Genomic DNA, 115,343 nt, shown 5'->3' with positions numbered 1-115,343 from the left:
CTCAAGTTTAAACAACGTTATTTTATGCTAATAAGCTTCAAACTTTATACAAACTCTGGAAATAGTTTTTATACCATCCACCAAAATACTTTTAGTAGTTGTAGTAGTAATCTATTTTACTGTTTGCATAAAATTAATCCTATTGTGGTGGAAAGTTTGACAAGCTCAACAAGATCCTCAAAAATATCTGAAGATGAGATGAATAAGGTATTAGCAAAAGCTGAGAAAGAAGCTGAAAAGAAAGATCACAAAAAACAATGGATTGAAAAAATGATAAAAAGTGCAAAAACTTACCACAAATTATGTCCACATTATGACAGGAAGTCCAGTATTTGCTTCCTAACTCTAGGTGGTGCCAAGTGCACTAGAGAAGGTAGATTTGAAAATTGTCCTGTATTTATAGAAGATTTGGAGAAAAAATATAACGATATAGTATCAAAAGGTAAAATGCTTCCGATGGATTATCTTGATTTATCACATACAGTTTAAAAGATGTTTTTAAATAATCAGGAATAACATAGGGGATAAATTGCCTAAACGTAAAAAACAGGAAGAGGAGAAGAGTAAGGAGAATAGTACAAAGGAGGAAAAAACTAAATCTACTAAGAAAAAATCCACTAAGGAGAAGTACGTAAATCCTTTAGAACTATTAGATGAATATTTAGATGAGGTAATAAACTCATTAGGAATAGCTTATCTTAACCTAGATAGAGAAGGTTTCAAAGAGTTAATTAAGGAACCATTTTCTGCAGCTGTTGGAGAGGTAAAAAGTAAGCCTAAATCAAGGACTATAATCAATAGGTTATTAGCGAATAAAGAAGCATTAATGGAATTCCTTGCAGTCAAATTACTTAGGGTAGTCAATCCTGAAAAGCTTACTAATGATCAGTTGGAGTTTGTCGTATTTAATATAAAATCTGCAATTAAGGATTTAGGACCATGGCTATATGAGAAGTGCAACCAATTGAACAGGAAAGACTTAGAAGATATTTTGAGGTCAACCTGGGCTACTTATGGAATTAACTCCCCGGTTAAATGTCCAAAATGTGGATTTAATTCAATAATGCCAGACCTGTCTTGTTATATTTGTAAATCAGTAATCTCAATGAAACAATTAAAGGAAATAATAGGAGTAATTTCAGTTCTCCAGGATTATTATGAATTTGATAAGGAGGGATTTAAGGAAATTCTTACAAAGGGATACTTCTATTACAGCTGGGATGGGGTGATTCCTCCAGGTAAATCGAAAAGTTCAGATTTATCTCTAGTGTTTGAGGTTATTTTAAATAAAGATGAGAAGGAGAAGCTAAATAAGTTTTACACCGCTCACAATATTCCTGCCCAGAGTTGATATAAGCCCCGCAGTTCTTACATTTATTATCAGTCCTAAACAGATTGATCGTATTAAAGTATGTATGAAAAAGCTCATAATTTTCCCTCAACTGCTGGTTAACCCAATCAAATATAGTATTGAAAAGTTCATCCTTAAATTTGATTTTATTATAGTCAATTTTGGAGAAACATTCTATCTCTTGAATAGGAGTCGAATATAGTGGTATGAATATGATTGTCGTATCAATTATACTGTAGGGGTTGAACAAGCTCAGGTAAGAGTAATCAGATATAGATATCGATTCTAACATATATGCCAAGAAAAAGTTAGATGTAAAAGGAAGAACCTTTATTTTATAATCTGATAATTTTTTACTTTCCAAAAGCAAATTCCACATATACTCATTTATATAATTATAATTCGAAATCGAAATTTCGACCTTTTCTATCTTTAAGTTTACTCTATAAAACGCTTTACCTATTATTGATTCAACTATATCAGATATTTGCTGGAGCGGTTCTGGGCTTATTATAGCTACACGATCATTGTAATTAAAGAGTTTAGATTGATGCATCTCTTTCCTTACTCTTTTTACTATTTCGTCCTTTCCGCACATAGAACAGAGTTTTCTTCCACCAATAACTGTGAAGTACTCCCTCTTTCCGCATCTCTGGCATAAATCCATACTAAGCCCTATCTATTTTGAAAGTCAAAAATTTATGTGTAAACAGCGATATATTCCTGAAACTACTTAAGAGAAAAATTTATATATAACCGATTCTAATGCAAACCAGAAACGGTGTCTCAAATGGCTGGTCCAGTTCTCCTATTTAAGGAGGGTACTTCAAGAAGCAGCGGTAGAGATGCTTTAAGGAATAACATTTTAGCTGCTGTAACTTTAGCCGAAATGTTAAAGAGTAGCTTAGGACCTAGAGGCTTAGACAAAATGTTGATAGACAGTTTTGGAGATGTGACTATAACTAATGATGGTGCAACTATAGTCAAAGAAATGGAAATTCAGCATCCTGCAGCAAAATTACTAGTAGAGGCAGCAAAGGCTCAGGATGCTGAAGTGGGAGATGGTACAACATCTGCAGTAGTATTGGCAGGTCTGTTGTTAGACAAGGCAGAGGAACTTTTAGAGCAGAATGTTCATCCAACCATAATTATAGATGGTTATAAGAAAGCTTTGACTAAGGCTTTGGAAATCATTGACCAATTATCTCTAAAGATAGACGTAAATGACTTAAGTTCTCCCACTGCAAAGGCTCAATTAAAGAAGATTGTATCAACTACAATGTCCAGCAAGTTCATAGCTGGAGGAGCAGAGGAAATAGATAAAATAATTGACCTTGTGATAGATGCAATCACTATAGTTGCAGAGAAGAGACCAGACGGTACATATAATGTACCTCTTGACTTAATAAAGATTGATAAGAAGAAAGGAGGAAGTATTGAGGATAGTATTTTAGTTCACGGTCTTGTGCTAGACAAAGAAGTAGTACATGCAGGAATGCCAAGGAGAGTAGAAAAGGCAAAAATTGCTGTATTAGATGCAGCTTTAGAGGTTGAAAAGCCAGAAATATCTGCAAAAATCAGCATAACTAGTCCTGAGCAGATAAAGTCTTTCCTTGATGAAGAGGCTAGATATCTCAAGGAGATGGTAGACAAGCTAGCTTCAATTGGAGCAAATGTAGTAATCTGCCAGAAAGGAATTGATGATGTAGCCCAGCACTTCCTTGCAAAGAAGGGAATATTAGCCGTTAGAAGAGTTAAGAGGAGTGACATAGAGAAATTAGAAAAAGCATTAGGAGCTAGAATTATTAGTAGTATTAAGGATGCTACACCAGAGGATTTAGGATATGCTGAACTAGTTGAAGAAAGAAGAATAGGAAATGACAAGATGGTATTTATTGAAGGTGCAAAGAATCCAAGAGCTGTGAATATCTTATTGAGGGGATCCAATGATATGGCTCTAGATGAAGCCGAAAGGAGTCTTAACGATGCCCTACATTCATTAAGAAATGTTCTAATGAAGCCAATGATAGTTGCAGGTGGCGGTGCAGTCGAGTCAGAGTTAGCCTTGAGGTTAAGAGAGTATGCAAGATCTGTTGGTGGCAAAGAGCAGTTAGCCATAGAGAAATTTGCTGAAGCATTAGAAGAAATTCCTATGATATTAGCTGAAACAGCAGGAATGGAACCTATTCAGGCTTTAATGGATCTAAGAGCTAGACATGCAAAAGGATTAGTGAATTCCGGTATTGATGCAGTTAATGGTAAGATTGCGGATGATATGATGAAGATTAACGTAATAGAACCCGTGAGAGTAAAATCTCAGGTACTAAAGAGTGCTGTAGAGGCTGCTACTGCAATATTGAAGATCGATGATTTAGTAGCTGCATCTGCACTGAAGACTGAAAAAGGTAAGAAAGAAGGTGGAGAGGGAGCAGGAGCAGAAACTCCTGGCGCACCTTCATTAGAGTGAATACAGTATATTATTTTTTATTATTTTACATTCTCTCTCATTTATACATCATAAGTTGATTTGTTTCTTCACCAGAATAACCGTCTAATTCTTCAAGTATTTTGTTAACTGCATCTTTTATTTTCTGATTATTATAGCTTTCATTTACTATATGAAGTAATTTTTTAGATAAATTCACACCTATAATGAAAACTAGGTTGATAAAATCTGGACTGAGTAAATAATCGGCTAATCTTTCTGGTTCCCCTCCATAAGATGAAAAATTGTATTTAGCCTCTGCTTTAGCAAGTAGTTTTCTAGCCTCATCTAATCTTTTTACATCCAGTGTAGTAGGTGTTAAAACTTTTGTGACTATATGCCTTAAGAAGTCTGGCTCTCCCAATTATGTCGCCTAATATATGTAATTTTATATTGTCATATATAAGTTGTAATTAGTAATGTCTTTTCACTCTTCATGAATACTTTTAAGGTATATAGATTATAATTCATATTGTAAAAAGTAAGAGAGTGTAGGTTCATGTCGTCTATGAGTAGAAGGGGTAAAAAAGCATCAAGTAAGGCTGAAGACGACAAAATATTAACTAATGTAGAACGGAAACTAAAAGTTCTTTATTCAGACAAAGAAGTTGTTGTAATGACAGCCCCAAATGAAGAGGAGTTAAAAGAAATAATATTAGATTTACTTAAGGATAAGCCAATGAACTTGAAGGAACTTCATTCTGCTCTATCTGGAATTGCTAGTGAAGATAAGATAAGGAAAGCCTTATCTGATTTAGCGGAAAAAAATATGGTTACCCTAATGGAAGACGGAAAGTATGCTAAGTTAGGCTAAGTTTCTAAAGGGACAATCTTCCCACTCTTTATTACATAAAACTGCTTGTGATCTGGTTAAGACTCTTCCCAGAACTTTACAATGCGCAACTAATCCCTTTTCTGTTCTAACCAACTGAAAATATTTACACTCACTATCTAATGGAGTATCCAATATGTTTATCTTATTATAAAACGAAATTTCTTGTTCTATTTGACTATCCTCTATCACATACTTGTTTAGCCCTTCTTCACTGTCTTCGTCTCTTGCTACATAATATCTACATGATCTAAAATTACCCATACACCTGTTAGAACTGGTCACAGAGTCTGTAGGAGAATCTAAAATGGGTGATGTACAGTAGCCATTTTTGTAGTATGGGCATATATTACGTTTCTGCAACCTCTCTCACTATTACATGAACACCTAACAGGTTATTATTTTCCTCATAGCTAGGAATGGTTATTCTATTTATGACAATGTTATCTACATCATTTATTTTATCCAATATTTCTCTAACCACATTTTCATCGATTTTAGCACTATTTATTATATTATTTACTATTAATATTTCAGCCCTTTTCATGATTAGTAAGTTAGAATAAAAAAAGATATAAACACAGTGGCTTATGCACAGTTGTGAATCCTATAAGAAGTGTAAAAGAGGAATTTTGTGAAATTGTTGCTAATGGACTGGGTATTAGCAAAGATGTAATATTTAAAACCCTAGAATATCCTCCTAGGGAGGAATTAGGAGATATATCATTACCCTTACCCTCATTAAAACTAAATGTTAGAACCGAAGTAACGTTTTCCCATGGAAAATTAATAAAAGAGGTAAGAAAAACAGGGATATATGTAAATGCCTTTGTCGACGAGAAAGAACTATTCAAATTACTCTTCACTGAAATGCAGGATGATTACGGAGTGGAAAAAACTGAGAATCCAAAAAGAATTGTAGTAGAACACACTAGTGCTAATCCTATACATCCTTTACATATAGGTCATCTGAGAAATTCAATATTAGGTGATACGATATCAAGAATGCTTAAAATAAGAGGACATGATGTAAATAGGAGATTTTATGTTAATGATGCAGGAAGACAAGTTGCAATACTAACATTAGGATATATTCTTTTAGGCGAACCTGAGCCATCACCCAAAGTTGACCATTGGTTTGGGCTAATCTACTCTATCACGAATGTTATAATAGAAATAAGGGAACTAAAAGAGGAACTTAAGAAAGATTTAGATCCTGATACTTATAAAGATAAAATAAACAGGCTTGACGAGCTTGTAGCTACTGCTCAATCATTGAGAGAAAGAAACCCTGAATTCTTTGATAAATTAGCAGATGCAATAAACTCAATTCCTGATGTAGAAAGTGAAATCCAAAAAATTATAAAGAGTTATGAGAAAGGCGATGATCCGAAAATTAAGCAGATTGTGAGAAAGATCGTTAATTTAAATTTGGACGGATTTAGGGAAAGTCTCGATAAGTTAGAAATCAGTTTTGATGTATATGATTACGAAAGTGAGTTATTATGGAGTGGTATGGTAGACGAGATTTTGAGTAAGGCATTCCAAATTGCTAAAGACTATAAGGGAACTAAGGCTCTTGAGCTTGAAGATATTAACGAGAAAATAAAGGAAATTCTTAACATACCGAAAGGCTTGAAATTACCACCATTAGTTTTAACCAGATCAGACGGAACATCATTGTACACAACTAGGGACATTGCATATACTGTGAAAAAATTCTCGGATTTCAAAGCAGATACTGTAATTAACGTGATAGCTGAACAACAATCAATTCCTCAAATGCAATTACGAGCATCACTTTATCTTTTAGGATATGAGAGATTAGCACAAAATCTGGTACATTACTCATATGGCATGGTAAATCTTCAAGGAATGAGAATGAGCGGAAGATTAGGGAGATTTATTTCATTAGACGATGTAATTGAAAAGGTAAGCGAAGTAGCAAAAAAGAAAATTGAGGAGAAGTCTGGCGATATAACTAATTTGAGAGATATAGTTAATTCAGCAATAAGATACGCAATATTATCTGTTGCTTCAAATAAGCCTGTAACATTTAATATTAATAACATAGTAGATTTTGAACAGAACAGCGGTCCATATCTCCAATATACCTATGCTAGAGCTTACAATATATTAGCTAAAAATCAGGACGAAATAAAACTCACTGACGCAGACTTGTCGGATTTAATTGGAGATAAAAGACGTCTTCTCTTACTAATAGCAAGATTTCCAGAGACTTTTAATAAAGCCATAGACGAATTAAGACCTGAAGATCTAATTGACTTCCTAAGAAGAACAGCTGATGTCTTTAATAGATGGTATAATTTTGAAAGAGTACTACAAGAGCCTGATTATAGGAAGAGGATTACAAGACTGTTTATCGTTAAGGGAATTGAGAGGGTATTATACAATGGTCTTAATGCATTAGGGATAAAGCCTCTAAGCAAGATGTAAAGAAATTTGAATTAAAACCATATTTTTCTGACATTGCGGAAACTGAGATGTTAAATTATACTTTTTGATTCGTGTAACAAGATAAGTTGTGAAGAGGAAGAAGTTTGTCTTACTGTTAATTTTTAAATAATCAAGTTAGAAGTTGTTGTTAAATTTCTTGTATTTTACAAAGGGATTTTACTCCCCGGTTAATTCAATAAAAATTATAACCATTAATGCGCCCATATTTTTTAGTTAGTACTAATGAGGATTTTTTATCACGAACTTTCAACTCTAGGTAAAATCTCGTAACTTTTAACGAGTTACCAACGCCTATAAGCGTGAATTGGTAACCATAATATGGAGCGTGAAAATGGCGAGAGAGAAGACGCGTTATAAATATGGTGACTATATTATACGTGAGATTAAAGGGCGGTATTATGTGTATAAGCTAGAGAATGTAGGCGATGACGTAAAGGAAACTTACGTGGGACCTTTAGATAAGATCGTAGAGTTTTACATTAGCAGTGGGGGTGTGGGGGATGTACCCCCACAGCGGACCCGCCGGGATTTGAACCCGGGACCACTGGCTCCGAAGGCCAGCGCTCTGTCCTGGCTGAGCTACGGGTCCATAAACTAACATATCCTCAAGACTTTATATAAACTTTGTACTTAGACCGCTCATAAAATAACAGTTGTCGAAAATTTGATTTTTATGGTTCAGAAAGAAGAACAGTAAAAAATGTTAGGTTTTATTCAAGAGATTTTAATCATTGGTCTTCCGTCCCTATCTTTCATAATACTTGCAAGGGCTTCTTTACCGTCTTCAAGATTATATACCTTAGATACCTTGACTTTGCAGTCTTTGCATAACGAGATAAGTTCTACCATTTCTTTTCTACTTCCTCCAGTAGTTCCAATTAGCTTTTGGTGCTTTCCGTATAATGCTGAGATATTTATTTTTCCATCAGATCCCGTAAGTCCACCGAAGAACACTAGTCTACCATTCACTCCTAGCACTTTTAGGCTTAAGTCCCATATTGAAGTTCCAACAGAATTAATTACTACATCAGCTAATTTCCCACCTGTTAGATCTTTAATCTTATTTTCAGCGTTTTCATAGTCAACAACATAATCAGCAAAATCCTTAACCCACTGTTTTCTACTTACAGCTATTGTTGTGGCACCCATCTTTCTAGCTAATTGTAGTGCAAATTGTCCTGTATTACCTGAGGCTCCAAATACTACTACAACATCTGTTGGTTTAACGTTTGCTTCCTTTAACGCATGATAAGAGGTCAAAGCTGCAACTGGTAAACTTGCAGCTACTTCATCAGGTAAGTTAACCTTAAATACGTTCTTTTCTGGTACAGCAAAATACTCTGAGAATCCACCATTTGTTATAACACTAATTATTCCACCATTTCTGCATAACATTTCCATCCCGGCAAGGCAGAAGTCACACTCTCCATCAAATACTCTATTATACACTACTACTTTGTCTCCTGGCTTTACTGATTTAACATGTTCTCCTACTTTTACAATTTCTCCGTAAATTTCTGCTCCTGGAATATGTGGTAGTGGCTTTACCGGTATTCCCTCCACGACAAAGTAATCTATAGGGTTTACTCCTGCCATTTTAACTCTTATTAATACATCATGTGCACCTATCTCAGGTTCTTTTATATCTCCAAATTTTAGGTTGTTTAAACCACTCTTTTCGAAGAATAACGCTTTCATGTCAAATATAATCATTGACGCTTTAGTAAAAAAGGAATTAAGTTACCTTTTGGTAATTAACTTTTAATTTTAAAATAGATAGAAAATAATTTCTACTTCATACAATCCTTTTCATATGGTGTTATCAAGGAATAAAACTTTAAATCCGTTAAAGACTATTTTTATTTGCCGCCGTAGCTCAGCACGGCCAGAGCGCTGGCCTTGTAAGGATGGCTTCAGGACAGCCAGTGGTCCCGGGTTCAAATCCCGGCGGCGGCTTACTTCCTATCCTTTAAGTACCTTATTAGTGCTTCTCTTATAATTTCGCTCCTACTTGATTTAGAGTTTATAGCGTAAAGATCTAGCTCTTGTAGTAAATCCTCATCTACTTTAAATGTGATTACTCTCATCGTAAATCGAGTATTACCATCTCAAATGGTTATATATTAAAAATATGTTCACAAATGAAAATAGAGAGACTAGACTGAAACTAATATCTTACGCTCCGTAAGTATTTCGTTAATAAGATCAACAAGGAATTTAGGATCATTCTCGTCAATCATAAACCCTTTTATTATAAGAGACTCAGCTTCCTTTCTGCTAAATCCTCTAGATTCCAAATAGAATATTAAATCTTCAGGAACTTTAGATATAGATGCTGAATGTTTAGCCATTTGTACTTTTCCAGTCTTAACTTCTAACATAGGTGCTACTATTGCCTTTGAATCTTTCCCTATGGTATAGGCTTTTCCAATTATTGATGTGGAGGAGTCAATTCCGCTTTCACTTATTATTGCATTCCCTCTAACTATAACTAACGAACTATCTGTAGAAATTCCTCTGAGGGTTCCTTCACTTCTACTCTGTACTCCTAAGTGATTTACAGCAACTCTAATATCAACATTATTATCCTCTATGCCTATTGCCCTTGATGAAAATGTGGACTGAGCTTTTTCATCTAAATCAACATAATAATCTATGTGAGTTAGCTTAGTTTTAGATGAAAATATATTCGCATTTATTGTTCCCTTAACTAATCCTTTTGTATAAATGAAGGAATGGGCTGAAAGAGAAATTATGGACAAGTTAAGAGTAGAGTTTTGCGGTACTACGAACGAAATCAAACTTGAAGTCATCGAGTTCTGATCATCGGTTTCACTAAAGTACACTACATCAACATTTTCACCTTCAGGGATCTTTAGCTCTATATTAGCTGGTATTAATGAGTTACTGGACGAATTATGGTAAATTAATAATTTTCTAGGTGTGATTGCAGATAGATCAATTATTGTCTTTTTAGACAATGCAAGGACTAAACTTACTAACTTATGCTCATCAGCTTTTATTAGAGCATTCTCCGGCTTATCTTCTATCTTTATAAATCCATCTAATTTTGTGGGTTGGGGTATAGTTAGAATTTTATACTCCTGATCTAAAATAGGTTTAGAAGGTTCTTTAGCATTAATATCTTTTATTTCTAAGTTTAATGCTTCAAGTCTATTCCAGTCAGTGTAATGTTTTAAAGAAGGAGAGTCGTTTATTCTCTGGTATGGCATTGTAAGAAATTGTGAAAGAAGTCTTTCTCTTTCGCTTCTATTTTCTAATTTAGAAATGTAATTTTGTGCAGAAGAAAAATCAATTAAGCCCATTTAAGCCACTGCACCTAGCTTATCAAGTTCTAGCTTAATAACTTTATTCAGCATTGTAGCATATTCGAAAGGCATCTCCTTCATTATCTCATCAATAAATCCTAGAACTAACATTGATACAGCTTCCTTCTCGTCTATTCCCCTTGTCATCAGGTAAAACAGCTGATCCTCATTCATTCTGAATGTGTGAGCCTCATGGGCTACATCAGCATCTTCCTCGAATACTTGATTATGAGGGAATGTATAGGCTTTTGTCTTTTCATCTAACATTAATGAATCACATTTTACAAATGCTTTAGAGCCTACTGCTCCCTTATTAACTCTAATTAATCCTCTATATACGTTAAGACCTCCCCTGAAACCTATATTTTTACTAACTACTTTGCTCTTAGTGTATGGTGCTGCATGGATCATTTTTGAGCCACTATCTTTCCACTCACCTTCTCCGCTCGTGAATGTTACTACTAAGCTAGTTGAGGATGCTCCTTTACCTCTCAATATAGTAGACGGATATACAAAACTATATCTAGAACCTAAAGAACCCTCAACCCATTCTACTGTCGAGTTTTCATCAGCCCATGCCCTCTTATTGTTGAAATTGATTATGTCTTTACTCCAGTTTTGGATAGTTGTAAATTTAATATAGGCATTTTTCTTTGCGTATAATTCAACCATTCCATCATGGAATGAGAATTTCTTTAGCTGTGGAGCACTACAACCTTCAATGAAATGGATATATGATCCTTCATCAGCTATAAGCAAAGTGTGCTCAAATTGACCTTCCATCTCTCCACCTATTATGAAAAATCCCTCAACTGGCATTGTTATTTTTACTCCCTTTGGTACATATACGAATACTCCTCCACTCCATAAAGCACCGTGAAGTGCAGCAAACTTATGATCAGATACGGGGAATATCCTTGTAAAGTACTCTTTTACGATATCTGGATATTTCTGAACAGCCTCCTCAGGTGGCATCATAATTACGCCTTTTTTCTGCAACTCCTTCTTTACATTACTGTAAATAGGTTCAGATTCAAATGTGGCTACTAGACCTCCTAAATATTTTTGTTCAGACTGAGGTACTCCTATTTGTTCATAATATTGTCTAATTTCTGGTGGAATTTGTGACCAGTCTGAAGTTCTCTCTACATCTGGTTTAACATAAATCTCCATTTTGGAGATATCCAATGCTGATAAGAAATCTGGTAACCAGTTAGGTGTTGGGATTTTCTCAAATAATTCAAGGCTTTTGAGCCTTAGTCTAAGCATCCATTCAGGCTCTTTTTTAACTTTTGATATTTCAGCTATTACATCTTTACTTAAGCCTGACTGTACAACTCTCTTATGAAATTCTTGCTGAGATATTTGATTATGCTTAGCTTCTATGGCGGCATTAATTATCTCGTTCAAGTCAACGGATATTTTTTCTTCTGGCAATTGAATTACCCAATATAAACTCTGTTAAAGATAACATTTAAACTTAGTCATCAATGTTTTATGAATAGTTTTATAAAAACTGTTTTAGAGCTCCTTCGTACCCTTTCTCATCGACTAATTTTGCTAATTCCATACCTCCGCTTCTTACTATTTTACCGTTGTAGAGTATATGTACTTTATCGGCATTTAGATGCTCTAATATTCTTCTGTAATGAGTTATTATTAAGAAGCCAGTATTTGATTCAGACTTTAATTTTAATATGGCATCTGAAATGGCTTTAAGCCCATCCACATCTACACCAGAGTCGGGTTCATCAAGTATGGCTATTTTCGGTTTTATTAATAACATCTGTAGAATCTCTGTTCTCTTCTTTTCTCCTCCGCTAAAGCCATCAAATATTCCTCTATTAAGTAGAGAGTCATTAACTCCTACTGATTTGCTGACTTCTTTTATCTGTTTGATAATCATCTGAGGTTGTGCTGTTGAACTATGCATTCTGGAATACTCTGCTATTAATAAAGTTGATAGTTTAACTCCACTAATTTCTATAGGGTTCTGGAAGGCAAGAAATATACCTTTTCGCGCTTTTTCAAAGGTCTCTAGGCTAGTTATATCCTCGTTATCAAGTAATATTTTGCCCTGAGTTATTTTATATTTAGGATGACCCATCAATGCTAAGGAAAGTGAAGTTTTTCCACTTCCATTAGGTCCCATTAATACATGTATTTCTCCTGACTTTATTTCCATGTCTATTCCTTTTAGTATTTTTTTACCTTCAACTTCAACATGGATGTCCTCTATTTTTAACATGACCATTTCTCTGTCACCTGTTTATATTTGTTTTATGAGTTAAAATTTCTCTCTATCCAAGGAGCGTCCTCTAAGAATATGGAACAGGAGGAGTTATTTAAAGCTTCTTCAAGGTTAAATATAAGATCTTCAAAATAATTTCTAATTAAATTATCTTTTATATCCAATCTTTCATATTTTTGTTTAAGCTGATTTATTAATGTATAACCGTTCGAAATTCTCTTTATACTGGGGAAAAGTATGCTCATAATGATTTCGTCAAAAAGGTCGTTAGTCTCCCTGAACATATCAATTAAAGTTTTTGCTTGTTCTTGTGGAAGTGAAATTTGATTATGTTTAATTTCATCATACAATTTAGATATAATTCTGTAGACTCTCATCATTATCGTAGAATTGATTGCTATTATGAAGTTCCTTACTTTATCCCTTTCTGCCATATATTTATTCCCTATACTTCTTCTCAATAGCATGAGGTATACTCTTCTTAAATCTTCTAATGTTTGTTGAACCTCTGTGCTCTGTTGTCCTCTTAAATATTCAATTATTTCATCTACTTTCTTAGAAATAATATTTAATATTCTTCTAAGTAATGTCTCTGAACCAAGCTTCTCAGTATCAAGTAGGCAATCTAATCTTATTAGGTTATTATTGTTCTCTGCGACTTCAATTCCTACTAGATTCTTGGACAAAGTAATTACATTTTCAACCTCTTTTGGATCTAGGTTTTTCTTGGTCGTAAATAACATTTCATCATATCCTAAAATATAAAGAGAAGGTATGGCGTTTACTATACTTTGTTTATAATTGTCCACGTCAATTTTAATGCTCTTTTTAGTGTAGGTATTTTTCACTTTTTCCGCAACGAGTCTAAGACCTCCATCCTCGGAAATTTCTATAATAATTTTATCACCAGGTTTTACTCCCCATTTATTGATCCACTTCTTGGGTAAAGTTATAAAGAGTGAAGATGAACCTAATCTTTGTACCTTTCTAGTCTCTACGTCTTTAGAAAATCTTCCTGCTCCTTCACTCAAAACCAGTTCACTGTTTATCCTATTTTAACACAGTTTATAAAAATCTTTCTAAGTATTATTAAGAGTATGAAAATTATCTATGCTTTTTCAAAGTAACTATAATAAGCCATTTTTCTCTCCTTATGTTAGCTGTACCCGGGTCAATGTCTGGTGGTAGTCTTATCCTCAGAAAGTATCTTCCACCAGATTTGGTCATACACTCTACTCTCATTATATCTTTAACTACATCAACTTTTAGACTCTGTAAGTCTGCTTTTGGTATATCAATTATATATTCATATTCGTCCATTAATTCTCTCATTGTATACAAGGGCTCTCTGGAGAACCCTATACTTTCTTCTACTTCTTTGATTTCTTTCTCGATCTCTTTCCTTATCTTCTTTAGTCTCTCTTCTTCTTTCTTTATCAGGTTATTAATTAAGTCCTCTAAATCTTTAAAAACTGGCATAATCTCACGCGTATGTCATCGGTCTACCTGTTGCGTACTTTGGTAATTCCTCTCTAGTCTGAGACATAAGTCCCCTAATTCTCTCTCTAACTTCCTCAGCCTCTTTAAGTAGTTCTTCTGTATCCAAGGGGAAACCAATGTATTTTGACAAGATGGATAAAGCTATTGCGGAAGCTTCTGGATCTGGCAAATCCATAAAAGATTCGACGACTATTATTATATTATTTAACTTTTCCCTTTGGGAATAGGATAATATGGGGGCATAAGGACCTGCTATATATCCTTCACCAAACTTTTTCGACAATCCCATTTTTTCTATCTCTTCAGTTACTTGTTGGTTATTCCCTATTACAAATGAATTTAGTGTAGTCGCAGATAATCTGTTCTCTACTGGTATGCCTGTTATGGAAATTATGTTATTTATCCCATACTTCTTTGCGAAGTCGATCAAAGTTTTAGCTATCTGGTTAATCACTGAGAAAGGTAATGCTATATATGAGTGAAATACTATCATGTTCTTACCATTATGATAAAACTTCAATGGTGATTTAGCTATTCCGTCTCTTACATGCATTATCGGCGGTAAAATATCAGGTGCATAAATAGTAGCAAATTCACTTAATCCTAATTTTTTGACAAGGAATTCGGTGGCAATTGTACCTACTAATCCAGCATCGGGTAATCCGACAATAAGGTAAGAAGGTCTTGTTAACTGTGGTATATAATCCTCTAATATTTCTACACTGCTCATTAAATTCCCTCTCTTTGTTTTATCGAAATAATGTATTGTTCGAAATTTAGTAATTTAGATACCTCTTTCTCATCTTTTATCTTTAGTTTGAATATCCATCCCCTACCATAAGGATCCTTATTAATTGTCTCAGGGGAACTCTGTAATTCCTTATTTACTTCTAGTACACTACCGGAGAGAGGGGAAAATATATCTGCAGCAGCCTTAACAGATTCCACGACAGCAACTTGTTCTCCTATAGTTACTTCTCTACCCACTTGTGGTAGTTCTATTCCTACTATATCCTTAAGTTTCTTCTGAGCGTAATCTGTTATTCCAACTGTTGCAATGTTCCCGTTGATTAATATCCACTCATCGGTCTCGGTGTAATGCCTATCTTTAAGAATTAGATATTTACCGTCGATTACTACACTCATTAAAGTTTCACCTCGTATTAATAAGAGGGAAATCGGAAATTTTTGCTTTTACTTGTTTCCCTCTAATATCTATTGCAAGCTCATAGCCTATGTAAGCGTACTCAGGTTTTATGTACCCCATTCCAATAACCCTGTTTAAATAGGGACTGAATGTGCTACTTGTTACGTATCCGACATCCCTTGAGCCTAAGGGAGACTTTATCTTATAATCTTTTCGAGGAAGAAGTCTATCATCTTTCTTAAGTTTGAATCCTAATCTTATTCTATTAACACCATTCTCTACATGTTCCATTATTTTTTCTTTACCTATGAAATCCTTATCGAGTGAGAACACCCAATATCTTGCTTCCACTGGTGTAATGTTGGAATCTATGTCCTCTCCGTATAATACGTACCCCATTTCTTGCCTCAAACTATCTCTAGCTATTAATCCTGCCGGTTTTATACCAAGTTTCAGTAATTTCTGAATTATCGAAGTTAGCGTATTTGCATCAGCCCAAACTTCTAAGCCATCTTCTCCTGTCCAACCTGATCTACTTAGTAAAAATACGTTTTCCCCAAGAAACTTGGTATTTAAAATAAACTCTAGTGGTTTAACCTCAGCTTTTTCTATGAAATTCCAGACGTTCCTTCCCTGAATTGCAAGCATCCCATATTTAAATGTCAGATCTTCAACATTCAATCCAGAATTTTTTCCTATCCAATTAATTATTTTCTCACGATTTATAGCATTAGTTACGATTAAGAATTCATTTTCTGATACCTTATAAATCATTACATCATCTTCGAATCCTCCCTTGTCATTAAGAAATGCTGTGGGTCCAATCATTGAATTTGGTTTGTTTTTAGAAATTTCTTTGGAGACGAGGAATTCCAGTTCATTTTGGTTTCCTGAAACTTTAAGTCTACCCATATGGGATATATCAAAGAATGCTACTGATGTTCTTACTAGAAGATGTTCGTCTTGATAACTAGTATATTTCATAGGCATTTTCCAGTTTGCGAATTCTCCTATATCTGCATTTAGTTTTGTCTCAATATCCAAAAGTGGTGAACTAAACATTATTAACCATCTGGTATATAATGTGAGAATGACCTTAAATATGGAAATGCATCCTTGGTTACCTAACTTAAAGTATACCGAGGAAATGCTCAAGGAAATAGGCGTTAATGACATTATGAATTTATTTTCTGACGTTCCTCAAGATTTGATACTTAAAAGGAAACTTAACATACCTTATGATAAACCTCTTTCCGAGTACGAGATTTCTCAAAGGCTTAATGAACTGAAGAAGAAAAATCTAGAACTTAAATACCCTCCTTTTATAGGAGGGGGTCTATGCCCTCACTATATACCGGAGGCTGTAAAGTTCATTATGTCTAGATCGGAGTTTTATACTGCTTATACTCCGTATCAACCTGAAATCTCTCAAGGTCTTCTGCAGGCAATTTATGAATATCAAAGCCTTATGGCTGAATTATTAGAAATGGAGTTTGTAAATGCATCAATGTACGATTGGGCTAGTGCTATAGCGGAAGCTGTTCTGATGGCACATAGAATAAATCGGAGAAAGAGCGTGCTTTTGCCTTCAAATATGAATCCTTACCATAGAGAGGTAGTAAAGACATGGGTTTACGGTAAAGGTATCAGAATAACCGAATTGCCTACAGATTCTACATCAGGTCAAATAGATATCGAAAAATTAGAACAAATTAACACAGACGACGTATCTGCCATTTATATTCAGCAACCTAATTTTTACGGAATTTTTGAGGAAAACATAGAATATATAGTGGATTTTGCAAAGAAGAAAAATATAATAACTATTATGGGGGTGTCTCCATTATCTCTTGGTTTAATTAAGCCCCCAGGGGAATACGGTATTGACATAGCAGTAGGTGATGGGCAAGAAATTGGATTACCACTAAACTATGGAGGTCCGCTTATGGGCATTTTTGCTGTAAGGTGGGATTCTCAACTAGTGAGACAAATGCCTGGTAGGATTGTAGGTTTAACAAAAGATGAAAAAGGGAATAGGGCTTTCACATTAATATTGCAAACAAGAGAACAGTTTACAAGAAGGGAGAAAGCCACATCAAATATAACTACAAATGAAACACTTATGGCAATAGGTTCAGCGGTCTATCTTTCGTTATTAGGTAAACATGGTCTAAGGGATCTAGCAGAAGAAATATATGTAAGAAGTCACTACGCCAAAAAGAAATTTGAAGAACTCGGTTTTAAATCTCCATATTCAGGGGAGTTCTTTGAAGAATTTGTAATTCAATTTCCTAAGAATTATAATTTGATCCATTCAAGTCTCTTAAATAAACGAATACACGGGGGTTTACAGCTAAATGATTATTGTGCGTTATTTTGCTTTACTGAGGTCCATACAAGGGTTATGATTGATGAGCTAGTCAAAAGTATAGCGGAGGTGCTTTGATGTGTGGAGACAAGCGAAGTGGGATGAACCATTAATAACTGAATATAAGGGCAATGGCAGAGTAGGAACTTTAATTACTCATGACGATAGTTTAAGAAAAGAAATAACCTTAAACATTCCTGAAAATCTAAAGAGGAGAAATGAGCCTAATCTACCTTCCATTAGTGAGTTAGAGGCTGTAAGACACTACATAAGATTATCCCAAATGAGTTTTGGTGTAGATACAGGATTTGTACCGCTGGGTTCCTGCACAATGAAATATAATCCAAAAGTCGAAGAAAAGATAAGCGACGTTGTTTCAGGTTTACATCCCTTGCAGGATTCTGAGACTGTTCAAGGAATCTTAGAGATCATTTATGAAATGCAACTTATGTTAGCTGAAATAACAGGGACTGATATATGTAGTTTGCAAGTACCGGCTGGTTCAGCAGGCGAGTTAGCTGGCGTTCTGATGATAAAGAAGTATCATGAATTAAAGGAGAGGTTTAGTAGAGATGAAATGTTAGTTGCAGATACTGCACATGGAACTAACCCAGCAAGTGCTGCGATGGCTGGTTACAAGGTAATCTATATTAGATCTAATAAAGAGGGGTTAGTGGATATTGATTTATTAAGAGAGGTAGTAGGAGAGAAAACAGCTGGATTTATGCTCACTAATCCAAATACTTTAGGTCTTTTCGAAGAAAATATAGTGGAAATAGCTAAGTTGCTTCATAACGTAGATGCTAAGCTATACTATGATGGAGCTAATATGAATGGAATATTGGGTGTAGTGAGACCAGGAGACATGGGTTTTGATATAGTTCATCTTAATCTTCATAAAACGTTTGCAGTTCCACATGGAGGAGGAGGACCAGGTGCAGGTGCTATATGTGCTAAAGGAGATATGGTAGATTTTCTACCTTATCCAATAGTAGAAAAGAAAAATGGTAAATATGCCATAGATTACATTCCAAAGCACACTATAGGAAAGATTGCATCTTTTTATGGTAACATAGGAAATGTTGTAAGATCATATGTATACATTCTAGGACTTGGAGCTGAGGGATTATCCATGATAGGAAAACTAAGTACCTTAGCAACCAACTATATTATTTTTAAGCTTAGAAATGTCAAAGGCTTAGATCTAATTGCTCCGTATAGACCAAGAAAACATGAGGTTGTATTTTCAGCAAAGGAGTTGGCGAGGGATAAGGGTGTTACAGCTTTCGATATAGCTAAAGCCTTACTTGATAGGGGTTTCTATGCACCAACAATATATTTTCCTCCAAATATAGAGGAATCTATTATGATTGAACCAACAGAGACTGAGCCTAAGGAAGTATTAGACTCTTTTGCAGAGGCTCTAACTGAGATAGCTAGAGAGGCTTACAACAATCCTAATAATGTAATCTCATCTCCTACCAATACTGCTGTAGGTAGAATAGACCAAGTTACTGCAAATCATCCAAGCACAATAACTCCTACATACAGAGTTTATAGATTAAGACAAGAGGGTAAGGTAAAAAATCTACAATGAAGAGAATAATATAGAAATATAACCTAAGTAGGGTATACTTATTACAAACCCATTTACCTCAGCTACTTTTCCAATAACTGCTGTTTTTGGAATTCCAGATTGAGGCTCTAAACCTATTTTATTATCTGGAAGGTAATTTGTTATGTTATCAACACCTTTTGTCACGTAAGAATTTCCATCGATATGTATCACCTGATGGATAACATAAGTACCGACAGTTGACTTATATATAACTATGTTTCCTACTGAGATATCAGACGGTGATACATAAAAAGTAAGGAATCCGTTTTGGAAAACTGGATACATTGACACTCCTTCAATACTGGCTGTCTGGACAATTCCAGAGAACAATACAACGTAAATTAGTATCACGACAAGTACTATCGCTACATCACTCTTCTTCATCTAAATCACTTATATCCAATTCTATAACTTCTCCCTCTCTTTTATCTTCTTTCTCCTCTCCTATAGTTTTCTTTCCTTTCTTTCCTTCAATTTCTACTGAGCTTCCACCAGCTTTTATCTTAGAAACTACTGCTTTCCATTTATGTCCACAATTACCGCATTCATATGATCCCATAACTGTAATTGTTATTCTTCCGTAGGCGTCTGGTAATGGAGATACCAATTGCCATGTCTTAACTGGTTTTTCAGCTTTTTTACCACAGTTAGGACAAACGTCTGCTTCAATTGCTTTCTTTCTAACCATGAATAGTATGTAGTGTTGTTAAGATATAAAATATTTGTATTATCACTGCTGAAAAAAGAAGTAGTGGAAATATGTACTTGTATTTATTTTTAAGAACAATGATATAGCCAATTATATTGAATATAAGTAACAGAAAAACCTCAACTAAAGTTGAGTAAAAGAAATATCCCACCAGGAACGGTGCTGTTATCCAGGCTAGATAAAACCCTTTTACATTACTAATTTTCCCCCTTAAAATTACTTGGTATACAGGCGTTAATATTCCATAGAATAATAGTGGAAGAACAGCCTCCGAGACTAACATTTATTATCTTATCCAAAATATACACAAACAGACTTAAAATGAACGATAGGTTTAGAATAAGGAAATTAAAGGGTTATGAGATAATTGATTCTAGAGCTAATAGGACAATCAGAGTTAGAGTGGAAACTTACGACGGAATAGTAGGATTTGGCGATGCTCCTGCAGGAGCATCAAAAGGTGCAAATGAAGCCGTAGAGCTGAAGGATAAAAATGGGAGAGTTATTGATGCCGTAGAACTAGTAAATACTGTATTGAGTGATTCTCTAAAAGATTATGATGTGAGAAGGCAAAGGGTTATAGATACAACGCTAATAAGGCTTGATGGCACACAAAATAAATCAAGAATTGGTGGTAATACTATGATAGCAACTTCTATAGCTGTTTTGAAAACTGCATCAAGAGCTTTAGGACAGGAGTACTTTGAATATATAGGAGGTCCCAGAGCCAAATACATTCCAATGCCTCTTTTGAATATATTAAATGGTGGTCTTCACGCAGGAAATAATCTAAAGATTCAGGAATTTATCATAATTCCCAAGAATTTTGATAAGTTTACAGAAGCCATTCAAGCCTCCATCGAAGTATATAAAAGGCTAAAGGACTTAATCACAGAAAGGTATGGAAAGATATATACAGCCTTAGGTGATGAAGGGGGATTTTCTCCTCCACTTGAAAAGACGATGGACGCATTGGATCTCGTTTATACATCTATAAAAAGCCTAGGATATGAGGACAAGATTTTTATGGGTATGGACGCTGCAGCCTCTAATTTCTTTCATGAGTCTCACTATGAACTAGATGGTAAGAGGTATACTGCAGGTGAATTGATAGATTACTACAAGCAATTAGCAGATATGTATCCTTTAATGTATATTGAAGATCCCTTTGAAGAGAACGATTATGATTCATTTTCTCAGTTGCAAAGTAAGCTGAAAAAAACTATTGTAACCGGTGACGATTTGTATGTGACAAATATAGAATATTTGAAGAAGGGAATAGAAAGAATGTCAAGTAAAGGTACCATAGTAAAGCCCAATCAAATTGGAACCATAACCGAAACTTTAGATTATATAGATTTCGCTAGAAGAAATGCTGTGAAGACAATTGTTAGCCACAGGAGCGGAGAGACCGAAGATTCTATAATAGCTGATCTTGCAGTAGGTACCCAAAGTGAGTTCATCAAAACTGGTGCACCTTCAAGAGGAGAGAGAACAAGTAAGTATAACAGGTTAATAGAAATAGAGTTGGATTATGGATTAGAGTTTTACGGTAAAAATTTTTACCTTTAGGGTATTAGTACTCCAACAATTACTAAGAATACTGCTATCATTAGCATTACTATGATGAACTGTTTAAAAGGCATGTTTGGAACTGCTTTAACTACCTTTATTGCTCCATAAATTAACCCAGCCAATATCATTATTGAAAGTATTGCCAATCCTAGTATTATTAATGCTGTAGCTAAAGGCTCTCCATTGAAGTTAAATATACCTGATAATTGATTAGCAATATAGTGAAATGTTTCCAGGCTCATTAATTATTAGGTTCATCTTTAAATGTTTATAAGCTAATTAGCGTAATATTATGGGGCTAATGATGAGGGTTAAAAGCGCTTATTGATGATGAACCTCTACCTACTGAAGAGCCTAAATTCTTATAAATATAATCATCATAGCTGATAACTTTGAGGAGTAATACCATGGGCATTCCGGTTGAGGTATTAACAAAGTTCATAGGGCAAAAGGTAAAGGACGTTTATGGTCGTGATGCTGGAGTAATAGTTCATGTTTATACTGAAATTGATGGTACAATAACAGGTATTGAATTATTTAAAGGTGAAGAAATCAAGACATATTCTCCGAATAGCGTAAAAGTTGATGGAGATTCTGTAGTAATATTACCTGATTGGAAAACCGACTCTTTGAAAGTATTAGGACAGATGGAGAAGATAAGGAAGAGACAAAGAGCGCTCGAGGAGTTATACTCTAGGCAAGAGATACCTAAAAGTACATATGAGGATATGAAAAGGAAGTTAGACAGTGAGTTGCTAAAGATAAGAGATGAGCATTCAAGATTAAAGGGAAGATTAAAAGATAGATTAAACTCAATAGAGGACCAAGTTGCTCAAATTGATAGAGCTATGATTGCATTGAAGATAAATTACATATCGGGTGAAATACCAGAACTTGCATATAAAAATTCTATGGAAATTCTAAGACTGTCTAGGGATAGTTATGCATTGGAAAGAGACGATATAAAGAAAACTCTAGATAAACTTGACGGATTGGATAAGGAGGTAATAGAACTTAAGCCTTCTGCCTCATTAAACACGTCAACAGAACAGTCAAATAAGAACGAGGGTAATAAGTCTGAAGTGTCTGTTCCAATACCAGTAAGGGTAATAAATACTTTATGAAGAATTAGTGACATAGGATGTTTGATAAGTTATCGATAATTTTTAATAGTGATAGAAAGAGAAAGGTGCATTTGTCCAAAGCGATAACTGAAATATCTTTAAAATTAAAAGAGCAGCAGGATAGATTAGACGAAGCAATAAGGAGATTAAGGGAGAGAGACAAAGATCTCTTTGAGAAAGTCATTAGATCTCAAATTGAAGGAGATATAGCGAGAGCTACGATATATGCACAAGAGATCTCGGACATACGAAAAATGATTAAAATAATATATACTGCATATTTAGCTATAGAAAAGGTAAGATTAAAACTAGATACCGTCCAGGAGCTACAGGGAGTTTCTCTGGTGCTATTCCCAGTAATGCGTATACTAGGAGAATTAAAGGAGCAAGTTAGAGGTATTGCACCAGAAGTGGCTCTCGCTTTAGATTCAATAACGAGTAGCGTAAATAGTATAGCCATTGAAACTGGTGCATTAAGCGAGAAGACATTTGTTCCAACAGTTGCTGACGAACAAGCGAAACAGATAATGGAAGAAGCTCAGAAGATGGCTGAAGTAAAAGTTAGAGAATTGTTGCCAGAACTACCCCATCCACCTTCAGAGTTACCAAAGAGAGTAGCTAAACAAGTTCAAAGTAGCAACAAGAAGAGTTTATCAGAGGATATGATACTAAATTACATAAAGACTACTGGTGGATTTATTGATGTAGATTACATAGCTAAGAATTTTGATGTTAGTAAAGATGAAGTTTTCAATGTGTTAAGGAGACTCGAAGAAAAGGGTCTAATTGTTCTTGAGGGTTAAGTATGTCTGCCCAAGTAATGCTTGAAGAGATGGCAAGGAAATATGCTATAAATGCTGTAAAAGCCGACAAAGAGGGAAATGCTGAAGAGGCAATTACCAACTACAAGAAAGCGATCGAGGTATTAGCACAACTGGTTTCTCTATATAGGGACGGATCGACAGCTGCTATATATGAGCAAATGATTAATGAGTATAAAAGACGAATAGAGGTTTTAAAGGAATTAATTCCTGCTGATGGTGCGGGGAATGGGAATGGTAAACACAGTCAAGTCTCTGTAGACGATTTAGTAATGAAGGAGAAACCTAAAGTAAACTTTAATGACATCGTGGGTTTGGAAGACGTTAAGGAGGCTCTAAAAGAGGCTATTGTCTATCCTACAAGAAGACCAGATCTATTTCCGTTAGGATGGCCTAGAGGTATATTGGTTTATGGACCGCCAGGCTGTGGTAAAACAATGATTGCAGCTGCTGTAGCTAATGAGATCGACTCATATTTTATTCAAGTCGACGCAGCATCAGTGATGTCTAAGTGGCTAGGCGAGGCTGAGAAAAATGTAGCAAAAATATTCAACAGTGCTAGAGAATTGTCCAAGAAGGATGGCAAACCTGTGATAATATTCATAGACGAGATAGATGCATTACTTGGTACATATAATAGTGAAAATGGTGGGGAAGTTAGGGTCAGAAATCAATTCCTGAAGGAAATGGATGGTTTGCAGGATAAATCTGAGAATTTTAAGGTCTATGTTATAGGTGCAACCAATAAGCCTTGGAGACTAGACGAGCCGTTCTTAAGAAGATTTCAGAAGAGAATATACATACGCTTACCAGATATTGAGCAGAGAAAGTCACTATTATTACACTATACTTCAAAGATAAAAATGGACAATGTTAATATAGATGAACTAGCTAAAATGACAGAAGGGTATACTGCAAGTGATATAAAAGACATAGTTCAAGCTGCCCATATAAGGGTAGTAAAGGAGATGTTCGACAAAAAATTAGAGCAACCTAGAGCTGTTAATATGGAGGACTTTAAGGAGATCCTTAAAATAAGGAAACCCAGTGTAAATTCAGAAGTAATCAAGGTATATGAGGCTTGGCACGAGAAGTATAAGGCTCTATAACAAATCAGTTACCCCAGGGTTAATATCATCAATCAAGATGGCATGACTCACATCATCAGTTATAGTATGTATTCAATACATCTCTTATAAATTTCCCTGCAGTGTTAAGCTTTTTAAGTTTTTTAATAATTGATTCTTCTGTTAGATCTGTCCTCTCCTTCCATATTTTCAAGTTATCTTTAAGAAGTTTTATTGCATTTAAGTGATATTTACACAGATCATCTTTATAGACTTCTAATTCACAATATTTGCATTTTTTATACTCTAATAGACCTAGAATTTTTCCTATTTTAGTTCCAATATCGTTCTTTGAATTTTCAAATTCATTAATGTATTTCTCTATTAGTTTCTTAGTTTCCTCAACTACTTCGTTCTCAGAAAATTTTCCGCTAATAATTCCGTTTAATTTTTTTTCCATCTCTGATGTTAATCTCACATCCGTCAAGTCCTTAAAATAAGATGATAAAACATCAGTTACTACGATTCCGATGGGCGTGGGATAAGCGTACTTACCCTTACTCATTAAATACTTTCTTTTGAACAGTGTCTCTATAATTCTACCTCTTGTAGCTTCAGTTCCTAAGTTATTCGACTCCATCCATTTAAGTAATTGAATCTTTGATACTCGTTGTGTATCAGGCTTTGTGACTTTCATTGTACTGTTAGCCCTTACAATACGCCCTTTATCTCCTTTTTTCACATCCAGAAGTTCCTCATCTGAGAACTTAGTGTATGGGTATAAGATTATCCAACCTTTATATATCAGGCTCTGTATGTTCAGTTTTAGTTCAATATCAACTTTAGGAATCCTTAAAGTTATTTCTTGTTTTCTAACTCTAGCGTCTGTGGACATTGAAGCTAAAAATCGTCTCAAAATTAATTCATATAGTTTCAATTCCTTGGTATCCAAATTATAGGGTAATTCTCCAGTTGGATATATTGCAGGATGTGCTGGATCATCTTTTTCTCCTTGCCTTACTATATACTTCCCTTTGGTAATTTGAGACAATGTGTTTATCAGTGATCCGTATCTTTTTGACTTAGAGAGGGAGTCAATTATTTGATAAATATTTACAGAAGGTGGTATTTTTTGACTATTAGTTCTAGGATAACTTATTAGCCCATTTAGGTACAGGTTCTCCGCAAGTCTTTCAACTAAATATGGTGAATAACCAAATAGTCTTCCAGCTTCTAGCTGTAAATCTGTTAAATTAAATGGTGGCGGTCTATAAATTACAGCATCTTTTAACTCTATGTTAGTTACTGTGACTTCACCTACCTTTTTTATTTCCTCTAAGTATTGTTTTGCTTCATTCTTGTTCTCGAAAGTTTTTGGTATTGTTATCTTAAATTCTTTATTTTTTAAATTAATGGTTAAATTAATTGAATAGTATGGTAAAGGAACAAATAATTCTCTCTTTACTGTATTGTTTATTACATGTATTAATGTCGGGCTCTGAACTCTGCCAGCACTTAGGATTACTCTTTTTCGTGTAAGTGTATATACGCTCTTCATAAGGGCTCTACTTACGTTAATGCCCCACAACCAATCTACTTTATGTCTAGCTATACCTGCATGAATCATGTCATAGTCTAAAGGTTTTAAGTTTCTGAAAGAGTTTAGTATATCTTCTTTAGTCAGAGCAGAAAATTTTGCTCTCTTAGCTCTTTTTATATCACCTAAAAAATTTATTATGAGATAACCTATCAATGATCCTTCTATATCGTAATCGCATGCATTGATAAACTCCTGTGCATCTTTAGATAGAGATTTAATTAAATCGTAATATTTCTTTGTATATCTAGCTGAAGGATCTATTTGCCATAAAGGTTTCCATTCTGTTTCATAGACAGGAAATGAGGAATTGCCATATAAGTTGAACAAATGACCTGCAGCTGGTGATATTATATAATATTTAGAGGAGTAATTTACAATCCAGAAGTTGACGTAGAATTTTTTACAATATGAATAGTTATTTGACAACGCTTCTGCGATTTTTCTTGCTGCCTTACTTTTTTCAGCAATTACAAGTGTGTAGTTTTTTGGAGTTTTGCATGACATTTGTATTTATCTGTTCTCTATTTTTCTTACACTTATAAGTTCAACCTGCCCGTTGGGATAAATTCTCCTTATAGTTATCGGAAGAACTCCTCTTTTTAATTCCTCCTCAGCTATACTTATTACGTCATCAGATTTTAGGTTAGAAGTATCTATCAGTGGTAAGGCTCCCATAGATAATTGTAATGCGCGCGCACTTATTATTCTTGCAATTTCATATTTTGTTAATTTATTTTTCCAATTTTCTTTAAATATTTCGTTAATCTTGTCTATTGTCATACATGCTACATATTAAACTTCAGGAAAAAAGATTAACTCCATTCAATCTCTTCTCTTAATTCTTCTGGAAGTTTACATTCTAATGGAGGCTCTTTTTCATATTGACTGTGAAACATTCTTGCTGTTATTCCTATTAGCTTCATAACAGCTCTATCATCAACTATACCTAAAAGACCTATTCTAACAACTTTATCTCTAAGTTCTCCCATACCTCCTGCTATTTCGACATTAAACTCCTTTAATTTAGCTCTATAATCCTTTATAGGCGGAATTGCTGCTACAACTGTATTAGAAAAGTTATTCTCGTTACCTAATAGACTGAAACCAAAGTATGATAGTGCATCTCTTACATATTTAGTACAAGCCTCATGCCTTTTCCATCTTCGTTCTACTCCTTCTAACTCAAGTAATTCTGCAGCTCTTAACGTAGCGTTAAATACTCCTGTTGCAGGGGTAAATGGTGTTTCGTATTTGTCTTGAAACTTCAAATGTAATGATACGTCTAAATATGTTGGCAAATCTTCATTCACCATTTCGTTTAAGCCATCTCTAGATACTGCTACAAAGCCCAATCCAGGTACCGATGCTAGAGCTTTTTGACTACCAGTCGCAACAGCATCAATTTTCCATTCATTAACCATTAATTGATAGGCAGCAAAGCCAGATACAGAGTCTACTATTAGTTTTAATCCCTTGTTTTTAATGAACCTACTTATTTCCTCTAAGTTTCTCAGTGCAATTCCTGTACTAGTCTCATTATGCACTAGTGCTACTGTGGTAACATCTTTATTTTCTTCTATAATCTGTTTTACTTCTTCCAGTGAAAAGGAGTGTCCCATAGGTTTATCGTAGAGTCTTAATGTTGCTCCCCTTCTCTTTATGGACTCTGCAAGTCTTCGTCCAAACTCGCCATAAGAAAGTGCTAGTACTTTTTCACCTCTTTTAGTAAATGAATAAACCATAGCTTCAACTGCAAGTGTGCCTGAACCTGTAAGAAGAGCTACTCTCTTAGAAGAGAAATGTTTAATCATAAGTTTTTCAAGTCTATTAACTATATCTTTGAATTTATTCCCTCGATGGTCTATTACTAGGCTAGTTGCAGCCAGAACGCTTTTTGGAACCTCTACAGGTCCTGGTATTAATAACATTTTAAATCAACCTCATCTCTTTCATCACATTTATGAGATTTTGTGCGGTAACTTCTGCCACTCTATCTTGAGCTTCTTTAGTCTGTGCTCCAATATGAGGAGTGACTATTACTCTCTCATGTCTAAGTAATTCATATTCCCATTCTTCTTTAGGAGGCTCATTCCAGAATACGTCGGTAGCGTATGCGAATATTTTTCCCTTTCTGATAAATTCAAGTAATATCTTTCCGTTTACCACAGCTGCTCTACTGGTGTTAACTATAATAACGTTGTTTTTCATTTTCTCAAATTGTTCCCTATCTAAAATATACTTTGTTTCTTTACCTACAGTTACATGAAGTGTTATTATATCGGCTCTTGGTAACATATCATCTAAAGTACAAGGTTCTGCTCCCATCTTCAGAGCTCTCTCCTTAATATCGAGTATATCATAAGCTAGTACTTTCATTCCGAGAGCGTTGGCAACGGTAGCTACTTTACTTCCGATCCTTCCAAACCCTATAATTCCTATTGTCTTGCCAGCAAGTTCTACTCCTTCAATTTTCTTGAATACGCCTGTTTTTGCTAAATTTATAGCATTATATAAGTTTCTTGCTGCTGCTATCATTAGTCCTATTGTTAACTCTGCAGCAGAATCAGTAGATGTCCCTGGTGCGTATACAACTCTTATATTTCTTTTTTCAGCTTCTTCAGTATCTATATTATCTACTCCTATACCAGCCCTTGCAATTACTTTTAATTTCTTACCTTTCTCTATTAATTCTTTATCTACTCTGGTTCTACTTCTTACTACTATCACATCATAATCATAAATTATTTTTTGTAATTCCTCCTTTGATATATCGGGTCTATAATCTATTTTGATATTATATTTTGTTAATTTATTTATGAGAATTTCACTTATAGGGTCTGTTATTAGTATCTTGACTTGCATAGTCTTCCCACCCATTCAAGAATTATCAAATAGTGTTTAACATGATGAGATTGATGATGAACAAGAAACAGAAGCTACAAGTAAAAATAAATCTATAAGAGAATTTTCAACTTTTAATTCAACTGCAAGACGATTGAAATTTTCACGTCTTAGCATTTTTGTTTCACAACTAATCATTTATACTCCTTTTTATACTTTTTTGTTCTATTTTACGATAGTATTAGTTTGTTTGAAAAATATAAATAAATCCAACAAACCCACTTGAACATTAAGATTATTTGCAATGCTTCTAAGTAAACTTTCTGCTAGTAAGTATTCCCTCTTACTTTTCAGTTTTATAGGTATTCCTAAGTTGTTAATAAACCTAAGAATATGCCTATCTATTATTGCAAGATCTAGATAACCGACGTTTCTTAAAAAATGGCTAGCCTCTTTATAGCCTATACCATATATATGGGTTGCAATAAACTCTCGTGCTTGCATTTGGTCTTTGTCTGCTATTTCTTTGATAGTTTTCTTAACTTTACCATAAAGGTTCTTTGCTCGGTAAAGGTACTTAGCTTTTAAGTTATAAAACCTGTATCCAGATTCCTGGAGAAGAATAGATATTTCTTTCTCGTCCATATACAATATTTTATCAAGTATATAGTTCATTGATTTGTAAGCTGAGATAAATGAGGAATTAGACGTTAATATACATAGTACTAGTTCTCTAAACCATACTTCTTCGTCTGCTTTGTTATTTAGCAGGAATTCTTCAGCTCTTTCTAGTACTCTTGCCCTTAATTTTTCGTTTAGAACTAGACTTCTTAGCACTTTTCTTTCTCTTCTTTTTCTTACTGGTTTTTTTCTTAACTTTTTGGTTTGTGACTACTTCTGCTCTATCGTTCTCGCTCTTTGAAATTATTTTAGTCTGATTTTTCTCAAACTCTAACACAACAAAAGGTTTGTCGAATTCATAAGTAGTATAAAAACCTATTAATACGTAATCCTTATCGAAAAATGTTACGTATTCAAACGTAATATTTTCAGAGTTAACTTCTTTTGGTACACCAATTCGTAGCAGTTTAAGGGGCTCAGGTAATGCGTATTTACTTTTTAGCCCGTTTACTACTCTTAGCCCATTATTACTAACGATATATACTATCAAATTTTCACGTTCAATATTTTCCAATTCTTCTTCCTTTCTATACTCTATTTGTTCTTCTTGAACCTTTATCACTTTAATTCCAACAAGACCTGGGACAATCGGAATCTCTTCTGGTTTATAATATGTCACAGTCGCCTTCAACTTGAATTCAGCATTTATTAGATCGGGGCAGAATATTAAATAATTTCTTCTAATGCTTTAAGGTATGAATAAGCAATTAAACTTATTCATGTAATTTTCTATGTCTATCAGTAATTTATACCTCAATATATGCAACGTGAAGCTAGAAATGATGAAAAATTCTTCAGTGCCGCCGCGGGGATTTGAACCCCGGACAACCGGATATCCCAGATTTACATTACCGTATGAGTCCGGCGCTCTAACCAGGCTGAGCTACGGCGGCGATTTTATTTTGGAATATCATGCTTATAAACTTTTATCGCTAATCTGACTTATAATTATGTGAGGAAAATTTTGGGGATTTATTGAGTTAATTATACTTTTCCTGTAATGATATTCTTGATTAAAGGGTCAAAATAAAGGTTAATATTTACCCTAATTCCAGATCCTCGAAATAAAAGTAATAAGTAACTGAGTCGTTATAAAGGTATACTGAAATATCATACTTCTCAGATGTTGATTGATAGGATAATGGAAATAATACAATAGAAATTTGCTTAGGGTTTAAGGTTATTTGTGTTTGATTAATTAGAGTGTTATTAGCATAAACCTTAACAGTGTACTCACCAGGCTGTATTTTTAATAGGCTTGCATTAAGGAAGAAGTAATTAACTCTAATTACAGTGTTATTCTTAACATAATAGGTAAAATAAACTGGACTTTGCTGAATTCCATATGCGACTCCTTTTATTGGTTTAATACTGGCATTTGTAGTAGTTGAGTAAGCTGATGAAGGAGTCTGAAAACGGCTAGCTAATTGTTCATATGCGAACAGTTGAGAAGCTAAAGTACTATTTGGCTTGTATTGCAAAGCATAATTAAAACTACCAGTTCCGTATATTCCTACATCGGTTATCTGATAGTTAACAGGAATAGTAACTGCTACAAAAGCTCCTTCAGAAGAGTGTGATTGTAGTGATAATGTAACACTTTTTTGATAGTTCTTGTATACGTAATGTGAAACGTTATTAGTTTGGCTTAAGGTTGCAGCCTGGACGTAAAGGGTTATATTCAATGTGGTTGAGAATAATCCATTATTTACTCCATTAACGTAGAAAACGTATGTTACATTTCCCGTATTGTAGTTAAGGCTAAAGCTGTAAATCTCTGGATAAACTACTATATCTCTATTCTGGGTATAGAAGAGTACTCCTATAGATACTAAAACGAGTATGATTATTCCAAGTGCAATAAGGTATTTATTAGCCATCATGAGCCATATTACATTCTCGTATATTAGTTTATTTCAAAGGATAACAGGAATAGTTTACTTTATATATCTCATTCTGTACAAGTGGTGATGGAGGGTAATAGAAAAGGAGATGTCACAACAACTTTCTTCTCAAACCCCCTCTAATCAGGATAGAATAGTAGGTAAGCACGTTTTCGGAAACTTATATGATATCGATGATAAGTTGCTTATGGATAAGGATCTTCTAGAAGGATTAGTTTTAGAAGCTGTTAAAATAGCTAAAATGAACCTAGTAGAGATAAAGTCATGGAGTTTTGGTGGCAAGAAGGGTGGGGTATCTGTAATAGCCCTAGTAGAGGAGAGTCATATCGCTCTACATACATGGAACGAATATAAATATGCAACACTAGACGTCTATACATGCGGAGTTGACAGTAATCCTCAAGCTGCCTTTGAGTTTATTGTATCTAATTTAAAACCTAAACGTCATCAAATGTTTTTCGCAGATAGAAGTTCAGAGTGAGCTGAGTTGATCATCGATCTCTTTTTTTAATTTCATCATCTACCTATTTGTAACCAATTTCCCTAATTAGTTTTTCGACAATTGACTATATAGGTTTCAACAAGTGTCGAAAATTTTATATGCGTTAATAAGTGTTATAATAAGGATAGCATGCGAAGCGGTATTGTAGGATGGGGTGCATATATTCCTAGATATAGAATAAATGTAAACGAAATAGCTAATTTATGGGGATTAGAGAGTCAGGTTGTTAAAAACCTAGGTCTCTCAGAAAAAGCAGTCCCAGATGTAGATGAAGATTCAACAACAATGGCATGGGAGTCATCAAAGAATGCTTTGAGAAGGGCAAATATCGATCCTTCTCAGATAGGCGTTGTTTTATTCGGATCTGAGTCTAAAGTATATGCGGTAAAGCCTACTGCAACAATTCTTATAGACGCATTAGGAGTAACTAATGATAGTTTAGGTGCAGATATGGAATTTGCCTGTAGGGGAGCATCGGCTGCGTTGAGACTGGTTGGCGGTATGGTTGAAGCTTCTAAAATAAAATATGGCTTGGTAATAGGGAGTGACACAGCACAGTCTAATCCCGGTGATGTATTGGAGTTAAGTTCTGCTGCTGCATCTGTCTCATATATCGTCGGTCCAGAGAATGAGGCTGGAGCAGTTATAGAGGCAGCTGTTTCATATACCTCAGATACACCAGACTTCTGGAGAAGAGACGGCATGCCTTATCCAGTGCATGGCGAGGGATTTACTGGAGAACCAGCATATTTCGATCATATATTGTCAGCTGTTAACTTATTGTTCAGGGAAAATGGCTACAAGATATCTGATTTTGATTACTTTGTTTTCCATCAACCTAACGGCAAGTTTCCTCTTCAAGTAGCTAGAAAGTTAGAAATTAGTATGGATAAAGTTAAAGATGGTTTAGTTTCTCCTTATATAGGAAATCCCTATAATGCCTCAGCTTTATTGGGTTTGGCTAAGGTTCTTGATATAGCCAAACCAGGTCAGAGGATTCTTGTTGCACCCTTCGGTAGTGGTGCAGGCAGCGATGCTTTCAGCATATTAGTTACAGATAAGATTCTAGAAAAGCAAAAATTAGCACCAACGGTTAATTATTATATTGAAAGAAAAGTGCTTGTTTCATATTCTACATATGCAAAGACGACAGGTAAATATAAGGTGTATGAATAGTGGTATCAATAGTTGGTTGTGGACTAACTAAGCTAGATAGATATTATGAGCTTTCTGAAAAGGATCTCGTTTCTGAGGCTTATAAACAACTAATTACAAAGATTAAGGAGTATGACCAGCCAGATATTGTAATAGTATCTAGTGGATATATAGACGTATTAGGGAAAAATATTCTTTCATCTTACAAGATATCATCTGGTTTAGGTCTTCAAAACACAAAAGTTATGAGAATTGAGAACGGAGATAATGGCGGTGCATCGATATTAACCGCTTACTCGTTCATTAAATCAGGAGTTGCAAAAAAAGTGTTACTTATTGGAATAGACAAGTTCTCTGATTATCCGTCCAAATATGTAAATGAATATCTTTCATATAATCTAGATAACGATTATACATACCACGTTGGAATAACCCCTCATGCATATAGTGCATTATTAATGAAGAGATATATGAAGAAATATAACGTAGATTATGAGTATTTTACTAAATGGCCTATAAAGATGCATCAAAACGCATCAGAAAATCCTTTAGCATATTTGAAATTTAAAGTAGACAAAAACACAGTGGTTAATTCTCAAATAGTTTCAGATCCATTAAGAATATTTGATGTAGGTGCCAGAGCTGACGGTGCCTCAGTAGTCCTAGTAACTGCAGATGAAGTAGCAAAGAGATATTTTGATTCTCCCGTAAAGATTGATGGAATAGTAGGAAATATAGGAGCTATGAATCTATCTGATCCTTCATTACCATCAGTAGCTAAAGCTAGAAACGAGTTAGGGGATTTGCCAAAGAGAGATGTTGTATACGAAATACACGATTCTTATAGTATTATGGCTGCATTAGAAATTGAAGAGCTCAAGCTAGCAGAGAGAGGAAAAGGTTTAGATGTTGTTGATTCTCTTGACATTAACCTTAGTGGTGGATTAAAGGCACGTGGCTATATCGGTGGTGGAACTGCAATATATCAGTTAGGGGAGGTATTCCTTCATTTGACAAATCAGTTTAAGGGTAAGAGTGCAAACGCTGAAAAAGGAATAATTCTTTCAAATGATGATCTGGGAAATACTTCTTATTTAGCTGTTCTCAGTAGGTGAGTTGGATGAAAATTAGTCCTTCAACAAGCTGGAGACTAAAAGATACTTTATATAGATTAGCATTAGGTAAATGTAAAAAATGTGGGAATATAAAATTCCCTTACCAGAAGATATGTGAAGTTTGCGGTTCCTTGGATGTAGAAAAAATATTTAGCAAAGGTACTGGTTCCTTAGTTGATTACACTATATTATATCAACCAAGAGACGGATTTGAAAAACAATCTCCGATGATAGTAGGTTTAGTGAGACTTGATGAAGGTGTAAACATTGTTGCACCTATTACTGATGCCGAACCTTCTAAGCTTAAAGAAGGTGTAAGAGTGGAGGCAGTATTTAGGAGAATGAGGAATGATTCGTATAATGGTTTAATACAGTATGGTATTAAATTTAGAGTGGTATTAGATGCAGGAAACAATTGATAACATTGTTGACAAAGTTGTTAAAGGTCAAATACAGTTTCATGAAATAGATAATTTACTTGAAGCTAATGCGGCTATGGTTGCAAGAAGATTAGCAATAGAGAAACTGACAGGGGCTAAGCTTCCATCTATAGGTTCTACGATCATAGATTATGCAGAAATAAGAAATAAAAATGCTGAAAATGTAATAGGGGCAGTTCAAGTCCCATTAGGGATCATAGGTCCACTAAAAATAGATGGTGAATATGCAAAAGGCGATTTTTATGTTCCATTAGCAACCACAGAGGGAGCATTAATTGCAAGTGTTAATAGAGGCGCGAAAGCAGTAACTCTAAGTGGAGGAACCAGAGTTAAGATATTTTATGATGGAATGACGAGAGCGCCTATATTCAAATTAGATAGTATAAGAGACGTTGCAGAGTTTCTAGAGTGGGTAGATAAGAATAAGGAAAAATTAGAGCAAGTAGCAAATAGTACCACTTCTCATGGTAAATTATCTAAGATTGAACCACTGATCTTGGGTAATAATGTTTGGCTAAGGTTTGTTTTTAGTACCGGTGATGCTATGGGTATGAATATGGCTACTATTGCATCTGAGAAATTATGTGAGTTCATAGAGAAAGAATTTGGGAAGGCAACTTGTTTAGCTGTAAGTGGTAATGTATGTAGCGATAAGAAACAATCAATGATTAATGCATTGCATGGAAGGGGAAAAACAGTTGTTGCAGAGGCACTAATACCTGATAGTATAGTCAAATCAGCTCTTAAATCAGATAAACATCTGATTCACGAGGTTAACTTAAGAAAGAATTGGTTAGGTGGTGCTAGGGCTGGTAATATATTTCAGTATAACGCACACTTCGCAAATATTATAGCAGCAATATTTCTTGCAACAGGTCAAGATATAGCCCAAGTTGTCGAGAGTAGTATGGGATACACGTGGACTGAGGTTAGGGAAAACGGGCTCTATATCTCTATAACTTTAAACTCTCTGGAAGTGGGAACAGTTGGAGGAGGAACTAGATTACCTACCCAAAGGGAAGCATTATCGATTATGGGAGTCTTAGGAAGCGGGAATCCTCCTGGTTCCAATGCTAGGAAGTTTGCCGAAATAGTTGCATCAGCTGTATTAGCTGGTGAGCTTAACCTGCTTTCAGCATTAGCTAATAAAGAACTAGGTAAAGCCCATGCAAAATTAGGCCGTGGTATGAAAGTTTAAAAACTTGTTATTACGTATTATTTTCATGGATAAAATTCCTGAGGAGTTAGAAAAGATTCTTCAGATCACAAGAGAACAGAATAGGTGGAGAAGGCTAGAGACTATAAATCTCATTCCTTCTGAGAATGTAATGAGTCCTCTAGCTGAGTCAGTTTATATGAGCGATTTTATGTATAGATACGCTGAAGGGAAACCTTTTAAAAGATATTATCAAGGTACTAAATACGCTGACGAAATTGAAGAATTAGCAATGAAGCTTGTTTCTGAAATATCCTCTTCTAAGTATGCAGACTTAAGAGCTGTTAGTGGAACAATAGCAAATGCAGGCGTTTTTAGGGTTCTTGCCGATTCAGGAGATAAGGCTGTAATTGCTCCTGTTCAGGCTGGTGCGCATGTGAGTCATACAAGATTTGGTACATTAGGTGCATTGGGTATAGAGCAAATTGAAATGCCTTATGATCAAGAATCAATGAATGTGGATGTAGATAAAGCTATAAAACTTATTGAAGAGGTAAAACCTAAGTTTGTGACATTAGGCGGTAGTTTATATCTATTTCCGCATCCTGTAAAAGAACTAGCTCCTCATGTTCATGCAGTAGGAGCTAAGCTTGTGTATGATTCAGCTCACGTATATGGACTTATTGTAGGTAAGGCTTGGCATAATCCCTTGGAAGAAGGTGCGGATGTCGTAACTGCATCTACTCATAAAACATTTCCTGGTCCTCAAGGCGGGCTCATAGTTACTAACGATGACTCTTTATATAAGAAAGTGAGTGATACTATTTTCCCTTGGTTTGTCAGTAATCATCATCTTCATAGGTTGCCAAGTACTGCAATAACAGCATTAGAAATGAAGTATTTCGGAAAGGAGTATGCCCAACAGATAGTGAAGAATGCTAAAGCATTGGCTGAAGCTTTAGCAGCAGAAGGATTTAAGGTAATAGGTGAACATTTAGGTTTTACCAAAAGTCACCAAGTAGCAATAGATGTAAGAAACTTGGGAGGAGGTGCTAAGGTAGCTAAGCTATTCGAGGAAGCTAATATTATAGCTAATAAGAACTTGCTCCCGTACGATCCACCTAGTGCAGTAAAAGATCCTAGTGGTGTAAGATTGGGAGTTCAGGAAATGACACGATTTGGGATGAAAGAAGAAGAAATGAGAATTATAGCTAGGCTAATGAGAGAAGTAGCGATTGAAAATAAAGACGTCAAGGAAGTAAAGAAAAAAGTAACAGAGTTTAGAAAAGAGTTCTTAGAGGTAAAATATACATTCACTAATGTAGATTTGGCAAAGTACTCCAGCAAGGTAATATCATTACTTATCTAACCAAAATAACTGTTGTTGGAGCATTTAAGGCAACTGAAACTGCTACTGAACCAACATTTAATTCACTGCTAATTGAGAGTCCTCTGGCACCCATGATTACTGCATCATAAGTCGATTCGTTTATATGTTTTAGAATTTCATTTGACACGCTACTTTCTTTGCTGGAATATTTCAGTACTTTAAAGTCATATACTATTCTTCCGTTAACTCTCTTTTTTACATGCTCTTCTACTTCTTTATCATTGCAGTTTTCACATACGTGTAATACAGTTACTTTCGAACCATACCTCATCGCGAAGTCTACAGCAAGGTCCAAAGCTCTTAGACTATTTTCAGAACCGTCAATAGGCACCAATATTCTTCTTAACCAAAAACTTACTATATAGGTGGGCTCGGTCATATTAGATACCCTTTACCTATTTTTAAGGTTTCATTTGTAAGTCTTATTGACTCATCACGGCTCATAATATTTAATGATGCCCTTATTGCGTCAATATTTTCAGGGACTACTATAGACTCTTGATGCACTCCATACATTAGGAAGATTTCGTTTCCGTTCGTGTATATAGAATCTTCAAATATTACAGTCTCAGGCACATCGTTTCTATATCTACCAAGATCTCTCGCTATTTCCATTATCTCAGCCGTGGATTCTGCATCTGCTTTCTCGGTGTTAAGGAGCAAGATTCTTGGGGTATTAGATAAGATATTCAGTAAATCCTCTTTGGAAACTTTATTCCTTGTTGTGATGAATAGAGTATGTAGATGCATTAAGGTAGTGGGAGCAACCAGGGCACTAGTTATTATGTCTATCCCCTTAAGTACTGTTAGAACGTCTTTTGCATGATGACTAGGTATTCTTGCTGGATCAGCTACAATAGAATTTATAGGTCCCTTTTTTACTTCTTTGGGATCTGCTGCTCTTCTAACGATTGTTCCTCTTACTTTTTCTATTTTATCAAAATTATTTATAGTACAAAGTACTCTTAAAATTCCTGTCGTATTACAAGACACAACTCTAATGTAATTTTTATTTATGGCATCATTATAGTTGCATAAGGCGGAAAATGAGACATCAGCTACATCTGATTTTTCTCCTCCCTGGAATATTGCTTTCTTTCCATATTCTTGATATATTTTCTTATAATTAGCTCCTACTCCTCCAGGCGTTGCATCAATTATTATATCTGAATCCTTAATCATATCTTCAATGCTTCCTGCTACATTAATTCCGCTATTCTGGAATTTCTGGATATTCTCTTTAGTTGTATAAAGTTTATATCCCTTTCTCATTGCCGTAAATGCTTCATAGTTTGGAGATGTTTTTGCAACGCCAATCAATTCCATATCTGGCTGTAATCTTATGGCATCTGCAACTCGCTTTCCTATTGTTCCATAACCATTTATTGCAACTTTAACTTTTACCACTTCTCACCACCCACGAAAGGTGTAATGACTCTAGTACTGGTAATTTCTCTCCGGCTAAGAATAAAAGTAATGCACCTCCACCTGTAGAAACGTGCACTTTATTTTCATTAATTTGGATGTTCTTATCGATCATACTAATCATATGTCCTCCGCCTATGATTACATAACCTGGTCCTTCTACTGCGGAAGTTAATAAGGCTTTAGAACCACGCCTAAATCTCTCATCTTCAATTACGCCCATTGGTCCTCTCAGAACTACTACTTTAGATTCTTTGATGAATGAGGAATACATCTCTATAGTCGTGTTTCCTATATCTTTGATGGTTCCCTTCAGATTACTTGTTGGCTCTTCCAAAGTTTGGCTATTTTCCTGTTCAGTAACGAAATCCACTGGAATTTCTATGGGAGCTCCGCTAAGTAACATTTTTCTAGCTCTTGGTACTAGGCTTAATAATCCTTTATTCTCTAGTACTTGCATGTTTTTCTTTCCAAGATTTATACCTTTAGCTACAGCGAAAAGCTCTGCTACTAGACCTCCTGTTAATATTCTATCAGCTACTCTGTTTTTGATCAGATTTTCTATAATTTTTAATGTATCGTTTACCTTTCCTCCTCCCAACACGAATATTTTAGGAGAGTCCTCATAGTTGAATATCTTTGACAATGCAGAAACTTCTTTTTCCATCACTATACCTGCTGCAGAAGGGAGAACGAGTGGAAAACCCACTAAACTAGGTTGACTTCTATGAGCTGCAGAAAAAGAATCGTTTACATAAGCATCGAAGAGAGGAGATAGTTTCTTTATTAGAAAACTTTTTGCGTGTTGTTGAGGTGGTGCTTCTATTAGTTCTTCAGACATTAATCGTATATTTTCTAGCATTATAACCCCTTTATTATCTAGTTTTTTAATCTTTTCTACTGCATATGGACCTATTATATCCTCTACAAACTCTATTTCTGTCCCTACATATTTTGATAGTAACAGAGAGTGTTCTTTCAGTGATATAAAATCATCATCTCCAGGTCTTCCTTGATGTGAAATTAAAACAATCGAATTTCCTTTCTTTAGTAGTTCTTTTATAGTTATTGAATGAGCTTTTATTCTAGAATCATCTAAGAGTTTTCCTGTATTTTTATCCACAGGCGAATTAACATCAATTCTTAGCAGTACCTTCTTGTTCTGTAATTCTAAGTCATTTATAGTAGGAATAACAAGATCTGAAACTTTAATCATACTATTCGTATTTAATCTTGTTTATGTATTAATAACTTTTATCAGCATGTAATATGAGATATTACTATATTGTTCCATAGCAGGGGGATGAGGTATTTACTTTTAAACTTCTTAATCGTGACATTTAATTCAATTCTATTTCCAGAATTCTTAAGATTAATGATTGGTTCCTCATAAGAAAAATATGTAAAAGCATCCTTTATTTCGTCTAGTCTTCCTTTTACCCCCTTACATAGGAATACGCTTTCAAAAGTTTCACCGTTTACTGTTACTGATGATGGATTACAAGAGGAGATCGCATTTCTTTCGATTATTTTAGAGAATAGGTCAACTAATGCATAAGGTATTTCAGCTGAATAAACACCTTTGGGCGGGAAGAGTAGTTTTACATTATTTTCTTCATTATCAGTCTCTCTAATTATAGTACTTAGATTTAGAAATAGAAATGTTGTACTGCATAATCTTAATTTACTTACTCTCATTTCACCTAAAGTTAATCTGTCTGCTGCTATTTCCTTAAATGTTTTAAAGAAGTCTACATCTTTTATTTGTTCCTGAAATGATATCATAGCCTTAAAGGACACTAGGTCTTTGAAATTTTCGTCTTTAGATGCTTCAATAAAACCTATATTTCCATTTTTAATCTTTAATTTTTTCAATGTTTTATCTATAATTTTTTTCACGGTTATCATTTGCTTATCTCTTCTTATAATTAACCATTCTCCATAGTCGTCTGAAACGCTTACTGTCCTATCATCATTATCTCTTTTGAAAAATTTGATGATCACTATATTTTCCTCGCTAATATTTTACTCCCTTAAAAATATAAGTATATTTTAAATAGTATTTCATAATTCACGCTAACAGTTTTGCCTATTCTTTGGTGTTACCAGAATTCAAGATACATAACCAAAAATATGGGTTTAAGCTAAGTAAATAATGATAATAAATGCAGAGACTAACTATAGTAACTTCAGTAGCTAAAATTAAAGTATTGAAGCGTAATGGTGGTTATGAGCAATTTAAAGCTGAAAAAGTGTTCTCTAAATTAGGTTCACTACCAGAAGTTGTTATGGATGGAATTCTCCAAGATGTTCTACAAAATTCTAAGGAAAACGCAATTGATACTAGAGCTTTAGCTGATATTGTAGAAAGAAATCTAATTGAGCATTCTCTTGAGTATCCGAATCTAATGGATTTAGCTAAGCGGTATGTCTTAGCTAGGATATATAATCATGTGTATGGTAAAGGTAAGTGGAAGGAGTTTGATTCACGCGATCTTCTAATCTCATATAATGCACTAAAGGTGCTTGAGGCTAGATATTTACTCAAGGATCCAAACACTTTACGTTATATTGAGACACCTCAAATGATGTTTAGGAGGGTTGCTAGGCATATAGCTAATGTAGAAAAGCTTTATGGTAAGGATGAAAAACAGGTTAAGGAGATTGAGGATAAATTATATGAGATGATGAGTAACCTGAAATTCATACCTAATACTCCAGCATTAATGAATAGTGGTACTAGACTAGGTATTCTATCAGCCTGTTTCGTAATACCTGTTAGGGACGCAATGTCTACTCCAAATGGTGATGGTATATATGATGCCTTAAGGGCTATGGCTTTGGTTCATCAACAGGGTGGTGGGACAGGCTTTGACTTCTCTGAGCTAAGACCAAAGGGAGATATTGTAGCTTCCACAGCAGGTGTTGCTTCTGGTCCTGTATCCTTTATGAGGATATTTGATGTTTCCACAGACGTGGTTAAGCAAGGAGGTAAGAGGAGGGGTGCAAATATGGGTGTTATGCATGCTTGGCACGCTGATGTGCAGGATTTCATTAGAGCTAAAACTGGAGAATTAAGAGACACACATTTGCAGAATTTCAACATATCGGTTGGTGTTTATGACTACTTCATGAATGCAGTTGAGAGAGGAGAGGCTGTACCATTAATTAATCCAAGGAAGACTAGAATACCCGGCAAAGATTGGGATTATTATATGACAAATGCAAGGGGTTATATGCACGATGAGAGTGTGCAGGAATACATACTTAAGGAGTTAGAGGAGAAGGGCGGTTCAGTTTATCTAGACGAGAGTAGGATAATTACAGTGGATGAAGCTCTAGTTATAGCAGAAAAGGAGAATGCTATTGTTCAGTGGGTAAATGCCAGGCAGTTGTTTGATGAAATAGTTAAGGGAGCATGGGATAGTGGAGATCCTGGTTTACTGTTTATAGATGAGATAAATAGGAGGCACCCAGTTTGGTATATAGGAAAGATAAATGCCACAAATCCTTGTGGCGAGGAACCACTACTACCCTGGGAGAGTTGTAATTTAGGGTCCATTAGTCTTGAGAAGTTTGTTGTTGAAAAAGATGGAAAAATGAGTATTGATTGGGATGGGCTGGTTGAGGCTATAAAGTATGGTGTTCGTTTCCTTGATAATGTTATTGATGCTAATCGTTATCCATTAAAACAAATAGAGGAAGCTACAAAGAAGACTAGGAAGGTTGGTTTAGGCGTCATGGGATTAGCTAGGATGTTGATTAAGCTTGGTATACCTTATGATAGTGTTGATGCCTTATACATCTCTTACCAGTTGGCTAAGTTTATTTATTATCACGCATTGAAAACTTCAATAGATTTAGCTAAGGAGAAGGGTTCATTCCCAGCTTATGACCCATATTACTATCATGATATTTGGGAGAGTGCTAGAGATTTCGGAAGTTTGTTAGAGGTTTCTAACATTAAAGATAAACCTAGTGATTATGTAAAGAAGTTAACGGAAGTCGTGGATAGGCTAGATTTTTCGTTATTGAAGGAGGAGAGGATTAAGTTTGGTCTAAGGAATTCCACTGTGGTTTCAGTTGCTCCTACTGGTACGATTTCAATTATAGCTGGTACATCATCGTCTATAGAGCCCCTTTTCGCATTAGCCTTTGTTAGAAATGTTGCAGTTGGCAAATTTATTGAGATAGATCCGCTTTTCCTTGAATATCTTAGAAAATATGAACTAGATGATCCTGAGGTTGTACAAAAGATTGCGGAAACTGGAACAGTAGCAGAAAACCCATTTATACCAAGGACAATGAAGAAACTATTTAGGACAGCTCATGAAGTTCCACCTGAATACCATGTATTACATCAGGCAATGTGGCAGCAATGGAACGACTCTGGTACCTCAAAGACCATAAACTTGAAGAGTGAAGAACCACCAGAAACTGTAGAGAAAGTTTACATGCTAGCCTGGAAACTTGGGATTAAAGGAGTAACAGTTTATAGAGACAGGAGCAAGTCACAACAAGTAATCTACTTTGGAATAAAGAAGGAAAGAGAAGAAGCAGAGCAACAAAAGCAACAGAAGAAAATTCAAATGGTTCCAACATCCTCATTAAGAATGGAGAAGAAATTTGTGGAAGTTAATGAGACTTATGCTGGCGGTTGTAAAACTTGCGAACTCTAATTTATAGCTAAGTATTTATATATTTTTTGCGTATCCTAAACATATAGTGGAGATAATTATGGATATTACATTACCTTGCGAGTATTCGGTAAAGGAGTTATTGCCTGCAATAAGGGCTATTATTGCTGAGAAGCTTGTAGTTGAGAGGAAGATATCTATATATAAAACATCAGAATTGTTAGGAGTTACGCCTGCTGCTATAGAAAATTATATCAAGAAAAAAAGAGGTACTAGTATTCAACAACTGTTAAAAAATGACAGGGAATTTATGGATTTGATAAATATTTTTGTAAATAGGTTGGTTAAGGATGGAAAGAGTGAGGGTGTTGCCTCGTATTACTGTATTCTTTGTACTGAAGGCAAAAAGGTGCTTATGAAAAATGGATATAGTTTAACCCATTGTATGGTTGAGGACTTCTTAGATGGTTATAATTTTCCGTCTCAAAAGAGGATCTAATAGTTTTTTTACTTCTAATTTTACAAATGTTATCCCTAAACTTCTTATTGGTATTTTTACTCTATCAAATTCAGGTTCTAATTCATCAGTAACTTTGCCATGAGAATCTAATATTAGAGCTTTAGTTATTCTGCCTGCTAGACTAAAATCTGATAAAATGGGCTCTTTGTTTAGGTTAACGAGTCCTAATTTTAACTCACCTTTGTCGTAATTAATCCAAAATGGTATGATTCCTGAAGGATATATACTGTAAAGGCTTACTCTATATTTCGGTTTACAATTGAGTTTTATTATAGGTGTTCTAAGGTTCCAAACTATCTCATATGGTTTACTCTCTTTCCAAGTTCTACTTCTCGTTATAATAACCTGACTATCGGCGTTTACAGTTATTGAACCCATATTGTTACTGATAGTTAACTTACTTCCGCTAACGAAAGAGATACAGTTGTCCAGTTCTAACGAGAAGAAGTTTGACTTTCCCTCAACAGAAGAACTACTTGATATGATAAATGGATTTAGATAATAATATTTAGGATTGTAAAAGTTGCTATCTAACTTAATGGTTCCACTTTCTTCTTTAATTAATTCATGATCTCTAAACTGAGGTGTTGTTGTAACTTCCCCCGGTGCCATTATAATTTTCTTGTTTTCAATCCAATCCTTTCTAGTCCATGGAGAGGGATTTAAATATCCTTCACCCTCTTCGCAAGGTATAAGATCCAGTAATAATTTTTGAATACTTTTAGTATCTAAAATAAAATCCCAACCTAGTTGACGTTTTTGTATTGGTGTTCTAATTAGAAATTTCTTGTCATCTAACTCATTTCCATTAGTTTTTATTACGCTTCCGTCCTTCCCTATAATTTCTGCATTATATTTCCATGTAATATTTGATGGAGAAAGATAAGAAATTAATTGGGGTGACTGCTCTAAATCTAATATCTCGTCATCTAACTCAATTTCCCCTATAACAGGGAAGGGAAAATCAGAGGCTACCTTTATTAAATCATCAATTTTCATATGCGGTCAAGCTCATCACTAAATAATCTGACAAATGCCTTTTCATCACTTTTCAGGTTCGGGGGTAATTCTTCATCTTTAGTTTTAATGTATCAACGACTTTTTTACCTTCGGCTCTACCTTTAACTACATTCATTACTTTACCTATTATTACATTAAATGCCTTTTCACCTTTTTGGTTTATAATGTCTTTATTTTCATCTAATATTTTATCAATGATTCTGTTCAATTCTTCATCTGTTATTTTGGCATAATTATCTACAATGTTTCTTATTGGCTTCTTAGAAGTAGAGTAATCTACTAAAATTTCTTGGATAGAATCTTTGCTTATTTTATCATTATATAATGCATTAATTATTTCCTCTATCACTTCATCTGTTATTACACTTATATCTCCACCTTTACTTTTGGCATATTTTATATAATTTTCTAATGTCGTGGCAATTACGATAGGACTCACTTTGGGAGAATATTTTTTGCTAAGCTCCTCAAAAAGATCAAGTCTAGGACTATTTAGTATTTCTGTTGCAAGTTCTTTACTTAGTCCCATTTCTATTAGCTTTCTTAATTTAGTCTCAGGGTTTTCTGGCACAAAACTCTTTGCAAAATTCAAGATACTTTCATCTATTTTAATTGGAATGATGTCAGTTTCTGGATACATTCTTGCCGAGCCTGGCTGAGGTCTCATAAATTTAGTTGTTCCGTCATCTAGGGCAACCCTAGTCTCTTTTGGTACACCAACGAAAGCATATAAAACTCTTTCCTTAATTTTTGTTATAGCTACCTTTAGTTTTTCTTTATCTCCTATTACTAATACAAATCCGTCATTCTCTCCTATGCCTAGTTCTTTTTTAACGCTCTCTACTTCTTCGCTTGTTATTCCATAATTTGGTAATTCATCAGAGTGAAATATTCCGCCAAGTTCTGCTAATGCTCTCACGTAATCTGCTATTTCAGTTCCGAACCTTCTGTTTGGCATCAACTCCCTTCCAAATATTCCCTTGAATCCCTTGAATTTAATTCCGTAAATTAATCCGCCTTTTTCCAGTTCTTTCTTAATTATTTTGCTATTAGTGTTTCTAAACAAATGTGTAAGCTCCAATTCTTTTATCTCGTTTTCAACTATTGTCTTAGATAAACCTCTTTTATTTACTAATTCATCTTTAATCTTAAGTAACTCATATTGTCTTCTTGCTTCATTTTTAATTATTTCAGGTATCAATTCAAGTCTTTGTACTCCTTTTATTTCAGTTTTCACGCCTCCTTGTATTGAAACATTTAAGTCTTGCCTTATTGTCCCTATTCCTCTTTTAACCTTACCTGTTAGTCTCAATAACTGTCCAATTCTAAAAGCTACCTTTTCCGCCTCTTCGGGAGTCGTTATATCAGGAGCTGTGGAAATTTCTATAAGCGGAATACCAAGCCTATCGAGGCTATACATGGTCTCGTTAGCACTCTCGGATATTTTTCTTGCAGCATCTTCTTCCAGTGCAATAGTTTGAATTCCTATCTTCTTCCCTTCTACTATTACTTGACCACCCATGGCTACTATTGAAGTTCTTTGAAATCCAGTAGTGTCTGATCCGTCTATAACAATTTTTCTCATTACGTATATTTCATCTACTATGTTACTTTCAAGAGACATTGCAACTGCTAACACTACAGCTAACGCTTCTCTATTCAAACCATGAGGGGGCTCTTCGTCAGCTTCCACTAGACAAGAGTTGAATGGTATCTGGTATAAGTATTTTTTACCTTTTTGCCACTCAAATAAGGCTGCAGTATCTATTTCTCCTATCTCACTAAATGAAGGTCTTAGATATCTTTGTAAAGTTCCATGGTGCTTTTCATCTAATGTAGTGCTACAATCACAAAAGAGTTTTTTATTAGTATTTAATTGCTGATGTATTTCTAGACCTACTTTAAGCCCTAGCTTACTGTAATCTAATTCTGTCATGGTACCACCTTGGGAACATTTCATAGTGATGAATATAATTTATCTCTCCTGCCAAATTAGTCAACATTATCTCTTTAATTCTATCTAGGTCATTTTCATGTGCTAATGTCCACATTAGCTTTACTAATGCAGTTTCTGGTAGCATGTCTTCTAGAGGTACAACACCTGCTTCCTGTAATAATCTTCCTGTTGTATAAACATTCATATTAACTCGTCCAAAGAGACATTGTGATGTCATACCTATAAATACGCCGTCCTTTGAGGCCTTTTTAAACACTTCATAAAAGTCTGAAGACGTATGCCCTAACCCAGTTCCCTCAATAATGATCCCCCTTATTCCACTTGAAATAAGATGTTCAACCATATCAGGGGAAAGACCAGGATAATATTTCAATAGAAAGACTCTATTATCAAATTTAGCATCTAGAGTGTTTTCTGATTCTTTTGACCTATAATTATCTGACAAAATTTCGATTTTCTTGTCGATATAATGAACTTTTGCAAGAGGAAGATCATTTATCGACTGAAAAGCGTCTCTTCGACTGGTATGCATTTTTCTAACTTTTACCCCTCTATGAACAAGTGTGTAAGTGTCAGAGCTTTCACCATGCATATTTACTACTACCTCTCCAAACGGAGCATTCTTTGCAACAAGGATTGAAGTTAGTAAGTTCATTGAGGAATCACTACTAGGTCTATCACTACTTCTCTGCGATCCTACTAATACTATAGGTCCGGTCATTTTTCTAAAACTAAATGATAATGCTGCTGAAGTATATGCCATTGTGTCAGTACCGTGGGCTATTACTACTCCTTTATTCCCTTTATCCAAGGCTTTCTTAGCTTCTTCAGCAATTTTTATCCAGTATTCTGGTTTCATATTTTCACTTAGAATCGAGAACAAGATTTCTGCGTCAATTCTCGCTATTTCTTTGATCTCTGGCATAAATTCTATTATCTCATCTGGGGTAAGTGCAGGTCTTACAGCACCTGTTTCGTATTCTATCTTACTAACTATAGTACCTCCTGTGCTTATTATCATTACTTCACTATTAGTTGTACTTACAGCTCCCTCTCTTCTTTTCTCTTCTTTTCTCTTCTTTTCTATCAATTTTACGTTTTGTATATTACTTACTGAAATTCCTATGTTGTATCCATTGTCTAACTTCAAAACGATAATATCGTCATTGTTAGAGTACGTAGGCATTATTATGCCTTTAACTTGGATTCCATTCTTTTCTAATTCAATAATATCTCCTACATCGAGGTTATGTTTGGATAAAAATTCCCTTGCTTTACCCCAATAAGTTTCAGGCATTTATAAAAAGAGAGTTACACAAACTAAAAAATTACCTTGCCACTGCTCTACTTTGTTGACCTGACTTTAAGACTCTTTTCTCATACTCTAATCTATTTCTAACCCTAGGAACTTCTTTATGTTTCTCTTTCTTTTGCATTTTAGGTGTTGCGTTTCTTACTTTGCCTGCCTTTGTTAATGAACCGTGCGAAGGCATATATATTAATAGTCAGCGGAAAAATTTAAACTTAAGTAATAATAGAGTAAGTGAGAATTGATGAAGATATATTTAGTGGAACATGCAATAGGATCGTTTGGATATGACGAGAGCGGAAAATTAATAGATTTTGTACCAAATAGTAAAGATATTGGAAAAGTTACTGAAGCTTTAATTGAAAACGAGAAAGGAACACCATTACCGAGCGCAATTGAACTTATAAATAAGCTTAAGCCAGATCAAGTGGTCGTGGAAAATGACGCAGAGGTACCTGCTCTCCAGAAGCTTGGTATTAAGGCTTCTTCAGAGATACGTAATATGGGAACTGAGATATTTAGAGAAAATCTAGTAAATGTAGCTATTCAAACGAAAATAGTGAATTCAGAGGATGAGTTGTACAATTTCCTTTATGAGTTATCAATGGAATATACTAGAAGAAAGTTAAGAGGTGCGGCAAGTAAAAGAGATCTATTAGCAATTCAGGCAATTAGAGCAATAGACGATATAGATAAAACTATTAATTTATTTTCAGAGAGACTAAGAGAATGGTATAGTATTCATTTTCCTGAACTTGATAAGTTAATTGAGGATCATTGGCTCTATGCGAGTATAATTTCCAAATTCGGACATAGGGATAATTTATCAGATACTGGTTTAGAAGAAATAGGTTTAAACAAAGAAAAAATAGAGAAAATAATGAATGCTGCAAAAAACAGCATTGGAGCAGATATAACTGATGTAGACATAAAATCAGTTAAGACGCTAAGTGATATCATATTAAAATTATATGAAGAAAGATTAGAGCTTACTGATTATACGGAGTCAGTAATGCGTGAAGTAGCTCCAAATGTTACTTCGCTGGTTGGACCTACATTAGGTGCCAGGCTTCTAAGTTTAGCCGGAAGTTTAGAAGATTTAGCAAAGATGCCTGCAAGTACTATACAAGTTCTTGGCGCTGAGAAAGCTTTATTTAGGGCTTTAAGAAAGGGCGGAAGACCACCAAAGCACGGTGTGATATTCCAATACCCTGCAATACATAACTCACCCAGATGGCAAAGAGGAAAAATAGCAAGAGCGTTGGCAGCTAAATTAGCTATTGCTGCTAGGGTGGACTACTTCAGCGGAAAATTCATAGGTAATAAGTTAAATGAAGAATTGAAGAAGAGAATAGACGAGATAAGAGAAAAGTATGCTCAACCACCCCCAAGAAAACAAGAGCAAAAAGTGGAACAGAAAGGTAAAAAAGAGAGAAAGAATAAGAAGGATAAGAGAAGAGGTAAAAAAGAGGGAAGGAGATAAATGTCTGAAATCGAAAAAGTTACAAAGACGCAATTCGATAATGTATATGAATGCATATTTAATGATGGGACTACTAGATTATGTACTAAAAACTTATCACCTGGTCACAATGTTTATGGTGAAAGATTAATAAAGTATGGTGGAGTTGAGTATAGAGAATGGAATGCATTTAGAAGCAAGCTTGCGGGAGCTATAGTTAAAGGTCTAAAATATAATCCTATAGTGAAGGGTTCAAAAATTCTGTATTTAGGTGCTGCATCTGGAACAACTCCGAGCCATATATCAGATATTGTTGAATTACAGGGTAAAGTATATAGTGTAGAATTCTCCCCGAGAGTAATTAGAGAATTACTTCTTGTTGCTCAGTATAGACCTAATATGTTTCCTATTCTTGCAGATGCAAGATTTCCGCAATATTATAAGTCATTAGTTGAGAATGTAGACATAGTTTATGTCGATATAGCTCAGCCCAACGAGACTGAAATAGCAATGTATAATGCTAGATTCTTTCTAAAGAAGAATGGGTATATGATGATTGCAATAAAATCAAGAAGCATAGATGTTACCAAAGATCCTAGGGAGATTTATAATGCAGAAGCTAAGAAGTTGGAAGATGCTGGTTTTGACATTAGAGAGGTTCTTGAATTAGATCCCTACGATAAAGACCACGCCATGATAGTAGTAAAGTATAAGTGATCTGATGATAGATAAGGTTTTTGATCTTGGCTTCAAAAGCTTACTTTCTTATTATCCTGATGAATTTGTTACCTTAAAAGACGCATTGAACGGCAAACTCAGCATAAGATTAAAAAGTAAAGATTTGAGACATAGGTTTGATAAGTTAGAAGTTGAAAAATTATCACAAGTTCTTCCTATATACTTATGGGATTTAGTCAAATTGCCATTCATTGTTGTTAAGACTTTAAATACTGGAGAGTATGCGGTAAGTGGAAGTCAGTGGGAAGTGAGGTCTTTATCTATTATATTACAAAAAGAAATCAAAAATACTTTTTTAAGCACAGGTGATGTGGAAAAACTTATAAAAGAATATAAGTCACTGATATTCATAACAATAAGTAGTGTAGGAAATATTATAACAGAGGAAGGCAGGGATGGTTACTATTTCTGATGTGGCAAATTTGCTGAGTAGGAATACAATAAATTATTCAATAATAGATTATCCTGAGAAGAAGAAATCAATAGATATAATAACTGAAGAGCAAAATGATAAAAGAAGAATTCTAGTACTTAAAATAAATAATTCTACTAGTGATAGAAGAAATTTTAGAATTCTCTTTGATCTGAAGAAAATCTCAGAGGTAACCGAAAGCCTTCCTTTAATAATAGATGATAACATTGAGGACGATGTTGTATCTGAAAAAGATGGAGTATTCAGTATGAATCTCTATACCCTGGAAAGATCTTTAAGGGGAGAGAAAATATTCTTGCTTAAAACTAGAGGAGGAATATTTGTCAGAGTGGATTCTAAGAAATTGAGAGAAAAAAGAGAAGAGAAGAACATGAGCTTAGGAGAGTTATCTCAGAGATTAGGAGTATCTAGGATATCTGTCTATGATTACGAGAAAGAGGACTCATATGTTTCTATTGAAGTAGCTGAGAAGCTGATTGAGATTTTTGGGGATGAGGTTATAGGTGATATAATCAAAGATTATGATAGCAATACAAAAAAGAAAAAGGAGTTACAATCTGACTATAATGAAGAAGTAAAGATATTGGAGAAATTAGACAGAGTATTATCTGATGCCAATTATAAGACCGTGAAATTCAACTTTACTGCAATAGACATGGCTGCAATTAAGGGTTCTGAGAAACTTATCTTTTGTACTGAGGTTAATACACTAGCTAATTCATTAAAGAAATTTAATGAAGCCAATAAAATAGCCTCTAAAATTAATGCAAAGTTGCTAGTTATAGCTAAGTCTTCTAAAACCTCTAAGGTATATGAAAAGGAGAATTTTAATGTGTATATTTATAACGATATAGATAAGGTCGTAGATGAGTCTAGTTGAAATAATTGAGGGAAAGGCTAGAATTTTAATTCCTAACTATAAAGATTATATGAAGGATGGAAAATTTGATCCCAGTTGGGCGCCAGTATTTTATAATCCTAAAATGATCTTAAATCGAGATTTAAGCGTATTAGCTGCTAATGTTGTTAAGCCTAAATCTTTAATTGATGGTCTTTCAGCAACCGGAGTAAGAGGAATAAGGTATGGTCTAGAAATTAATGGTGTAGAAGAGATAATATTAAATGATATAGACAGTGATGCAGTAGAGCTTATAAAGAAAAATGTTAAGATTAACGATCTAGAAAGTAGGGCTAAAATATATAATAATAACATCAACTCGTTGTTACATGAGATAAAAGTAGATTACGTAGATATTGACCCTTTCGGATCGCCTGCACCATTTTTGTTAAGCTCATTTAGTGCAGCGAAATCAAAACAATACGTTGCTATAACTGCTACAGATCTTGCGGCGCTTATGTGCAGTTCTAAAACCTCAGCCAGAAGAAAGTATGGACTAATATGTAATAAAATGAGTTTTTCGCGTGAGTTAGGTCTTAGAGGACTAATATCTAAGGCAATAACAGAAGCAGCAGTGGTTGAAAAGGCTGTTACCCCAGTTTTTTCCTTTTATAATGACTATTATTACCGGGTTATTTTCAAGGTGGAACGTGGAGCAAAAAAGGTAGATAGGCAACTTTCGAAGCTCGTGTATTATTATGAATGTCCTAAATGTGGATATAGGATTGAAAGTGAATATTTGCAGCAAATGAAATGTACGAATTGCAATTTAGTTATGCAGACTTATGGTCCAGCGTATAAAGAATCACTAGTAGATTATGAGTTTTTAAATAATATGATTTCGGAACTAGACAAATTTAGTTATTTTCAGACATTTAGTAAACTCAAATCTATTTTATTAACCATTAAAGATGAAAGTAAGTATAGCGAAAATTATTATAGAATAGATTTTCTAGCCTCCTTGGCTAGAGTTAATGTTCCACGGAGAGATAATGTTATTAATTGTTTAGTCGATGCATCAAGAACACACTTAGATCCTTTAGGAGTTAAAACAAGTAAAAACTTGGATGAGATTAAAGAGTGTATTAAGAAGTTATCCAGCAGAAACACTAGTTAAGATATATTTAGACAAAATAGAACAAGAAGACGGAGTTGTAATTCCTCCATTTCCACACTTACTTAAGTTTTTACATGTAAAGCACGGTACTTCAACTATATTTTCTAATTTCACATAAATTACTATTCTTTCTTCTTCGTTCGGAAATAGTTTTATAACATTCTTTCCATTTTCTTTAATTGACTTTTTCTTAATCTTTTTCTGTTCAATTAGTTTCTTAATAACTGTATTTGCGACCCGTGCATCTAGACCCAAATTTTTTATTAAATCCCTTTGTGGGATTCCTTTATCACCAGCCTCTTTTATTTTCTGATAAATAAGTTCTTCATATGATGAACTACTGAGTTCCAATCTAAAATCACCAGAGCCAAATAATATATTCTCTTTCCCCATTTATTTACTTTATTTCCGACTTCAAAGCTTTACTTCTATGTCAAAAGCCTTTATAATCTCTCTATATCTGTTCCTTATTGTTACTTCTGTTATGCTCAAACTATCAGCTATTTCTTTTTGAGTTTTCTTTACATCCATTAAAGTACTTATAAGATACACACTGGCAGCCGCAAGTGCTGTATAACCTTTACCGCTGGTTAATCCGTTTTTATACATAATATCTACTAACTCTGAAGCCTTTGTTGAGACATATGCAGGTAATCCCAATCTTTCTGTTATTTTAGGAATATATTCTATCGGAGTAACGTTCGGCTTTACTTTGACACTCTTAGCAACCTCTTGTACCTTCTCAAGAGCTTTCCATAAATCCGCCTGTGATAAGCTATAGAGTGTTTTTATTTCATTAAGCAATTTGGGAATCCTATTTACCTGGCAAGAATAGTATATGACCGCTGCTATTAACGCATACATTTCTACCCTTTTAGCCTTACCTTCTTCTATTAATCGTCTTATTAGTATTGACGCGGTTTCTTTAACGTGTTCAGGCAAGTTTAATTTCGATGCTTCACTGTTTAGGACTGATAGATAAGTAACTAATTTCCTCTCTCTTGCACTTACTCTAATTTTATTTTGCATTAATCTTAGCTTATGTACTTTTATTCGGTCTTTGATTTTAGTATATCCTATTTTAGTAGTTATACCAAAGTCATGTACTTTGGCTGTTAGAGGAGAACCTGTTCTTTCTCTTTCTACTTTGTCTTCGGTAGTATATGCTCTCCATTCTGGTCCTTGATCTATTAGTGGTTCATCGTCTACAGATGCGCAATTAATACAAACATATATTCCTCTTTCTCTATCAAAGATAAGACTCTCACTGCCACAGATTTTACATTTCATCTTCTTCTCCTCCCTTTCTCCACTATTTCTATAAATAATTTCCCACTTGGTTCTCTCTTTGTTAATGGATAAGCCAATATATATGGAGCTTTAACATTACCAATTACATCGAGAATTTTAGCTACTCTATTCCCTTTTTCATCTAGTATTACCTTACCTGTATATTCTTGTTTACTAAAGTCTATTTGTTTATTTCCAAAAATTATCCATTTGTCCTTTAGAGTCTTTTTGTAGAACCGACCAGCTTCAACAAGCTTTATTTGTTTCACATTATTAAACTCGCATTTTGTATATTAGATAATATTTATAATAATACCACCTAAATTTAGGGCGTGGTATTACGGTGCTTAGGATTGAAATTATGGGTTTTATGGTTTATTAATATCTAATAAAGTGGCTAATACAAAATATCTGTGAAAATAGTAAGAGTCTATTTCAGAGATTAGTGTGATTTATAGTAAGGTTCATTCTAAATGCGATGCTCCCTTATATCTAATGGATAAATATATAACTTTCCTACCTTATACTTTCTGTGAATGTCAAAAGCGACATCATCTTCAGAAGACGAAATTCAAGAAAGGTATTCTAAAGCTGTAGAAGAACTAAGGAAATTTAAATCAGAAAAATTACAGTTGATAGATGAGGTCAAGAAGCTTAAGCAAAAAAGAAGAGAGAAAGTAGAAAAACTAAAGTCTATTCGACAGCAGTTGCAACAAATAAGAGAAGAGATCAAATCTAAAATTAATGAAATAACCCAACTAAAGTCACAGAGACAGAATCTCATTCAAATTATAGGAGAAATTAAGAAAGAGTTTGAAGAACTAAAGAATGTTACGAAAGTAAAAGATAAGTTAGATCCTGCAGCCATAAGTAGAAGAATTGAGCAATTAGAATGGAGGCTTCAAACATCAACTCTCACTCTAGAGGAAGAGAAAAAAATAATAATTAAAATAGCTGAGCTGGAGAGGAAACTAGAAGTAGCGAAAAAGGTTGCACAGATTAAAGAGAAAAATACAGAAAATAGAGCAGAGTTATTGGCAAAGAGAGTTGAGCTGTCTACTATAAGGCAAAAGATGCTTGAATTAAGCCAACAGATAAAGAGTAAAAAGGAACTTCTTCAGAAACTTAAGTCTGAAAGAGATGTTATACAGAAAGAGCTTGAAGATCTAAACACTAAAATACAAGATTTGAACAAGAGAATTGACGAGCTAACAGCCAAGGTAAACGAGAAGGGAAATGAAATTGGTCGTATAAAAGAGGAATTAAAGAAAAGAAGGGAAGAAGTTAGAAATATGAACGTGACAGACTTATATGAGCAGCAATTAAGGAGTACAATAAACTCAGAAGCTTTGGAAAACAAGAGAAAACAGGTTGAAGAGAAGCTTAAAAACAATAAGAGACTTTCCTTTGATGAACTTTTAATCCTCTATTATAATAAGGATAATAGTGATGGACAAACTAATAGTGATATACGTTGATATTGATGATGATCTAGGAAGTATTGGGATTTCTACACCAGTGATTGGCCAAGAGGAAGTAGCTAAGGCTATAAGAATAGCAGAAGAGAAAATACCGACAGATTCCGATCTTAATACGCTGTTAGTAGCCTATAATATATATAATAAGATTAGAAGTGAAGGCTCTGATGTAGAGATCGCGTTAATATCTGGGTCTCAAAAGGGTTCCTTAGAAAGCCAACTTGCATTTACGGAAAAGCTTGATATGGTAATAAAAGCTGTAAATCCTACTAAAGCTATTATAGTTTATGATAGCCCAGAGGATGCTAAAGCTATACCTATAATAGAATCTAGGTTGCAGGTTGCTGGAATAGAAAGAGTTCTAGTTGAGCAGTATAGATCTGTAGAGGAAACATATGTTTTATTGGGTAGATATATAAAAAAGGCTCTTTCTGAACCTCGATTTTCTAAGATATTTTTAGGTGTCCCCGGTGTAATTCTTCTGATAATAGGTCTTCTTTCAATACTAAATTTAACTTCATATGCGACGCCTGTCGTGCTAATTATCATAGGCGCTGCATTTATAATTAGAGGTTTAAGGTTAGACGAAACAGTAGAAGAGTTATGGAAAAGTTCTTCCATAATGGTTGTAGTTTCAATTATTTTTATATTTTCTGTGATATTGGGCATAGTTTACGGGTATTCTGTATTTACTACATTAAAGTCCTATAATTTATTAGGAGTTCTCCAGGTATTATTTTCTATTATGCCATTCTTGATATTCGGGATAGTAGTATTATTTGGAGGAAGAGCAGTAACTAAGCTTCTAGATAGAAATATAAGAGTATGGCATGATATTTATAGAATTATAACAACTGTAGTGATATATTATATGATGGTTACAATATATAAAAGTATAGGTAGTAGTCTTCAGGTATTGCAACTTCAAATAATTTATTCGTTATCTATAACCACAATAGTGCTGATAGGAATTTATATTCTATTAATATTATTAGAAAAATATAAATTTAATAATCCTTCAACTACTTCTTAGAGGAAGAAAGCTTAAGTTTTAACTTATCCTTTACTTCTGCAGGTAAATCTTCATATTTTATTACTTTAGCGTTTCTAGGTAATTTAATTGATATTTTGTCTAATATTACATACGCCTCAGGATTGTTATTTTCACTCCTGGATTTCAGGAATCTAACTTTCAAAAATTTTTTCTGATCTCCAATATCAACGTACACGTATTTCTGATGCTTAAGCATACTCAATCACGTTTATTACGAATTCAATCTTAAAATTCTAACTCTTCTTCTTCAACGGGCTTTACACAATCTAACTCTACCAGTTTATCGAATATTTTTTTAACAGCCTTATGAACTTCATCTTCTCTCTTAGCTCCTGTAATAACCATTTTACCACTGCTAAAAATTAATAGAACAACTCTGGGCTCATCCATTCTATATATTAGACCTGGGAACTGCTCTGGTTCGTACATGTTATTCTCTAGCAGGAATGCTGCTTTATCAAGGTTAACTATAACGTGCAGATTAGCTGATGCGACTATGTTTTGTATTTGTATCTTAGGTTTTCCTGTTAGTTGCATTCCATATTTTTTAAGGGTTTTTATAATTCGTTTTACAGCCTTTATTAGCTCATCTGTACTTTTAGCTCCAGTAACGACCATTTTTCCTGATTTAAATATTAATGAGGTTATCTTGGGAGATTCAAGCCTAAATATTAATCCTGGGAATTGATCAGGATCATATTCAACGTTTGGTACGCTTCTTTCCATCGCATATAAATCCAATGTTTGATCCAAAGTCACTGTGGCAACGATATTCTCTATATTTACGACTGCTTTATACGGGATCTCATCAGGTATAATATATCACCTTACTCAATATTTATAAAACCTATATTTATAAATAGCTACTTTCTCTTAAACCATCGAGTGAATAATATCTTTAAGTAATCCTAGTTCTGGAAACTCCATAATACCTTGCCCTTCCACTATTACGTAAGGTCGTGCTTTTTCTAAAATAGAATGTTCTCTCATAATAGGGGACATATAAGTGGAGTGAGATAAGGTAACATCATTACCTGACTGATAGGTACCTGTAGCGGGTAAAACTATAACTGTACTGTTATTTCTCAATGGTACTTTAAGGAAACATTGTAATTTTCTTGCAAATCCTAGTCTATCTTTTATACTTAATCGTGGGTGCTCATGACCTATAATATATACTTTATTTTCGTTCTCCTGCATGTTAATTCTCTTATGCCCATGAAATATTGATATATCATTAACGTTAATATCTTCAACTAATTCCACATTACTGAATTTTTCTGTTACTGCTGAAATATAATTGTCATGATTGCCCTTTACTATTTTAACTTCTATTTTGTTTTCATTTAATTCAGTAAGAATTTCCGTTAATTCGTCTCTTTCTTGCTTGGTTATCTTGTTAAATGTGTGCTTAAAATCTCCATTAATAATTAGTTTATTTGTTTTAAAGTAGTTTAAGGCTTTTCTATATATCGTAAGGAACCTTTTTTTCTGAACCTTCGGAATGTATATTCCCTTATTAGCCATCTCCTGCTCAAAGCCTATGTGAACATCAGATAATATTACAGCATTAAGTGGCTTAATATAAAGTATAGGTAAATCTTCAGCTATGTAAATATCATTAAATATACTTATCATCTGGTATTACTAAAATCTTATATCTTATAAATTTCCGTATTAACAAGTGGGTGTACTTAAGCTCATAGGTTTAGGGTTATCATATAAATTTATCACTGAAATAGCGTTGAATGAACTGAGAACCTCAGACGTTGTTTATGCAGATACTTATACTTCATTAACTTGTGGCGATCTAATAAGTAGATTGCATCAACTAGGTATAAATCCTATACCAGTTGGCAGAGATTTTATAGAGAATAACTACAAGAAAATATTAGAATTGTTAGATCAGGGTAAGAGTGTAGGAATTGCTGTTATAGGTGATCCAATGATAGCTACGACTCATATAAGTTTAGTTACTGAGGCTAGAACTAAAGGTCATCAGGTAAGTATAATTCCTGGCGTTTCAGTTCATTGCTATATTATTTCGAAAAGCATGTTATCATCGTACAAATTTGGTAAGTCGGTAACTATAATATCATCAACCGATTATGGCAAAATTGACACAACTCCTTACAAAGTGTTAAAGGAAAACTTGGAAAGAAACCTTCATACTATATTTTATTTAGAACCTAATATGAGTGCGAGGGATGCAGTTTCACTGCTTTTACAAATGGAAAAGATTGAAGAACAGGGGATAATTAATGAAGATTCACTTATCATAGTAGGTCAACATCTAGGATGTGATGATGAAGAAATAGTCAGCCTTAAAATTAAGGAAATAGCAAAATATAATCTAAAGTCCCCGCCACATATAATAATATTTCCTTCAAAATCCTTACATTATATGGAGATAGAGGGTCTAAAATGGTTGATGAAATAGCTGATAGAGTGAGGAAATACATACAAGGAATGGAGGATAGGCTATCTAAGATATCGCCAGAAATTATACAGAAATATGAAAAAATATATAACTTAGCAAAGCTATATGTCGAAGATGCTAAGTATTATCTTAGTGTAAACGATAAAGTAACCGCATTGGTAGATGTGGTTTACGCAGAGGGTTTACTTGATGCGATAATCGAAATGGAGAACCTAGACATCGAGAGACAAGTATCTAAGAGGGTATTTGTAGCCGGTACTTTCGATATTTTACATCCTGGGCATATAGCTTTTCTACGTGAAGCGTCTAAGTATGGTAGAGTATATGTTGCAGTCGCGAGGGATAAAAACAGTGAAAAGATAAAGGGAAGAAAGCCAATAAATGACGAGAATCAGCGATTAGAAGTTATTAAAAGTGTAAAATACGTATATGATGCGTTTCTAGGGGATGAAAAAGATTTTCTAAAGAGTGTGGAAAGGGTTAAACCAAATATTATAGTTTTAGGACCAGATCAGAAGGTTGATGAACAAAAACTTATTGATGATCTTAAGAATAGAGGTGTTATAGTTGAAAAGATAGTTAGAATACCGTCAAGGATAAATAATTGGGCTCATTCGAGTACATCATCAATAATAAACGAGGTACTAAAAAGATATTGTAATTCAACTTAATATCATAAATAAACTTCTATTTCTATTTCGTCTCCGTCTTCTAATTCTAGTTTCTCTCTAAGTTTATGAGGAGATAATAATTCTACAACACTCTTTGGGTGGGTGGTTCTAGTTGGGATTACAACAGCAACAGGAGAAACTGAATTTATGGATGCTGGAAATGCTTTAACGCTCCCTAAAACTCTATTTGGTTCCTTATGCTCTGGTATTAAAATACCCCTACTTAGATCTAAAAGAAGCCTGTTCTCCATAGATATTCTATCGTATATTACGGCATTTAGCGTGCCAGGATAAGGCTGAAATCCTAGAAACTTATTGAATGCCTCCATGTAATATGGAAGGGATACAAATATTCTCCCTTCACCAAGTCCTGAAGTGACTTTTGCCTTTATTTTTACTATCCTGTTTTTTGCAAATAAGTCTACTAAAGATTCTGCACATTCTCTAAGCATTTTTTCTCCCTCATCTGTTAGTTTTATCAATTCGCCTTCTTTAAGTAATGTTCTGGTTATTATTCCACTATCCTCTAACTCCTTTAGTTTTCTTGATACCGTCTGTTGTGAAATACCTAGACTCTTTGCAACCTCGGATTGTACAATTATCTTGTTTATAGTATAATTTAAAATTAATATATTTTCACAAGTAATTTGGGCTTTTCAAATTCCACCCTCCGTACAACTTTCTTCTGCTTCCTTATATTCTCCATTCATATCATCTTCTGTGTCCTTTGTGCTCCAATTCCACTTGTCTGTCCATGCATTTCCTATTTGGATTGGTTTATCAAGCCTGCTCAGTAAAAGTATTCTACTAGGAACATGTTCTGATATTATCTTATAACCCGTGTAATTAGCTAAGATTTTAGAGAACTCCCTGATTTCATTATGTTTTGGCATAGCATCCTTTGTTAATCTGTACGTAGAGGGTCCTACATGCATATAAGATTTTACTTCTATGTAAGTGGGTTGTGATAGTTCAATAAGTTTTGCGAAATCTTTTGCATCTTCCTCACTCATGTTATACCCTTTTATCATTGTCATTCTAATTACTGTTGGAGAGCTGAAACTTGGAAGGATTTTAAGGGTCTCTAAGAACAGTTCCCATGAATTAGGAACTATAGGTCTATTCATTATCTTATGTTTTTTATAGTTTGGTGCCTGTATTGATACAAAAAGCTGTGTTGGTTCCTCCTCCAAGCTTGCCAATATATCAGGTCTTACACCACTTGTGACTAGAAATGTAGTTAATCCTTTCCTATGATACTCTTTAATTAGCTCTCCAATTCTATTGTATAAAGTAGGTTCTCCAGTGAGGCTAATTGCTACATGCCTTGGTGTAGCTGCGTCTATAACTTTATTTTTAGGAACACCGTTTCTTCCAAAGTATCCTGAAACTGCCCTCTTATGTTCCTCTATTGATCTCTCCACAATAATTTCAGGTTCATCCTCTATCGGAATTTTAGTCTCGTCCCATTCAATACCTATATCCTCAGGCTCCAATCTCCAGCAGTGTATACATCTGAACCAGCACCATGCAGCAGAGGGAGACATTTGTACACATCTATGGCTTTCTATGCCATAGAACTTACCCTTATAGCAGTATCTACCAGTAGTCAAAGCTTCATGAGTCCAATGACATTTTTTATACACACTGTGGCTTCCCACTACATGATATTTCTCCTTCTCCAGCTCTTTCATAATTACGCTAAACGTATCTATCTTTAATTGTCCTTCCATCAGTAAAAACTATTTAGTTAAGTAAAAAAGCTTTGTGTAGGTGCTTTAAATATTAGCTGTTAAATTATAATATTTAGATATTTTTTCTATGTTTTTAGAAATGTTTATCAATTTATAGTCTGATAAATAACTACCCATCAACTGCAAACCTATTGGTAGATTATTGTAAAATCCTATAGGTTGTGATAAAGCAGGTACACCAGCCAAATTTGCTATAACGGTGTTAAGATCCATTGCGTACATTTTTAGTGGATCTCCTACTACTTCTCCTAATTTTGGAGGAATTATTGGCATTGTGGGTGATGCAATGAAGTCATATTGCTTTAGAATTCTATCTATCTCATCTTTTATCAACCTTCTCACTTTCAATGCCTTAATATAATATTGTTCATAATATCCTGCACTTAAGATGAAGCTACCAAGCATAATTCTTCTTTTAACCTCTATTCCAAACCCTTCTCCTCTATTTTTTCCGTAAGTATCTTTCCAAATTCCATCATAATGTGCACTATATCCATATCTAACTCCATCGAATCTAGCTAGATTAGAGCTAGCTTCCGACATTGCAATAATATAATATGCTGGTAATGCATACTCTGCCAATTTAAATTCTATGTAATCTATTGATACTCCTTCTGAAACAAGTTTATCTAATATCTCATTAAACGCCGATGTTACCGGTTTTTCTGAAGCCTCGAGTATATCCTTAAGAACAGCTATTTTAATGTTCTTTAGATCAACTTTAGATGAACCGTCACGTTTATACTCATTTTTATTTATACTTATGGTAGTAGCATCTCTCCAATCTTCACCTGCTATAACATCATATAATAATTCTAGGTCTTCTGCATTTTTAGCCATAGGACCTATTTGCTCTAAACTATTTGCATATGCAATTAGTCCATATCTACTAACTGTTCCGTAAGAGGGCTTCAAGCCAAATACTCCATTAAAGGCTGCAGGAGCTCGTATGGATCCTCCTGTATCACTACCTAATGCTAATTCCACAATTCCACCAGCTAGAACTGCGCCACTTCCTCCGGAAGATCCTCCAGGTGTTCTTTCCAGATCCCATGGATTTTTTGTGGGACCAAAATAACTTGTTTCGGTGGTCGATCCCATTGCAAACTCGTCCATATTGGTCTTTCCTATTATTACTGCACCCTCGCTTTTGAGTTTCTCTACAACGGTCGCGTCATAAGGTGGAATATAGTCCTCTAATATCCTAGAAGCACATGTGGTTCTGATTCCTAAAGTAGAAATGTTATCTTTGATCGCGATCAATACTCCTGCTAATTTTCCGTGTTTATTACTAATATTTTTCTTTACTTCATCTATTATTTCCTGCTTATTTCTTATTGTTATAAAGCTGTGTATTAGCTTTTCAACTCTTTCTATTTTTTCGTACGTTTTTTCTACGTAGTCCTCAGGAGTCAAATTTCCGTTTTTTAGGCTTTCCACTACATCTTCAATCAAGTTACTCACCGTAAGTTCTTGGTCCGACTATGTATCCGTTTTCCTTTCTTTTTACGTTCTGTAAAGCTTCATCTCTGTTTAACGGTTTCAAAGGCTCGTCCTTTCTTAATTTTCCGCTTGAAATAGGGTGGAATAAAGGCTCTACATCTTTTAATTCTAACTCATTAATTTTTTCAAAGAAGTCTATAATCCTCTGTAAATCATTTGAAATTTTATCCTTTTCTTCATTTTTAAGTCTAATAAGAGCTAACTGCTCCAATTTACTTAAATAACTCTCATCAATCTTTATTTTCATCTAATGTCACGCTCTCTTTGATCCAATCTAAATATTTGTCAAACCCTTCATTAAAATTAATTATTATAATTTCTGGTATCTTGTAAGGATGAAGTTCCTTAATTCTTTGTATTAACTTTTGTGTCATGCTATTATGGCTCTTAATTAAGAGTAAAATCTCGTCATCTACGGTAGTCTTTCCTTCCCATACATAATAAGATTTAATATAAGGAAATATATTTACGCAAGCAGCTACCCTCTCATCGACTAAAGTTTTTGCAATTTTGTTAGCAGACTCCATGGTATTTGTGGTGGTTAGAACAAGTATGTAAGTCATCTCAATTAAGCATATAAGTCAAAGGTATAAAATAGTTAATAATTGTGAAACTAAGGGAGCTTTTATCAGAGGTTAGTATAAAGGGTTTTAAAGAGGCTTTATTATTAGGTTTATCTGAAGCTGAGGAGTTAGGAAAAGATATTCTAGGTATGACTTTGTCTAATGGCTATGGAATTATTTTTTACGTAGATCCTTTTAACGACGAGATTATTTATACCTTTTTATACATTAAAAATGAAATTAAAGATGAAAATCTAAAGTTATGTTGTTTATTCAATAGAGGAGATAATACCTATTTTATCTACCAAATCTTAAATTTCAATGAGTTTATAAAAAAGTATTGTGACGGTCTTGAAGTAATTTATGTAGAAGTGATAAAGGATGACCTTGAAGACTTTTTACATTCAACAATGGATAGATAATGAAACGTTTAAAAAACTCTTGACATTTTGCAGATTTTTAGGTAGAGATCCCGATAATGGGTCAATTTTTGTAATAGATGTGGATCGTGCTAGAAAAAATGGAATTCGATTATTGATATAAAGAATATACTAGAAGAAATTGGAGTTGAATTTTCAGAGGAGGAGTTCGAAAGCCTCAAAAAATACTTGCCTTCTTATGACGTAGAATTTGAATTAAACTCTGAAGGACTTATAATTAAACCACATGTATATTTAATGGAATTAATCAAAGACTATTATGAGCAAAAGATTATTAAATATGATAAGACGAGAAAGATCTTCATAACGTTCCCTTACTATTATGTTTTCTTAAAATCACGATTTGAAGAGAATGGATTGATAGTTAAGCCATTAGATTTACAATTCGATGTTTTAGATATAGAGTTTAAAGGTGAATTAAGAGAGTACCAAAAAGAAGCACTGTCAAAATGGTTAGAAAAGGGGTCAGGTGTAATAGCTCTCCCCACAGGTGCAGGGAAAACCTTAATTGGTATAAGTGCGGCATGTGCTGTTAAGCAATCTACACTAATAGTGACATACACTAAGGAGCAGATGCTACAGTGGAGAGATGCTTTCATAAGATTCACTAATATAGAAAAACGCAAGATTGGATTATACTACTCCGAGAAAAAAGAGATTAAACCTATAACAGTATCAACTTACCAGACTGCATATAGGCATATTCAAGAACTTTCATACAAATTCGATGTTCTGGTTATCGATGAGGCTCATCATTTGCCTGCTGAAAAATTTAAAAGAATTGCCCTTAACTCTATAGCTACCAAGAGACTAGGTTTATCAGCTACCCCCTATAGAGATGACGGAAAGCACGAAGAACTTTTTAAATTTATGGGCGGATTAATTTACTTTAAATCTCCTCAGGAATTAATCGAGAAGGGTTATTTAGCTCCATATGAAGTTGTCCAGGAGAAGGTTCAACTATCGATTGATGAAAGAATGATGTACAACGAGCTACTAAATAAATTTAAAAAATATTCTAGATCAAGAAAAGTCTCAGAACTGCTTATGTTGGCAAAAAAGGGTGATAGTGACGCTATAGAAGCCTTAAAGATATATAACGATATGCGTAAACTCGTAAATCTTGCTAAACAGAAAATAGACGCCGTGAAGAGAATTGTAGAGAAGGAGAAAGGTAATAAGATTTTAATATTTACGCAATATGTAGATCAGGCTGAAGAAATTGCTAGGACTATTAATGGTCTTTTGATAACAGGAAAAATTTCTAAGAGCGAAAGAGAAAGAATACTTAACATTTTTAAGAGTATGAAGAGCGGAGTCTTAGTGTTGACCACTGTAGGTGACGAAGGACTAGATATACCTGATGCAAATGTAGGTATAATAGTTACTGGAACTGGGTCAAGAAGGCAGTTTATTCAAAGATTAGGTAGATTATTAAGACCCGGTGTTGATAAAAAGGCAAGGCTTTATGAAATAATGGTTAGGGGTACTGCAGAAGAATATCAGGCATTAAAGCGTAAGGAGACTCAAATGGATATGTTTCTGTCGTCAGCTGAAGACGATGATATATAATAATATAAAGAATACGCGAACAATTCCAAATACTTCTTATAGTCCATACTTGGTATGATAACTAAATTTCCAGCTAAGTACACTAACGGAACATCCTGAACTGAGATTATGGGCTGTGCTTTAACCTTAATTTTAAGGATTTTTATCTCTAGCTGTTTAGGTAGTAATTTCTTTAAAGTGAAAGCTGTAAGTAAGTTTTCATGGACTTTGATTTCTCCTTTTATTAAGTCTCTTCCTTCTAAAAATTCAATACGTTCATTCCCTTTAACTATATATCCATCTACCCAATTTGGGCTTTCAATAAAATTCTCACAATTTTCTGATACTACAGATAAAGGCGGAAATTGTATTAACTGTTTGTTTATCTTTAGCGTTGCAGGATATACTAGTATGATATCTCCTTTTTCTACTTTTTGATACTCAGTTGGTCTACAAATTTTAGCTCCAACATCAACATATGGCATATTAACATATATTAACTCTTATTACCTAATCTAAAAATGTAGTGATAGGTCTCGTAAGGTCTGAGAAATGATGATTAACTAGGCTGTTGATTATGAGATGGCTAAAGAAAAGGGAAATAATAATATATTTTCTACTTTATAAGAAATTTGAAACTGAAAAATTCAATATAGGTGAAGCTATACAAGTCCTTTCACCATATTTCTCAAAGAAGGTTTCAATAAATGTGATCAGATATTTAACCAAAGTTGGTCTTGTAATAAAATTAAATGAGACTGAATATAGATTGTTATCCATGGAGGAATATCTTTTAGAAATATCAGTAAGTTACATTAGGAGAAGAGCTACTCTTCATCATAAAACTCAATAGTTATCTTCACTTTCACTTCCTTTCTACTTAGTGGTGGTATATTTTGTCCAAAGTCCACTCCTACATTAACAGGATTTCCCATGGAGTCATTGAATCTTACTTCAGCCACATAATGCTTCTTTGGACCTTGAGATAATGATTGCATTAAGTCGTTATATAATCTGGAAATAGCCATTTGTAGTGAAAGAGGGCTAGCAAAGTCTTCTGGTTTTAACTGTACAGAAACTAAATTTCCTAAAACTTCTCCAATCTTAGCTTTACCTTCAAATTCTACCTTATATGAAGGTTGATTTGAAGACATTACTTCTCAATATTATGTTACTAATCTAACACTTTTAAGTTATTCATAACAAGAAAAGGGTTCATAAAAACCTTAACTATCTTTTTATGCCTTTTTTCTTATTCCTATTTCTATTGTGGAAACTCTAGACTGCCTTCCGTCCTGGCTGGTTACAACTTGGCTTCCTATTCTAATCTCTTTTACCTCTATTTTGTCTGGTAAGAATCTGTTCCTCACTATTTCTACAGTGTCAACTGCTTTGCTTATTGCTCTACCTCTAGCTTTTATTGTTATCTCACTTACACCCTGATTTAGTAGAGTTAGGGCTGCTAATACATAGTTCATTACAGGTTTTTTACCTACCAATACTACATTGCTTGGGGTTGCGCCTGAACTCACTTAAACCACCTATCGCATTATCAGAAGGTAAATAGGATAATAAAGTTATCTAGCTTATACGCATTTACAAGAGTGATTTTTATAGTTCGTCAACATTAAAATGAGAATATTAAAATTAATATTGTTAGTTCTATATTAGTAGCAAAGAGCGTTATACTAATAATTATAGTCTGAAAGGCTTCAATTATATAATGTTTTCATATATCAAAATATATAACAAACCGAATTATTCTAAATCGAGTTACCGCTTATGTAGTCAAAAGTAACATTTAGTCCTCATATTTATAAGATCATACTATCTAACGGAAATGCTAGAATGCTAAAAGTGAACTACCTATTTGGTTGCCCTAACTGTAATGGCTCAATATCCGTTGATAGACTTCATGCAGGTATTCCTTGCGAGACCTGCCTTCCTGGAGCTGTGGAGAAATTAGATATCCGGACTATTTATGATTTACTTGTTAAATACTCTACATTGAAAGGCTACTCTGAGCTCTACATGGATCTGGAAATGTATGATGATATATTGAGACTCTTTAAGAAAATTGTAGGAGGAGAGCCATGGTCTCTCCAGAGATATTGGTTAAACAAATTGGTAAGAGGAGAAAGTTTCTCCCTATCAGCTCCTACAGGTGTGGGAAAGACAACTACACTTATAGTATATTCTGTATATAGTCACACAACTTCTCTATTTGTGGTACCAACAAAATCTCTAAGAGATCAAATATGCGAAAAACTAAAGAAAATAGGTCATTTAGTAAGTTGTAATAAGCCTGAGGAGGACAAAGTAAACGTAGTCACGTTTCATTCTATAAATAAGAATATTGACGAATTCGTTAGAATAAAGCCTAAACTGCTAATGGTGGACGATGCAGATATGATATTAAAGAGTGGGAAAACAACAGAAAGAATAGCTAAAGTTCTTCAGATCCCTCAGGAAGTTTTCGACGATACTATAAAGATGTTAAGGCTCAAAAGAATGTTAAGGTTTAAAGAAGACGAGGATTTGATAAATCAGGTAAGGGAGTTAGAATCGAAAATCCTAGGATATAAATCATCTGTGCAGTTTATAGTTTCCAGTGCTACATTAAAACCTAAAGGATATAAGCAGATGGCGTTAAGATTTTTAGTAGGGTTTGAGCCGTCTACCATACAGATATATAATAGAAACGTTATAGATAGTTTTACCTACTCCAATAACGTAAATGAACTAGTTAAGGAAATCGGGGATGTAGGGGGTCTTATTTTAGTTAGTAAAGATTATGGCAAGAAATACGTTGACCAAATAACTGACAATCTAAACGCGGAAGGATATAGAGCTATGAAGGCTATATCAGGGAGGAAATTCTTGGAAAAGTTTAGTAATGGTGATGTGGATTTTCTTGTTGGCTCAGCTAGCTATTACGGAGTTGCAGTTAGGGGAATAGATGAACCAAAAAGGCTAAAATATGTCATATTTTATGGTGTTCCTAAAACTAAGCTACCTTTAGAGGACTCTCTAAATAATCCATTAACCGCATTAAAAATAGGAGAGTTGTTAAAATTAGATGTTACAGAATATAGAAAGAGACTCATTTATTTGAGTCCTGCAGAACTTCAAGCTGTAAAAATAGCATTACGAAATAAAGTTTCGTTAAATGGAAAACTAGGTGACTTAGTAGAAGATTTAACAAAACTTAAGGATATTATATTAGATACTATAAAAGCGAACAAGATCGATAAATTAGTATCAGATTCTTTCGTCATAAAGAAAGATACGAATAAACACTACATATTCTTCCCAGATATAATAACATACATACAAGGTTCTGGTAGAAGTAGTAGAATCATGAATGGCGGTCTCACACTAGGTTTAAGCGTAGTTCTTGTTGATGATTTGGAATTATTTGATATTCTCAATAAGAAGTTAAGACGCATAGCCGAGGTCACCTTTATGAATTTCGACGAGCTAAAACTTGACGAAGTAAGAGAGAAGTTGAACAAGAGTAGAAGTGATGGTTCTGGAGGCAGAAGTATGAACTTTAAAACAGCCCTATTGGTTGTAGAGTCACCTACTAAAGCTAGAACTATATCCAAGATTTTTGGTAGAGGAGTCAGGAGAGAAATATATGGAATACCAGTGTACGAAACCATAATTATAGATGATCATAGTAATACTATCATATATACTAATATAATAGCCTCTAAGGGTCACCTAACTGATCTCACCACCGAAGAATTAGGTTATTATGGCGTCGAAATTAACGATAAGGACATAGTTGTCAACTATTCTCCCCTATATAGATGCATGAGTTGCGGAAAAACAATAACCAAGAAAGTATCCACTTGTCCCTACTGTGGATCGAGTATGATAAATTCCTCTGAGAAGATTGTAAACGCTATAAGGCTCATTAGTACAGAAGTAGATGAGGTTTATATAGCTACTGATCCTGATCAAGAGGGAGAAAAAATAGCTTATGATATCTACTCTCTAATATCACCATATAATCAAAATATCTTTAGAATATCTTATAATGAAATAACTAAAACAGCAGTTCTTAACGCTATAAAAAGCAAAGCCAAAATAAATGAGAGTTTAGTTAAGGCTCAGATCGCTAGAAGAATTGAAGATAGATGGATAGGGTTTGAGCTGAGTAGTGTACTTAGATCAGCACTTAATGATAACAATAATGGTACAGGAAGAGTTCAGGGTCCAGTCTTAAAGTGGGTTGTAGGAAAAACCTCAGAGTATAAGGCAAACATTGGATACGTGGTAGACATAAACATTGGAGATTATGTTGTAAGAAAATTCTTCAAGACTAAGAAAGATGCAGAAACTTTCATTAGCCAATTAAACGTAAAGGTTACGAAGATTGCCGAGAGAACCTCAACTATAGACCCTCTACCTCCATTTACTACAGACTCACTGCTAATTGACGCTTACAGTAAATTCAGGATTAATAGTTCATTAGCTATGAAGGTAGCTCAAGAATTATTTGAAGCTGGGCTTATAACGTACCATAGGACAGACAGTATACATATTTCGCCTTACGGAATTTCTATAGCTAGAGAATATTTGGAAAAAATAGGTAGCAATGATTTTGTAGGCAGAAGCTGGGGTAATGAAGGAGCACATGAAGCTATAAGACCAACGAGATCAATGGACGTAGAGGAACTAAGGAAAGAGATTGAAGAAAATCCATTCCAATTTGGCATAAAGTTTACATGGGCACATTATAGGTTATACGATCTTATATTTAGGAGGTTTATAGGAAGTCAGATGTCGTCTGCTACCGCAACATATACGACCTATGAGATAAACATTAATGGTGAGTTATACACGGTAGAGCTTCCTACAAAAGTGCATGGAGGTTTCTCTTCCATATACGGAATAAGAGTTTATAATTTAGACGAGAGCCACTTAACAACTAGAATAAGAAAGGGCTCATTAGTATCTTTACTAACCTATGCGGACGTAATAAGATTGATGAAAGATACGAATATAGGTAGACCAAGTACGTATGTTAGAACTGTCCAATCATTAATAAGACATGGATACGTAGTGGAGAGTAAGAAGAGGTCATTCTTAATAGCTACTAATAAAGGTCAGAAAGTTTATGAAATCCTTAACAAGTATTTCTCAGATATGGTGAGTGAGAGCAGAACTAGTCATTTGATCACAAAGATAGATAAGATTAACAGAAATGAATTAAGTGCAGAAGACGTCATTATGGATCTGCTGAATGAGATTAAGAATATTAAATTAGTAAATCCTCTTCAGTCGGAGCAATATGTATGATATTCTGCGTCTATCTTTAACTTCACTCCCTATATCTACTTTTTCTAATCTTACACCCTCTTTCAGCCTATCAACTAGTTGGTTATAAACTTCTATAGCTTTATTTATCTCCTGACCACTTCCTCTTATTTCTACCTCTTCGTATCCTTGGTTAAAGAGTATTATCGTATCTAGTACATAATCCTCTATTCTTTTAGATTTGGTAATAACGATTTCATTTGGTTTTTTTGTGGACATTTATGGGTCGTTTAAAAATGAGACATGTGGAAAAATAAATCTGTGCTTTATGTTTACATCAGAAACACGGGCCTTTATCACCAATCTATTGAAAGGGCCTCATCATCCAAACCTGGTATTCTGTATGTAGCTAACTGCATTTAAAATTAAAAACTTTATTACATTTTTATTAACGAAGTAGTACCTAGGAGATATAGACATAACAAGTGGATCACTTGGGTCTTTTAGTTTCAATTCAAAAACTTCATCGTAAGGTATTCTTCTCGTAACATTTTCAGGGTTTTCCACTAATTCCTTAACTCTAAATACAATTTCAATATTTCCTTCATTGTTAATAGGTCTGATTACTGCAACATATGTCTCGTCAAGTTTTATAGGTTCAAAAGAGTTATAGTAGTCTCCTGTCTCTACTATCTCTTCAAAATCCTCTAATAATACCCATCTCATATCTTTCGTATCTATGTCTATAAAATTACATGTTCTGTATTTTGAGTCATACTTTCTCATCTTCTTTAATCTACTTTCCAGGCTCTTTTCTGAAATTCCTAGCATTTCAGATAACTCGCTTACGGTATACGCTCCTCCTTTCATTGCCTGATAAATCCTTATGCTTAGATCTGTAATCCATGGTCTAAGTGGGGTATGATTAAGTACAGCTCTTCCAAGCGGAGAGATTCCCTCTATATGTATGATATCGATATCTTTGTTCTTTATCATTTTAATATATTTTAATGTATTTTTAATGCTGAAATACTTATATACTGTCTGTTTTATTGCCTCTTTAATTAATAACTTATCATCATGAAGTGAGACATTTCCTATCTTGCCGAAACTGTATTTAATTTCTTTCAATACCGTATAAAACAAAGGAGATCTCATGATAGACTTTATAATTAGTTTCCTTAGTTCATCCTCATTCATATTCACTATCTCGCTCATTAGATCATTTTCTACTCCTCTTATGGAGAAACCGTATATAGAAGATCTAACTGAAACATTTAGTGAAAGATCTTTCGTTGCTAAATATAGAAGTAAATGAGCTAGTGTATTTGAGACTTTCTCGTTGATAAGCGTTGCGTAAATTATCTCATTTTTATCTTTTTCAACATAAATAGTTTTTCTATTAGGTAATGGAAGTCCATGTACAAGGTAGAAATTAACAAAATTTTTGAGATCGTTCTTTGCCGCATTATTTATGATATTCAGATCCAAATACCTTTTGTAGTTACGTATAACCTTACTTATCTTTTTAGGTAAAAGATTCGATCTTGATACGTTTTCTCCTTTCCATATAGGTATTTCTCCTTCTCCATCATTTGCAGGAACAACTGTTATGGTCATTTTATTTAGGTCAATTGAGACAATTCTCCAGAGTTTACCGCTTATTCTAATTGTATCGTTATTTCTTAAATGTTTATAGACATAAATTGCATCTATTTCACCAACAGTCTTATTCTCGAATCTAAGTAAAAATGTCTCATCACTACTTACAAATGAGAAGAACTCTGAAAAATCCTTCATCCATGCCAACTTATTATTTTTATTGAAACTCCAGATTTTGAAAAATGTTTTCCCTACTTTTACTCTATTTCCCTCGACTTTCAGTAAATTATTGTTTGCTAGATATTCGATGAGTTTTAAAAATTCTTCAAATGACAGTGCTCTAAAATACGTAGAAGAGCTGATTATGGAGTAAAGTCTATTTACATCTACTTCTCCATACTGTAGAGCTATACCTATGGCTTCTCTGGCAACGACGTCAAGAAATGGCATTACTTTTCCGCTCTCTAACTTACCTTGCATAGCAAGCTCAGAAAGTGCCAAACTTTCTATGACCTCATGATCATATAAACATAATATCTCACCGCAGGAGACATGATCTATCAAATGCCCACTTCTTCCCAATCTCTGCAAGAAAGATGATACACTTGGTGGTGGTCTATACATTATAACCTTTTTAACATCTCCTACATGTATTCCTAACTCTAGTGTTCTTGTGCAAATAACTAAATTCGCTCTACCTTCCCTTAAATTTTCCTCTACTTTGTTCTTATCATCTCTAGATATAGACGAATGATGAACAAAAACAGAAGGTATATTATATTTTTCTAATTCTTCGAACAATCGCTCTGTACTAAAACGTGAATTTGTAAACAATAAGGTGGGTTTTTCTATCTTATTAATGACCGTTTTTGCTATTGTGGTCCAAGTTTCTCCTTGATGTTCTACTTTATGTATTTTTAACTCAAAATTTTTGTTTGAAGATACTTTTATTATGTTGAAGTCTCTCTGAGAAGATCCAAAAAGTAATTGAGCAACTTTCTTCTCATTACTTATAGTAGCCGATAAGCCTATCCTTTGAAAATCATTACCAGAATACTCCTTTAGTCTTTCCAATAGAACTGATAACTGTGCTCCTCTTTTAGAGTGGACGAGCTCATGTACTTCATCGATTACTACCCATTTAATATTTTTATAATTCTCCCTAAACTTAGTTGCCCAATCTAAATCTACTTCCAACCCCTCTGGGGTTGTGACGAGAATGTGGGGAACCCTTTTTAACCTTATACTCTTCTCTTTTTGGGGAACTTCCCCGTGTTTTCTACTAACTATAAAACCTAACTTGGAAGCCCACCAATCAATTCTGTGAGTTAAATCATTAATAAGTGCCTTTAATGGGGTTATGTAAAGTAAAGCTACGGGAGAGAGTGATGTATCATTTAACATTGAGTTAAATATAGGTAATAATGCTGCTTCGGTTTTACCATAACCCGTGGGGGCTATGATTAAAACATTTTTACCCAATAGAATGGGTGAGAGTGTTTTCTTTTGTATTGATGTTAGGTCATCCCATCCTTTTTCACGTATTAGTGATAGTAGCTTGTAGCTAAGATCATTTTTATCCACATATACCACCGGATATGTTCAATGCACATTAAACGGATATTTTTTAAAATTTAAATTCTACTATCGTCGTATGAAAAGAAGAAACGAATGCATCGTGTGTGGTAGAATATTTTATGAAGGTCAAGGAATCAAAATAACAGTAAAAGGCAGAGATTATTTATTTCATAGTAAAGCTTGCGCATATAAGTTCCTTAAAGAAGCTATATATGATATGGATGCGGACCAAGTCGTTGAAGCCTTTAAGACAATTGAGAAAAAATACAGTGAAATATTAGAAAAATTCAAAGAGAAAAAGAAGAAAGTAATATGAAGAGTTATCAGTACGCTCAGCGTCATCATGTTCAGTGTCCGCTATAATCATCATTAATGTAAAGTAATTTTATTAGAATATAAAGTATGATGTAAGTAGGAAACCTTATGCAGACTCAGATTAAGAGAATTGGCAATTATGAGTGGCGTATTGAAAAGGGAGCCCAGGAATGTATGAAAGTACCAGTTACAGTTTTCGCGGATGATGTGCTTATCGATAAAATGAAACAGGACTTGACATTAAGGCAAGCTACTAATGTATCCTGCTTACAGGGAGTGCAAGAGTCAGTATATGTACTCCCTGATGGTCATCAGGGATATGGTTTTCCAATAGGCGGAATAGCAGCTAGTGCAATTGACGAGGAAGGTGTAGTAAGTCCAGGAGGAATAGGATATGATATAAACTGTGGTGTAAGACTGCTGAGAACTAATCTTGATTATAAGGATGTTAAAGATAAGCTTAAGGATTTGGTTGAGGAGATCTACAGAAACGTACCAAGTGGAGTGGGAAGTGAAGGAAGAGTAAAATTATCGTATCAACAACTTGACAATGTATTAAGTGAGGGGGTAAAATGGGCTGTTGATAATGGATATGGATGGAATAGAGACATGGAGCATATAGAGCAGAGTGGCAGTTGGAATTTAGCAGATCCATCTAAGGTAAGTCCTATAGCAAAACAGAGGGGTCATACACAATTAGGTACATTAGGAGCAGGCAACCATTTCCTTGAAATTCAGGTTGTTGATAAGATATATGATGAAAAGGTAGCTAAAGCTATAGGCATAACCCATGAAGGACAGATAACAGTAATGGTTCATACGGGATCCAGAGGATTAGGTCATCAAGTAGCTAGTGATTACTTACAAGTTATGGAAAGAGCAATGAAGAAGTACAACATAAAAGTTCCTGATAGGGAACTTGCAGCTATACCATTTAACACTAGAGAGGCTCAAGATTATATACACGCAATGTCGTCTGCAGCAAACTTCGCATGGACCAATAGGCAAATGATAACACATTGGGCCAGAGAAAGTTTTGGCAGAGTGTATAGAATAGACCCAGAAAAATTAGATCTTAATATAGTATATGATGTAGCCCATAATATAGCAAAAATAGAGGAATACGATATAGACGGAAAGAGAAAGAAAGTTTTAGTACACCGAAAGGGAGCAACAAGAGCTTTTCCACCAGGAAGTACTGAGATTCCTGCAGATCATAGGAACGTAGGTCAGATAGTCCTCATACCAGGAAGCATGGGGACAGCAAGTTATATAATGGCAGGAATTCCGGAGGGTAGAAGAACATGGTTCACTGCACCACATGGTGCAGGAAGATGGATGTCAAGAGAAGCCGCGGTCAGAAGTTATCCAGTTAATTCAGTAGTTCAAAACCTAGAGGAGAAGGGTATTATTGTGAGAGCGGCTACTAAAAGAGTAGTAGCGGAGGAGGCACCAGGTGCATATAAAGATGTTGATAGAGTAGCGAAAGTTGCTCATGAAGTTAAGATAGCTAAATTGGTTGCAAGATTAAAACCCATAGGTGTGACTAAGGGTTGAAGAGAGAGGATTTATTAACAAACGTAGTAGACGATTTAAGCTTGGAGGATTTAAGGGATTTAAAAAATTTAGAGATAATTTTTGATAAAGTTTATGGATTTTCTGCTGAGAATGTTGTAAAGGCTGTAGAAATTTTAAGGGATCTAATTAAGGAGGCTGATTTAAGGTTTCTTTCATTTACAGCAAATTTAGTTTCCACAGGGCTTAGAGGTCTTTTAGCAGATCTTATTAGAAGGGAATACTTTAATGTCGTCATAACTACAGGTGGCACAATAGATCATGATATTGCAAGAAGCTTTGGTGGCAAATATTACAAAGGTTCCTTTGAATTCGACGATACTATGCTCAAAGAACTAGAAATACATAGACTGGGGAACATTTTTATACCATTTGAAAATTATGGAAAAGTAATAGAAGAAGTTGTAAGGAAATATATACCTGAAATAGTCTCAGTGAGAAAAGATTGGAGCGTATACGAGTTATTATGGGAATTTGGGAAAAGGATAAATGATCAGCATTCAATTCTCAAGGCTTGCTATGAGAAAAAAGTTCCATTAATAGTTCCAGGTGTAGTAGATGGTTCGTTTGGCACAAACCTATTCATAGTTTCGCAATTCAATGGACTGAAAATTGATCTTTTCCAAGATATGCGACTCATAAAAGATCTAATATTTTCATCTGAGAAATCAGGCGCATTAATTATAGGAGGTGGAATAAGTAAGCATCATACGATATGGTGGAATCAATTCAAGGACGGCTTAGACTATGCTATATACATTACTACAGCCCAGGAATATGATGGTAGCTTAAGTGGTGCAAGACCTAGAGAAGCAATATCATGGAATAAGGTTAGACCTTCAGCACGGAGTGTAACGATTTATGCTGATGCTACCATAATACTACCTATTTTGTCGGCATCCTTATTAAGATAAAATGGTGTAAATAATAGAATCAGGAGTGATTTACTATGCCACAAGAAGAGAAATATAGTAGCATTTCTCCCGCAGAATTCTTTAAAAGAAATCCAGAGTTAGCTGGTTTTAGCAATCCTGCTAGAGCTCTTTATCAAACTGTGAGAGAATTAATAGAAAATGCTTTGGATGCAACAGATGTTCACAATCTATTACCTTCACTTAAAATTAGCATTGAGCTTGTTGACCAACAGAAACAAATATATAAGGTAAACGTCGAGGACAATGGCATCGGTATACCGCCTCATGTTGTTCCAAATGCATTCGGAAAAGTTCTATATAGTTCCAAGTACGTATTACGACAAACTAGAGGAATGTATGGACTAGGCGTTAAGGCAGCCGTATTGTATAGTCAGATGTATCAAGATAAACCTCTTGAAATTTACACTTCTCCACTCAATTCTAAACGCATTTACTTCTTTAGATTAAAAATAGACGTTACCAAGAACGAGCCCGTAATAATGGAGAGGTATTCAATAAGTAACGATAAAGGGTGGCATGGAACTTCAGTAAGTATTTATCTTTTAGCTGATTGGCAACGTTCAAAGGCTAAGGTGTATGAATATGTTAAAAGAACATATATAATAGCACCATATTCTGAGATCGTTTTTAGAGACCCTGAAGGTAACGTGCTATATTTTCAGAGGCTTACCACAAAATTACCAAAACCACCTGAGGAGGTTAAGCCTCATCCATATGGTGTAGATATTGAGCTGATAAAGTTTATGATAGCTAAAATCGACAAACCATTAGACATTAGAGACTTTTTGGTTAAAGAATTTCAGAGTGTAGGTGATGTTACAGCCGATAAGATATTAGAGTTATCTAAAATCTCTAAAAATAAAAAGATAACAAACCTGACTGATGAAGAAATATCTAGACTTGTAGAAGTTATGAAGACCTTTGACGATTTTAGACCTCCGTCTGCTGAAGCATTATCTGTGATAGGTTCTGATCTGATAGAATTAAGCTTACAGAAGGTCTTCAACCCAGAATTTGTATCAGCTATTACCAGAAGACCAAAGGCATACCAAGGACACCCCTTCATAGTAGAAGCCGGTGTTGCTTATGGTGGAGGTATACCAGCTGCGACAGAACCTTTAGTTTTACGTTATGCAAATAAGATTCCTCTAATATATGACGAGAAATCTGATGTCATTTGGAAGGTGATAAGTGAGGAAATAGACTGGAAAAGATATGGAGTTGAAACTGACCAATATCAATTAGTTGTTATGGTTCATCTTTGTAGTACAAAAGTTCCATATAAAAGTGCAGGTAAGGAGAGTATAGCAGATGTTGAGGAAATAGAGAAGGAGATAAAGTTAGCAATAATGGATGTGGCAAGAAATCTAAAGAAATATTTGACAGAAAAGAGAAAAGAGCAAGAAGCTAAGAAAAAGCTGATAACGTATTTAAAATACATACCTGAGGTTAGTAGAAGTTTAAGTATGTTTGTTGCTGGGAGTAAAGAAAAAATACCTGACACAGATAAGGTTCTCAGATCAAGATTACTTGACCTGATCATAAGAAGGTTAGAAATTGAAGATAAGAATTTAGAGGAAGAGATAAAGAAGTATAAGGTGGAAGAAGTATGACAGAGCTTGAATCTAAAGTAGATAAGGAGATAAGAAAGAAGGCTGGGAATGTTTTGAGAGAGACATTCCTAAAATTAGTTGAAATGGTTAATAATAATGAACCACCCATAATGGAAATACCAAAAAGGACCCTTTCTAACACAGTTTATGATGAAAAGAGAGGATTATTAATTTTGGGAAAAGAAAAGTTAAAGAGAAACTTTCTGGATCTAAATGAGGCTAAAAGATTTATGCAGACCACGTTGATGGCAAGTATTATATATGACGCGTTGGTTAACGATGAATATCCAACTATACGTGATCTATATTATAGGGGAAAGCACTCAATAATTTTGAAAGATCCTAATGGTAGGGCTTATGAAGAAAATACATGGGATGAACAGAAAGAATCTGACAGTGTGATAGTGGATATAGAGGTATTTACGTCTCTGCTTAGGGAGGATATGTTAATACTCAGCAAAGAGAAAGGTAAGGTAGTAGGTGATATGAGGATCAGAAGCGGAAATGATGTTATAGATCTAAGCAAAATGGGTCATGGTGCGTACTCAATTGAGCCAACACCTGACTTAATAGACTTCATGGATATTAATGCAGAGTTTGTACTAGTTGTGGAGAAGGACGCAGTGTTTCAGCAACTTCATAGGGCTGGTTTTTGGAAACAGTATAAGGCAATTTTAGTTACAAGTGCGGGTCAACCAGATAGGGCTACAAGGCGTTTCGTGAGAAGACTGAATGAAGAACTTAAACTTCCGGTTTATATATTAACAGATGCAGATCCTTATGGATGGTACATATATAGTGTGTTTAAAATAGGTTCAATTTCTCTTTCCTACGAAAGTGAGAGACTTGCAACACCTAATGCTAGATTTTTAGGTGTATCAATGACTGATATATTTGGAGATAAGGGTAAGAAGCCTTATCTTTCAGATCAAGAAAGGAGGAATTATATAATTAAAGCCAAAGATGCAGATGTAAAGAGAGCTATGGAAATAAAGAATTACGAATGGTTCAAAACTAAAGGTTGGCAGCATGAGATTTCAGTATTCTTGGACAAAAAGTCTAAGCTTGAAATAGAGGCTATGGCAAGTAAGGGTTTAAGATTTCTCGCATTTCAATACATTCCTGAAAAGATCAAGAATAGCGATTTCATAAACTGATTTCATAAACTGATCAGCCGAGACAGGTTATATCATCGTTCAATATTTTGGGTCTCGTCATCCTTTTCAAAATATTCCAAAATATCATTAAAAGTGTTTCTCTTACAGGTTTTACAATATTGGTAAATAGCTGGCTGTTTGCTTATGTCGAAACTTATATTTATCACCCATTCATTACCGCAACTTCTACATCTTACTTTCCAAGGCATAGTTTATAAGTCAACTTATAAATAAAATATATTGCTGTGAAGACGCTAGACTTAGACTGACTCATGATGAAGGGCCAAAGCTCAGAGCAAAAGAGTTTAAAACTCATATTAAAAGGAATTAATGGGAATTCAAATGAGCATACAGTACACTACGGTTGGAGATCTTAAAGTAGGTAGTTACGTGATGATAGATGGAGAACCATGTAGAGTAGTTGAAATAACCAAGGCGAAAACAGGAAAACACGGAAGTGCAAAAGCTAATGTTGTCGCAATAGGTTTGTTTACAGGTCAAAAAAGATCCCTTATGGCACCTGTTGATCAGCAAGTTGAGGTTCCTATCATCGAGAAGCACGTAGGTCAGATATTGGCTGATAAGGGAGATAATCTGACAATTATGGATTTGGAAAGTTACGAAACATTTGATTTAGAAAAGCCTACTGAAAACGAGATTGTTTCAAAAATTAGACCTGGAGCAGAAATAGAGTACTGGAGTGTGATGGGGAGAAGAAAAATTGTAAGGGTAAAGTAAATTGTTAGATGGTCTAAGGGATGCAGTAAGAAAATTTTTAGGTTCCTCAGATTATGAAAAAGCAGTTAACGAATTTATAAAAGAACTTCAAATAATTCTCATTAAAGCAGATGTCAATGTCAGATTAGTAAAGGATTTAACAGACAGAATAAAGAAAAGAATAACAGAAGAGAAACCCCCATCCGCAATAGAAAAAAGAGAATGGTTTATATCAATAGTTTACGATGAATTATCTAGACTCTTTGGTGGAGACAAGGAGCCCGAAGTCATGCCAAAGAAACTGCCTTACATTATAATGCTTGTTGGCGTACAGGGAAGTGGTAAGACTACAACTTCTGGCAAACTTGCGCTTTTCTACAAGAAAAAGGGATATAAAGTAGGTTTAGTTGCTGCTGATATATATCGTCCTGCTGCATATGAGCAATTAATCCAGATAGGACAGCAGATAAATATTCCTGTTTATGGTGAACCAGGAAACAAAAATCCTATAGAAATAGCAACAAATGGTTTAGAGAAATTTCTAAAGGAAAAAATGAATATTGTAATAATTGACACAGCCGGAAGGCACGGTTACGGGGAAGAAGCCAGTCTTTTGGAAGAAATGAAATCGATGTATGATAAAATACACCCAGACGAAGTAATTTTAGTTATAGACGCATCAATTGGTCAAAAAGCATATGACTTAGCCTCTAGATTTCATCAAGCAAGTCCAATTGGTTCATTAATAGTGTCAAAGATGGACGGAACAGCGAAAGGAGGAGGAGCTCTATCAGCAGTAATAGCTACTGGGGCTCAGATAAAGTTCATAGGTACAGGAGAAAAATTGGATGAATTGGAAGTATTTAATCCTAGAAGATTTGTATCACGCTTATTAGGTTTAGGAGATATTGAGAGCATAATAGAGAAAATAAAGAGCGTAGAAGACTACGAGAATTTAGAAAAAAGAATGGAAGACGTAATTTCAGGTAAAACAAAATTAACTCTTAGGGACATATATAAACAACTTATAGCTTTAAGGAAAATGGGTCCATTAGGTAAAATATTTCAAATGTTGCCTGGTGCTGGAATATTATCACAAGTTCCAGAAGAACAATTAAAATTAGGTGAAGAGAAAATAAGGACATTTATGGCAATAATGAATTCAATGACATATAAAGAATTAGATAACCCATCCATAATAGATAAAGCCAGGATGAGGAGAATAGCAAAAGGAGCTGGCGTTACAGTTGAAGAGGTAAAGGAACTTCTTAAGCAGTATCAAATGACTAATAACTTACTTAAAATGGTAAAGAGGAGAAAAGGTCTTGCAAAATTATTTGGCGGAAGTAATCAATAAGGCTTTTGAATTATTATCAAAGTACCCTCTTTGTGACAGTTGTTTAGGAAGATGTTTTGCTAGACTTAGTTATGCACATACAAATGAGGAAAGAGGAAAGGCAATAAAACTTACTTTACTCCTCAGTTTGGATTATTCCCTTAAAGAACATAAGATTCAGGATTCCAATCAAGTGAAGGAGATAATGTTTAATATGGGACAAATATCTTATGGTATTTTCTCTCTTTACTTCGGAGATGATTTTCAGAATAGATCATGTTACATTTGCAACAACAGGATACAAGAAATTAAGAGAAAATTTTACCAAAAAGCTCTCAGTCTTTTAAGAGAGAAGGGATATAAGACTTTTGTTCTTGGAGTTAGTTTGCCCAGGCATATGAGGGATATTGAACAGAACTTCATAGTAGAGAACGGTTTGATATATTATGAAAGTTTAAAAAACGAGATAAAAAGAGAAGTTGGAAAACTACTCACTGGGGAGGAATCAAAGCCAGATATTGATAATCCTGAAGTAGAGATAATATATGATATAGAGTATGATACGATTTTAGAAAGGAAGAGAACGAAGCACTATCTATTCTTTTATAACAGGTTAGTCAGAGGTATACCTTTATCAAGTTGGTATGCTAAAGGAGGACTGTCTCTAGAGAAGTTATTGAACACTCAAATTAATTCGCCATATTCAGAGCCTTCTGATGTGAGAATTGTAGACGACTATCCATTAATTACTGAAGTTGATCTTAACTTAAATCAAATTAACGGATTTTACTTAAAGAAATCAGGAAGGGTATCTGGCACAGAACTAGACGTTATATATAATGTAAAACCTTCCATCAGAGTTTATAGGGTTACAGTGAATGCAAAAGAGGAACTAAGGGATTGTGTGAAGGTCTTTGATACTATTTGTGATATTTTTATTGAGGCTAAGGACTTTAATGAGCTAAAACAGAAACTGGCTGAATTAAGAGGGGAAATTTTAGGCATAGATCTAATTTCTACCACAGGAAAAAGTAATCTACTTGCAAACAATTATATTAGACCATGAACTTGAGCGTTTCAGGTAAGAGGGTTCTCATAACAGCATCCACAGAAGGTATAGGTTTAGGAATAGCAAGAACGCTATCTCGTGAAGGTTGCAAAATTGTGATTACTTCAAGAAACGAATCTAAAGTGAAAAATGCGGTGAACCAATTATCCAGGTACAATCCTGAAGTATATGGTCTTCCCTCAGACTTGACTAATTTAGATGAATTAGATAAACTAATCTCTTTCGCTCTAGATAAATTAGGAGGTATAGATGCTCTAATTTTTAACACCGGGAATCCACCAAATGAGCCTTCTACCTTTGAAGTGACAAATATGTCAGACTGGGACTATTCAGTAAAACTATATCTATTAAGTGCGGTAAAGCTTACTAAGTTAGTTCTTCCAGAGATGATAAAGAATAAATGGGGTAGAATTATTTACTTATCATCATGGACTATTAAAGAACCACAAAGTATTTTTGTTTTAGCTGACGTTTCGAGGTCTTCTTTAGTTCAACTCTCAAAAATTATTTCAAAAGATTATGCCAGATATAACGTAACATCAAACGTTATTCTTATGGGTAGCTTTGAAACTGAGGGTGCAAAAAAGAGCTTAAGGAAACTTGCTGAGACAAAGAGGATTCCTTTTGAAGAGCTATGGTATAGAGAAGTTCTTCAAAGATCTCCTCTAGGTAGGACTGGGGATATAGATAAGGAGTTAGGTCCGCTGATAGTATATCTTATCTCCGAATATTCGTCATATATTACAGGCTCTGTTATTCAAATTGATGGAGGAACAACAAACGCAATCTAAATTAAAGGAGTCCTTCAACATTATCTTTACAATACTATTGGTATTATCCATTAACTAAACTATGAAAAGGTTTTTAAAGTTGTCTAATAGACTATATTAATGATAGTTATGTCGGAGAAAAAAAGAGTAAGAGTGAGAACTCCTGGAGGAAAAGAGTTAGAATTAACGCCAGAGAAAACTTGGGTTTTAGCACCTAAAGGGAGAAAAGGTGTAAAAATAGGTTTATTCAAAGACCCAGAAAGTGGCAAATATTTCAGGCATAAATTACCTGATGACTATCCAGTGTAAACTTATTATAAAATCCACCATATATTTTTTGTGAGATGAAATTAACGTTAAAAGTAAGTGGCAAGTTTTTTGATGAAGAAAATTCCGAAAATCTAAGTCTGTTGAGAGATGTGATTATTGACCTTGTGAATAATGGTCATAGGGTTGCAGTTGTCACAGGTGGAGGAGGTACTGCAAGGCGCTATATCAGTATGGGCAGGAAACTTAACCTAAATGAATCTCACCTTGATATTTTAGGAATTTTGGTATCCAGACTGAATGCCCAATTATTGCTTTTCTCACTTGATAATATTGCCTATCCTAAAGTCCCGGAGAGTATTGAGGACTTTAATGAAAGATGGGCTAGTGGAAAAGTAGTTATAACAGGTGGATTTCAGCCTGGTCAATCTACAGCAGGTGTGGCTGCACTGGTAAGTGAGATAATTAATGCTGATTACTTAGTTTTAGCTACAAATGTAAATGGTGTGTATACGAAGGATCCACAAAAATTTGTTGATGCAAAACTGCTGCCTAAATTAACAGTTTCTGAACTAAAGACTATATTAGAGGGTTCTCAATCTGTAAATGCGGGAAAATATGAATTATTAGATCCATTAGCCATAAAAATTGTAGAAAGATCTAAAATAAAAGTTTTAGTAATTAATTTTAAGGACTTGAATAAGTTGCCAAACATCCTTAAAGGAAATGAGATTCTAGGGAGTGTTGTAGTACCGGAGTGATAAATATGTCAATTTTGGATCAGGAGGAATTTCAGGAACTAAATAAATATAAAGGTAGATTAGATGTGGATGTTATAAGGAATATATTGGAAATGATAGAAGATGATTACAGAAAAAGCAACAATATTCTTTCCTCTGCTATCTATGCATACTCTGAGAACATACAATTTGTTAAGCAGAATAAAGCATTTTTTGATTTGTTGTTAAAAATATTGCAAAAATATGCGAATAAAATAGGTCTTGAGAACGTTTCAACATTAATAATAACTGTTCTATCTTAGTTTGTTTTTCGAACTTCTCTTTACAGTTTTATTTATAAATATGTTACCTAAAAAGAAACTACACATGAAAGTTGGTATATTAGATTCAACACTAAGAGAAGGAGAACAAACACCCGGAGTTGTATTTACTACTGATCAAAGAGTAGAGATAGCCAAAGCTCTCTCTGACATAGGAGTACAAATGATTGAAGCTGGTCATCCGGCAGTTTCACCGGATATCTATGAAGGAATTAGAAGAATAATAAAACTGAAAAGGGAAGGGGTAATAAAATCTGAGATAGTCGCGCATAGCAGAGCAGTAAAAAGAGATATAGAAGTAGGTGCCGAAATAGAAGCAGATAGAATAGCCATCTTTTACGGTATAAGTGATACTCATTTAAAAGCAAAACATCACACAACTAGAGATGAGGCATTAAGATCTATTGCAGAAACAGTAAGTTATGCGAAGAGCCACGGTGTAAAAGTGAGATTTACAGCAGAGGACGCTACCAGAGCAGATTATCAATATTTGTTAGAGGTTATAAAAACAGTTAGGGACGCTGGTGCTGATAGGGTAAGCATAGCAGACACTGTAGGCGTCTTATACCCTTCAAGAACGAGAGAACTATTCAAGGATTTGACATCTAGATTTCCTGATATCGAATTTGATATTCATGCTCATAATGATTTGGGAATGGCTGTGGCTAATGTATTGGCAGCAGCAGAAGGAGGAGCTACTATAATTCATACTACCTTGAACGGTTTAGGGGAAAGAGTTGGTATAGCTCCCTTACAAGTGGTAGCTGCTGCATTAAAGTATCACTTCGGAATTGAAGTTGTAGACCTAAAGAAACTTTCTGAGGTGGCAAGCTTAGTAGAGAAATATAGTGGAATCGCCTTACCTCCTAACTTTCCTATAACTGGGGATTATGCCTTTGTTCATAAGGCTGGAGTCCATGTAGCAGGTGTGTTAAATGATCCGAAAACTTATGAATTCTTACCGCCTGAGACTTTCGGAAGGAGTAGAGATTACGTAATTGATAAATATACTGGAAAACACGCCGTTAAAGATAGGTTTGATAGACTAGGAGTAAAATTGACAGACAGCGAAATAGATCAAGTATTGGCAAAGATTAAATCTAATCCGAATGTAAGGTTTTACAGGGATGTCGATTTACTTGAATTGGCTGAGTCAGTTACTGGAAGGATTTTGAAACCTAGACCACCAGAAAATATAATGGCGTTAATTTCTGTGAAGTGTGATTCAAACGTTTATACAACATCAGTGACTAGAAGAATCGTATTGATTGAAGGCGTTAGGGAAGTGATGGAGATTTCAGGAGATTACGATATATTAGTTAAAGTAGAAGCGAAGGACTCCACAGAGTTAAATCAGATAATAGAAAGTATAAGGGCAGTAAAGGGAGTAAAATCTACACTCACTTCACTAATTTTGAAGAAGATGTAAATAAGGGGGATGCGGGGGACGGGATTTGAACCCGCGTAGGCCTTCGCCAGCGGATCTTGAGTCCGCCCCCTTTGACCAGCTCGGGCACCCCCGCAACTAAAAATAATAGTTGTTTAGTCTTAAAAAGCGTTACTTTCGCTCATCACCATCTGTTTATTAAAACAAGAATTCAAACATGAAGAGAAGGAAGAAGGGAATATCGACAATACTTGGAGCTTTAATATTCTTACAAATTTTAGTTATATCCATTTCCATCCTTATAGTAGCTCAGAACAAGATGGCTAATGCTACTCAACAAATTTCAAACAAACTCGACTTTTATGCCCAAAGTTCTCCTTTAACTATAGTTCAAAACAACGGAGGATATTTCTTAGTTAGTACAACGCCAGGGGAAAGAATCACATACGTTATTTATCCTGATGGTAACATAAAAGAAGTTAATATTCAATTACCTTCACAATTATCCACAATTTTAAACGGAAGTGAATGGGCAGTAGTAATTACAAATATGGGAACATGGTTTAACGTAACTAATATAAATTCCTTAGACGGAGGAGACCTATCACCATCTTCTTTAATCTCCCCCCTTTATAGCAATATGGGATTAGTGGTTGGTTATAATCCATTACCTGAAACGTATTTCACTCCATCAGTGGTTAAATCAATAAACGTATCAACTCCTTGGAATGAAAGATACGAATATGGTCTTACAGGAACTATTAACACTTTTTATGCATGGGGTTTTTACGGATTTTATTCACCATACTCCTCCTACTCTCTAGATAAAAACGCAACCTTAATATTTCCTATTAAAGGTAATTGGTTAAATATAACATTATATCACAATCCATTAGCTTATGATAAGTATCATTACCCAGGATATACAGCCTGGTATAATTTATATACTAATTATTCAGACCCGATAACCCTATATCTACCCTTTTATGTTAACGGAACTCCTGAATACGTTAAGATTCCATGGAAGACCTACACAGTTGTTACCACTCAATATGATACAAATCCTCTCTTCTTCGTTCCATACTTTAACTCGCCAGGAGCAGATATCAGAATAAGTGTGTACCCATCTCCACTAGTATCACTTTCAAACAACACAGTCAAAAACATCTCCTTAATGTGGGGAAATAGCCCATTGGCAAGTTGGTATTACTCATACTGGTGGTGGTACGGTCCATCACTAAACACACAGACAATTCAATTATTTCCGAATGTCCCTTGGAATTTCACTAAAATTGCGATAAACCCATCACGTGATACCATGCTACAATATATTTGGTGGAACAACAGCTGGATATTGGTATCAAACTGGACTTTCGCTACAGGTAATTGGATTTTACACAGTAATGGCTACACTCTACCATCTATAACCTCCCTATACAACATGAACTGGGTTCCCGGCTATCCAGGCTATATTGTGGTAACAGGTGCAGACTATATTATCGACGTCTCAACAGGTTAAGACATTATTTTTATTCTTATTTTTCACTTAACCCGTTATGGATCCAAAAGAAATATTATCTCAATACGTCTCCAAAAGATTAACAGGTTATAGTATAATAGGCTTAGGTACAGGTAGAACAGTGAAGAAATTAATAGAACATTTAGATCGAGAAGGCATTCTTAACCAGTTTAAATACATAGCTAGTTCAATTGATACTGAATTGGAAATATCCCAGAGAGGAGGTTTAATTTTATCATTGTACTCAGGGATTCAACCGGATATATACATAGATAGTTTTGACGTAGTTACAAAGGATAAAGTAATGGTTAAAGGTGGAGGCGCAGCATTATTGAGAGAAAAGATTTTGACTACTTTTTCTAAATCATCCCTCTTTATAGGCGAGTATAAAAAACTAGTAAAGATAGAGCAGCACTCAGTGAAGGTACCCGTAGAGATAGTTCCAGTATCTATTATGTATATTTTAAAGAAAATTAATGAAATAGGCTTTAAAACCAGTATCAGAGAGGGAACAGGAAAAATGGGAGGAATAATAAGTGACAACGGAAATATGATAATAGATGTAGAGGTAAGAATAAATCAGCTTTGCGAGTTTGACAAAACCATAAAAAGCATACCCGGAATAATAGAAACAGGCGTTTTTTGCAATAAATATGATGTGGTACTTGCAGACGAAGATGGTAGGATAGAAATACTCTAAGATATTTACATGATTAAGTAAAGATAACGTAAAGCGAATTCAGCCTTTTTTTTAAATGATATGGTAAATTCATGACATATATAGTATCGGAAAACACACCATAATATATCGACGTAAGTTTTATATATTGTAGTTGTACAAGATATATTTCGCGGACAACCCCCCGCGGGGCACAAAAACCGCGCGGGGGGATGAAGCTTATTCATGGAGGGATGAGAAAGCTGAGGGGTCTAACCTCAGAAGTCTCATTCCTGACAGGGGAAGATTACGGGTGGTGAAAAGCCCTCCCGCCCCGATTCCGGTTGATCCTGCCGGACCCGACCGCTATCGGGGTAGGGATAAGCCATGGGAGTCTTACACTCCCGGGTAAGGGAGTGTGGCGGACGGCTGAGTAACACGTGGCTAACCTACCCTCGGGACGGGGATAACCCCGGGAAACTGGGGATAATCCCCGATAGGGAAGGAGTCCTGGAATGGTTCCTTCCCTAAAGGGCTATAGGCTATTTCCCGTTTGTAGCCGCCCGAGGATGGGGCTACGGCCCATCAGGCTGTCGGTGGGGTAAAGGCCCACCGAACCTATAACGGGTAGGGGCCGTGGAAGCGGGAGCCTCCAGTTGGGCACTGAGACAAGGGCCCAGGCCCTACGGGGCGCACCAGGCGCGAAACGTCCCCAATGCGCGAAAGCGTGAGGGCGCTACCCCGAGTGCCTCCGCAAGGAGGCTTTTCCCCGCTCTAAAAAGGCGGGGGAATAAGCGGGGGGCAAGTCTGGTGTCAGCCGCCGCGGTAATACCAGCTCCGCGAGTGGTCGGGGTGATTACTGGGCCTAAAGCGCCTGTAGCCGGCCCACCAAGTCGCCCCTTAAAGTCCCCGGCTCAACCGGGGAACTGGGGGCGATACTGGTGGGCTAGGGGGCGGGAGAGGCGGGGGGTACTCCCGGAGTAGGGGCGAAATCCTTAGATACCGGGAGGACCACCAGTGGCGGAAGCGCCCCGCTAGAACGCGCCCGACGGTGAGAGGCGAAAGCCGGGGCAGCAAACGGGATTAGATACCCCGGTAGTCCCGGCTGTAAACGATGCGGGCTAGGTGTCGAGTAGGCTTAGAGCCTACTCGGTGCCGCAGGGAAGCCGTTAAGCCCGCCGCCTGGGGAGTACGGTCGCAAGACTGAAACTTAAAGGAATTGGCGGGGGAGCACCACAAGGGGTGGAACCTGCGGCTCAATTGGAGTCAACGCCTGGAATCTTACCGGGGGAGACCGCAGTATGACGGCCAGGCTAACGACCTTGCCTGACTCGCGGAGAGGAGGTGCATGGCCGTCGCCAGCTCGTGTTGTGAAATGTCCGGTTAAGTCCGGCAACGAGCGAGACCCCCACCCCTAGTTGGTATTCTGGACTCCGGTCCAGAACCACACTAGGGGGACTGCCGGCGTAAGCCGGAGGAAGGAGGGGGCCACGGCAGGTCAGCATGCCCCGAAACTCCCGGGCCGCACGCGGGTTACAATGGCAGGGACAACGGGATGCTACCTCGAAAGGGGGAGCCAATCCTTAAACCCTGCCGCAGTTGGGATCGAGGGCTGAAACCCGCCCTCGTGAACGAGGAATCCCTAGTAACCGCGGGTCAACAACCCGCGGTGAATACGTCCCTGCTCCTTGCACACACCGCCCGTCGCTCCACCCGAGCGAGAAAGGGGTGAGGTCCCTTGCGATAAGTGGGGGATCGAACTCCTTTCCCGCGAGGGGGGAGAAGTCGTAACAAGGTAGCCGTAGGGGAACCTGCGGCTGGATCACCTCATATATTTACTCCCCCGCTAATTGGGTGGGAGGGCTTCACTAAAACTCGTAATCTTCCCTTTTATAGATGCAGTTCTCCTCTTGGGCCAGAGGGGAATGAAGTGCCTAGGGCCCATTTGGCAGAGACATACAAATATGTCTCTGCCAAGTTAGGGCTCAATGAGGCTAGTACTAGGTAGCCACATTATAGCCGTCTAGGAGTTCTACCCAGGGGCCGAAGCCTCCCGGTGGATGGCTCGGCTCGGGCACCGAAGAAGGGCGCGGCAAGCAGCGAAATGCTCGGGTGAGGCGCAAGCAGCCGTTGACCCCGAGGTCCCCTAATGGGATATCCTGCCGGGTTTCCGGCGCTCCCGGTTTATAACTGGGAGTGGGAACCCCCCGAACGGAAACATCTTAGTAGGGGGAGGAAAAGAAATCAATTGAGATCCCCTGAGTAGGGGCGACCGAAAGGGGGACAGCCCAAACTAAACCTGCCGATGATAAGTCGGTGGGGATGTGGTGTTACGACCTCTAGCCTGAGGTTCGACCTCGGCTTTCCTAACCTATCTAGCCGAACTCCCCTGGAACGGGGGGCCATAGAGGGTGAAAGCCCCGTAGGCTAAAGATAGGTGGAAAGTGGCTAGAGGTAGAGTACCATCCCCTGGTTTGGGGGTGGGAAGTTAGGGGACACGTGCCTCTAAGGCTAAATATGTCCCGAGACCGATAGCAAACTAAGTACCGTGAGGGAAAGCTGAAAAGAACCCCGGAAGGGGGAGTGCAAAGAGCCTGAAACCGGGTGGTTATACAGGGTGTGGCTCGAAAGAAGTGAACCCTTCCGAAGGAAAGGGGCGCAAGCCCTTAGTACGAGGAAGGGCGATCGGGGTCACGCCTTTCGTCTTGAAACACGGGCCGGGGAGTTCACATCAGTGGCGAGCTTAAGGAGATTATCTCCGAAGGCATAGGGAAACCAAGTGCCCGCAGCCTAGTTTCTAGGCGAGGGGCAGGGTCTGTCAGGGCCTGAAGCCACTGATGTGAGGCTAGAAACCGGGCGATCTAGTCCGGGGCAGGCTGAAGGTGGGGGAAACCCCACTGGAGGGCCGAATAGGGGTTCTGACGTGCAATTCGTTCCCTTGACCTCGGACTAGGGGCAAAAGACCAATCTAGCCCGGTGATAGCTAGTTCCCCCCGAAATGCGTCCTAGCGCAGCCTCCCTAAAGGCAGCTCGCGGGGTAGAGTGACAGATCGGGGGCTCCAGGCGAAAGCCTGGGGCTTCCGGTCTAACTCCGAACCCACGAGCGCCGAAGAAGGGGGGAGTGGGTCACTCGGCGTAAGGTTGGGTGGCAAAAGGGGAACAACCCAGACCTGGGTTAAGGCCCCAAAGTCCCGGCTAAGTGCCAACGAAAAGGCGTCTCCAGCCTTAGACAGCGGGAAGGTGGGCCCAGCAGCAGCCATCCTCTAAGGAGTGCGTAACAGCTCACCCGCCGAGGCTGGAGGCCCTAAAGATTGGTCGGGGCTCAAGCCGGGCGCCGAGACCCAGGAGGGGGTCTCTACTAGAGATCCTCTGGTAGGGGGGCGCTGTGATGGGGTAGAAGGTGGGTCGTGAGATCCACTGGACCCGTCACAGGTGCAGATCCCGGCGGTAGTAACAGCGAAGGGGGGTGAGAATCCCCCTCGCCGGAAGGGCAAGGGTTTCCCGGCAACGTTCGTCAGCCGGGAGTTAGCCGGTCCTAAGGTAGGGCCTAATAGGTACCTACCGAAAGGGAAAGGGGTTAACATTCCCCTGCCTCCCGGGTAGGTGCGGTAACGCAAGCCAGACTCCTGACGGATTGGGGTAGGGAGAGTAGGACCACCGTCCTACCCAAGCACTCAAGCCCTTGGAGAGCCGTAACGGTGAGAAGAGGGCGAAGGTGTGATGGGCCTTCCGTTAGGAGGGTTCTCCTGATCCCTAGTCCCCATGAAAAGGGAGTCTGGAACGATCCCGGGAGACCGTACCTAGAACCGACACTGGTGCCCCTGGGTGAGAAGCCCAAGGCGTCTGAGGGGTAACCCAGGCTAGGGAACTCGGCAAATTAGCCCCGTAACTTCGGGAGAAGGGGTGCCTATCGTGGTTTAACAAAGCCACGATAGGTCGCAGTGACCAGAGGGACCTGACTGTTTAATAAAAACATAGGTCCCCGCTAGCCCGAAAGGGTGTGTACGGGGGCTAAATCCTGGCCACTGGTGGTTGGTTAAATCCGGGTTCAACCGGGCGAAGCCCCACCGAAGGCCGGGGGTAACTCTGACCCTCTTAAGGTAGCCAAATGCCTTGCCGGGTAAGTTCCGGCGCGCATGAATGGATCAACGCGGTCCCTACTGTCCCAGCCTGGGGCCTCGTGAACGCCCTGAGCCGGTGCACAGTCCGGCATCTCCCTACACCGAGAGAAGACCCCGTGGAGCTTCACCGCAGCCTGGCGTTGTCCCTCGGGCGTTTATGCGTAGAGTAGGTGGGAGGGGTCGAACCTGTCCTTTCGGGGGCAGGGGACCCGAAAGTGAAACACCACCCATGGACGCTCGAGGGACTAACCTCTCGAAAGAGAGGAACAACGTCAGGTGGGCGGTTCGGCTGGGGCGGCACTCCCGCGAAAAGATAACACGGGAGCCCAAAGGTCGGCTCAGGCGGTACAGAACGCCGCCGTAGAGCGCAAGGGCAAAAGCCGGCCTGACGTGACCCTTCCAAGTACGGGGTCACGACGCGAAAGCGGGGCCTAGCGAACGCTCGTGCCCCCACACGTGGGGGCCGGGCATGACAGAAAAGTTACCCCGGGGATAACAGGGTCGTCGCGGGCGAGAGCTCACATCGACCCCGCGGTTTGCTACATCGATGTCGGCTCTTCCCACCCTGGAGGTGCAGCTGCCTCCAAGGGTAGGGCTGCCCGCCCGTTAAAGGGGAGCGTGAGCTGGGTTTAGACCGTCGCGAGACAGGTCGGACTCTAAGGGTAGGGAGTGCGGACCGCTTGAGGGGAAGGAACCCCTAGTACGAGAGGAACAGGGTTCCGGGGCCTCCAGTTTACCGGTTGTCCGGTAGGGCAATGCCGGGCAGCCGCGCCCTGAGGGGTAACCGCTGAAAGCATCTAAGCGGGAACCCCTCCCCTAAAAGAGGCGGTCAGGCGTTAGCCGGGGCCTTCCCCTAGAAGAGGGGGTTGATGGGGTGGGGATGTAAGCTCCAAGGTTGTAAGACCGAGGAGTTTAGTCCGCCACTCCCAATCAGGCTCCCCCCTGGTGGGATTCCTAGGCGGCTATGTGAAAGTTACCTAGTACTAGCTGAGAGCTCATATTTCTGGTTATGTTTCAAATTGGGTTTGCTGCTCATAGTGGGCAGTATCCAGTAGACCTTAGAAGTAAGGTAAGTCAGTTAATGTTATTGTTGAGGAAATATTGTGCTCAAAAAAATCCAGTAGTCCTCGTGGGAGGATACTGGGGTTTAATGAAGGATATTGTGGATTCTGCTATTAGTAACTTTTTAGATGTTCTCGTATTTCTGCCAGTGGAGAGAGAAATTGAGAATTTACCAGATAAGGTTTTTAAGATATATACTGGAGTGGAATTTAGAGCTAGATCGGTGATGCTTGTTCGTTCATCAGATGTTCTAGTTGCATTGGGAGGGGGAGTAGGGACTGAGATTGAAATTTTAATGGCTTATGCAATGGGAAAGCCCGTATATGTTTTAACCGGATCAGGTCTGTATACTGATAAACTTAAAGAAGCGTTTCCGGACTTTTTTGATGAAAGGAAGATTGTAAAAGTATTCTATTCGAGTTCTGTAGAGGAGATCGCAAAGGGCGTATGCGAATCAATAAGTGCCTCCTCCAGAACGAATTACGGTTAAGAGGAATAGATTATATTCTTCTCAATAGTCTTTTTCCAGTACGCTTGAGACAACATTATGGGTAAAGCAAGTATCGCTGAGTAGATTACTGAAGCTATTGTAAAGGTAATCAATGAGGAGGGTATTATATATATAGTCATTAATAACGCAATTGGTATGAGTATTAATATAGATGCTAAAAACGAACCTAAGCTCAATGTTGGTATTTGTTGCTGTCTCTGTGGATAAAATCTTGCATTTATAGCCATGGAGAAAATTATGAACGATGGTATGTTTAATAAGACCATAAGGATAGTTCTAGGGTCTGGGAATAGAAATGTAAATGGGAGCAGAAGTATTATCACGGTAAGCGCTTTGGAGAATAGGAGATATCTAGCTAATCTTAATGGTGAAAATATTGTGGCATAAAGCCATATTGGTTCCATAATAAATATTGAGCTGGTGAAAAGTGAGGCTATTGATAACGCCGATAAGACCAAGAAGATACGAGTTAAAAATAGGTCTGGTATTATATGATATTTTGAGAATATAGCCAATGTTAAAGCAATTACTATTGTCACTGGTAGTATTTTCCAAATTTCAATCCTTTTTGTTAGGAACGTGGGTACACCAAATGCAGTGTATGCTCTTCCACCTAACTCCAGTATTAACAGATTCCTTTTTAAGAAGGCTAAGAATGGGTGCAGGTTTTTGAATGAAATGTTATTTTTGATTATTATGATTTCTTTTGGTCCCTCATACATATTTATGAATTGGGATAGATTAAACCTATATATGGATAGAATGGTTACTGTAATTGTAAAGATAGCCAGTATAATAAGTGATTCTTGCTGTCTACTGTAAAGTGCTAGTAGGGGGCTAATCGGTAGTCCAAGTATCCCCGAATTAAACCATAGTAAAAGGATTATTATGAGTAATGCTCTCTGTATTCTCGTGAATTTATATACTAGGATAGGTAAAGATCTTGTCAGGAGAGATAATAGTACAATAATTTCTATTGACGCTAATAAGTCTCCATAGTTTGCATATATGGGTAGAAGGATGTAAAATAGTAGTAAGTTAATGAGTGTGGAGCTTATTGTTAGTGAGATGGTTATTTGTTTCTGTGATAAAGGAAGCTGAAGCAGGAAGTCTATGTCGCTCTTAGTTAGTAGTCCAAACCGAGGGTTGAGTAATGGTAATATGAGTATTATGGATGTGTAGATTATCGTAAAGGAATTGTAGAATGTTTGCGAAGGATCATATGCAAAAGATCTATGAAAATTTTCTTGGACGTAAAAACGGGGTGCTGATAGCATTGAGGAATATATGCTAGTTAAGGTTGAAAGTAATCCTAACAATATGTATAGTGTTAGAACCGTCTTAGGTATTCTTGTGAACAGGAAGAACTTTACAAGTTTTGAAATCAATTACTTACACTCCCATTAGTTTTACTACCACACTTTCTATTGGCTCATCTTCTCTACCTAGGGATTTTAGTTGTTCAATTGACCCTACCCATACTACCGAACCATGGGAGATAACTATCACATGGTCTGTAAGTCTTGTGGCAATTGACATTATATGAGTAGAGATTAAAAATGTAGCATTAACGAGTGTTTTGAGGTATTTTATTACTCTTTCTTGTGTAGGTATATCAAGGTAGTTTAATGGCTCGTCAAGTAGTATTATCTCTGGATTGTGTAGCAGGACTAAGGCTAAGGCTAATTTTTGCTGATTACCCCTTGATAATTTTCCAGCCTGCATCCTTTCGTAAGGTCTCAAATCTAGTATATCTATTAAATTTTCAATCCTGCTTTGTCCATCCCTTAATCCCCTCAATGAGGCTATATATTCTAGGTTTTCCCTAACAGAAAGTATTCTATACGGCGTTGACTCTTCAGGTAAATATCCTAAGATTCTTTTTACATCTGTCGATGTCGGTTTCATACCTTTGATATATACTTCTCCACTATCCTGAGAAAGTAATCCAGCTAGAATTTTCATGGTTGTTGATTTTCCCGCCCCGTTGGGACCTAACAACGCATATCTACCACCACATGGCACAGAGAAGGAGATGTTATTTAATGCGACAACAGCGTCAAAACGTTTTATTACGTTATTCAGTGTTATACACTCCATATAATTTGATACTACAGAGCGATACTATTTTGTTTTTTGGTTAGTCAATAGTTATAGAACACAAAATGGAAATCCGAATGCGGTAAGTATATCACGTATCTGTAGATCAATGTTGTTCAATCTGACTTCCTTCTCACCATAAATGGCGAGGCTTTCGTTATATAGTAATACTTTAAGTTATTAGTTCTAAAGGGTAAGTTATTAGGATATTACTTGATATTTTGTTTTATAAACTGTTTGTAATCAAGCTTTGTAACAGATATGATAGGTAAACTGTTATTGTTTATGATAATAGTGATTATCGGGATCCTGGCATTTGAGTATCTGCCAAGGGTTATACAGACTAATAATGTGTTAGTTACAACCAATGTTACTACACACACTTCTGTTAGCGAGATTAATAACTTCACAGTTACAATTGAATCTAATAGTACAGTATCTATTTATACAAAGTCATTTTCATTAAGTAAGCCAGTGAATGTGACGGTAATCTTATCTTCAGACAAGCCACTAAACATAACTATACTAAATAACGGTAAAGTAGTTCTTTCTGAATACTTAATGAAATTGAATAAATCGTTCTCTAATATCAGTGGTGTTCTCACCCTTAACTTATATAATTTTAATTCCACCGTGAGATTAAGCGTGATTTCGTCAAGCTAAGCTTTTTACCTGAAAATTTTGATTCTTTTTTATATGTACTACGATGCTCATTGTCATTACATCTCTTTACGAGGTAAGAAGTATGATGAATTTATAATAGCAGCTGTTTCTATGGATTATGACTCGTCGTTAAGTACAGTAAGCCTGAAAAACGAGAAGATTTTGGTCGGAGTTGGTATACATCCATGGAATGTTCATAATGAGAATTTAGACAGAGTTTTGGAATTAACTGAGAAAGCTGACTTTATAGGAGAGGTGGGTCTTGATTATAGGTATGCAAAAGCTGATAAAGAGTCGCAAATAAAGTACTTTCAGGCGTTTGTGGATAGAGCAATAGAAGAAGATAAGTTAGTCAATGTTCATGCTCTCGATGCATGGAGAGATTCCTTTAACATATTAACCAGGAGTGGAGTTAAAAGAGCTATATTCCATTGGTATACTGGACCAGAGGACTTATTGAAAGATATTGAAGGTGCTGGTTATTACATAACAATAAACCCCTCTGTATCTTTTCAGCAAAAACATTTGAGGGTATTAGAAAAGGCCCCCTTAGAGATTATTCTAACCGAAAGTGATGGAGGATATGAGTATAGAGGTAAAATGCTTGAACCTACAGATATCCCTATAGCTCTAAAGATAATCTCTAAGGTCAAAGCTGTTGAAGAGGAGGAATTAAAACGTATAATAGAAAGGAATTTTAAAAATGCATTTGGTGGTGATTAGAGATATCAAGTGGTATAGCAGTTGTTACTGGAGCTTCTAAAGGAATAGGTAAGTCTGTGGCAAAAGCACTTAAGGGTGAGGGTTATACTGTTGTGTCATTATCTAGGTCGAGGTCTGAAATAGGAGATTTAATCTATGAAGTAGATGTAACTAATAGGGAGGAAGATTTTAGAATAATAAATGAGGTACTGAGTAAGTTCGGTAAGATAGACGTCTTAGTTAATAATGCAGGTTTTGGAATCTATGGGTCCTTTCTTGAAACGTCTCTTGACGAGGAGGAATATATGGTGAAAACTTTGTTCTTAGCTCCAATTTACTTTACTAAAGCTGTATTACCACATATGGTTAAGAGAAGAAGCGGAAGTATCGTAAATATAGTTTCAGAGGCTGCATACGTTACTACTCCTAAGTTATTGATCTATTCTGCTGCTAAATCTGCTTTAGCCAGTTTTACTAATGGATTATGGGCTGAAATGAGAAAGTATAATGTTAAAGTGAGTGGAATTTATCCAGGACCGGTTAAAACTAACTTTACCTCACACCCATCTTTTAGTAAAAATACAGCATCAATTTTTGATAAATATGCTGTAGAACCGCAAGAGGTAGCTAATGCGGTTATAAAGGGGATAAAGACCGGTAAAAGGGAGATATATGTGCCGTCTAAGCTAAAGATTGATCCCTATATTCTTAAACTTTCTATGGCTTCCCAGAGTTTCACATATGGGATAGTTTCGAAATATTTTGGTTAGAATGTAAATCCGATATTTTGTGTATGCGAAAGTTATAGTATATTTTAAGATTAAATGATACTCGTTATAAAATCTTCATTTTATTACAATCATTTATTAAAGAATAATGAAGATTAAAGTAAAGACCCTTCAGTTTTATTAATTTTGTTATAAAGGAATTAAGTATGCGTGTATTATGCTCTATTAGGACTCTACTATTGCTATTGTTGGTTGGGTTAAGTTTTGTAACTTTAACATCAGGTGGTCTAATATTTCCAACTTCTACCCTACCAAATTTACCAATACCATTAAGCCAATCAACTGCAGTATATTATAATGGGAGTATTTACGTTATAGGTGGCTTGACTTCAGGTGCGCTCTTTGTCAGTTCAGTATATGTTTTTCAAAATGGGAAATGGATTGATGGTCCTCCTTTACCTTTTCATTTAGCTGAAGCTGGTGGTGTAGTTTTAAATAATAACATCTATGTTGTGGGCGGGCTAAATGAGAGCGGAATTTTTGGTGGTATACTTGTATTCAATGGAAATAGTTGGTATACTATTTCTACTTCAATGCCAGTTCCTGTTTATGGCGCGGTTGTTTTTGCATATAATAACCAAATATATGTGATTGGTGGTATGAACACAACAGGTTTTACTTTAAGCCCACCATCACGTTTGATTCAGGTATACTCATTAAATACTAACTCGTGGAGGATAATAGGTTATGCACCAGAACCGATGGGGTATTCTGGCTACTATTTTAATGGTAATGCCCTATATGTTGTAGGAGGTTATATAGGTTATGCTAGTGGATCAAACCAGGTATATATGTATTTTCCTTCCAATAACACTTGGGTTTCATTACCTCCCCTGAAAACTAATGTGTATGCTAATGCTGTTGGATATTACGGTGGAATTCTCTATGGTGTAGGCGGTTATTATTACAATAGTCTAGGTCAATTCATACCAGGTGCTATATACTATATGAACACTTCATGGAAGCTATCTGACTTTAACGAGAATATACCTACCGTATATAGTGCATATGTTCAAGTAGGAAATAAGTTATATATCATTGGAGGCCTAGATGCAAGTAAGGGTTTTGTAGCTACTTCAGCTTTTCAGGAGGTATCACTAATTCTTCCACCACCAAAGCCTGTAATTAGATTCGCTCAGGCTGGTAATAATAGTATAAGTTTATCTTGGTATGATACCAACACAAGTGGTTACTATATACAGTGGTGGAGTTCTATAGATAATAACAAGTCTACCATAAATGTAGGCAATGTTTCTTCTTATCTTTTCATTAATTTGACCAATGGTGTGACGTATTATTTTAGAATTATACCGTACAATCAAGCCGGTAATGGTACAAGCTCAGATATTATTTCCTTAACACCTGGAGCTGTTCCTGATTCGCCGTCTGTGAAGGTGATTGTTGGGGATAGGAACGCTACAGTAATATGGTCTAAACCATATAATGGAGGTTTTCCAATTCTAGGTTATTATCTTACAGTAAAAACAGATAATTCGTCATACACAATAAATGTAGGTAATGTAAGTAAATACACTCTTACTAACTTAACACCAGAAGTCCTATATGAGGTTATGGTTGTAGCTTACAATAAGCTTGGAAATAGTAGTCCTGGTATAGTTAATTTCGTCGCATTAACCACAGCATCTATATCAGTAAGTGTATACAAAAAGGTCAATGGTGTTTTAATTTCATGGAATAAAACTGAAAATACTACGTATAATTTACTTATATCCGATAAGAAGGGAAAGATTATAGTAAATATTACGACTACGAATACTTCGTACTTTGCGTACATTCCATATGGAATATATAATGTGACTATAAGGGCTACAAACCAAGTAGGAACTAACTCTACATCTTTTCCTATAGTGTTTTATATACCACCATTCATTCCATTGGTAAAATTCTCCATAGGTAATAATTCTATTCTGAATTTAAAATGGAATAATGTCACCGGTGCCACGTTCTACTTAGTTTATGTTAATACGACCTTAATAGCTAATGTTACTACGGATTCATATTCGCTGAATCTAACTCCAGGCTTCCATGTGATAAGAGTAGTAGCAGCTAATCCAATTTATAATTCTTCACCCGCTAGTTTGGGTATATTAATTCAACAGCATAGTGTGACTTCTAGCATCACCACAATCAATACGATCATAGATACTGTAACTACTGTGATGTCGGGAATTAACATTAAGACTGCTGTTATTATAATCGCTGTTGTCATAGTGGTCTTAGCCATTATAGCTTTCCTTCTAAGAAGGGGAGGTGGTTATGGGGCCGCCGGGATTTGAACCCGGGACCACCAGCGTACTGGTGGTTAGGGAAATATCCCCAGGCTGGCATCCTAGTCCAAGCTAGACTACGGCCCCACTCTAACTTAAAAGTCATTTAAGGTTTAAAAATTAATGCTTTTATAATACTATTACTTTCGGCATACTCTCTAACATCCTTTCATTTTCCTTAAATTCTTGTCTTATACATTAGGTTAAAGTGGTAATACATGGTGTTCAGAATATATAAATAAACTGAGAAGATTTACAAAGGGATTGAGCTGATGCCGGTAAAATATGTTTGCAGAAATTGTGGATATACACTTTATAACTTTGATAAAGTGGGGCAAGACTTTTATGGCGTTAGAACACCCTCAGAGATACGATCAATATTTGGTGGTAAGTGTCCGAGATGTGGTAAGCCCTTAAATGCTCCCGCAATTGAGGATGTCAAGATCATTATGAAAAAGAAGATCACTATAACAATAGAATGATTTTTTCTAAAGGATAACCAAGTGAATACATTTTTGCAAGTTCATATCTTTTGAACCAAGATAAGATGGAAGTCACATTTTTAGGATTTGGTTTAATAGTTGCTGAATCATAATCAATTATATACGCATCTTTTTCATTAACTAATACATTCTTGTAGGGTCTCGATAATTCTTTATGTTCTATTCCCTTTAGCTCTAACATTCTCGCCTTCATAAGTATTTTTCTAATGGTTTCGATATTCTCTTGCCTAGTTAAATGTCTTCCCCTAATGTACTCCATCAATATGAAGTTTTCTCCATAAAGATAAACTTTTGGTGAAACTGGATAGGCAAGTTGTTGGATTTTTGCCTCAATCTTTAATGTTTCTTTTGGCGAGTCAGTCCTTCGAATTTTAATTACCTTATTCTCGTCGAATAAAGCTACTATTCCAGTTTTTCCCTTTCCTATCACATTTATATCTGGTCTTAACTTAACATATCCGAAGGAATAGAGTGAGTTTATACCATTTGCCCTTAGTTCTTTTTCAATCTCTGCAGAGTATAAAGGGTAAATAAAATATTTAATGTCAATACTTTTCATGTCTGCATCCATGTAGGTCTCTTCCTTAGAAATTTATGTAATTCTTTGTCGTCCTGATTTATCTCAGAAAGCCACGTCATTTCCACAGAGAAATTCTCCTTAAAACTTAAGTTATTCAGTACAATTTTCTCTAGGTTCGTTTCTCTTCTTTTCTTAAGCGAGTATAATCTTCCGTCTTCTCCTACCCAAACATACTTGTTTTTTCTCATGAAATTATCTACACCATTCACGTAAAAGTAAGGTCCTTGATTTAAGTAATATCTGGAGATATTCTTGTCTTCGATTTGAACAGCGATTTTAACTGTTTGAGAGTTTCCCCATGCTCCTATGTCTATGAGTGAAAAACCTGCTGTCTTTATGGCATTCTTTAATTTTTCCACGTTCTTCCATACTTGTCCCCATATTATATCCTCTACACTTTTTTCCTTAAATTCAACCTTAATTAATAAGATATCTCCTATAATTTCCTCTGCCTTGATCTCAGTGGGAAAGAAAAACTCTATGGATGGTCTTTCAATGAAAATTTTTGATGCTAATGAAAAGACCGCAATATTCCTTAATGATACAGCTGATGCAGTATTTCTTTTAGGATCTACGGGATCTGGTATTTGTAATGGTTCATCAAAGTCTCTTTTTGGTTCAACTAGATTTAGTTTTATGGGTGGCTTCCAGGTCTTTGCACTTTCTAACACTTTTCTGAAATTGCCATAATAGATAGTTAGTAATTCTGCCACATATCCAGAAAAGCCTTTTACCTTTATTTCAGCTCCATAGACTCCTATTCCTTTCATAAATTGTTTTAATAGTCTCACTTCATCTTTTCCCTTTTCATCTAAGTGAGTGGTCACAAACTTAGTATGAAATGGAGTTCTATCTGCTGCAGTTATTACATCCTCTCCGCTATCTATCTTTAATGCGGGTACAACGTCTACTTCTACGTTATTTATTTTCAGAATAAGGTAGGGATGTTCTGCAAATGCAATTTCGTAATTTAGATCTTGAAATAACTGAATGAGTTCTTTGAGAGATTTTTCCCTTAGATATTCTTTTCCTACTTCTTTTGGATAAAATACAAAAATATCAATATCAGTGTCTCCCTTAAGCCAAGTACCTTTTCTAAAGGAACCTTGTATTTGTGCATCAAATCCCTTTAACCTGGATAAGACTTCCTCAGCCACTTTCTCTAATCGTTCTCTGTCTTTATCATCAGGTCTTATTAGTTCTAAAACTTTCTCCTCCACTGACATTTGACTCCACTTCCAGTAAAGGTTCGTATATGGGACCTTTTTGTGTTAACGTACTCTTATATAAAGTAAATTTCTCCACAGTAAATTCTCCGAAGTCTGTGCCTTGGTACTCATTTATGACTTGGATTAGATTTTGCATATTTCTAGGTCCTCTAACTCTTCCTATTGTTAAGTGGGGCGAAAATTCTTTCTCTTCATCTGGTCGAATTCCTCTATTAACTAACTCTTTATAGATCGAGCCACGTATCATTCTTAACTCAATTGCCCCTTCATCTATTCCTACCCAAACTACTCTGGGTTTTCCAAGACTTGGAAAAGCTCCTGTACCGTGGAGCCTGACCTTAAATTTGTTAAAGGAAATTCTCTTTAATCCATCTTTTATTAATTCCAATTTATTTTCATGTACCTCTCCAATAAATACAAGTGTAATGTGGATATTCCAAGGTTCTACTAGTTTAATATCAGCCCCAGTTCTACTTATAGCCTGCATTAACTCGTTTATTTTTTCATAGTTTGGCACATTAATACCTGTGAAAAGTCTTAGCAACTTTAAATTCCCCTATTCTGACATTTTCTGTGGTCACTAATTAAAATAATTGCAATTACCGGTATGCCTGGTTCTGGTAAGGGGCAGTTGAGCGACTTATTTCGGAAAAGAGGAATAAAGGTCATTGTAATGAGCGATGTGCTCAAAGAGAAATATTATAGAGATGCTAAACCGGGTGAAAGACTAATGGATTTCGCAAAGAGGATGAGAGAAATATTTGGCAAAGGCGTTGTAGCGAAGCTCTGCATAGAGAAATTAAATGGGACAGAAGACGTAGTTGTCATAGACGGGGTAAGAAACTGGGAGGAAATTGAGGAATTCGAAAAGGTTGGAAAAGTTATAATCATAGCTGTTCATGCATCACGTTCTGTCAGATATAGTAGATTGATGAATAGGGGAAGAGAGGACGATTCTACGAGTCTACAGGATTTAATGAAGAGAGATTTTGATGAGTTACAGATGGGTATAGGTACTGTCATTGCTCTGGCAGATTATGTTATTACTAATGACTCGAGCATAGAGGAATTTAATAAGAGAGCGGAAGATTTAATCAATAGATTATAATGACTAGGGTAATAGTGGAGGCTGTAGTTAAACCCTCAGAAGATAAGGACAAAGTTATTAACGCAATACGAAATTTCTTTGATTTTGATAAGATTAGAGAAGAAGAACATGGTATGGAAAAGCTACTTATAGCTGAGTCAAACAGCCTTACATCACTGCTAAAACTTCATAGATTATTGAGAGAACAGAGGATACTTGATGCCGCAAGAAAGTACTTAATGAAGAGTATTGTTGGGTCGAGAATAACTTTTATGCTGAATAAACAAGTTGCAGCTATAGGCAAATTATCATTTATAGATAAAGAACACGAATCGCCTTTAGGTCCCATAAAAGTCACTATCGATTATAAGGATCCAGTGATAGTCGTAGATTGGTTGACGCCCAAAACCGCAAAGGGTGTTCCGTTATGGGAAAACGCTATTCCTCCTGAAGAATAAAATATGATAACGGTTCAGGTAAAAATGTTCTTTCAAATATCTTCTTTGCTTCTTTAAGCAAAGGTTCAGTGGTTTGATATCTTCCACTTATATGGTATAGGGCTAGCCTCTTTACATCAGCCTTTGAAGCTATTTCAGCTGCATCGGTACAATTTGAATGCCCGTAATCATGGGCTTCCCGTTCATTAAGGAATGTGGAATCGTGAATCAGTAAGTCAACTCCCTTTATTGCATTCAATACGCTATCGCATGGTGCAGTGTCCCCTGTATATGCGATGCTTAATCCTTTCTTCACGTACAAATAGTCTTCAGGTAGAAAGACTTTTGTATCTATTTCTACTCTTTTCCCCTCTTTCAGTTTTCTTATAATTCTCCAGTCTGTTATCCCCTCTTTCTTTAACCTTTCCGCATCTACTTTTGTTTTATCCTTCTCCTTTATTAAAAAGCCATAGGACTCTATTGTGTGACATGTCCTAAATGTTGTTATAGTTAAATTTTGATCCTCATAACTTTGTATAAATTCGGTTTCGAATCCTGGTTTAAAGTAAGTATGTTTGGAGCTTGATTTTAAGTAATCCTGTAAAGTTGTGGGTCCCATTAAAAGAAGCTTTTGTTGTCTCGAGTACATAGCCATAGTTTGGATGATTCCTGGTAATCCTAATACATGGTCGCCATGAAGATGAGAGATGCCTATTAAGTTAAGTTTCATGAAGCTTATCGAGTGTTCAATCATCTTATTTTGGGTTCCTTCGCCACAATCTAATAGTATTTCAAAGCCCTCTCTCCTTATTAATATTCCTGGAAGCCCACGTTTGTTGGGTGCTCCTCCGCCAACACCTATGAATATTATCTCAAACATTACTTTCTTACAACATATATAGCCCTGCTTAAACTTTTATGCTCATATACAGTGTGAATTTTTATCTGTTTAAATCCATAACTCTTTAGAGTATCTCTCCAATCAAACCTAGAATCAGTGGTAAAAATTAAATTTTTTGTAACATTTGATGCCTCTGCAAAGAAGTTCTGATAAAGTTCTGATAATCCTTTGGGAGTAAAAGATCTACCGTAAGGTGGATCTGTAACTATAGCTTCACTTCTTGTTATGGGTAAGGTATTAGTATCTGCATGTATTAATTCACATTCATAATGAAAATAATCCAGATTAATTTTAGTATTTTTAATCATTTGTTCATCTATATCTATGCCAATACATTTAAGTCCTAACCAATTGGCTTCAATCAGTATAGTACCAGTTCCTACAAATGGATCCAGCACATTAGACCTAGATCTGGAAAGATTTATCATAAGCCTTGCCAGTTCGACGTTAAGTGATCCAGATCTGGTGTAGGGACGTTTTGAATGTCTAGCAATACTTTCTGTGTCTTTTTCAGCATATCTTTCACCAACTACTATTTGTCCTTCAGAAACTATTACATCTAATTTATTACATCTTTTCGATAGATTTATAGACTTAATTAATTCCTCATAGACGTTTTTCGCATATTCTTTATCTTCTCTAGAAGGGACGTGAAGATCAACGGAGTAACAGTTACCCTTTATATCTCCCTTTATCTTTTCAATATCATTACCTACACTTATCAATTTGCCTGATACTTTAATAAGAGCTGATCTTTTTGCTATATACGGATCTCCTTCGTATAATGATATCCCATAAAAATAGGAAATGTCTTTACCGTTTAGTGCTCTTAGTTCGTCTAACGCTAAAAATATATTACTTAGATTTAAGATAGCGTAGTTCATATTTTTCTCGCTATTGATTCTGATACGTCTACTATCGTTACCTTACTCGTATCTTGAGGTATGGTATTGGTTGTTATAATTTCCTTTATCCCTGCGTTAATCAATCTATCATAAGCATTCTCGACGAATAGGGAGTGGACTGCAGTGGCTATTACTTTTTTTGCTCCTTTTGAGTAAGCTATTTGTGAGGCTTGAACCATGGTACCTCCTGTACTTATTATGTCGTCAACAAGAATGACCTCCTTGCCATCTAGTCTTAAATCTGGCAAGTTCGTGACTCTAACTTCTCCTGTGGTTAGATCTCGCTGTTTTTCTAGGTAACTATAGTCACACCCAAGTTCTTGAGAAAGTCTTTTTGCTCTGTTTAATGCCCCCTTATCTGGGGCAAGAACAAAAGGATTAGTCACTTTCCCATTTATTACCCTCGCAATATCCGGTATAGGATCTGCGATTTTTACCTCCCCATCAAAGTACTGTAATTCTTCATAATGATGAGGCTCTACTACCATTAATGAGGTTGCGCCTGTCTTTTTGATTAGATTAAGGACAGTTTTTGTACTAACGGCTTCTCCTTCCTTGAATCTTCTATTTTGCCTGGAATAAGCTAGATATGGTATAATTACTGTTATCTTATTAGCTTTCATATCGTTTAACGTTTCCAAGATGAAGAATAGCTCTACTAGATGTTTATCCTGCGGTGGATATAATGACTGTACTACTAGAACGTCCTCTCCCATTAACCTCTCAGGAATTCTAATGTAAGATTCTCCGTCGGGAAAAACTTTATGCTCTATTTTCACTAGCCTGGATACTAGCAATTTAGATAATCTTTCATCTATCCAGTTTGTTGCGGTTCCACCTATGATAATCATTAAAGTATTTAATTCTAACAAGCTTTTAAGATTAAAAGAAATGTACTTTATATTTGTACTAGGAACTGCAGGTTCAGGTAAGACCACTTTAGTTAAGGCTTTACAAGATTATTTGTTAAACAATGAGTTAGACACAGCAATAATTAACCTAGATCCAGCAGTGGAAGTATTGCCTTACAAACCAGATATCGATGCCAGAGAGTACGTTGATGTATATGATGTGATGAATAAGTACGAATTAGGTCCTAATTCCTCACTAGTGATTTCCGTAGATCTACTCTTAACTAAAGCTAAAGAGCTCAAAGAAGATCTAAATCAGCTTCAAGCCAATTACGTTTTAGTTGACACTCCTGGTCAAATAGAACTTTTTGCATACAGGGACACAGGTAAAATATTATCATCGTTTATAAGTGAAGGAAGTAAATCGGTTTCAGTTTTCCTATTCGACTCATATTTAAGCAAAGACCCTAAGAGCTTTCTATCTTTGTTTCTATTATCTAGCTCTATAAAATTCAGAATTGATATGCCACAGATATCAGTATTATCTAAGGTTGACCTCCTAAGTAGTAGTGAATTAGAGAGGATGAGGAGTTGGATTGAAGATGGATCTATAATAGATGAATTAGGTTCCATTGATGAATATTCTTTTGAGCTTGTAAAGACTATCGTGGAGAACTTAGAGAGTTTTCCTATCCCTGTATCTTCAACTAATTTCAGTGGATTAGACCAATTATATGCCGAAGTTCAAAAGGTCTTAGCTGGGGGAGAGGATTTTGAAACAGAGGAACCGAACCCCAGGCTTTAAAATTTTAACATAAATTATATTTTACTTGACATGAAAGTTAAAGTAGTAGATGCCTTAGGGTTTTCTTACATTTTTAAGACTTTATCGCAGTATGTGAGCGAGGCAACTCTTCTGTTTGGTAATGATGGGTTCAAAGTTAAGGGAATGGATCCTTCTAAGGTTGTTTATATCGACATATTCGTGCCTAAAGATTACTTTGAGGAATATAATCTGGAAAACGAGATGAAAATTGGTGTGAGCTTGAAGGACGTTAATGAAGTAATAAAAAACGTATCTAAGGAAGACATATTATATTTAGAACTTGAAAAAGATAAGATCATGTTTACATTAGACGGCGAGTACCTAAGAACGTTTTCTTTACCCGTCTTATCTCCTGATGAGGTTGAAACTCCAAGTATAAATCTCGAATTTCCATTTAGAGCTAATATACTGACTTCCACCTTTGGTGATCTTTTGGACGAATTTGACCAAATAGGGGGTGACTCAATCAGGTTTAAAGCACAGAACGGAAAACTTTATCTTTCTGTGATGGGCGATATGGGAGAATCTATTGTGGAGCTTAGCTTAGAAAATGGTGGCTTGTTGGAAAGTACAGGAACTGATGCAGAGAGTTTGTACGGTCTTGAGCATGTTTCAAACACTACTAAGATGAGAAGACCTTCGGATACGTTAGAAATTGCATTTGGTTCGCAATTACCATTAAAATTAAGATATAATCTTCCAAAAGGGGGTTATGCAGATTTCTATATCGCTCCAAGGTCAGAGTAAGATTATTTATCAGATTTTTAGAAGTTATTACGAGAATGCTGTATTAGATTTACCACAAGATATAGAGCTTAGGGAATTCGCATATCAACCCTTCAATTCTGACACGTACGTCAGGCATTTAACCTTTTCAAGTGTGGACGAATTAAGAAGTTTCATTTTGTCTAATGTTCCACTTCATTTGTATTTCTCAGCAGCAAGATACCAGATTCCATCTGCCAAAGAAATGGAGCAGAAAGGTTGGTTAGGATCCGATCTACTATTCGATCTTGATGCTGATGATATATGTGAGATTAATGTAAGAAGGTTTTGTAGCGGAATGGAGATTTTATCTGAGACCTGCGATGGTGAGGTTAGGGAGATAAGTGAAATTACAGTTGATTGTATTAATAGAGTTTTTGAAAATGCTCTAGTTTTAAAGGATATTCTGATACAGGACTTTGGGCTTAAACCTAGGATCTTCTTCTCTGGAAACAGGGGGTTCCACATTAGAGTAGATTGTTATAATGAATGGGCGAATCTGGATTCAGAGGATAGAAGGGAGATAGCTGAATATATAATGTCTCCTTCTCCGCCTTATGAGTCAAATTCTGAATCAGGCCCTGGATGGTTGGGCAGATTTGCTAGAGGTATAAATGGAGTTAAGATAGACGAACAAGTCACTGTAGATCCTAAAAGATTGGTGAGAATACCTGGCTCCCTGAATGGTAAAGCAGGTCTTAAAGTTATTGAAATTGTAAATGATAAGTTTGAATATGACGAGTATCTATCTCCTTTTGAGGGAATTGTAGCATTTCAATCTAACCTTTCAGGAAAATTTAATGTATTAGGACATGAAATTCAATTGAGGAGAGGAGAAATAACCAAACTATCAGCAAAAACTGGAGTTTATTTAGCACTCAAGGGCTATGGGGTGATAAAAGCACATGTTAGATGAAATGGTAATGAATGAGCTTAGGAAAGAAGAGGAGATCTCTGAAATACGCACAGAGGACTTAGAAAAATATATTCATAACCTGAGAAAACTTAGAGTAAAATTTGCTGATGATATTCATAAAGCTGAAGTTTCTGTTTATGAAGAATTGGCAGAATCACTTTTTGAATTAAGAATTTCTAAAGTTGTAGAGTCCATTCAGCCTAAAGGATTCGACAAAGAATTACTAGGTCTAATTTCTATGATGAAAAATATTTATAAGAATTATCTATCTGGTAATTACTATACTAAAGACGGAAAAATATTGTGCAAAGTTGTAAATCCACTTACCTATAACAACATCACGTTAAATTCTGGTGATTTTATTCTTCTACCTCTACATCTTGTCCTATTACTATCGACCGCTGGATTTATTACTCCTTTAGAAGTAGTGAATAGGGATGAAAGTTCCTAAAGTTATTAAGACCTATTGCCCTAAGTGTAAGACCCATACTGAGCACTCAGTCTCACTATACAAAGGTGGCAAAAGAAGGAGTTTAGCTGAAGGTCAGAGAAGATATGAGAGAAAGAATGTAGGTTACGGTAGCAAGAGAAAACCAGAGCAAAAAAGATTTGCAAAGACGACTAAGAAACAAACATTAGTGCTAAAATGCCAGAAATGTAGTTATACTATTGTAAAGGAAGGTATGAGGTTAAAGAAGTTAGAGTTGGTAGAGGTGGTCAAATGAAGGCAAAGTTTAAAATTCTTATACCGGAGCCCAAGAGCAAATTTATCAGAGTTAAATGTAGGCAATGCAATAATGAACAGGTGATATTCTCTAACGCCACATTTCCAGTAAGGTGTTTATCGTGTGGGGCTCAAATCGTAATCCCCAAGGGTGGTAAAGCAAAAATAGAGGGAGATACAGTAAGAATACTAGGTTAAAATGATATACAACAGAAACAAGTTCCCATCAGACGGAGAAGTTTTAGTTGCAACGGTAAAACAGATTTTTGATTATGGAAGTTATGTTTATTTAGACGAGTATTCTAATCTCCAAGCTTTTCTACCTTGGAGTGAGATAAGCAGTAGATGGGTAAAAAATATTCGAGATGTATTAAAAGAAGATAGAAAAATAGTTGTAAAAGTAATAAGAATAGATAGGAAAAAAGGAACAGTTGACGTTTCCCTTAAAAAAGTTACAGAAGACGAAAAGAAGAAAAAGATGATGTTATGGAAGAAGACACAAAGAGTTGATAAGATATTGGAAATAGTTTCACAAAAATTAGGTAAAAAAGAAGACGAGGCGTGGAGAGACATTGCCTTTAAATTGGAGGAGAAATACGGAAATGCCTTTGACAGCCTTTTGAAAGCCTATAAGGAGGGAGATAAGATACTTAAAGATGCCGGAGTTCCAGACATATGGATAAAACCACTGATGGAAGAGATAGGTAAACACATTGAAGAGAAAAAAGTGAAAGCCAGTGATGTAATATCGTTAAGGACTATTGATCCTGGTGGTGTTGAAAAAATCAAAAAAGTAATTGACACTGCAGTTGAAAAAATAGATGACCTTGATGTAGAAGTTAAAATATATACAATAGGTGCTCCCAGGTATAGGATTGATGTGATAGGTACAGATCAGAAGTTGGTATCAAATGCTTTACAGGAACTAATCAACTTGATTAAGGAGATAAGCCAGCATGAAAACGTAACGTTTTCGGTGGTTAAGAAGTGAAATCCAAAATAAGAAGATGTAATAAAGACTATACTTATACGATGAGCGAAAGATGTCCTACTTGTGGTGAAAAGACATTCATACCAATACCTCCTCGTTTTTCTCCCGTCGATAAATATGTAAAATATAGAATCGAATTAAAAAAGGGTGTAAAGTTAAGCTGTTGAAATTGTAGGTGGAATTATAACGTTTGGCATAACGAATTGATATATATAGACCATAATGTATACTATAGCTTCTCCTCCTAATGCGTTAGTTACGGATAAGGGGAACAATGCTATATACACTGGTTTAAAGTACATTAGATTCACTCTAGGTAAGAGGGCATTGGGATTGTATAACGATGTAGAAGAAGATTGAAGTAATTGAGATAAACTAATAGAGAATGGTGCTTGCACAGGTCCTTGATTCAAGGACTGGATAGCCTCAATGAACATACTACCTATCAAGGAATTATAGGTCTTTGGTGTCCATGCCATAGGTAGCGAGTTGGCTATAATTGAAGCCAATTGAGAATTGTACTGTGCGGCATAACTTGCTGTCTCATTTATATATGTGGTATTTACATAACTGTTTGTATTGTATCCTGCTATTGTAGTCATTGCTCCAATGGCTTTTGCTATATCACCTAGGCTAGTTGTGTATCCGATGAAAGTACCTGGAAAGTTAGTGGGATAGCCTATAAACCATACAGGGTATTGATTGTTAACTATATATTCTGTGACAGCATCATAGGCTACTATGTAAACTGGTCTAGTATAATTTGGATTTCCATAAGGATATAAATGAAAATCATTCTCTAGCACATTAACTGCAAAGCTCTCGTTATTAAGGAACATCTCTGCCATTAATTTTATCTGGGTACCGTTCAACGTGTTATTCTCATCTATAACTGTTCTATTTCCTACAGCATGTATCCAATATCCATAGTCCCACCAGCTTAATATAAACGCATTATTTGGAGTGTTTTGATTTATCCAATCAAGTGCAGAAATCCAAGCGTAGTTGGTTGTCAAGTACGATGTTGAGGAATTAATTAGTGCTTGAGGTGCATACGATGCCTCTACAGCTATACCTGCATCAGCTAATAAGGCAACTCCAATTAAGGTCAGCATTAGTATTGGCGCTATCCTTATTTTCCTTTCCATGAATCTGGAAAAAAGTTCAGCGACAGCTACTCCTGCCAATGCTGCTACTATATATATTGTATAATTAAACAGATAGGGCTGCTCTGAAGTTCCGTATATGCTTGCAGCTCCAAGAACCACTAACCATATTCCAGCCATATCTTGTTTTCTTGTAAGTAAAAAGTAAATTCCAATAATTGAAAGGAAAAGACCTATTCCAAAATCTTGAATCATAGCTGCGATAGATTGTGGAATATATTCTGCTACTGTCCTATCTATTGGAACTGTAAATTGGAAGAATGGATTTATTATAGCGTAGTATCTACTTGGTATAAGTTGTACTTTAAATGCAACTGATCCTAAGACTACAAGGGATACGAGAAGTATTATTGCTGCTCCTATTACTATGTTCTTAGAATCTACAATATCCTTAGGCAGAACTCTTCTTAGATATAGGTCTAAATATAAGAATAGTGGAATTATAAGTAATGCTAAACCGTGAGCTACTTCAGACATGAATCCTATAGTGTTAGGAGAGAGAGATGTTAGAAAAGCTGCTGTTATTCCTGAGATAGTTAATGTTTTCGCAGAGATTTCATCATTTTTATTAAATAGTACTATCAGAAATGCAGCTATAGCTAAACTTATGTCTATATAGGTATATCCTCCCCAAGTTATGTTTGCTAAGAAAATCATTATACCTGCAGGTATTCCGTACAATGGTTTCTTCTTTTTGATTGCTAAACTAAGGAAATATATTGTGAAAAGTACAAAGACGCCTCCCCATGACGTCTTAGGTAGGCTTCCGAGAATATTCTTATAGGTTAATGATGGAGTGAACGCTGTAATTGCAGCAGCTATATATCCACCTACTCTACTATTCGTAATAGATTCTACTGCTAAAAACGCTGCTACTACACCTATTCCGTCAAGCACTATAGGAGATACAAGAGTTAGCGTATAAACGATGTTTTGACCAAATATTGAGTAGAAAGGTACTGAAAATAATGCTACTAAAAATGGGAGTCCTATTGTATTTTCGAGCTCGATAAAGTAACCCCAGGGGAACCATGCATGTACATCTGGGGGCACAGCATACCAGTTACCTCCTGCTTTAACAATTAATAAAGCGTTATAAAAGAGGTACCACGAGTCAAACCCATTTATAGTTTGAGGGAACGCAGTAATGCTAATGATTCGTATAAGTATTGAGAATAGTGCTAGAGATCCAATAATTATAGCATCGAGAAATTTAAACTTATCAATTCTAGCCAGTATACTAGTACTTTGCATCAGATAAGTAGTTTATTTAATATTTATAAGCTTAATCCAGTGGACAAAATTTTTATTTTGGACAACTTAACATACATAACAATGGGCCGGTAGCTCAGCCTGGAAGAGTGCTTGGCTTGCAACCGAGAGGTCCCGGGTTCAAATCCCGGCCGGTCCACTGTGGGGGTGTCCCCAACACCCCCAATGCTAATGTAAGTTTCCACGATCTTGTCCAAAGAGCCTATATAATGCTATTTTACTAGCTGAGAACAGATTAAGTCTAGCTCCAATATTATCCTCTTTATTAAATTTGTCGTATATGTATGTCCATTAATAAATATTTTGAATGATTTAACAGTATCAAACCCGACGGAAATAGTCAATTTAATACGAAATTATATATAAAGTTTACTCTGAATATTTTTTACTTAAAACCACATATTATTAATAGTATAACATTATTTACCTACAAGAATTTTAATATAGAGAGAATGGTATCTACATGTTGTAAAAACTTTCCAGAGAAAAAAAAAAAGCTATAAAAATATAATTTATAATTGATGAAGTACTTCCACCAGATTATGAGATTATTAGTGGTGACTACTATTCTAATACTATCTCAACTGGCACTAAGCAACCAAATAACACAAGGAAGTACAGGGGATCCGATTCCCACTATAAATACTCAGAATGTTACAGCCGTAGTTATAACAAACTGGTTACCGTATAATGCCAGTAATAAATATATTTTATCTGCCGATCAAGTAAGCGTCTATTTTGGCAATGGTATAAAGCTATTGGATGGCCAAGTGTTGCTACCTGTATTTGTGGTTAATTATGGAAGAGTCGCAGCTAGTGGTGGATGTTGGTATGAAGATGATGGAGGATTAAGTGATCCTAACGGACCTACAATGGTCCAATATATAAACATAACAAATCAGCCATCTAACACTTTTATTTATGAAGTGAGTCCCAATAACTATTGGGAATATAATGTGACTGGAACCACTAGCCAGAGTACGCAGCTTTCATTAAGCCTAAACGTTATGAACGAAGCTGGTGTATCTCTTACCTCGGGTGTTAGTGAAACATTCTATATATATAATATTGTAGGCCAGACATATCTACCAACAGGAACTAATCCAAACTATGTAGAAGGATGGAAATGGGCACTTAATCAGCCAGGCACTAATTCCGAAGCTCAAACTGACTGGAAATGGCCTACAAATACTATCATATTGACACCTGCAATGCAATCAACAAACGGCTATTATAATGCGTATCCTATTAACTTCGTAGCAATGACGATAGGTAATTTCTGGGATTCATGTTATCCTTGGAGTACTCAGTCGGTAGGAGCAGGATGGACTATCTATTTAGGAGGTGGTTAATGTGAATACCTGGAAAATAATTTCATTAGCATTAATTGTAATAGTGGTGATCGAAAGTGTTTTCTTATTTACTACTAT

The 115,343-nt window shown here is 35.7% G+C and carries 124 protein-coding genes, 6 tRNA genes, 2 rRNA genes and 2 pseudogenes (1 of these 134 only partly in view); 70 read left to right on the top strand and 64 right to left on the bottom strand.

All coding sequences use genetic code 11. The annotated features are described in order from the left end of the window. Window positions 1–198 precede the first annotated feature (198 nt). The gene (locus SACI_RS06715; RefSeq protein WP_176586687.1) at window positions 199–489 is read left to right on the top strand and encodes a hypothetical protein; all 291 of its coding nucleotides are present in this window, start codon (window positions 199–201) and stop codon (window positions 487–489) included. A gap of 40 nt (window positions 490–529) precedes the next feature. Next, window positions 530–1,351 (top strand): hypothetical protein, encoded by an 822-nt coding sequence (locus tag SACI_RS06710; protein WP_011278235.1) that lies wholly within the window; start codon window positions 530–532, stop codon window positions 1,349–1,351. On the opposite strand, the gene SACI_RS06705 is transcribed toward SACI_RS06710, so the two are convergent. Continuing rightward, a complete protein-coding gene (locus SACI_RS06705) occupies window positions 1,278–2,018 on the bottom strand; it encodes a hypothetical protein (protein WP_011278234.1) in 741 nt (246 codons plus the stop codon). The two genes, SACI_RS06710 and SACI_RS06705, sit on opposite strands and share 74 nt — an antisense overlap. Before the next feature lie 123 nt (window positions 2,019–2,141). Between SACI_RS06705 and thsA the strand changes: the two genes are divergently transcribed. Continuing rightward, complete coding sequence (thsA, locus tag SACI_RS06700) at window positions 2,142–3,818, top strand: thermosome subunit alpha (RefSeq protein WP_011278233.1); 1,677 nt, start codon at window positions 2,142–2,144, stop codon at window positions 3,816–3,818. 37 nt (window positions 3,819–3,855) lie between these two features. Here thsA and SACI_RS06695 read toward each other — a convergent pair whose 3' ends face one another. Continuing rightward, window positions 3,856–4,200, bottom strand: a complete 345-nt coding sequence (locus tag SACI_RS06695; RefSeq protein WP_011278232.1) for a hypothetical protein — start codon at window positions 4,198–4,200, stop codon at window positions 3,856–3,858. A gap of 144 nt (window positions 4,201–4,344) precedes the next feature. Here SACI_RS06695 and SACI_RS06690 point away from each other — a divergent pair, with 144 nt between their 5' ends. Beyond that, window positions 4,345–4,650 (top strand): hypothetical protein, encoded by a 306-nt coding sequence (locus SACI_RS06690; protein WP_015385608.1) that lies wholly within the window; start codon window positions 4,345–4,347, stop codon window positions 4,648–4,650. On the opposite strand, the gene SACI_RS06685 is transcribed toward SACI_RS06690, so the two are convergent. Together SACI_RS06685 and SACI_RS06680 are read right to left on the bottom strand one after the other, a co-directional pair. Next, a complete protein-coding gene (locus tag SACI_RS06685; protein WP_048054400.1) occupies window positions 4,642–5,031 on the bottom strand; it encodes a hypothetical protein in 390 nt (129 codons plus the stop codon). The two genes, SACI_RS06690 and SACI_RS06685, sit on opposite strands and share 9 nt — an antisense overlap. Further along, entirely contained in the window at window positions 5,018–5,215 is a 198-nt protein-coding gene (locus tag SACI_RS06680) for a hypothetical protein (protein ID WP_011278229.1), read from the bottom strand. Before SACI_RS06680 ends, SACI_RS06685 begins: the two co-directional genes overlap by 14 nt. 53 nt (window positions 5,216–5,268) lie before the next feature. Here SACI_RS06680 and SACI_RS06675 point away from each other — a divergent pair, with 53 nt between their 5' ends. Together SACI_RS06675 and SACI_RS11655 are read left to right on the top strand one after the other, a co-directional pair. Then, complete coding sequence (locus tag SACI_RS06675) at window positions 5,269–7,125, top strand: arginine--tRNA ligase (protein WP_011278228.1); 1,857 nt, start codon at window positions 5,269–5,271, stop codon at window positions 7,123–7,125. A gap of 352 nt (window positions 7,126–7,477) precedes the next feature. Next, window positions 7,478–7,627 (top strand): annotated as a pseudogene (locus tag SACI_RS11655) (putative integrase); the annotation flags it as partial. Window positions 7,628–7,660: 33 nt separating this feature from the next. On the opposite strand, the gene SACI_RS06670 reads toward SACI_RS11655, so the two are convergent. Together SACI_RS06670 and SACI_RS06665 are read right to left on the bottom strand one after the other, a co-directional pair. After that, window positions 7,661–7,735, bottom strand: a tRNA-Arg gene (locus SACI_RS06670). Window positions 7,736–7,860: 125 nt separating this feature from the next. Continuing rightward, window positions 7,861–8,844, bottom strand: coding sequence for an alcohol dehydrogenase catalytic domain-containing protein (locus SACI_RS06665; protein WP_011278227.1), 984 nt, complete (start codon window positions 8,842–8,844; stop codon window positions 7,861–7,863). A 167-nt stretch (window positions 8,845–9,011) separates the two neighbouring features. Here SACI_RS06665 and SACI_RS06660 point away from each other — a divergent pair. Next, a tRNA-Thr gene (locus SACI_RS06660) sits at window positions 9,012–9,102 on the top strand. Here SACI_RS06660 and SACI_RS06655 read toward each other — a convergent pair. From SACI_RS06655 to gcvT, 9 genes are all read right to left on the bottom strand, one after another. Then, entirely contained in the window at window positions 9,102–9,233 is a 132-nt protein-coding gene (locus tag SACI_RS06655) for a ribbon-helix-helix protein, CopG family (RefSeq protein WP_011278226.1), read from the bottom strand. The genes SACI_RS06660 and SACI_RS06655 overlap by 1 nt on opposite strands. 69 nt (window positions 9,234–9,302) lie before the next feature. Next, window positions 9,303–10,472, bottom strand: coding sequence for a SufD family Fe-S cluster assembly protein (locus tag SACI_RS06650; RefSeq protein WP_011278225.1), 1,170 nt, complete (start codon window positions 10,470–10,472; stop codon window positions 9,303–9,305). After that, window positions 10,473–11,912 (bottom strand): Fe-S cluster assembly protein SufB, encoded by a 1,440-nt coding sequence (gene sufB, locus SACI_RS06645; RefSeq protein WP_011278224.1) that lies wholly within the window; start codon window positions 11,910–11,912, stop codon window positions 10,473–10,475. 70 nt (window positions 11,913–11,982) lie between these two features. Next, on the bottom strand, window positions 11,983–12,729 hold the full coding sequence (gene sufC, locus SACI_RS06640; protein ID WP_011278223.1) for a Fe-S cluster assembly ATPase SufC: 747 nt from the start codon (window positions 12,727–12,729) through the stop codon (window positions 11,983–11,985). 26 nt (window positions 12,730–12,755) lie between these two features. Further along, a complete protein-coding gene (locus SACI_RS06635; RefSeq protein WP_011278222.1) occupies window positions 12,756–13,757 on the bottom strand; it encodes an AbrB/MazE/SpoVT family DNA-binding domain-containing protein in 1,002 nt (333 codons plus the stop codon). A gap of 73 nt (window positions 13,758–13,830) precedes the next feature. Further along, a complete protein-coding gene (locus SACI_RS06630; protein ID WP_011278221.1) occupies window positions 13,831–14,205 on the bottom strand; it encodes an Hsp20/alpha crystallin family protein in 375 nt (124 codons plus the stop codon). A gap of 4 nt (window positions 14,206–14,209) precedes the next feature. Continuing rightward, window positions 14,210–14,956, bottom strand: coding sequence for a proteasome assembly chaperone family protein (locus tag SACI_RS06625; RefSeq protein WP_011278220.1), 747 nt, complete (start codon window positions 14,954–14,956; stop codon window positions 14,210–14,212). Then, on the bottom strand, window positions 14,956–15,372 hold the full coding sequence (gene gcvH, locus SACI_RS06620; protein WP_011278219.1) for a glycine cleavage system protein GcvH: 417 nt from the start codon (window positions 15,370–15,372) through the stop codon (window positions 14,956–14,958). The genes SACI_RS06625 and gcvH overlap by 1 nt, the downstream gene beginning before the upstream one ends. A gap of 7 nt (window positions 15,373–15,379) precedes the next feature. Next, window positions 15,380–16,435, bottom strand: a complete 1,056-nt coding sequence (gcvT, locus tag SACI_RS06615) for a glycine cleavage system aminomethyltransferase GcvT (protein ID WP_011278218.1) — start codon at window positions 16,433–16,435, stop codon at window positions 15,380–15,382. 40 nt (window positions 16,436–16,475) lie between these two features. On the opposite strand from gcvT, the gene gcvPA reads away from it, so the two are divergent. Together gcvPA and gcvPB are read left to right on the top strand one after the other, a co-directional pair. Then, on the top strand, window positions 16,476–17,819 hold the full coding sequence (gene gcvPA, locus SACI_RS06610) for an aminomethyl-transferring glycine dehydrogenase subunit GcvPA (RefSeq protein ID WP_011278217.1): 1,344 nt from the start codon (window positions 16,476–16,478) through the stop codon (window positions 17,817–17,819). Window position 17,820: 1 nt separating this feature from the next. Beyond that, on the top strand, window positions 17,821–19,338 hold the full coding sequence (gene gcvPB / locus SACI_RS06605; protein ID WP_011278216.1) for an aminomethyl-transferring glycine dehydrogenase subunit GcvPB: 1,518 nt from the start codon (window positions 17,821–17,823) through the stop codon (window positions 19,336–19,338). Here gcvPB and SACI_RS06600 read toward each other — a convergent pair. From SACI_RS06600 to SACI_RS06590, 3 genes are read right to left on the bottom strand one after another with little or no spacing between them, the layout of a single operon-like run. Next, window positions 19,330–19,743: a signal peptidase I gene (locus SACI_RS06600; protein WP_011278215.1), complete on the bottom strand. Its 414-nt coding sequence runs from the start codon at window positions 19,741–19,743 to the stop codon at window positions 19,330–19,332. The two genes, gcvPB and SACI_RS06600, sit on opposite strands and share 9 nt — an antisense overlap. Beyond that, window positions 19,730–20,047, bottom strand: a complete 318-nt coding sequence (locus tag SACI_RS06595; protein ID WP_011278214.1) for a hypothetical protein — start codon at window positions 20,045–20,047, stop codon at window positions 19,730–19,732. Before SACI_RS06595 ends, SACI_RS06600 begins: the two co-directional genes overlap by 14 nt. After that, window positions 20,040–20,351, bottom strand: a complete 312-nt coding sequence (locus SACI_RS06590; protein WP_011278213.1) for a hypothetical protein — start codon at window positions 20,349–20,351, stop codon at window positions 20,040–20,042. Before SACI_RS06590 ends, SACI_RS06595 begins: the two co-directional genes overlap by 8 nt. A 38-nt stretch (window positions 20,352–20,389) precedes the next feature. On the opposite strand from SACI_RS06590, the gene eno reads away from it, so the two are divergent. Next, window positions 20,390–21,640 carry a phosphopyruvate hydratase gene (gene eno / locus SACI_RS06585; protein ID WP_011278212.1) on the top strand — a complete coding sequence of 417 codons (1,251 nt, stop codon included), beginning with the start codon at window positions 20,390–20,392 and terminating at the stop codon, window positions 21,638–21,640. Here eno and SACI_RS06580 read toward each other — a convergent pair. Continuing rightward, window positions 21,637–21,885, bottom strand: a complete 249-nt coding sequence (locus SACI_RS06580; RefSeq protein ID WP_011278211.1) for a hypothetical protein — start codon at window positions 21,883–21,885, stop codon at window positions 21,637–21,639. The two genes, eno and SACI_RS06580, sit on opposite strands and share 4 nt — an antisense overlap. Window positions 21,886–22,050: 165 nt before the next feature. Here SACI_RS06580 and cdvA point away from each other — a divergent pair, with 165 nt between their 5' ends. The 3 genes from cdvA to cdvC are packed head-to-tail and all read left to right on the top strand — an operon-like array spanning window position 22,051 to window position 24,697. Then, on the top strand, window positions 22,051–22,767 hold the full coding sequence (gene cdvA / locus SACI_RS06575) for a cell division protein CdvA (protein ID WP_011278210.1): 717 nt from the start codon (window positions 22,051–22,053) through the stop codon (window positions 22,765–22,767). A 17-nt stretch (window positions 22,768–22,784) separates the two neighbouring features. Then, the gene (cdvB, locus tag SACI_RS06570) at window positions 22,785–23,570 is read left to right on the top strand and encodes a cell division protein CdvB (RefSeq protein WP_011278209.1); all 786 of its coding nucleotides are present in this window, start codon (window positions 22,785–22,787) and stop codon (window positions 23,568–23,570) included. Window positions 23,571–23,572: 2 nt separating this feature from the next. Next, window positions 23,573–24,697, top strand: a complete 1,125-nt coding sequence (cdvC, locus tag SACI_RS06565) for a cell division protein CdvC (RefSeq protein ID WP_011278208.1) — start codon at window positions 23,573–23,575, stop codon at window positions 24,695–24,697. A gap of 55 nt (window positions 24,698–24,752) precedes the next feature. On the opposite strand, the gene SACI_RS06560 is transcribed toward cdvC, so the two are convergent. The 8 genes from SACI_RS06560 to SACI_RS06525 all read right to left on the bottom strand — a co-directional run bounded on the left by SACI_RS06560 (window position 24,753) and on the right by SACI_RS06525 (window position 31,657). Beyond that, complete coding sequence (locus SACI_RS06560) at window positions 24,753–26,759, bottom strand: DNA topoisomerase I (protein ID WP_011278207.1); 2,007 nt, start codon at window positions 26,757–26,759, stop codon at window positions 24,753–24,755. Between the two features lie 6 nt (window positions 26,760–26,765). Continuing rightward, window positions 26,766–27,035, bottom strand: a complete 270-nt coding sequence (locus tag SACI_RS06555; protein WP_011278206.1) for a DNA-directed RNA polymerase subunit K — start codon at window positions 27,033–27,035, stop codon at window positions 26,766–26,768. A gap of 32 nt (window positions 27,036–27,067) precedes the next feature. Beyond that, a complete protein-coding gene (locus tag SACI_RS06550) occupies window positions 27,068–28,183 on the bottom strand; it encodes a pyridoxal-phosphate-dependent aminotransferase family protein (protein ID WP_011278205.1) in 1,116 nt (371 codons plus the stop codon). 1 nt (window position 28,184) lies between these two features. Then, window positions 28,185–29,117 carry an NAD(P)-dependent oxidoreductase gene (locus tag SACI_RS06545; protein ID WP_011278204.1) on the bottom strand — a complete coding sequence of 311 codons (933 nt, stop codon included), beginning with the start codon at window positions 29,115–29,117 and terminating at the stop codon, window positions 28,185–28,187. 204 nt (window positions 29,118–29,321) lie between these two features. Next, window positions 29,322–29,933 carry an N-glycosylase/DNA lyase gene (locus SACI_RS06540; RefSeq protein ID WP_011278203.1) on the bottom strand — a complete coding sequence of 204 codons (612 nt, stop codon included), beginning with the start codon at window positions 29,931–29,933 and terminating at the stop codon, window positions 29,322–29,324. Then, complete coding sequence (locus SACI_RS06535; RefSeq protein ID WP_230937950.1) at window positions 29,875–30,408, bottom strand: hypothetical protein; 534 nt, start codon at window positions 30,406–30,408, stop codon at window positions 29,875–29,877. The genes SACI_RS06540 and SACI_RS06535 overlap by 59 nt, the downstream gene beginning before the upstream one ends. Before the next feature lie 167 nt (window positions 30,409–30,575). Then, window positions 30,576–30,670, bottom strand: a tRNA-Met gene (locus SACI_RS06530). Between the two features lie 147 nt (window positions 30,671–30,817). Then, on the bottom strand, window positions 30,818–31,657 hold the full coding sequence (locus SACI_RS06525; protein ID WP_015385606.1) for a hypothetical protein: 840 nt from the start codon (window positions 31,655–31,657) through the stop codon (window positions 30,818–30,820). 112 nt (window positions 31,658–31,769) lie between these two features. Here SACI_RS06525 and speD point away from each other — a divergent pair, with 112 nt between their 5' ends. The 6 genes from speD to glyA all read left to right on the top strand — a co-directional run bounded on the left by speD (window position 31,770) and on the right by glyA (window position 37,418). Further along, window positions 31,770–32,162 carry an adenosylmethionine decarboxylase gene (gene speD / locus SACI_RS06520; protein WP_011278200.1) on the top strand — a complete coding sequence of 131 codons (393 nt, stop codon included), beginning with the start codon at window positions 31,770–31,772 and terminating at the stop codon, window positions 32,160–32,162. 150 nt (window positions 32,163–32,312) lie between these two features. Next, the gene (locus SACI_RS06515; RefSeq protein WP_011278199.1) at window positions 32,313–33,359 is read left to right on the top strand and encodes a hydroxymethylglutaryl-CoA synthase; all 1,047 of its coding nucleotides are present in this window, start codon (window positions 32,313–32,315) and stop codon (window positions 33,357–33,359) included. Continuing rightward, window positions 33,359–34,453 carry a thiolase family protein gene (locus SACI_RS06510; protein WP_011278198.1) on the top strand — a complete coding sequence of 365 codons (1,095 nt, stop codon included), beginning with the start codon at window positions 33,359–33,361 and terminating at the stop codon, window positions 34,451–34,453. Before SACI_RS06515 ends, SACI_RS06510 begins: the two co-directional genes overlap by 1 nt. A gap of 5 nt (window positions 34,454–34,458) precedes the next feature. Then, complete coding sequence (locus SACI_RS06505; RefSeq protein WP_011278197.1) at window positions 34,459–34,872, top strand: Zn-ribbon domain-containing OB-fold protein; 414 nt, start codon at window positions 34,459–34,461, stop codon at window positions 34,870–34,872. After that, a complete protein-coding gene (gene hmgA, locus SACI_RS06500) occupies window positions 34,856–36,091 on the top strand; it encodes a hydroxymethylglutaryl-CoA reductase (NADPH) (protein ID WP_011278196.1) in 1,236 nt (411 codons plus the stop codon). Before SACI_RS06505 ends, hmgA begins: the two co-directional genes overlap by 17 nt. Before the next feature lie 25 nt (window positions 36,092–36,116). Beyond that, entirely contained in the window at window positions 36,117–37,418 is a 1,302-nt protein-coding gene (gene glyA, locus SACI_RS06495; protein ID WP_011278195.1) for a serine hydroxymethyltransferase, read from the top strand. On the opposite strand, the gene SACI_RS06490 is transcribed toward glyA, so the two are convergent. From SACI_RS06490 to SACI_RS06475, 4 genes are read right to left on the bottom strand one after another with little or no spacing between them, the layout of a single operon-like run. Continuing rightward, window positions 37,411–37,818 carry a universal stress protein gene (locus SACI_RS06490; protein ID WP_011278194.1) on the bottom strand — a complete coding sequence of 136 codons (408 nt, stop codon included), beginning with the start codon at window positions 37,816–37,818 and terminating at the stop codon, window positions 37,411–37,413. The genes glyA and SACI_RS06490 overlap by 8 nt on opposite strands. Continuing rightward, complete coding sequence (locus SACI_RS06485) at window positions 37,815–38,846, bottom strand: phosphorylating glyceraldehyde-3-phosphate dehydrogenase (protein ID WP_011278193.1); 1,032 nt, start codon at window positions 38,844–38,846, stop codon at window positions 37,815–37,817. The genes SACI_RS06490 and SACI_RS06485 overlap by 4 nt, the downstream gene beginning before the upstream one ends. Next, the gene (locus SACI_RS06480; RefSeq protein ID WP_011278192.1) at window positions 38,833–40,080 is read right to left on the bottom strand and encodes a phosphoglycerate kinase; all 1,248 of its coding nucleotides are present in this window, start codon (window positions 40,078–40,080) and stop codon (window positions 38,833–38,835) included. Before SACI_RS06480 ends, SACI_RS06485 begins: the two co-directional genes overlap by 14 nt. A gap of 41 nt (window positions 40,081–40,121) precedes the next feature. Next, window positions 40,122–40,868 carry a hypothetical protein gene (locus SACI_RS06475; protein ID WP_011278191.1) on the bottom strand — a complete coding sequence of 249 codons (747 nt, stop codon included), beginning with the start codon at window positions 40,866–40,868 and terminating at the stop codon, window positions 40,122–40,124. Window positions 40,869–41,029: 161 nt separating this feature from the next. Here SACI_RS06475 and SACI_RS06470 point away from each other — a divergent pair, with 161 nt between their 5' ends. Together SACI_RS06470 and SACI_RS06465 are read left to right on the top strand one after the other, a co-directional pair. Then, entirely contained in the window at window positions 41,030–43,543 is a 2,514-nt protein-coding gene (locus SACI_RS06470; protein ID WP_011278190.1) for an adenosylcobalamin-dependent ribonucleoside-diphosphate reductase, read from the top strand. 58 nt (window positions 43,544–43,601) lie between these two features. Then, the gene (locus SACI_RS06465) at window positions 43,602–44,000 is read left to right on the top strand and encodes a transcriptional regulator (RefSeq protein WP_011278189.1); all 399 of its coding nucleotides are present in this window, start codon (window positions 43,602–43,604) and stop codon (window positions 43,998–44,000) included. Here SACI_RS06465 and SACI_RS06460 read toward each other — a convergent pair. The 4 genes from SACI_RS06460 to SACI_RS06445 are packed head-to-tail and all read right to left on the bottom strand — an operon-like array spanning window position 43,962 to window position 48,491. Continuing rightward, the gene (locus SACI_RS06460) at window positions 43,962–45,020 is read right to left on the bottom strand and encodes a hypothetical protein (protein ID WP_011278188.1); all 1,059 of its coding nucleotides are present in this window, start codon (window positions 45,018–45,020) and stop codon (window positions 43,962–43,964) included. The two genes, SACI_RS06465 and SACI_RS06460, sit on opposite strands and share 39 nt — an antisense overlap. 52 nt (window positions 45,021–45,072) lie before the next feature. Then, a complete protein-coding gene (gatE, locus tag SACI_RS06455) occupies window positions 45,073–46,977 on the bottom strand; it encodes a Glu-tRNA(Gln) amidotransferase subunit GatE (RefSeq protein WP_015385605.1) in 1,905 nt (634 codons plus the stop codon). After that, window positions 46,955–48,295, bottom strand: coding sequence for a Glu-tRNA(Gln) amidotransferase subunit GatD (gene gatD / locus SACI_RS06450; protein WP_011278186.1), 1,341 nt, complete (start codon window positions 48,293–48,295; stop codon window positions 46,955–46,957). Before gatD ends, gatE begins: the two co-directional genes overlap by 23 nt. A 31-nt stretch (window positions 48,296–48,326) precedes the next feature. Further along, a complete protein-coding gene (locus SACI_RS06445) occupies window positions 48,327–48,491 on the bottom strand; it encodes a 30S ribosomal protein S30e (protein ID WP_011278185.1) in 165 nt (54 codons plus the stop codon). A 60-nt stretch (window positions 48,492–48,551) separates the two neighbouring features. On the opposite strand from SACI_RS06445, the gene SACI_RS06440 reads away from it, so the two are divergent. From SACI_RS06440 to SACI_RS06420, 5 genes are read left to right on the top strand one after another with little or no spacing between them, the layout of a single operon-like run. After that, the gene (locus SACI_RS06440; RefSeq protein ID WP_011278184.1) at window positions 48,552–49,790 is read left to right on the top strand and encodes a hypothetical protein; all 1,239 of its coding nucleotides are present in this window, start codon (window positions 48,552–48,554) and stop codon (window positions 49,788–49,790) included. Next, window positions 49,791–50,486: a fibrillarin-like rRNA/tRNA 2'-O-methyltransferase gene (locus tag SACI_RS06435; RefSeq protein WP_011278183.1), complete on the top strand. Its 696-nt coding sequence runs from the start codon at window positions 49,791–49,793 to the stop codon at window positions 50,484–50,486. Between the two features lie 4 nt (window positions 50,487–50,490). After that, the gene (locus SACI_RS06430; RefSeq protein ID WP_011278182.1) at window positions 50,491–50,919 is read left to right on the top strand and encodes a DUF61 family protein; all 429 of its coding nucleotides are present in this window, start codon (window positions 50,491–50,493) and stop codon (window positions 50,917–50,919) included. After that, the gene (locus SACI_RS06425; protein WP_011278181.1) at window positions 50,903–51,820 is read left to right on the top strand and encodes a helix-turn-helix domain-containing protein; all 918 of its coding nucleotides are present in this window, start codon (window positions 50,903–50,905) and stop codon (window positions 51,818–51,820) included. Before SACI_RS06430 ends, SACI_RS06425 begins: the two co-directional genes overlap by 17 nt. Next, on the top strand, window positions 51,807–52,955 hold the full coding sequence (locus SACI_RS06420; RefSeq protein WP_011278180.1) for a tRNA (guanine(26)-N(2))-dimethyltransferase: 1,149 nt from the start codon (window positions 51,807–51,809) through the stop codon (window positions 52,953–52,955). The genes SACI_RS06425 and SACI_RS06420 overlap by 14 nt, the downstream gene beginning before the upstream one ends. On the opposite strand, the gene SACI_RS06415 is transcribed toward SACI_RS06420, so the two are convergent. From SACI_RS06415 to SACI_RS06405, 3 genes are read right to left on the bottom strand one after another with little or no spacing between them, the layout of a single operon-like run. Continuing rightward, on the bottom strand, window positions 52,932–53,348 hold the full coding sequence (locus SACI_RS06415; protein ID WP_011278179.1) for a hypothetical protein: 417 nt from the start codon (window positions 53,346–53,348) through the stop codon (window positions 52,932–52,934). The two genes, SACI_RS06420 and SACI_RS06415, sit on opposite strands and share 24 nt — an antisense overlap. Before the next feature lie 21 nt (window positions 53,349–53,369). Then, window positions 53,370–54,245, bottom strand: a complete 876-nt coding sequence (locus tag SACI_RS06410; protein ID WP_011278178.1) for a transcription initiation factor IIB — start codon at window positions 54,243–54,245, stop codon at window positions 53,370–53,372. After that, window positions 54,242–54,514 carry a Gar1/Naf1 family protein gene (locus SACI_RS06405; protein ID WP_011278177.1) on the bottom strand — a complete coding sequence of 91 codons (273 nt, stop codon included), beginning with the start codon at window positions 54,512–54,514 and terminating at the stop codon, window positions 54,242–54,244. The genes SACI_RS06410 and SACI_RS06405 overlap by 4 nt, the downstream gene beginning before the upstream one ends. Window positions 54,515–54,781: 267 nt before the next feature. Here SACI_RS06405 and SACI_RS06400 point away from each other — a divergent pair, with 267 nt between their 5' ends. Beyond that, window positions 54,782–55,723 (top strand): coiled-coil protein, encoded by a 942-nt coding sequence (locus tag SACI_RS06400; RefSeq protein WP_011278176.1) that lies wholly within the window; start codon window positions 54,782–54,784, stop codon window positions 55,721–55,723. After that, complete coding sequence (locus tag SACI_RS06395) at window positions 55,695–56,756, top strand: DUF373 family protein (RefSeq protein WP_011278175.1); 1,062 nt, start codon at window positions 55,695–55,697, stop codon at window positions 56,754–56,756. The genes SACI_RS06400 and SACI_RS06395 overlap by 29 nt, the downstream gene beginning before the upstream one ends. Here SACI_RS06395 and SACI_RS06390 read toward each other — a convergent pair. From SACI_RS06390 to SACI_RS06380, 3 genes are all read right to left on the bottom strand, one after another. Further along, complete coding sequence (locus SACI_RS06390) at window positions 56,746–56,973, bottom strand: DUF5622 domain-containing protein (protein WP_011278174.1); 228 nt, start codon at window positions 56,971–56,973, stop codon at window positions 56,746–56,748. The two genes, SACI_RS06395 and SACI_RS06390, sit on opposite strands and share 11 nt — an antisense overlap. Before the next feature lie 29 nt (window positions 56,974–57,002). Further along, window positions 57,003–57,581, bottom strand: a complete 579-nt coding sequence (locus tag SACI_RS06385; RefSeq protein ID WP_080504018.1) for a TATA-box-binding protein — start codon at window positions 57,579–57,581, stop codon at window positions 57,003–57,005. A gap of 69 nt (window positions 57,582–57,650) precedes the next feature. After that, window positions 57,651–58,415: a metallophosphoesterase gene (locus SACI_RS06380; RefSeq protein ID WP_011278172.1), complete on the bottom strand. Its 765-nt coding sequence runs from the start codon at window positions 58,413–58,415 to the stop codon at window positions 57,651–57,653. A gap of 46 nt (window positions 58,416–58,461) precedes the next feature. Between SACI_RS06380 and dph5 the strand changes: the two genes are divergently transcribed. Both dph5 and SACI_RS06370 read left to right on the top strand, forming a co-directional pair. Continuing rightward, on the top strand, window positions 58,462–59,217 hold the full coding sequence (dph5, locus tag SACI_RS06375) for a diphthine synthase (protein WP_011278171.1): 756 nt from the start codon (window positions 58,462–58,464) through the stop codon (window positions 59,215–59,217). After that, on the top strand, window positions 59,202–59,888 hold the full coding sequence (locus tag SACI_RS06370) for a DUF357 domain-containing protein (RefSeq protein WP_011278170.1): 687 nt from the start codon (window positions 59,202–59,204) through the stop codon (window positions 59,886–59,888). The genes dph5 and SACI_RS06370 overlap by 16 nt, the downstream gene beginning before the upstream one ends. A gap of 2 nt (window positions 59,889–59,890) precedes the next feature. Here the strand turns inward: SACI_RS06370 and SACI_RS06365 are convergent, their stop codons facing one another. Genes SACI_RS06365 through cutA form a run of 5 tightly spaced genes read right to left on the bottom strand, consistent with a single transcriptional unit; the run spans window position 59,891 to window position 63,708 of the window. After that, on the bottom strand, window positions 59,891–60,514 hold the full coding sequence (locus SACI_RS06365; protein WP_147127852.1) for a DUF120 domain-containing protein: 624 nt from the start codon (window positions 60,512–60,514) through the stop codon (window positions 59,891–59,893). Window positions 60,515–60,544: 30 nt separating this feature from the next. Continuing rightward, window positions 60,545–61,621 carry a 4-demethylwyosine synthase TYW1 gene (twy1, locus tag SACI_RS06360; RefSeq protein ID WP_011278168.1) on the bottom strand — a complete coding sequence of 359 codons (1,077 nt, stop codon included), beginning with the start codon at window positions 61,619–61,621 and terminating at the stop codon, window positions 60,545–60,547. A gap of 45 nt (window positions 61,622–61,666) precedes the next feature. After that, window positions 61,667–63,097 carry an Asp-tRNA(Asn)/Glu-tRNA(Gln) amidotransferase subunit GatA gene (gene gatA, locus SACI_RS06355; protein WP_011278167.1) on the bottom strand — a complete coding sequence of 477 codons (1,431 nt, stop codon included), beginning with the start codon at window positions 63,095–63,097 and terminating at the stop codon, window positions 61,667–61,669. A gap of 1 nt (window position 63,098) precedes the next feature. Continuing rightward, on the bottom strand, window positions 63,099–63,392 hold the full coding sequence (gatC, locus tag SACI_RS06350) for an Asp-tRNA(Asn) amidotransferase subunit GatC (protein ID WP_011278166.1): 294 nt from the start codon (window positions 63,390–63,392) through the stop codon (window positions 63,099–63,101). Continuing rightward, window positions 63,376–63,708 carry a divalent-cation tolerance protein CutA gene (cutA, locus tag SACI_RS06345; protein WP_011278165.1) on the bottom strand — a complete coding sequence of 111 codons (333 nt, stop codon included), beginning with the start codon at window positions 63,706–63,708 and terminating at the stop codon, window positions 63,376–63,378. The genes gatC and cutA overlap by 17 nt, the downstream gene beginning before the upstream one ends. A 44-nt stretch (window positions 63,709–63,752) precedes the next feature. Here cutA and SACI_RS06340 point away from each other — a divergent pair, with 44 nt between their 5' ends. Further along, window positions 63,753–64,130 (top strand): hypothetical protein, encoded by a 378-nt coding sequence (locus tag SACI_RS06340; protein WP_011278164.1) that lies wholly within the window; start codon window positions 63,753–63,755, stop codon window positions 64,128–64,130. Between the two features lie 255 nt (window positions 64,131–64,385). Further along, window positions 64,386–65,720, top strand: coding sequence for a DEAD/DEAH box helicase (locus tag SACI_RS06335; RefSeq protein ID WP_238375753.1), 1,335 nt, complete (start codon window positions 64,386–64,388; stop codon window positions 65,718–65,720). On the opposite strand, the gene SACI_RS06330 is transcribed toward SACI_RS06335, so the two are convergent. Further along, entirely contained in the window at window positions 65,675–66,184 is a 510-nt protein-coding gene (locus SACI_RS06330) for a hypothetical protein (protein WP_011278162.1), read from the bottom strand. The genes SACI_RS06335 and SACI_RS06330 overlap by 46 nt on opposite strands. A 92-nt stretch (window positions 66,185–66,276) precedes the next feature. On the opposite strand from SACI_RS06330, the gene SACI_RS06325 reads away from it, so the two are divergent. Then, entirely contained in the window at window positions 66,277–66,552 is a 276-nt protein-coding gene (locus tag SACI_RS06325; RefSeq protein ID WP_011278161.1) for a hypothetical protein, read from the top strand. On the opposite strand, the gene SACI_RS06320 is transcribed toward SACI_RS06325, so the two are convergent. Together SACI_RS06320 and albA are read right to left on the bottom strand one after the other, a co-directional pair. After that, window positions 66,527–66,853: a hypothetical protein gene (locus tag SACI_RS06320; RefSeq protein WP_011278160.1), complete on the bottom strand. Its 327-nt coding sequence runs from the start codon at window positions 66,851–66,853 to the stop codon at window positions 66,527–66,529. The two genes, SACI_RS06325 and SACI_RS06320, sit on opposite strands and share 26 nt — an antisense overlap. Window positions 66,854–66,937: 84 nt before the next feature. Beyond that, the gene (gene albA / locus SACI_RS06315; RefSeq protein ID WP_011278159.1) at window positions 66,938–67,231 is read right to left on the bottom strand and encodes a DNA-binding protein Alba; all 294 of its coding nucleotides are present in this window, start codon (window positions 67,229–67,231) and stop codon (window positions 66,938–66,940) included. A gap of 316 nt (window positions 67,232–67,547) precedes the next feature. Between albA and rgy the strand changes: the two genes are divergently transcribed. After that, window positions 67,548–71,009: a reverse gyrase gene (rgy, locus tag SACI_RS06310; protein WP_015385600.1), complete on the top strand. Its 3,462-nt coding sequence runs from the start codon at window positions 67,548–67,550 to the stop codon at window positions 71,007–71,009. On the opposite strand, the gene SACI_RS06305 is transcribed toward rgy, so the two are convergent. Together SACI_RS06305 and SACI_RS06300 are read right to left on the bottom strand one after the other, a co-directional pair. Then, window positions 70,974–71,246, bottom strand: a complete 273-nt coding sequence (locus tag SACI_RS06305) for a ribonuclease P subunit p25 family protein (RefSeq protein WP_011278158.1) — start codon at window positions 71,244–71,246, stop codon at window positions 70,974–70,976. The genes rgy and SACI_RS06305 overlap by 36 nt on opposite strands. Before the next feature lie 102 nt (window positions 71,247–71,348). Further along, on the bottom strand, window positions 71,349–74,153 hold the full coding sequence (locus tag SACI_RS06300; RefSeq protein WP_011278157.1) for a DEAD/DEAH box helicase: 2,805 nt from the start codon (window positions 74,151–74,153) through the stop codon (window positions 71,349–71,351). A gap of 70 nt (window positions 74,154–74,223) precedes the next feature. Between SACI_RS06300 and SACI_RS06295 the strand changes: the two genes are divergently transcribed. From SACI_RS06295 to lysS, 13 genes are all read left to right on the top strand, one after another. Then, window positions 74,224–74,463 carry a hypothetical protein gene (locus SACI_RS06295; protein ID WP_048054399.1) on the top strand — a complete coding sequence of 80 codons (240 nt, stop codon included), beginning with the start codon at window positions 74,224–74,226 and terminating at the stop codon, window positions 74,461–74,463. 107 nt (window positions 74,464–74,570) lie between these two features. Beyond that, a complete protein-coding gene (locus tag SACI_RS06290; RefSeq protein ID WP_011278155.1) occupies window positions 74,571–76,019 on the top strand; it encodes an RtcB family protein in 1,449 nt (482 codons plus the stop codon). Next, window positions 76,016–76,951 carry a deoxyhypusine synthase gene (locus tag SACI_RS06285; RefSeq protein ID WP_011278154.1) on the top strand — a complete coding sequence of 312 codons (936 nt, stop codon included), beginning with the start codon at window positions 76,016–76,018 and terminating at the stop codon, window positions 76,949–76,951. Before SACI_RS06290 ends, SACI_RS06285 begins: the two co-directional genes overlap by 4 nt. 35 nt (window positions 76,952–76,986) lie before the next feature. Beyond that, window positions 76,987–78,585 carry a DNA topoisomerase VI subunit B gene (locus SACI_RS06280; RefSeq protein WP_011278153.1) on the top strand — a complete coding sequence of 533 codons (1,599 nt, stop codon included), beginning with the start codon at window positions 76,987–76,989 and terminating at the stop codon, window positions 78,583–78,585. Next, window positions 78,582–79,742, top strand: coding sequence for a DNA topoisomerase IV subunit A (locus SACI_RS06275; protein WP_011278152.1), 1,161 nt, complete (start codon window positions 78,582–78,584; stop codon window positions 79,740–79,742). Before SACI_RS06280 ends, SACI_RS06275 begins: the two co-directional genes overlap by 4 nt. A gap of 342 nt (window positions 79,743–80,084) precedes the next feature. After that, a complete protein-coding gene (locus SACI_RS06270; protein ID WP_011278151.1) occupies window positions 80,085–80,480 on the top strand; it encodes a translation initiation factor IF-5A in 396 nt (131 codons plus the stop codon). Window position 80,481: 1 nt separating this feature from the next. Continuing rightward, entirely contained in the window at window positions 80,482–81,816 is a 1,335-nt protein-coding gene (locus SACI_RS06265; protein WP_011278150.1) for a signal recognition particle protein Srp54, read from the top strand. Next, a complete protein-coding gene (locus SACI_RS06260; protein ID WP_011278149.1) occupies window positions 81,785–82,861 on the top strand; it encodes a pseudouridylate synthase in 1,077 nt (358 codons plus the stop codon). The genes SACI_RS06265 and SACI_RS06260 overlap by 32 nt, the downstream gene beginning before the upstream one ends. After that, window positions 82,858–83,655 carry an SDR family oxidoreductase gene (locus tag SACI_RS06255; RefSeq protein WP_011278148.1) on the top strand — a complete coding sequence of 266 codons (798 nt, stop codon included), beginning with the start codon at window positions 82,858–82,860 and terminating at the stop codon, window positions 83,653–83,655. Before SACI_RS06260 ends, SACI_RS06255 begins: the two co-directional genes overlap by 4 nt. Before the next feature lie 108 nt (window positions 83,656–83,763). Further along, entirely contained in the window at window positions 83,764–83,943 is a 180-nt protein-coding gene (locus SACI_RS06250) for a chromatin protein Cren7 (RefSeq protein ID WP_011278147.1), read from the top strand. A 35-nt stretch (window positions 83,944–83,978) separates the two neighbouring features. After that, entirely contained in the window at window positions 83,979–84,662 is a 684-nt protein-coding gene (pyrH, locus tag SACI_RS06245) for a UMP kinase (protein ID WP_011278146.1), read from the top strand. 5 nt (window positions 84,663–84,667) lie between these two features. Next, on the top strand, window positions 84,668–84,943 hold the full coding sequence (locus SACI_RS06240) for a hypothetical protein (RefSeq protein ID WP_011278145.1): 276 nt from the start codon (window positions 84,668–84,670) through the stop codon (window positions 84,941–84,943). A 40-nt stretch (window positions 84,944–84,983) separates the two neighbouring features. Then, window positions 84,984–86,390: a homocitrate synthase gene (gene lysS / locus SACI_RS06235; protein ID WP_011278144.1), complete on the top strand. Its 1,407-nt coding sequence runs from the start codon at window positions 84,984–84,986 to the stop codon at window positions 86,388–86,390. Window positions 86,391–86,400: 10 nt separating this feature from the next. Here the strand turns inward: lysS and SACI_RS06230 are convergent. Continuing rightward, window positions 86,401–86,484, bottom strand: a tRNA-Leu gene (locus SACI_RS06230). An 81-nt stretch (window positions 86,485–86,565) separates the two neighbouring features. On the opposite strand from SACI_RS06230, the gene SACI_RS06225 reads away from it, so the two are divergent. The 5 genes from SACI_RS06225 (at window position 86,566) to SACI_RS06205 (ending at window position 94,198) form a co-directional block, all read left to right on the top strand. Beyond that, a complete protein-coding gene (locus tag SACI_RS06225; protein ID WP_011278143.1) occupies window positions 86,566–87,867 on the top strand; it encodes a hypothetical protein in 1,302 nt (433 codons plus the stop codon). A gap of 37 nt (window positions 87,868–87,904) precedes the next feature. Further along, window positions 87,905–88,567 carry a ribose 5-phosphate isomerase A gene (rpiA, locus tag SACI_RS06220; RefSeq protein ID WP_011278142.1) on the top strand — a complete coding sequence of 221 codons (663 nt, stop codon included), beginning with the start codon at window positions 87,905–87,907 and terminating at the stop codon, window positions 88,565–88,567. A gap of 295 nt (window positions 88,568–88,862) precedes the next feature. Next, window positions 88,863–90,356: ribosomal RNA gene (locus SACI_RS06215) — 16S ribosomal RNA — on the top strand. 201 nt (window positions 90,357–90,557) lie between these two features. Continuing rightward, window positions 90,558–93,596: ribosomal RNA gene (locus SACI_RS06210) — 23S ribosomal RNA — on the top strand. Together the 16S and 23S rRNA genes form the textbook arrangement of a ribosomal RNA operon. Window positions 93,597–93,655: 59 nt before the next feature. Further along, window positions 93,656–94,198 (top strand): LOG family protein, encoded by a 543-nt coding sequence (locus tag SACI_RS06205; RefSeq protein ID WP_011278141.1) that lies wholly within the window; start codon window positions 93,656–93,658, stop codon window positions 94,196–94,198. On the opposite strand, the gene SACI_RS06200 is transcribed toward SACI_RS06205, so the two are convergent. Together SACI_RS06200 and SACI_RS06195 are read right to left on the bottom strand one after the other, a co-directional pair. Beyond that, the gene (locus tag SACI_RS06200) at window positions 94,195–95,607 is read right to left on the bottom strand and encodes a hypothetical protein (protein WP_015385593.1); all 1,413 of its coding nucleotides are present in this window, start codon (window positions 95,605–95,607) and stop codon (window positions 94,195–94,197) included. The genes SACI_RS06205 and SACI_RS06200 overlap by 4 nt on opposite strands. Window positions 95,608–95,611: 4 nt before the next feature. After that, the gene (locus SACI_RS06195; RefSeq protein ID WP_011278139.1) at window positions 95,612–96,319 is read right to left on the bottom strand and encodes an ABC transporter ATP-binding protein; all 708 of its coding nucleotides are present in this window, start codon (window positions 96,317–96,319) and stop codon (window positions 95,612–95,614) included. A 261-nt stretch (window positions 96,320–96,580) separates the two neighbouring features. Between SACI_RS06195 and SACI_RS06190 the strand changes: the two genes are divergently transcribed. From SACI_RS06190 to SACI_RS12240, 4 genes and pseudogenes are all read left to right on the top strand, one after another. After that, window positions 96,581–96,982 (top strand): hypothetical protein, encoded by a 402-nt coding sequence (locus SACI_RS06190; protein WP_011278138.1) that lies wholly within the window; start codon window positions 96,581–96,583, stop codon window positions 96,980–96,982. Window positions 96,983–97,015: 33 nt separating this feature from the next. Next, a complete protein-coding gene (locus tag SACI_RS06185) occupies window positions 97,016–97,705 on the top strand; it encodes a TatD family hydrolase (RefSeq protein ID WP_011278137.1) in 690 nt (229 codons plus the stop codon). A 2-nt stretch (window positions 97,706–97,707) separates the two neighbouring features. After that, the gene (locus tag SACI_RS06180) at window positions 97,708–98,454 is read left to right on the top strand and encodes an SDR family NAD(P)-dependent oxidoreductase (protein WP_080504016.1); all 747 of its coding nucleotides are present in this window, start codon (window positions 97,708–97,710) and stop codon (window positions 98,452–98,454) included. A gap of 164 nt (window positions 98,455–98,618) precedes the next feature. After that, window positions 98,619–100,022, top strand: a pseudogene (locus SACI_RS12240) (Kelch repeat-containing protein); the annotation flags it as partial. A gap of 32 nt (window positions 100,023–100,054) precedes the next feature. On the opposite strand, the gene SACI_RS12235 reads toward SACI_RS12240, so the two are convergent. From SACI_RS12235 to SACI_RS06170, 3 genes are all read right to left on the bottom strand, one after another. Next, a complete protein-coding gene (locus SACI_RS12235; protein WP_048054398.1) occupies window positions 100,055–100,267 on the bottom strand; it encodes a hypothetical protein in 213 nt (70 codons plus the stop codon). A 318-nt stretch (window positions 100,268–100,585) separates the two neighbouring features. Continuing rightward, on the bottom strand, window positions 100,586–100,717 hold the full coding sequence (locus SACI_RS12330; protein ID WP_257719744.1) for a hypothetical protein: 132 nt from the start codon (window positions 100,715–100,717) through the stop codon (window positions 100,586–100,588). A 33-nt stretch (window positions 100,718–100,750) separates the two neighbouring features. After that, a tRNA-Pro gene (locus tag SACI_RS06170) sits at window positions 100,751–100,847 on the bottom strand. 185 nt (window positions 100,848–101,032) lie between these two features. Between SACI_RS06170 and SACI_RS06165 the strand changes: the two genes are divergently transcribed. Next, window positions 101,033–101,242 (top strand): hypothetical protein, encoded by a 210-nt coding sequence (locus tag SACI_RS06165; protein ID WP_011278134.1) that lies wholly within the window; start codon window positions 101,033–101,035, stop codon window positions 101,240–101,242. On the opposite strand, the gene SACI_RS06160 is transcribed toward SACI_RS06165, so the two are convergent. Genes SACI_RS06160 through thpR form a run of 3 tightly spaced genes read right to left on the bottom strand, consistent with a single transcriptional unit; the run spans window position 101,226 to window position 103,616 of the window. Further along, window positions 101,226–101,834, bottom strand: coding sequence for a serine/threonine protein kinase (locus SACI_RS06160; protein WP_011278133.1), 609 nt, complete (start codon window positions 101,832–101,834; stop codon window positions 101,226–101,228). The two genes, SACI_RS06165 and SACI_RS06160, sit on opposite strands and share 17 nt — an antisense overlap. Continuing rightward, a complete protein-coding gene (gene cca / locus SACI_RS06155) occupies window positions 101,819–103,069 on the bottom strand; it encodes a CCA tRNA nucleotidyltransferase (protein WP_011278132.1) in 1,251 nt (416 codons plus the stop codon). Before cca ends, SACI_RS06160 begins: the two co-directional genes overlap by 16 nt. Further along, on the bottom strand, window positions 103,029–103,616 hold the full coding sequence (gene thpR / locus SACI_RS06150; RefSeq protein ID WP_011278131.1) for an RNA 2',3'-cyclic phosphodiesterase: 588 nt from the start codon (window positions 103,614–103,616) through the stop codon (window positions 103,029–103,031). Before thpR ends, cca begins: the two co-directional genes overlap by 41 nt. 27 nt (window positions 103,617–103,643) lie before the next feature. Between thpR and SACI_RS06145 the strand changes: the two genes are divergently transcribed. Both SACI_RS06145 and SACI_RS06140 read left to right on the top strand, forming a co-directional pair. Continuing rightward, window positions 103,644–104,180: an AAA family ATPase gene (locus SACI_RS06145; protein ID WP_257719739.1), complete on the top strand. Its 537-nt coding sequence runs from the start codon at window positions 103,644–103,646 to the stop codon at window positions 104,178–104,180. After that, window positions 104,180–104,617 carry an RNA-binding domain-containing protein gene (locus SACI_RS06140; protein ID WP_011278129.1) on the top strand — a complete coding sequence of 146 codons (438 nt, stop codon included), beginning with the start codon at window positions 104,180–104,182 and terminating at the stop codon, window positions 104,615–104,617. The genes SACI_RS06145 and SACI_RS06140 overlap by 1 nt, the downstream gene beginning before the upstream one ends. On the opposite strand, the gene rnz is transcribed toward SACI_RS06140, so the two are convergent. From rnz to SACI_RS06125, 3 genes are read right to left on the bottom strand one after another with little or no spacing between them, the layout of a single operon-like run. Further along, entirely contained in the window at window positions 104,598–105,476 is an 879-nt protein-coding gene (gene rnz, locus SACI_RS06135; protein WP_011278128.1) for a ribonuclease Z, read from the bottom strand. The two genes, SACI_RS06140 and rnz, sit on opposite strands and share 20 nt — an antisense overlap. Then, entirely contained in the window at window positions 105,476–106,381 is a 906-nt protein-coding gene (locus SACI_RS06130) for a DNA methyltransferase (protein ID WP_011278127.1), read from the bottom strand. Before SACI_RS06130 ends, rnz begins: the two co-directional genes overlap by 1 nt. Continuing rightward, entirely contained in the window at window positions 106,378–107,253 is an 876-nt protein-coding gene (locus SACI_RS06125; protein ID WP_011278126.1) for a ribose-phosphate diphosphokinase, read from the bottom strand. Before SACI_RS06125 ends, SACI_RS06130 begins: the two co-directional genes overlap by 4 nt. Before the next feature lie 40 nt (window positions 107,254–107,293). Between SACI_RS06125 and SACI_RS06120 the strand changes: the two genes are divergently transcribed. The 8 genes from SACI_RS06120 to SACI_RS11640 are packed head-to-tail and all read left to right on the top strand — an operon-like array spanning window position 107,294 to window position 111,642. Then, complete coding sequence (locus SACI_RS06120; protein WP_011278125.1) at window positions 107,294–108,058, top strand: ATP/GTP-binding protein; 765 nt, start codon at window positions 107,294–107,296, stop codon at window positions 108,056–108,058. A 30-nt stretch (window positions 108,059–108,088) separates the two neighbouring features. Continuing rightward, a complete protein-coding gene (locus SACI_RS06115) occupies window positions 108,089–108,826 on the top strand; it encodes a DNA polymerase sliding clamp (RefSeq protein ID WP_011278124.1) in 738 nt (245 codons plus the stop codon). Beyond that, window positions 108,792–109,760, top strand: coding sequence for a DNA primase small subunit PriS (gene priS, locus SACI_RS06110; RefSeq protein WP_011278123.1), 969 nt, complete (start codon window positions 108,792–108,794; stop codon window positions 109,758–109,760). Before SACI_RS06115 ends, priS begins: the two co-directional genes overlap by 35 nt. Then, window positions 109,750–110,211: a hypothetical protein gene (locus SACI_RS06105; RefSeq protein WP_011278122.1), complete on the top strand. Its 462-nt coding sequence runs from the start codon at window positions 109,750–109,752 to the stop codon at window positions 110,209–110,211. Before priS ends, SACI_RS06105 begins: the two co-directional genes overlap by 11 nt. Then, on the top strand, window positions 110,198–110,485 hold the full coding sequence (locus SACI_RS06100; protein ID WP_011278121.1) for a 50S ribosomal protein L44e: 288 nt from the start codon (window positions 110,198–110,200) through the stop codon (window positions 110,483–110,485). The genes SACI_RS06105 and SACI_RS06100 overlap by 14 nt, the downstream gene beginning before the upstream one ends. Beyond that, a complete protein-coding gene (locus tag SACI_RS06095) occupies window positions 110,482–110,682 on the top strand; it encodes a 30S ribosomal protein S27e (RefSeq protein ID WP_011278120.1) in 201 nt (66 codons plus the stop codon). The genes SACI_RS06100 and SACI_RS06095 overlap by 4 nt, the downstream gene beginning before the upstream one ends. A 1-nt stretch (window position 110,683) precedes the next feature. Then, window positions 110,684–111,475 carry a translation initiation factor IF-2 subunit alpha gene (locus SACI_RS06090; protein ID WP_011278119.1) on the top strand — a complete coding sequence of 264 codons (792 nt, stop codon included), beginning with the start codon at window positions 110,684–110,686 and terminating at the stop codon, window positions 111,473–111,475. Further along, on the top strand, window positions 111,472–111,642 hold the full coding sequence (locus SACI_RS11640; protein ID WP_011277169.1) for an RNA-protein complex protein Nop10: 171 nt from the start codon (window positions 111,472–111,474) through the stop codon (window positions 111,640–111,642). The genes SACI_RS06090 and SACI_RS11640 overlap by 4 nt, the downstream gene beginning before the upstream one ends. On the opposite strand, the gene SACI_RS06085 is transcribed toward SACI_RS11640, so the two are convergent. Continuing rightward, complete coding sequence (locus SACI_RS06085) at window positions 111,631–113,895, bottom strand: STT3 domain-containing protein (RefSeq protein ID WP_011278118.1); 2,265 nt, start codon at window positions 113,893–113,895, stop codon at window positions 111,631–111,633. The genes SACI_RS11640 and SACI_RS06085 overlap by 12 nt on opposite strands. Window positions 113,896–113,978: 83 nt before the next feature. Here SACI_RS06085 and SACI_RS06080 point away from each other — a divergent pair. The 3 genes from SACI_RS06080 to SACI_RS06070 form a co-directional block, all read left to right on the top strand. Continuing rightward, window positions 113,979–114,052, top strand: a tRNA-Ala gene (locus tag SACI_RS06080). A 403-nt stretch (window positions 114,053–114,455) separates the two neighbouring features. Next, a complete protein-coding gene (locus tag SACI_RS06075; protein ID WP_230937952.1) occupies window positions 114,456–115,265 on the top strand; it encodes a hypothetical protein in 810 nt (269 codons plus the stop codon). 1 nt (window position 115,266) lies between these two features. Further along, window positions 115,267–115,343, top strand: the 5' portion of a protein-coding gene (locus SACI_RS06070) for a hypothetical protein (protein WP_011278116.1). Its footprint extends 568 nt past the window's final position; only the first 77 of its 645 coding nucleotides appear in the window; the start codon lies at window positions 115,267–115,269; the stop codon falls past the right edge of the window.

It is taken from the genome of Sulfolobus acidocaldarius DSM 639 (assembly GCF_000012285.1).
GTDB classification, from domain to species: domain Archaea; phylum Thermoproteota; class Thermoprotei_A; order Sulfolobales; family Sulfolobaceae; genus Sulfolobus; species Sulfolobus acidocaldarius.
The sequence above is the reverse complement of the archived record's forward strand: the minus strand, read 5'-3'. Positions and strand labels throughout refer to the sequence as shown.

Coding starts and splice junctions, on each gene's coding strand:
- SACI_RS06715 (WP_176586687.1), top strand. CDS start 199: ATGAATAAGGTATTAGCAAAAGCTGAGAAAGAAGCTGAAAAGAAAGAT.
- SACI_RS06705 (WP_011278234.1), bottom strand. CDS start 2,018: ATGGATTTATGCCAGAGATGCGGAAAGAGGGAGTACTTCACAGTTATT.
- thsA (WP_011278233.1), top strand. CDS start 2,142: ATGGCTGGTCCAGTTCTCCTATTTAAGGAGGGTACTTCAAGAAGCAGC.
- SACI_RS06690 (WP_015385608.1), top strand. CDS start 4,345: ATGAGTAGAAGGGGTAAAAAAGCATCAAGTAAGGCTGAAGACGACAAA.
- SACI_RS06680 (WP_011278229.1), bottom strand. CDS start 5,215: ATGAAAAGGGCTGAAATATTAATAGTAAATAATATAATAAATAGTGCT.
- SACI_RS06665 (WP_011278227.1), bottom strand. CDS start 8,844: ATGAAAGCGTTATTCTTCGAAAAGAGTGGTTTAAACAACCTAAAATTT.
- SACI_RS06655 (WP_011278226.1), bottom strand. CDS start 9,233: ATGAGAGTAATCACATTTAAAGTAGATGAGGATTTACTACAAGAGCTA.
- SACI_RS06650 (WP_011278225.1), bottom strand. CDS start 10,472: ATGGGCTTAATTGATTTTTCTTCTGCACAAAATTACATTTCTAAATTA.
- sufC (WP_011278223.1), bottom strand. CDS start 12,729: ATGGTCATGTTAAAAATAGAGGACATCCATGTTGAAGTTGAAGGTAAA.
- SACI_RS06630 (WP_011278221.1), bottom strand. CDS start 14,205: ATGCCAGTTTTTAAAGATTTAGAGGACTTAATTAATAACCTGATAAAG.
- SACI_RS06625 (WP_011278220.1), bottom strand. CDS start 14,956: ATGAGCAGTGTAGAAATATTAGAGGATTATATACCACAGTTAACAAGA.
- gcvH (WP_011278219.1), bottom strand. CDS start 15,372: ATGAGTGTAGTAATCGACGGTAAATATCTAATTCTTAAAGATAGGCAT.
- gcvT (WP_011278218.1), bottom strand. CDS start 16,435: ATGTTTAGTTCACCACTTTTGGATATTGAGACAAAACTAAATGCAGAT.
- gcvPA (WP_011278217.1), top strand. CDS start 16,476: ATGGAAATGCATCCTTGGTTACCTAACTTAAAGTATACCGAGGAAATG.
- SACI_RS06600 (WP_011278215.1), bottom strand. CDS start 19,743: ATGAAGAAGAGTGATGTAGCGATAGTACTTGTCGTGATACTAATTTAC.
- SACI_RS06595 (WP_011278214.1), bottom strand. CDS start 20,047: ATGGTTAGAAAGAAAGCAATTGAAGCAGACGTTTGTCCTAACTGTGGT.
- SACI_RS06590 (WP_011278213.1), bottom strand. CDS start 20,351: ATGTTAGTCTCGGAGGCTGTTCTTCCACTATTATTCTATGGAATATTA.
- eno (WP_011278212.1), top strand. CDS start 20,390: ATGAACGATAGGTTTAGAATAAGGAAATTAAAGGGTTATGAGATAATT.
- SACI_RS06580 (WP_011278211.1), bottom strand. CDS start 21,885: ATGAGCCTGGAAACATTTCACTATATTGCTAATCAATTATCAGGTATA.
- cdvA (WP_011278210.1), top strand. CDS start 22,051: ATGGGCATTCCGGTTGAGGTATTAACAAAGTTCATAGGGCAAAAGGTA.
- cdvB (WP_011278209.1), top strand. CDS start 22,785: ATGTTTGATAAGTTATCGATAATTTTTAATAGTGATAGAAAGAGAAAG.
- cdvC (WP_011278208.1), top strand. CDS start 23,573: ATGTCTGCCCAAGTAATGCTTGAAGAGATGGCAAGGAAATATGCTATA.
- SACI_RS06560 (WP_011278207.1), bottom strand. CDS start 26,759: ATGTCATGCAAAACTCCAAAAAACTACACACTTGTAATTGCTGAAAAA.
- SACI_RS06555 (WP_011278206.1), bottom strand. CDS start 27,035: ATGACAATAGACAAGATTAACGAAATATTTAAAGAAAATTGGAAAAAT.
- SACI_RS06550 (WP_011278205.1), bottom strand. CDS start 28,183: ATGTTATTAATACCAGGACCTGTAGAGGTTCCAAAAAGCGTTCTGGCT.
- SACI_RS06545 (WP_011278204.1), bottom strand. CDS start 29,117: ATGCAAGTCAAGATACTAATAACAGACCCTATAAGTGAAATTCTCATA.
- SACI_RS06525 (WP_015385606.1), bottom strand. CDS start 31,657: ATGGCTAATAAATACCTTATTGCACTTGGAATAATCATACTCGTTTTA.
- speD (WP_011278200.1), top strand. CDS start 31,770: ATGTCACAACAACTTTCTTCTCAAACCCCCTCTAATCAGGATAGAATA.
- SACI_RS06515 (WP_011278199.1), top strand. CDS start 32,313: ATGCGAAGCGGTATTGTAGGATGGGGTGCATATATTCCTAGATATAGA.
- SACI_RS06505 (WP_011278197.1), top strand. CDS start 34,459: ATGAAAATTAGTCCTTCAACAAGCTGGAGACTAAAAGATACTTTATAT.
- hmgA (WP_011278196.1), top strand. CDS start 34,856: ATGCAGGAAACAATTGATAACATTGTTGACAAAGTTGTTAAAGGTCAA.
- glyA (WP_011278195.1), top strand. CDS start 36,117: ATGGATAAAATTCCTGAGGAGTTAGAAAAGATTCTTCAGATCACAAGA.
- SACI_RS06490 (WP_011278194.1), bottom strand. CDS start 37,818: ATGACCGAGCCCACCTATATAGTAAGTTTTTGGTTAAGAAGAATATTG.
- SACI_RS06480 (WP_011278192.1), bottom strand. CDS start 40,080: ATGATTAAAGTTTCAGATCTTGTTATTCCTACTATAAATGACTTAGAA.
- SACI_RS06470 (WP_011278190.1), top strand. CDS start 41,030: ATGCAGAGACTAACTATAGTAACTTCAGTAGCTAAAATTAAAGTATTG.
- SACI_RS06465 (WP_011278189.1), top strand. CDS start 43,602: ATGGATATTACATTACCTTGCGAGTATTCGGTAAAGGAGTTATTGCCT.
- SACI_RS06460 (WP_011278188.1), bottom strand. CDS start 45,020: ATGAAAATTGATGATTTAATAAAGGTAGCCTCTGATTTTCCCTTCCCT.
- gatE (WP_015385605.1), bottom strand. CDS start 46,977: ATGACAGAATTAGATTACAGTAAGCTAGGGCTTAAAGTAGGTCTAGAA.
- gatD (WP_011278186.1), bottom strand. CDS start 48,295: ATGCCTGAAACTTATTGGGGTAAAGCAAGGGAATTTTTATCCAAACAT.
- SACI_RS06445 (WP_011278185.1), bottom strand. CDS start 48,491: ATGCCTTCGCACGGTTCATTAACAAAGGCAGGCAAAGTAAGAAACGCA.
- SACI_RS06440 (WP_011278184.1), top strand. CDS start 48,552: ATGAAGATATATTTAGTGGAACATGCAATAGGATCGTTTGGATATGAC.
- SACI_RS06435 (WP_011278183.1), top strand. CDS start 49,791: ATGTCTGAAATCGAAAAAGTTACAAAGACGCAATTCGATAATGTATAT.
- SACI_RS06430 (WP_011278182.1), top strand. CDS start 50,491: ATGATAGATAAGGTTTTTGATCTTGGCTTCAAAAGCTTACTTTCTTAT.
- SACI_RS06425 (WP_011278181.1), top strand. CDS start 50,903: ATGGTTACTATTTCTGATGTGGCAAATTTGCTGAGTAGGAATACAATA.
- SACI_RS06420 (WP_011278180.1), top strand. CDS start 51,807: ATGAGTCTAGTTGAAATAATTGAGGGAAAGGCTAGAATTTTAATTCCT.
- SACI_RS06415 (WP_011278179.1), bottom strand. CDS start 53,348: ATGGGGAAAGAGAATATATTATTTGGCTCTGGTGATTTTAGATTGGAA.
- SACI_RS06410 (WP_011278178.1), bottom strand. CDS start 54,245: ATGAAATGTAAAATCTGTGGCAGTGAGAGTCTTATCTTTGATAGAGAA.
- SACI_RS06400 (WP_011278176.1), top strand. CDS start 54,782: ATGTCAAAAGCGACATCATCTTCAGAAGACGAAATTCAAGAAAGGTAT.
- SACI_RS06395 (WP_011278175.1), top strand. CDS start 55,695: ATGGACAAACTAATAGTGATATACGTTGATATTGATGATGATCTAGGA.
- SACI_RS06390 (WP_011278174.1), bottom strand. CDS start 56,973: ATGCTTAAGCATCAGAAATACGTGTACGTTGATATTGGAGATCAGAAA.
- SACI_RS06380 (WP_011278172.1), bottom strand. CDS start 58,415: ATGATAAGTATATTTAATGATATTTACATAGCTGAAGATTTACCTATA.
- SACI_RS06370 (WP_011278170.1), top strand. CDS start 59,202: ATGGTTGATGAAATAGCTGATAGAGTGAGGAAATACATACAAGGAATG.
- twy1 (WP_011278168.1), bottom strand. CDS start 61,621: ATGGAAGGACAATTAAAGATAGATACGTTTAGCGTAATTATGAAAGAG.
- gatC (WP_011278166.1), bottom strand. CDS start 63,392: ATGAAAATAAAGATTGATGAGAGTTATTTAAGTAAATTGGAGCAGTTA.
- cutA (WP_011278165.1), bottom strand. CDS start 63,708: ATGACTTACATACTTGTTCTAACCACCACAAATACCATGGAGTCTGCT.
- SACI_RS06335 (WP_238375753.1), top strand. CDS start 64,386: ATGGAATTAATCAAAGACTATTATGAGCAAAAGATTATTAAATATGAT.
- SACI_RS06330 (WP_011278162.1), bottom strand. CDS start 66,184: ATGCCATATGTTGATGTTGGAGCTAAAATTTGTAGACCAACTGAGTAT.
- SACI_RS06325 (WP_011278161.1), top strand. CDS start 66,277: ATGAGATGGCTAAAGAAAAGGGAAATAATAATATATTTTCTACTTTAT.
- SACI_RS06320 (WP_011278160.1), bottom strand. CDS start 66,853: ATGTCTTCAAATCAACCTTCATATAAGGTAGAATTTGAAGGTAAAGCT.
- rgy (WP_015385600.1), top strand. CDS start 67,548: ATGCTAAAAGTGAACTACCTATTTGGTTGCCCTAACTGTAATGGCTCA.
- SACI_RS06305 (WP_011278158.1), bottom strand. CDS start 71,246: ATGTCCACAAAAAAACCAAATGAAATCGTTATTACCAAATCTAAAAGA.
- SACI_RS06295 (WP_048054399.1), top strand. CDS start 74,224: ATGAAAAGAAGAAACGAATGCATCGTGTGTGGTAGAATATTTTATGAA.
- SACI_RS06290 (WP_011278155.1), top strand. CDS start 74,571: ATGCAGACTCAGATTAAGAGAATTGGCAATTATGAGTGGCGTATTGAA.
- SACI_RS06280 (WP_011278153.1), top strand. CDS start 76,987: ATGCCACAAGAAGAGAAATATAGTAGCATTTCTCCCGCAGAATTCTTT.
- SACI_RS06275 (WP_011278152.1), top strand. CDS start 78,582: ATGACAGAGCTTGAATCTAAAGTAGATAAGGAGATAAGAAAGAAGGCT.
- SACI_RS06270 (WP_011278151.1), top strand. CDS start 80,085: ATGAGCATACAGTACACTACGGTTGGAGATCTTAAAGTAGGTAGTTAC.
- SACI_RS06255 (WP_011278148.1), top strand. CDS start 82,858: ATGAACTTGAGCGTTTCAGGTAAGAGGGTTCTCATAACAGCATCCACA.
- SACI_RS06250 (WP_011278147.1), top strand. CDS start 83,764: ATGTCGGAGAAAAAAAGAGTAAGAGTGAGAACTCCTGGAGGAAAAGAG.
- pyrH (WP_011278146.1), top strand. CDS start 83,979: ATGAAATTAACGTTAAAAGTAAGTGGCAAGTTTTTTGATGAAGAAAAT.
- SACI_RS06240 (WP_011278145.1), top strand. CDS start 84,668: ATGTCAATTTTGGATCAGGAGGAATTTCAGGAACTAAATAAATATAAA.
- lysS (WP_011278144.1), top strand. CDS start 84,984: ATGTTACCTAAAAAGAAACTACACATGAAAGTTGGTATATTAGATTCA.
- SACI_RS06225 (WP_011278143.1), top strand. CDS start 86,566: ATGAAGAGAAGGAAGAAGGGAATATCGACAATACTTGGAGCTTTAATA.
- rpiA (WP_011278142.1), top strand. CDS start 87,905: ATGGATCCAAAAGAAATATTATCTCAATACGTCTCCAAAAGATTAACA.
- SACI_RS06205 (WP_011278141.1), top strand. CDS start 93,656: ATGTTTCAAATTGGGTTTGCTGCTCATAGTGGGCAGTATCCAGTAGAC.
- SACI_RS06195 (WP_011278139.1), bottom strand. CDS start 96,319: ATGGAGTGTATAACACTGAATAACGTAATAAAACGTTTTGACGCTGTT.
- SACI_RS06190 (WP_011278138.1), top strand. CDS start 96,581: ATGATAGGTAAACTGTTATTGTTTATGATAATAGTGATTATCGGGATC.
- SACI_RS06185 (WP_011278137.1), top strand. CDS start 97,016: ATGTACTACGATGCTCATTGTCATTACATCTCTTTACGAGGTAAGAAG.
- SACI_RS12235 (WP_048054398.1), bottom strand. CDS start 100,267: ATGTACGCAAAGTACGAAGTATTCGTAGTCGTAATATTTACTATAATC.
- SACI_RS12330 (WP_257719744.1), bottom strand. CDS start 100,717: ATGGCTAAGACCACTATGACAACAGCGATTATAATAACAGCAGTCTTA.
- SACI_RS06165 (WP_011278134.1), top strand. CDS start 101,033: ATGCCGGTAAAATATGTTTGCAGAAATTGTGGATATACACTTTATAAC.
- SACI_RS06160 (WP_011278133.1), bottom strand. CDS start 101,834: ATGGATGCAGACATGAAAAGTATTGACATTAAATATTTTATTTACCCT.
- cca (WP_011278132.1), bottom strand. CDS start 103,069: ATGTCAGTGGAGGAGAAAGTTTTAGAACTAATAAGACCTGATGATAAA.
- SACI_RS06140 (WP_011278129.1), top strand. CDS start 104,180: ATGACTAGGGTAATAGTGGAGGCTGTAGTTAAACCCTCAGAAGATAAG.
- rnz (WP_011278128.1), bottom strand. CDS start 105,476: ATGTTTGAGATAATATTCATAGGTGTTGGCGGAGGAGCACCCAACAAA.
- SACI_RS06130 (WP_011278127.1), bottom strand. CDS start 106,381: ATGAACTACGCTATCTTAAATCTAAGTAATATATTTTTAGCGTTAGAC.
- SACI_RS06125 (WP_011278126.1), bottom strand. CDS start 107,253: ATGATTATCATAGGTGGAACCGCAACAAACTGGATAGATGAAAGATTA.
- SACI_RS06120 (WP_011278125.1), top strand. CDS start 107,294: ATGTACTTTATATTTGTACTAGGAACTGCAGGTTCAGGTAAGACCACT.
- SACI_RS06115 (WP_011278124.1), top strand. CDS start 108,089: ATGAAAGTTAAAGTAGTAGATGCCTTAGGGTTTTCTTACATTTTTAAG.
- priS (WP_011278123.1), top strand. CDS start 108,792: ATGCAGATTTCTATATCGCTCCAAGGTCAGAGTAAGATTATTTATCAG.
- SACI_RS06105 (WP_011278122.1), top strand. CDS start 109,750: ATGTTAGATGAAATGGTAATGAATGAGCTTAGGAAAGAAGAGGAGATC.
- SACI_RS06100 (WP_011278121.1), top strand. CDS start 110,198: ATGAAAGTTCCTAAAGTTATTAAGACCTATTGCCCTAAGTGTAAGACC.
- SACI_RS06095 (WP_011278120.1), top strand. CDS start 110,482: ATGAAGGCAAAGTTTAAAATTCTTATACCGGAGCCCAAGAGCAAATTT.
- SACI_RS06090 (WP_011278119.1), top strand. CDS start 110,684: ATGATATACAACAGAAACAAGTTCCCATCAGACGGAGAAGTTTTAGTT.
- SACI_RS06085 (WP_011278118.1), bottom strand. CDS start 113,895: ATGCAAAGTACTAGTATACTGGCTAGAATTGATAAGTTTAAATTTCTC.
- SACI_RS06075 (WP_230937952.1), top strand. CDS start 114,456: ATGAGATTATTAGTGGTGACTACTATTCTAATACTATCTCAACTGGCA.